At 65.5% G+C, this 115,343-nt stretch carries 99 protein-coding genes, 2 tRNA genes and 3 pseudogenes (1 of these 104 running past the window's edge); 60 read left to right on the forward strand and 44 right to left on the reverse strand.

What is annotated here, in order from left to right:
- From FOS14_RS10170 to FOS14_RS10190, 5 genes and pseudogenes are all read right to left on the reverse strand, one after another.
- Positions 1-245, reverse strand: a pseudogene (locus tag FOS14_RS10170) (IS3 family transposase); the annotation flags it as partial.
- On the reverse strand, positions 190-1,650 hold the full coding sequence (locus tag FOS14_RS10175) for a DUF222 domain-containing protein (RefSeq protein ID WP_143770197.1): 1,461 nt from the start codon (positions 1,648-1,650) through the stop codon (positions 190-192). The gene FOS14_RS10175 and the pseudogene FOS14_RS10170, both read right to left, overlap by 56 nt.
- 236 nt (positions 1,651-1,886) lie before the next feature.
- Positions 1,887-2,273, reverse strand: coding sequence for a nuclear transport factor 2 family protein (locus FOS14_RS10180; protein WP_143770198.1), 387 nt, complete (start codon positions 2,271-2,273; stop codon positions 1,887-1,889).
- 61 nt (positions 2,274-2,334) lie between these two features.
- A complete protein-coding gene (locus FOS14_RS10185; RefSeq protein ID WP_143770199.1) occupies positions 2,335-2,730 on the reverse strand; it encodes a nuclear transport factor 2 family protein in 396 nt (131 codons plus the stop codon).
- Between the two features lie 8 nt (positions 2,731-2,738).
- On the reverse strand, positions 2,739-3,515 hold the full coding sequence (locus FOS14_RS10190; RefSeq protein ID WP_255450222.1) for a transporter substrate-binding domain-containing protein: 777 nt from the start codon (positions 3,513-3,515) through the stop codon (positions 2,739-2,741).
- On the opposite strand from FOS14_RS10190, the gene FOS14_RS25195 reads away from it, so the two are divergent.
- From FOS14_RS25195 to FOS14_RS10215, 6 genes are read left to right on the forward strand one after another with little or no spacing between them, the layout of a single operon-like run.
- Positions 3,505-3,642, forward strand: a complete 138-nt coding sequence (locus tag FOS14_RS25195) for a hypothetical protein (protein ID WP_255450223.1) — start codon at positions 3,505-3,507, stop codon at positions 3,640-3,642. The two genes, FOS14_RS10190 and FOS14_RS25195, sit on opposite strands and share 11 nt — an antisense overlap.
- A 54-nt stretch (positions 3,643-3,696) precedes the next feature.
- Positions 3,697-5,952, forward strand: coding sequence for an ATP-dependent DNA ligase (locus FOS14_RS10195; protein WP_143770201.1), 2,256 nt, complete (start codon positions 3,697-3,699; stop codon positions 5,950-5,952).
- A gap of 21 nt (positions 5,953-5,973) precedes the next feature.
- The gene (locus tag FOS14_RS10200) at positions 5,974-7,332 is read left to right on the forward strand and encodes a glutamine synthetase family protein (RefSeq protein ID WP_255450224.1); all 1,359 of its coding nucleotides are present in this window, start codon (positions 5,974-5,976) and stop codon (positions 7,330-7,332) included.
- Positions 7,313-8,032 carry a gamma-glutamyl-gamma-aminobutyrate hydrolase family protein gene (locus FOS14_RS10205; RefSeq protein WP_143770202.1) on the forward strand — a complete coding sequence of 240 codons (720 nt, stop codon included), beginning with the start codon at positions 7,313-7,315 and terminating at the stop codon, positions 8,030-8,032. The genes FOS14_RS10200 and FOS14_RS10205 overlap by 20 nt, the downstream gene beginning before the upstream one ends.
- Positions 8,029-9,387 (forward strand): aldehyde dehydrogenase, encoded by a 1,359-nt coding sequence (locus FOS14_RS10210; RefSeq protein WP_143770203.1) that lies wholly within the window; start codon positions 8,029-8,031, stop codon positions 9,385-9,387. Before FOS14_RS10205 ends, FOS14_RS10210 begins: the two co-directional genes overlap by 4 nt.
- A 9-nt stretch (positions 9,388-9,396) precedes the next feature.
- Positions 9,397-10,161 (forward strand): 3-oxoacyl-ACP reductase, encoded by a 765-nt coding sequence (locus FOS14_RS10215; protein WP_143770204.1) that lies wholly within the window; start codon positions 9,397-9,399, stop codon positions 10,159-10,161.
- A gap of 3 nt (positions 10,162-10,164) precedes the next feature.
- Here the strand turns inward: FOS14_RS10215 and FOS14_RS10220 are convergent, their stop codons facing one another.
- Both FOS14_RS10220 and FOS14_RS10225 read right to left on the reverse strand, forming a co-directional pair.
- A complete protein-coding gene (locus FOS14_RS10220) occupies positions 10,165-10,896 on the reverse strand; it encodes an energy-coupling factor transporter transmembrane protein EcfT (protein WP_143770506.1) in 732 nt (243 codons plus the stop codon).
- Between the two features lie 2 nt (positions 10,897-10,898).
- Positions 10,899-12,902: an ABC transporter ATP-binding protein gene (locus FOS14_RS10225; protein ID WP_255450225.1), complete on the reverse strand. Its 2,004-nt coding sequence runs from the start codon at positions 12,900-12,902 to the stop codon at positions 10,899-10,901.
- Between the two features lie 44 nt (positions 12,903-12,946).
- Between FOS14_RS10225 and FOS14_RS10230 the strand changes: the two genes are divergently transcribed.
- The gene (locus FOS14_RS10230; RefSeq protein WP_143770510.1) at positions 12,947-13,882 is read left to right on the forward strand and encodes a cation diffusion facilitator family transporter; all 936 of its coding nucleotides are present in this window, start codon (positions 12,947-12,949) and stop codon (positions 13,880-13,882) included.
- Between the two features lie 182 nt (positions 13,883-14,064).
- Positions 14,065-14,976 (forward strand): type IV toxin-antitoxin system AbiEi family antitoxin domain-containing protein, encoded by a 912-nt coding sequence (locus FOS14_RS10235; protein ID WP_255450226.1) that lies wholly within the window; start codon positions 14,065-14,067, stop codon positions 14,974-14,976.
- Between the two features lie 92 nt (positions 14,977-15,068).
- On the opposite strand, the gene FOS14_RS10240 is transcribed toward FOS14_RS10235, so the two are convergent.
- Complete coding sequence (locus FOS14_RS10240; RefSeq protein WP_143770205.1) at positions 15,069-15,872, reverse strand: metallophosphoesterase; 804 nt, start codon at positions 15,870-15,872, stop codon at positions 15,069-15,071.
- Between the two features lie 186 nt (positions 15,873-16,058).
- On the opposite strand from FOS14_RS10240, the gene FOS14_RS10245 reads away from it, so the two are divergent.
- Positions 16,059-16,907 (forward strand): alpha/beta hydrolase, encoded by an 849-nt coding sequence (locus FOS14_RS10245; protein WP_185981710.1) that lies wholly within the window; start codon positions 16,059-16,061, stop codon positions 16,905-16,907.
- A gap of 6 nt (positions 16,908-16,913) precedes the next feature.
- On the opposite strand, the gene FOS14_RS10250 is transcribed toward FOS14_RS10245, so the two are convergent.
- Positions 16,914-18,158, reverse strand: coding sequence for a hypothetical protein (locus FOS14_RS10250; RefSeq protein WP_143770207.1), 1,245 nt, complete (start codon positions 18,156-18,158; stop codon positions 16,914-16,916).
- Between the two features lie 62 nt (positions 18,159-18,220).
- Between FOS14_RS10250 and FOS14_RS10255 the strand changes: the two are divergent.
- A pseudogene (locus tag FOS14_RS10255) lies at positions 18,221-18,658 on the forward strand (HugZ family protein); the annotation flags it as partial.
- A 20-nt stretch (positions 18,659-18,678) separates the two neighbouring features.
- Complete coding sequence (locus FOS14_RS10260) at positions 18,679-19,275, forward strand: DJ-1/PfpI family protein (protein WP_143770209.1); 597 nt, start codon at positions 18,679-18,681, stop codon at positions 19,273-19,275.
- Between the two features lie 11 nt (positions 19,276-19,286).
- On the opposite strand, the gene FOS14_RS10265 is transcribed toward FOS14_RS10260, so the two are convergent.
- Both FOS14_RS10265 and FOS14_RS10270 read right to left on the reverse strand, forming a co-directional pair.
- Positions 19,287-20,180, reverse strand: a complete 894-nt coding sequence (locus tag FOS14_RS10265) for an SAM-dependent methyltransferase (protein ID WP_143770210.1) — start codon at positions 20,178-20,180, stop codon at positions 19,287-19,289.
- A gap of 53 nt (positions 20,181-20,233) precedes the next feature.
- A tRNA-Arg gene (locus tag FOS14_RS10270) sits at positions 20,234-20,309 on the reverse strand.
- Between the two features lie 375 nt (positions 20,310-20,684).
- Here FOS14_RS10270 and FOS14_RS10275 point away from each other — a divergent pair.
- Genes FOS14_RS10275 through FOS14_RS10285 form a run of 3 tightly spaced genes read left to right on the forward strand, consistent with a single transcriptional unit; the run spans position 20,685 to position 23,985 of the window.
- Positions 20,685-21,926 (forward strand): lipase family protein, encoded by a 1,242-nt coding sequence (locus tag FOS14_RS10275; RefSeq protein WP_143770211.1) that lies wholly within the window; start codon positions 20,685-20,687, stop codon positions 21,924-21,926.
- A gap of 24 nt (positions 21,927-21,950) precedes the next feature.
- Positions 21,951-23,210 carry an acyl-CoA dehydrogenase family protein gene (locus FOS14_RS10280; protein ID WP_143770212.1) on the forward strand — a complete coding sequence of 420 codons (1,260 nt, stop codon included), beginning with the start codon at positions 21,951-21,953 and terminating at the stop codon, positions 23,208-23,210.
- Between the two features lie 16 nt (positions 23,211-23,226).
- Positions 23,227-23,985, forward strand: a complete 759-nt coding sequence (locus tag FOS14_RS10285; protein WP_143770213.1) for an SDR family oxidoreductase — start codon at positions 23,227-23,229, stop codon at positions 23,983-23,985.
- Positions 23,986-23,992: 7 nt separating this feature from the next.
- Here FOS14_RS10285 and FOS14_RS10290 read toward each other — a convergent pair whose 3' ends face one another.
- From FOS14_RS10290 to FOS14_RS10300, 3 genes are read right to left on the reverse strand one after another with little or no spacing between them, the layout of a single operon-like run.
- Positions 23,993-24,520: a PH domain-containing protein gene (locus tag FOS14_RS10290; protein WP_143770214.1), complete on the reverse strand. Its 528-nt coding sequence runs from the start codon at positions 24,518-24,520 to the stop codon at positions 23,993-23,995.
- On the reverse strand, positions 24,517-25,317 hold the full coding sequence (locus tag FOS14_RS10295; protein ID WP_143770215.1) for a family 1 encapsulin nanocompartment shell protein: 801 nt from the start codon (positions 25,315-25,317) through the stop codon (positions 24,517-24,519). The genes FOS14_RS10290 and FOS14_RS10295 overlap by 4 nt, the downstream gene beginning before the upstream one ends.
- Positions 25,314-26,330 (reverse strand): Dyp-type peroxidase, encoded by a 1,017-nt coding sequence (locus FOS14_RS10300; protein WP_143770216.1) that lies wholly within the window; start codon positions 26,328-26,330, stop codon positions 25,314-25,316. The genes FOS14_RS10295 and FOS14_RS10300 overlap by 4 nt, the downstream gene beginning before the upstream one ends.
- A gap of 110 nt (positions 26,331-26,440) precedes the next feature.
- Between FOS14_RS10300 and FOS14_RS10305 the strand changes: the two genes are divergently transcribed.
- Positions 26,441-27,481: an LLM class F420-dependent oxidoreductase gene (locus FOS14_RS10305; RefSeq protein WP_143770217.1), complete on the forward strand. Its 1,041-nt coding sequence runs from the start codon at positions 26,441-26,443 to the stop codon at positions 27,479-27,481.
- Positions 27,482-27,498: 17 nt separating this feature from the next.
- Here FOS14_RS10305 and FOS14_RS10310 read toward each other — a convergent pair whose 3' ends face one another.
- The 6 genes and pseudogenes from FOS14_RS10310 to FOS14_RS10335 form a co-directional block, all read right to left on the reverse strand.
- Positions 27,499-27,825 (reverse strand): cupin domain-containing protein, encoded by a 327-nt coding sequence (locus FOS14_RS10310; RefSeq protein WP_143770218.1) that lies wholly within the window; start codon positions 27,823-27,825, stop codon positions 27,499-27,501.
- Between the two features lie 71 nt (positions 27,826-27,896).
- A pseudogene (locus FOS14_RS10315) lies at positions 27,897-28,361 on the reverse strand (dihydrofolate reductase); the annotation flags it as partial.
- Positions 28,362-29,174 (reverse strand): thymidylate synthase, encoded by an 813-nt coding sequence (locus FOS14_RS10320; protein ID WP_255450227.1) that lies wholly within the window; start codon positions 29,172-29,174, stop codon positions 28,362-28,364.
- A gap of 10 nt (positions 29,175-29,184) precedes the next feature.
- Entirely contained in the window at positions 29,185-30,348 is a 1,164-nt protein-coding gene (locus FOS14_RS10325) for a CdaR family transcriptional regulator (RefSeq protein ID WP_143770220.1), read from the reverse strand.
- Positions 30,349-30,397: 49 nt separating this feature from the next.
- Positions 30,398-31,972, reverse strand: coding sequence for a GMC family oxidoreductase (locus tag FOS14_RS10330; RefSeq protein WP_143770222.1), 1,575 nt, complete (start codon positions 31,970-31,972; stop codon positions 30,398-30,400).
- A gap of 47 nt (positions 31,973-32,019) precedes the next feature.
- Positions 32,020-33,735 (reverse strand): aldehyde dehydrogenase family protein, encoded by a 1,716-nt coding sequence (locus FOS14_RS10335; RefSeq protein ID WP_143770223.1) that lies wholly within the window; start codon positions 33,733-33,735, stop codon positions 32,020-32,022.
- Between the two features lie 239 nt (positions 33,736-33,974).
- Here FOS14_RS10335 and FOS14_RS10340 point away from each other — a divergent pair, with 239 nt between their 5' ends.
- From FOS14_RS10340 to FOS14_RS10370, 7 genes are all read left to right on the forward strand, one after another.
- Entirely contained in the window at positions 33,975-35,186 is a 1,212-nt protein-coding gene (locus FOS14_RS10340; RefSeq protein WP_143770225.1) for a CdaR family transcriptional regulator, read from the forward strand.
- A gap of 208 nt (positions 35,187-35,394) precedes the next feature.
- On the forward strand, positions 35,395-37,080 hold the full coding sequence (locus FOS14_RS10345) for an alpha/beta hydrolase (RefSeq protein WP_143770226.1): 1,686 nt from the start codon (positions 35,395-35,397) through the stop codon (positions 37,078-37,080).
- A 12-nt stretch (positions 37,081-37,092) separates the two neighbouring features.
- Positions 37,093-37,545 carry a MaoC family dehydratase gene (locus FOS14_RS10350; protein WP_143770228.1) on the forward strand — a complete coding sequence of 151 codons (453 nt, stop codon included), beginning with the start codon at positions 37,093-37,095 and terminating at the stop codon, positions 37,543-37,545.
- On the forward strand, positions 37,542-38,348 hold the full coding sequence (phaZ, locus tag FOS14_RS10355; protein ID WP_255450228.1) for a poly(3-hydroxyalkanoate) depolymerase: 807 nt from the start codon (positions 37,542-37,544) through the stop codon (positions 38,346-38,348). Before FOS14_RS10350 ends, phaZ begins: the two co-directional genes overlap by 4 nt.
- Positions 38,345-39,526, forward strand: a complete 1,182-nt coding sequence (locus FOS14_RS10360) for an acyl-CoA dehydrogenase family protein (protein WP_143770232.1) — start codon at positions 38,345-38,347, stop codon at positions 39,524-39,526. Before phaZ ends, FOS14_RS10360 begins: the two co-directional genes overlap by 4 nt.
- Positions 39,527-39,545: 19 nt before the next feature.
- Positions 39,546-40,277: a precorrin-6A synthase (deacetylating) gene (gene cobF, locus FOS14_RS10365; protein ID WP_143770233.1), complete on the forward strand. Its 732-nt coding sequence runs from the start codon at positions 39,546-39,548 to the stop codon at positions 40,275-40,277.
- A gap of 15 nt (positions 40,278-40,292) precedes the next feature.
- The gene (locus tag FOS14_RS10370; RefSeq protein ID WP_143770235.1) at positions 40,293-41,159 is read left to right on the forward strand and encodes an Fpg/Nei family DNA glycosylase; all 867 of its coding nucleotides are present in this window, start codon (positions 40,293-40,295) and stop codon (positions 41,157-41,159) included.
- 84 nt (positions 41,160-41,243) lie between these two features.
- On the opposite strand, the gene FOS14_RS10375 is transcribed toward FOS14_RS10370, so the two are convergent.
- The 5 genes from FOS14_RS10375 to FOS14_RS10395 all read right to left on the reverse strand — a co-directional run bounded on the left by FOS14_RS10375 (position 41,244) and on the right by FOS14_RS10395 (position 47,435).
- Positions 41,244-42,722, reverse strand: a complete 1,479-nt coding sequence (locus tag FOS14_RS10375) for a carboxylesterase/lipase family protein (RefSeq protein ID WP_143770236.1) — start codon at positions 42,720-42,722, stop codon at positions 41,244-41,246.
- 94 nt (positions 42,723-42,816) lie between these two features.
- Entirely contained in the window at positions 42,817-44,355 is a 1,539-nt protein-coding gene (locus tag FOS14_RS10380; protein ID WP_143770238.1) for a carboxylesterase/lipase family protein, read from the reverse strand.
- Positions 44,352-45,809 carry an NAD(P)/FAD-dependent oxidoreductase gene (locus tag FOS14_RS10385; RefSeq protein ID WP_143770239.1) on the reverse strand — a complete coding sequence of 486 codons (1,458 nt, stop codon included), beginning with the start codon at positions 45,807-45,809 and terminating at the stop codon, positions 44,352-44,354. Before FOS14_RS10385 ends, FOS14_RS10380 begins: the two co-directional genes overlap by 4 nt.
- Before the next feature lie 17 nt (positions 45,810-45,826).
- On the reverse strand, positions 45,827-46,072 hold the full coding sequence (locus tag FOS14_RS10390) for a DUF2630 family protein (RefSeq protein ID WP_143770240.1): 246 nt from the start codon (positions 46,070-46,072) through the stop codon (positions 45,827-45,829).
- A gap of 10 nt (positions 46,073-46,082) precedes the next feature.
- Positions 46,083-47,435, reverse strand: a complete 1,353-nt coding sequence (locus tag FOS14_RS10395) for a PLP-dependent aminotransferase family protein (protein WP_143770515.1) — start codon at positions 47,433-47,435, stop codon at positions 46,083-46,085.
- Between the two features lie 101 nt (positions 47,436-47,536).
- Here FOS14_RS10395 and FOS14_RS10400 point away from each other — a divergent pair, with 101 nt between their 5' ends.
- On the forward strand, positions 47,537-48,226 hold the full coding sequence (locus tag FOS14_RS10400) for a pyridoxamine 5'-phosphate oxidase family protein (protein WP_143770242.1): 690 nt from the start codon (positions 47,537-47,539) through the stop codon (positions 48,224-48,226).
- On the opposite strand, the gene FOS14_RS10405 is transcribed toward FOS14_RS10400, so the two are convergent.
- The 4 genes from FOS14_RS10405 to FOS14_RS10420 form a co-directional block, all read right to left on the reverse strand.
- Positions 48,180-49,391 (reverse strand): hypothetical protein, encoded by a 1,212-nt coding sequence (locus FOS14_RS10405; protein ID WP_143770244.1) that lies wholly within the window; start codon positions 49,389-49,391, stop codon positions 48,180-48,182. The two genes, FOS14_RS10400 and FOS14_RS10405, sit on opposite strands and share 47 nt — an antisense overlap.
- Before the next feature lie 18 nt (positions 49,392-49,409).
- Positions 49,410-50,168: a crotonase/enoyl-CoA hydratase family protein gene (locus FOS14_RS10410; protein ID WP_143770245.1), complete on the reverse strand. Its 759-nt coding sequence runs from the start codon at positions 50,166-50,168 to the stop codon at positions 49,410-49,412.
- 63 nt (positions 50,169-50,231) lie between these two features.
- Positions 50,232-52,712 carry a LuxR family transcriptional regulator gene (locus FOS14_RS10415; RefSeq protein ID WP_185981711.1) on the reverse strand — a complete coding sequence of 827 codons (2,481 nt, stop codon included), beginning with the start codon at positions 52,710-52,712 and terminating at the stop codon, positions 50,232-50,234.
- Between the two features lie 162 nt (positions 52,713-52,874).
- Positions 52,875-55,073, reverse strand: coding sequence for a sensor histidine kinase (locus FOS14_RS10420; protein WP_185981712.1), 2,199 nt, complete (start codon positions 55,071-55,073; stop codon positions 52,875-52,877).
- 281 nt (positions 55,074-55,354) lie between these two features.
- On the opposite strand from FOS14_RS10420, the gene FOS14_RS10425 reads away from it, so the two are divergent.
- The 5 genes from FOS14_RS10425 to FOS14_RS10445 all read left to right on the forward strand — a co-directional run bounded on the left by FOS14_RS10425 (position 55,355) and on the right by FOS14_RS10445 (position 61,734).
- On the forward strand, positions 55,355-56,032 hold the full coding sequence (locus FOS14_RS10425; protein ID WP_185981713.1) for a response regulator transcription factor: 678 nt from the start codon (positions 55,355-55,357) through the stop codon (positions 56,030-56,032).
- A gap of 47 nt (positions 56,033-56,079) precedes the next feature.
- Positions 56,080-56,688, forward strand: coding sequence for a TetR/AcrR family transcriptional regulator (locus FOS14_RS10430; RefSeq protein ID WP_143770251.1), 609 nt, complete (start codon positions 56,080-56,082; stop codon positions 56,686-56,688).
- On the forward strand, positions 56,675-58,291 hold the full coding sequence (locus tag FOS14_RS10435; RefSeq protein ID WP_143770253.1) for an acyl-CoA dehydrogenase family protein: 1,617 nt from the start codon (positions 56,675-56,677) through the stop codon (positions 58,289-58,291). The genes FOS14_RS10430 and FOS14_RS10435 overlap by 14 nt, the downstream gene beginning before the upstream one ends.
- 62 nt (positions 58,292-58,353) lie before the next feature.
- Positions 58,354-59,319, forward strand: a complete 966-nt coding sequence (locus FOS14_RS10440; protein WP_143770517.1) for a formylglycine-generating enzyme family protein — start codon at positions 58,354-58,356, stop codon at positions 59,317-59,319.
- Positions 59,320-59,376: 57 nt separating this feature from the next.
- Positions 59,377-61,734 carry an arylsulfatase gene (locus FOS14_RS10445; RefSeq protein WP_143770255.1) on the forward strand — a complete coding sequence of 786 codons (2,358 nt, stop codon included), beginning with the start codon at positions 59,377-59,379 and terminating at the stop codon, positions 61,732-61,734.
- A 3-nt stretch (positions 61,735-61,737) separates the two neighbouring features.
- Here FOS14_RS10445 and FOS14_RS10450 read toward each other — a convergent pair whose 3' ends face one another.
- The 3 genes from FOS14_RS10450 to FOS14_RS10460 all read right to left on the reverse strand — a co-directional run bounded on the left by FOS14_RS10450 (position 61,738) and on the right by FOS14_RS10460 (position 64,171).
- A complete protein-coding gene (locus FOS14_RS10450) occupies positions 61,738-62,103 on the reverse strand; it encodes a YidH family protein (RefSeq protein WP_255450230.1) in 366 nt (121 codons plus the stop codon).
- 5 nt (positions 62,104-62,108) lie between these two features.
- On the reverse strand, positions 62,109-63,758 hold the full coding sequence (gene pgi / locus FOS14_RS10455; protein ID WP_143770257.1) for a glucose-6-phosphate isomerase: 1,650 nt from the start codon (positions 63,756-63,758) through the stop codon (positions 62,109-62,111).
- A gap of 80 nt (positions 63,759-63,838) precedes the next feature.
- Complete coding sequence (locus tag FOS14_RS10460; protein ID WP_255450231.1) at positions 63,839-64,171, reverse strand: chorismate mutase; 333 nt, start codon at positions 64,169-64,171, stop codon at positions 63,839-63,841.
- Between the two features lie 408 nt (positions 64,172-64,579).
- On the opposite strand from FOS14_RS10460, the gene pcrA reads away from it, so the two are divergent.
- Positions 64,580-66,931: a DNA helicase PcrA gene (gene pcrA / locus FOS14_RS10465; RefSeq protein ID WP_255450232.1), complete on the forward strand. Its 2,352-nt coding sequence runs from the start codon at positions 64,580-64,582 to the stop codon at positions 66,929-66,931.
- Positions 66,932-66,951: 20 nt separating this feature from the next.
- Here pcrA and FOS14_RS10470 read toward each other — a convergent pair whose 3' ends face one another.
- On the reverse strand, positions 66,952-67,893 hold the full coding sequence (locus FOS14_RS10470; protein ID WP_255450233.1) for a M23 family metallopeptidase: 942 nt from the start codon (positions 67,891-67,893) through the stop codon (positions 66,952-66,954).
- Positions 67,894-68,283: 390 nt separating this feature from the next.
- Here FOS14_RS10470 and FOS14_RS10475 point away from each other — a divergent pair, with 390 nt between their 5' ends.
- From FOS14_RS10475 to FOS14_RS10520, 10 genes are all read left to right on the forward strand, one after another.
- Positions 68,284-70,056 (forward strand): hypothetical protein, encoded by a 1,773-nt coding sequence (locus tag FOS14_RS10475; RefSeq protein WP_143770261.1) that lies wholly within the window; start codon positions 68,284-68,286, stop codon positions 70,054-70,056.
- Positions 70,057-70,156: 100 nt separating this feature from the next.
- Positions 70,157-71,320, forward strand: a complete 1,164-nt coding sequence (gene sucC, locus FOS14_RS10480; RefSeq protein WP_143770263.1) for an ADP-forming succinate--CoA ligase subunit beta — start codon at positions 70,157-70,159, stop codon at positions 71,318-71,320.
- A 12-nt stretch (positions 71,321-71,332) separates the two neighbouring features.
- Positions 71,333-72,232, forward strand: coding sequence for a succinate--CoA ligase subunit alpha (gene sucD, locus FOS14_RS10485; protein ID WP_143770265.1), 900 nt, complete (start codon positions 71,333-71,335; stop codon positions 72,230-72,232).
- A 195-nt stretch (positions 72,233-72,427) separates the two neighbouring features.
- Positions 72,428-73,540: a DUF5336 domain-containing protein gene (locus FOS14_RS10490; RefSeq protein ID WP_143770266.1), complete on the forward strand. Its 1,113-nt coding sequence runs from the start codon at positions 72,428-72,430 to the stop codon at positions 73,538-73,540.
- Positions 73,541-73,601: 61 nt separating this feature from the next.
- Positions 73,602-75,026, forward strand: a complete 1,425-nt coding sequence (locus FOS14_RS10495; protein WP_143770267.1) for a DUF6350 family protein — start codon at positions 73,602-73,604, stop codon at positions 75,024-75,026.
- A gap of 115 nt (positions 75,027-75,141) precedes the next feature.
- Positions 75,142-75,834, forward strand: a complete 693-nt coding sequence (gene purN / locus FOS14_RS10500; RefSeq protein WP_143770268.1) for a phosphoribosylglycinamide formyltransferase — start codon at positions 75,142-75,144, stop codon at positions 75,832-75,834.
- Entirely contained in the window at positions 75,827-77,386 is a 1,560-nt protein-coding gene (gene purH, locus FOS14_RS10505) for a bifunctional phosphoribosylaminoimidazolecarboxamide formyltransferase/IMP cyclohydrolase (RefSeq protein ID WP_370512203.1), read from the forward strand. Before purN ends, purH begins: the two co-directional genes overlap by 8 nt.
- 200 nt (positions 77,387-77,586) lie before the next feature.
- The gene (locus FOS14_RS10510; protein WP_143770270.1) at positions 77,587-78,978 is read left to right on the forward strand and encodes a sigma 54-interacting transcriptional regulator; all 1,392 of its coding nucleotides are present in this window, start codon (positions 77,587-77,589) and stop codon (positions 78,976-78,978) included.
- Positions 78,978-80,927 carry a VWA domain-containing protein gene (locus FOS14_RS10515; RefSeq protein WP_143770271.1) on the forward strand — a complete coding sequence of 650 codons (1,950 nt, stop codon included), beginning with the start codon at positions 78,978-78,980 and terminating at the stop codon, positions 80,925-80,927. The genes FOS14_RS10510 and FOS14_RS10515 overlap by 1 nt, the downstream gene beginning before the upstream one ends.
- A gap of 67 nt (positions 80,928-80,994) precedes the next feature.
- Entirely contained in the window at positions 80,995-81,918 is a 924-nt protein-coding gene (locus FOS14_RS10520; RefSeq protein ID WP_143770272.1) for an undecaprenyl-diphosphate phosphatase, read from the forward strand.
- Positions 81,919-82,088: 170 nt separating this feature from the next.
- Here FOS14_RS10520 and rpsR read toward each other — a convergent pair whose 3' ends face one another.
- Complete coding sequence (gene rpsR, locus FOS14_RS10525) at positions 82,089-82,343, reverse strand: 30S ribosomal protein S18 (protein ID WP_143770273.1); 255 nt, start codon at positions 82,341-82,343, stop codon at positions 82,089-82,091.
- A 113-nt stretch (positions 82,344-82,456) separates the two neighbouring features.
- Between rpsR and FOS14_RS10530 the strand changes: the two genes are divergently transcribed.
- The 6 genes from FOS14_RS10530 (at position 82,457) to FOS14_RS24700 (ending at position 88,433) form a co-directional block, all read left to right on the forward strand.
- A complete protein-coding gene (locus tag FOS14_RS10530; protein ID WP_143770274.1) occupies positions 82,457-83,899 on the forward strand; it encodes a DUF2079 domain-containing protein in 1,443 nt (480 codons plus the stop codon).
- Positions 83,900-84,104: 205 nt separating this feature from the next.
- A complete protein-coding gene (locus FOS14_RS10535) occupies positions 84,105-84,794 on the forward strand; it encodes a response regulator transcription factor (RefSeq protein ID WP_143770275.1) in 690 nt (229 codons plus the stop codon).
- Between the two features lie 95 nt (positions 84,795-84,889).
- Complete coding sequence (locus FOS14_RS10540; RefSeq protein ID WP_143770525.1) at positions 84,890-86,290, forward strand: HAMP domain-containing sensor histidine kinase; 1,401 nt, start codon at positions 84,890-84,892, stop codon at positions 86,288-86,290.
- Between the two features lie 114 nt (positions 86,291-86,404).
- Positions 86,405-87,697 (forward strand): S1C family serine protease, encoded by a 1,293-nt coding sequence (locus FOS14_RS10545; protein ID WP_143770276.1) that lies wholly within the window; start codon positions 86,405-86,407, stop codon positions 87,695-87,697.
- Between the two features lie 83 nt (positions 87,698-87,780).
- Positions 87,781-88,278, forward strand: coding sequence for a molybdenum cofactor biosynthesis protein B (locus tag FOS14_RS10550; RefSeq protein WP_185981728.1), 498 nt, complete (start codon positions 87,781-87,783; stop codon positions 88,276-88,278).
- Positions 88,278-88,433 carry a hypothetical protein gene (locus tag FOS14_RS24700; protein ID WP_185981715.1) on the forward strand — a complete coding sequence of 52 codons (156 nt, stop codon included), beginning with the start codon at positions 88,278-88,280 and terminating at the stop codon, positions 88,431-88,433. Before FOS14_RS10550 ends, FOS14_RS24700 begins: the two co-directional genes overlap by 1 nt.
- A gap of 80 nt (positions 88,434-88,513) precedes the next feature.
- Here FOS14_RS24700 and mscL read toward each other — a convergent pair whose 3' ends face one another.
- From mscL to FOS14_RS10570, 4 genes are all read right to left on the reverse strand, one after another.
- Positions 88,514-88,921 carry a large conductance mechanosensitive channel protein MscL gene (gene mscL, locus FOS14_RS10555; protein WP_143770278.1) on the reverse strand — a complete coding sequence of 136 codons (408 nt, stop codon included), beginning with the start codon at positions 88,919-88,921 and terminating at the stop codon, positions 88,514-88,516.
- Positions 88,922-89,014: 93 nt separating this feature from the next.
- Entirely contained in the window at positions 89,015-89,674 is a 660-nt protein-coding gene (locus FOS14_RS10560) for an SAF domain-containing protein (protein WP_143770279.1), read from the reverse strand.
- An 82-nt stretch (positions 89,675-89,756) separates the two neighbouring features.
- Entirely contained in the window at positions 89,757-90,065 is a 309-nt protein-coding gene (locus tag FOS14_RS10565) for an FmdB family zinc ribbon protein (protein WP_143770280.1), read from the reverse strand.
- A 97-nt stretch (positions 90,066-90,162) separates the two neighbouring features.
- Entirely contained in the window at positions 90,163-90,807 is a 645-nt protein-coding gene (locus tag FOS14_RS10570) for a 5-formyltetrahydrofolate cyclo-ligase (RefSeq protein ID WP_143770281.1), read from the reverse strand.
- A gap of 44 nt (positions 90,808-90,851) precedes the next feature.
- Here FOS14_RS10570 and FOS14_RS10575 point away from each other — a divergent pair, with 44 nt between their 5' ends.
- From FOS14_RS10575 to FOS14_RS10645, 14 genes are all read left to right on the forward strand, one after another.
- Entirely contained in the window at positions 90,852-91,793 is a 942-nt protein-coding gene (locus tag FOS14_RS10575; protein WP_143770282.1) for a UTP--glucose-1-phosphate uridylyltransferase, read from the forward strand.
- 32 nt (positions 91,794-91,825) lie between these two features.
- Positions 91,826-93,076, forward strand: coding sequence for a gephyrin-like molybdotransferase Glp (glp, locus tag FOS14_RS10580; RefSeq protein ID WP_143770283.1), 1,251 nt, complete (start codon positions 91,826-91,828; stop codon positions 93,074-93,076).
- A gap of 18 nt (positions 93,077-93,094) precedes the next feature.
- A complete protein-coding gene (locus FOS14_RS10585) occupies positions 93,095-93,751 on the forward strand; it encodes a GNAT family N-acetyltransferase (RefSeq protein ID WP_143770284.1) in 657 nt (218 codons plus the stop codon).
- 131 nt (positions 93,752-93,882) lie between these two features.
- The gene (glpR, locus tag FOS14_RS10590; RefSeq protein ID WP_143770285.1) at positions 93,883-94,776 is read left to right on the forward strand and encodes a gephyrin-like molybdotransferase receptor GlpR; all 894 of its coding nucleotides are present in this window, start codon (positions 93,883-93,885) and stop codon (positions 94,774-94,776) included.
- A gap of 76 nt (positions 94,777-94,852) precedes the next feature.
- Positions 94,853-94,928: transfer RNA gene (locus FOS14_RS10595), tRNA-Ala, on the forward strand.
- 527 nt (positions 94,929-95,455) lie between these two features.
- Positions 95,456-96,808, forward strand: a complete 1,353-nt coding sequence (locus FOS14_RS10600; protein WP_143770286.1) for a wax ester/triacylglycerol synthase family O-acyltransferase — start codon at positions 95,456-95,458, stop codon at positions 96,806-96,808.
- A 10-nt stretch (positions 96,809-96,818) separates the two neighbouring features.
- Positions 96,819-97,886, forward strand: a complete 1,068-nt coding sequence (locus FOS14_RS10605; protein WP_185981716.1) for an acyl-CoA dehydrogenase family protein — start codon at positions 96,819-96,821, stop codon at positions 97,884-97,886.
- Positions 97,883-99,241, forward strand: coding sequence for an acyl-CoA dehydrogenase family protein (locus FOS14_RS10610; RefSeq protein ID WP_143770288.1), 1,359 nt, complete (start codon positions 97,883-97,885; stop codon positions 99,239-99,241). The genes FOS14_RS10605 and FOS14_RS10610 overlap by 4 nt, the downstream gene beginning before the upstream one ends.
- Complete coding sequence (locus FOS14_RS10615; RefSeq protein WP_143770289.1) at positions 99,229-100,044, forward strand: acetoacetate decarboxylase family protein; 816 nt, start codon at positions 99,229-99,231, stop codon at positions 100,042-100,044. Before FOS14_RS10610 ends, FOS14_RS10615 begins: the two co-directional genes overlap by 13 nt.
- Before the next feature lie 34 nt (positions 100,045-100,078).
- Entirely contained in the window at positions 100,079-101,356 is a 1,278-nt protein-coding gene (locus tag FOS14_RS10620; RefSeq protein WP_143770290.1) for a CdaR family transcriptional regulator, read from the forward strand.
- Entirely contained in the window at positions 101,353-102,291 is a 939-nt protein-coding gene (locus FOS14_RS10625; protein WP_255450234.1) for a short-chain dehydrogenase/reductase, read from the forward strand. Before FOS14_RS10620 ends, FOS14_RS10625 begins: the two co-directional genes overlap by 4 nt.
- Before the next feature lie 43 nt (positions 102,292-102,334).
- A complete protein-coding gene (locus FOS14_RS25200) occupies positions 102,335-104,704 on the forward strand; it encodes a short-chain dehydrogenase/reductase (protein ID WP_255450235.1) in 2,370 nt (789 codons plus the stop codon).
- A 299-nt stretch (positions 104,705-105,003) separates the two neighbouring features.
- A complete protein-coding gene (locus FOS14_RS10640) occupies positions 105,004-106,383 on the forward strand; it encodes a cytochrome P450 (protein WP_255450236.1) in 1,380 nt (459 codons plus the stop codon).
- Between the two features lie 167 nt (positions 106,384-106,550).
- Positions 106,551-107,810 carry a CdaR family transcriptional regulator gene (locus FOS14_RS10645; RefSeq protein ID WP_143770293.1) on the forward strand — a complete coding sequence of 420 codons (1,260 nt, stop codon included), beginning with the start codon at positions 106,551-106,553 and terminating at the stop codon, positions 107,808-107,810.
- 128 nt (positions 107,811-107,938) lie between these two features.
- Here FOS14_RS10645 and FOS14_RS10650 read toward each other — a convergent pair whose 3' ends face one another.
- Positions 107,939-108,772: a methyltransferase gene (locus FOS14_RS10650; protein WP_370512208.1), complete on the reverse strand. Its 834-nt coding sequence runs from the start codon at positions 108,770-108,772 to the stop codon at positions 107,939-107,941.
- Between the two features lie 1,093 nt (positions 108,773-109,865).
- On the opposite strand from FOS14_RS10650, the gene FOS14_RS10655 reads away from it, so the two are divergent.
- Positions 109,866-110,123 carry a hypothetical protein gene (locus FOS14_RS10655; RefSeq protein WP_143770294.1) on the forward strand — a complete coding sequence of 86 codons (258 nt, stop codon included), beginning with the start codon at positions 109,866-109,868 and terminating at the stop codon, positions 110,121-110,123.
- A gap of 13 nt (positions 110,124-110,136) precedes the next feature.
- Here the strand turns inward: FOS14_RS10655 and FOS14_RS10660 are convergent, their stop codons facing one another.
- From FOS14_RS10660 to FOS14_RS10680, 5 genes are all read right to left on the reverse strand, one after another.
- Positions 110,137-111,015: an LLM class F420-dependent oxidoreductase gene (locus FOS14_RS10660; RefSeq protein ID WP_143770295.1), complete on the reverse strand. Its 879-nt coding sequence runs from the start codon at positions 111,013-111,015 to the stop codon at positions 110,137-110,139.
- Positions 111,016-111,100: 85 nt separating this feature from the next.
- Positions 111,101-112,714, reverse strand: a complete 1,614-nt coding sequence (atzF, locus tag FOS14_RS10665; RefSeq protein WP_143770296.1) for an allophanate hydrolase — start codon at positions 112,712-112,714, stop codon at positions 111,101-111,103.
- Positions 112,711-114,720 carry a 5-oxoprolinase/urea amidolyase family protein gene (locus FOS14_RS10670; RefSeq protein WP_143770297.1) on the reverse strand — a complete coding sequence of 670 codons (2,010 nt, stop codon included), beginning with the start codon at positions 114,718-114,720 and terminating at the stop codon, positions 112,711-112,713. Before FOS14_RS10670 ends, atzF begins: the two co-directional genes overlap by 4 nt.
- Positions 114,717-115,337: an urea amidolyase associated protein UAAP2 gene (locus FOS14_RS10675; protein ID WP_370512204.1), complete on the reverse strand. Its 621-nt coding sequence runs from the start codon at positions 115,335-115,337 to the stop codon at positions 114,717-114,719. Before FOS14_RS10675 ends, FOS14_RS10670 begins: the two co-directional genes overlap by 4 nt.
- Positions 115,334-115,343, reverse strand: the 3' portion of a protein-coding gene (locus FOS14_RS10680; RefSeq protein WP_143770301.1) for a DUF1989 domain-containing protein. Its footprint extends 737 nt past the window's final position; the window shows 10 of its 747 coding nt (coding positions 738-747); its start codon lies beyond the right edge, outside the window; its stop codon occupies positions 115,334-115,336. Before FOS14_RS10680 ends, FOS14_RS10675 begins: the two co-directional genes overlap by 4 nt.

Consider the following 115,343-nt stretch of genomic DNA (forward strand, 5'->3'; position numbering starts at 1 on the left):
TCGCGGAGTTTACGGACCTCCGCCTTCAACGCCTTGATCTCGGCCTGCGCGTCGGTGCTCACTCCGGGGCGGGATCCGGCGTTGACGTCGGCCTGGACCAGCCATCGCCGGATGGTTTCCTTGCCCAGGCCGAGCTTGTTGCCGATGGCTTGACACATAGCGGTGTCGTTCGGGTAGTCCTGACGATGATCAGCGATCAACCGCAAGGCGCGTTCCTTCACGGCGGGGTCGATTATTTTGCCCATAACTGCATCCTCCTGCACTCAAACAGGAGCGGCAGAAAACCCGTGACGGTTCAGTGATGTCGCCGCGGCCGTGGCAGCGCAGGTAGGCCTGGTCGATCGCGTACCCGATGCCGCTGCCGGGGCGGTCCTTGACCACGGGTTCGGTGTCGGGGTCGACGCCGGGTCGTGGTTGCCAGGGTTGCCGCCGCGGCGGTGACGGCGGCACGGTGCCGGGGCGGTAGGGGCGGGTGCAGGCGATCACCTCGCGGGTGCGCACGGTGGTTTCATCGGGCTGGTGTGGCGCGGCATCGATATCCGCGCTGCCCGCGTCGTCCTCGGCCGCGCCGTCCGCGGTGTGGGCTTCGAATCCGGTGACCGGGTCGTCGCAGGCGGCATCGGTTGCCGCATCGTCTTCGTCCGCAGCGTCCGTTGCGGCTTCTCTGGCAGCCTCGGTGTCGGTGTCACTGCCGGTGTCGGTGTCGGTGTCGGTGCGGGTGGCGTGGTTGCGGATGTCGGTGAGCAGGGCGCGCCAGGTGGCGTCGCTGGCCAGGGTGCGGGCGAGTTCGGGGTCTAGGGGGGTGCCGTCGGGCAGGGTGGCGGGGTTGTTGCTGAGTGCGAGCAGGGTGTCGATGTCGATGAGGATGTTGAGCAGGTGCGCGCGCCGCGGCGGGTTCTGTATCCGGGTTTTGGGGCATTGTTCGCGGCCGCAGTGGCACAGCAGGTGGGATTCGCCGTGGAGCAGGGCCATGAGCGCGTCCGCGCGTAGCTCTTTGACGGGGCGGGGGTCGGCGGCGCAGACGGTGGCGGCGAGTTCGCTGATCAGCTGGTCGGCTTCGGCGCCTTCCAGGTCGGTCAGGCAGGCGGTGAGCCAGGTCATGCCGTTGGTGCCGCGGCGGGTGTAGGCGGTGCGGTCGCTGCGGTGTTTGGCCGCGCGTACGGTGTGGGCTTCGTCGGGGTCGTGGCGCATCCAGATCCGCCAGATCGCCGAGCGGAGTGGTTGCGGGGACAGGTGCGCGGCGGCGGCGAGGACGTCGGCTTCGATCGCGGCGACGGTGGCGGCGCTCGCGTCGGCCAGGACGGTGGCGATGACGCGGACCGTCGCATAGTCGAGGTCGCCGGCGGCGAAGGCGTCGCGGGTCAACTCGAGGCGGGCCAGTTGCTGATCCACCGTCACCAGGGTGTCGGCGCTGGACTGGGCGATACCGAGGGCGACAGCGATCTCGGCGACCGCGGACTGGGCGGCGATCAGCCCGTCGGCGCCGGTGTCGGCGGCGATACCGAGGCGGTGTTCCCACACGCCGGTGGCCGCGCGCATCAGCCGGTAGGCGGCCCGGTTGGCCTCGACCCGGTGTTCTTCGAGGCAGGCCAGGGCGGCGTCGACGCGGTCGAACGCGTCGGGCGGCACCTCCAACAATTCCTCGAACATGTGTTCTATGCTACCCGAAATGTCCGACTTGTGCCAGAAAGATTTCGCGGACCTCTGACGCGAATTCTCGCGTCTGAAGGTCTTTCGTCGAGGGGTACCTCGTAAGGTCACGTCCGCGCTCGACGCTCGTTTAGCGGTAGACCCTTTGACCCGTCTGCTCGTGCAAAACCGGCCTATGCCTATCGTGCCTCTTCGGAAATCCGAGTGCACTGGAGCCTGGTCGCGGCGGCGATGGTTCAAGCGCTGGCAGCGGGCTGCTGTGTCTGCTGGTAGACGGCGAGTCGCCAGGTGCCGTCGCGTCGCACGTATGCGCTGCTCATCAGGCCGACGAATGCTGGGTCGCTGCCTTCCCGATACGCGCGGCCGACGTAGACGAGGGCCGCGCTGTCGGCGCCGAGGTCAATTAACCGGACATCGCTGATTTCGTAGGTGCGCCACGGTGGCGCTTGCTTGAGCGCTGCGACGACAGTGTCGCGGTCCATCAGTTCGCCGTTGGCCAGCACCATGACGGCGTCGTCGGTCATCACCTCGCCGTAGAAGCCATCTCCCGTGCCATTGCACAGCGAGCCCCATCCACGCCGCTCGACCGCAAGCAGTTCCGCTTCGACGTTCTGGTTCACCATCACGTGATCGTATTCCACGTGGTCGCGTTGGCCAGCCGAAACTAGCCAGTGCCAGAACCCCTTACCCCTCCCCGGCCATCTCCTTCATCACTGCTTCGAACTCCACCCGCATTCGCGCCTCGAACGCATGCACCGCCTTGAGCGGCCGCAGCATCACGGTGAAATCGTCGATCAAGCCCTCGGAATTGGTGTGCAGGAAGTCGCACCCCTCGATGGTCAACTCACCGACTCGGGCCCGAAACACCAGCGCGGCATCACCTTCCGCCTCCGACCCGATCTCGCGCTCGTACTCAAAGTCCTCGAAGATCTTCGACACGGCGCGCAGAATCCAGGTTAGTGTTTCGCGACCCTGATATGGCTTGTGCGCGATTGGGCTATGAAAGACAACGTCTTCGGCGAAGAGCTCGCCGATGTCCTCAAAGCCGCGAGTCTCAACTGCGGTACGGAACTTGTGCATTCGTCTCCTTAGTCTAAGACCCGCGCGCCTGCGGTGTCGGCCAGCCACTGGTGTGCGAGCAAGTCCAGCGTCCCGTCGGCATACAAGGAATCGATTGCGGCGCTGACACACTGGGTCATCGGTGAGTTCTTCTGCAGGACCAGGCCGAAGTGATCGGTGGCCTGGCTGGTCCGCGAAAACTGGCCGACAAGCACGCTGTTCGGCAACTGATCGGTGACAATCTGGAAGCCCGTCGGCAGATCGACGATGAGCGCATCGATTTGGCCTGCCGCCAATGCGTTCTTCGCTTCATCGTTGGTCGTGTACGTGCGCGGTGGAACTTTGGGGCGCAACGTTCCGACGATCGCCGCCATGCTGGTCGAATCTGCCAGGGCGCCAAGGCGTAACCCGCTCAGGCCGGCCAGCGCCTTCGCCTGCGCAGCCGGGTTGCCCTTCATCGCGACGACAGCCTGCGCGACCGTGTAGTAGGGCGAGGAGAAGTCGACGTTGGCTCGACGGGAATCGTCGATGGTGAATTCGTTGACGTCGAAGTCGAACTGTTTGTCGCCGGGTTGTAACGCCTGAGCAAACGGCACGGAGACATATCGCAGCTGGCCCTTGCCGTATCCCAGCAACTCAGCCACCCGTTGGGCAACCGCGCCCTCGAAGCCCTTGCCGTTGGACGGGTCATTTGCGAAGAACCAGGGGGAGTACGCGGGTTTGTCCGTCGCGATCGTGAGGACGCCCGGGGTGACGCCGACATTGCTCGTGGGCCCGCACTGCTTGGCGGCCGCGATGGGGGTCACTGGGGCTTCGGCACCCGAACTCGCGCTGTTCGACGGCACGACCGTATGCGACGGTGTTCCGCAGGCGCTGATCAGCACTATCGCGCTCGACGCGACCACCGCGGCGGCGCGGCGGGTACATCGATAACGGGGCACGCGGCCAATCTTGCCCGCCCGTAGTCGTGTGCGGCAAGGTTTGGGTATGGCAACCCGCACCTTCGGCGAGACCCGGGTTGAACTGAGCAACCTGGACAAAGTGCTCTATCCGGAGACGGGTACCACAAAGGGTGAGGTCATCGACTACTACATCGAGATCGCACCAGCAATCCTGCCGCACATCGTGGGTCGGCCCGTCACGCGAAAACGCTGGCCGAACGGGGTGGAGGAGCCGCCGTTCTTCGAAAAGAATCTCGCCGAGCACGCACCGGACTGGTTGCCGCGCAAAACCATTCGACACAAGAGCCGGGTGACCGTGTATCCGCTCATCGACTCGGTTGCCGGCATGGCGTGGCTCGGTCAACAGGCATCGCTGGAAATCCACGTGCCGCAGTGGCAGTTTCGCAATGACGAAATGGGGCCGGCGACTCGGCTCGTGTTCGACCTGGACCCCGGTCCCGGCGTCGGGCTCGTCGAGTGTGCCGAGGTTGCCCTGGCGGTTCGCGACATGGTGGCCCAAGTCGAGATGACCGCGTATCCGGTCACCAGTGGCAGTAAGGGGATCCACCTCTACGTTCCGTTGCATCGTCAACTCAGCCCGGGCGGCGCCTCGACCGTCGCCAAGCAGGTGGCGAAGAACCTCGAAAAGCTCTATCCGAACCTGGTTACCGCGACGATGGCCAAGTCGGTGCGGGCGGGCAAGATCTTTCTTGACTGGAGCCAGAACAACCCCGCTAAGACCACCATCGCGCCGTACTCCATGCGTGGCCGCAAGCGACCGATGGCTGCGGCGCCGCGTACGTGGGACGAGATAGAGAATGCTCAAACACTGGAGCAGCTGACGTTCACTGAGGTGCTCGAGCGTTATCGGACGCAGGGCGATCTGTTGCTGGACCTTGATCCACAGCCGGATTCGCTGGAGAAGTACCGCCGCATGCGTGATCCGGCCAAGACCCCGGAGCCAATGCCGGTGCGGGTCAACGCAAGTCATAACGGCAACGCCTTCGTCATCCAGGAACATCATGCCCGGCGACTGCACTGGGATGTCCGCCTCGAACGAGACGGCGTCCTGGTCTGCTGGGCCGTTCCACGGGGCGTCCCGACGTCGACCACAGAGAACCGGCTCGCAGTACACACCGAGGACCATCCCTTGGAGTACTTGACCTTTCACGGAACGATTCCGAAGGGCGAGTACGGCGGTGGCGAGATGACCATTTGGGACACCGGCACCTACGAAACCGAAAAGTGGCGCGACGACGAGGTGATAGTCGTGCTACACGGGGAACGCGTGCAGGGCCGGTTCGCGTTGATCCAGACCGAGGGCAAGAACTGGCTGATGCACCTGACGAAGGATCAGCCGCAATCCCACCCAGCGAACGACCTGCCGCGCGGGTTGTCGCCCATGCTCGCGACGGCCGGTTCGGTGCAGACACTCAAGGCGACAGAGTGGGCGTTCGAGGCCAAGTGGGACGGTTACCGGTTGATCATGGAAGTCGATCGCGGCGAGATGAAGCTGCGCAGTCGCGCCGGCAATGTGGTGACCGACCGCTACCCAGGACTGCAGCAGCTGGCGGACGAATTGGCCGAGCACCAGGTCGTTCTCGACGGTGAAGTGGTGGTCTTCGACGCCGACGGCGTCCCCAACTTCGGCTTGCTCCAACTGGGCGGCGAGGACGCCGAGTTCCTGGCATTCGATGTGTTGTATTTGGACGGCACCGCACTGCTCGGTAAGAAGTACACCGACCGCCGTCGGGTGCTCGAGGCGCTGGCCGCCAAGACCCCATCGATGGTGGTGCCGCCGCTGCTCGACGGCGACGGTAACCGAGCGCTCGCCGAGAGCAGATCCCACGGCTGGGAAGGGATCGTCGCAAAGCGGCGTGACTCGACGTACCTGCCGGGCAAGCGATCGCAGGCATGGATCAAGGAAAAGAATTGGCGCACCCAGGAAGTCGTGATTGGTGGTTGGCGCCGCGGCCAGGGCGCTCGCGGCGGCGGAATCGGCTCCCTGCTGGTCGGCATCCCCGAGGGCAACAAGCTGCGCTACGTCGGCCGGGTGGGTACGGGATTCACCGAACGCAATCTAGCCGACCTCGCCGCCACCCTGCGCAAGCTCGAGCGCAAGACCAGCCCATTCAACGAACAGTTGCCCGCAGCCGAGCGTAAGGACGCCACCTGGGTCACGCCGAAGATCGTCGGCGAGGTGCGCTACGGCGAGTGGACCGGCTCCGGACGGCTTCGGCATCCGGCCTGGCGCGGCCTCCGCCCTGACAAGTCGCCGCAGGATGTCGCACCGGAACCGTGACGGGACGGTTAGCATCGGCCAATGCGCCCGGGCATGCTGAGCTTGGCCGAACTGCACGCCGCCGTCCGTGACGGCTCGCTGGACACGGTCATTGTTGCGATGACCGACATGCAAGGACGCCTGCAAGGTAAGCGTTGCTCCGCCGAATTCTTTCTCGACAACGTCGTGCAGCACGCGGTCGAGGGCTGTAACTACCTCCTTGCCGTCGACGTGGAGATGACGCCGGTGAGCGGATTCGCGATGTCCTCATGGGACACCGGGTACGGCGACTTCGTGCTGCAACCGGACCTGTCGACGTTGCGTCGGGCGCCCTGGCATCCAGGCACCGCGCTCGTGGTGTGCGACCTGGAGCGGGTCGGCGGTGGGCCGGTGCCACCTTCGCCCCGCCAGGTGCTGCGCCGCCAGCTCGATAGGCTCGCCGAGCGCGGACTCGAAGCCTTCGTCGGCACCGAACTCGAGTTCATGATCTTCGACGAAAGTTATGAAACAGCCTGGCGCGCCGGGTATCACGGTATGACGCCCGCCAACCAGTACAACGTCGACTATTCGATCCTAGGTACGTCCAGAGTGGAGCCGCTGCTGCGGCGGATTCGCAACGACATGGCCGGCGCTGGACTCTACGTGGAGTCCGCCAAGGGCGAGTGCAACCCGGGCCAGCATGAGATCGCCTTTCGTTACGACAAGGCACTAGCTACCTGCGACAACCACAGCATTTACAAGACTGGCGCCAAAGAGATCGCGGCCCAAGAGGGCAAGAGCATCACCTTTATGGCTAAATACAATGAGCGCGAGGGAAACTCGTGCCACATCCACCTCAGCCTCCGATCCCTGACCGGTGCCGCCGTGCTCGCCGGTGACGGCCCACACGGGTATACCCCGCTCATGTCGCAAATTATCGCCGGCCAGCTGGCCTGCCTGCGAGAACTCACCTACTTCTTGGCTCCGAACATCAACTCCTACAAACGCTTTGCCGACGACAGTTTCGCGCCGACTGCGGTGGCGTGGGGGATAGATAACCGAACATGCGCCCTACGCGTGGTTGGACAGGGGGATTCGCTCCGCGTGGAGAATCGGGTGCCGGGTGGTGACGTCAATCCCTATCTCGCCGTAGCCGCGCTGATCGCCGCTGCGTTGCACGGCATTGACAATGCGCTGCCGCTCGAGGATCCGTTCGAGGGCAACGCGTACAAGTCCGACCGGGCGAGAGTCCCACGCACGCTCCGGGATGCCGCAGAACTATTGGCACAGAGCGAGGTGGCCCGCACCGCCTTCGGCAACGACGTGGTCGACCACTATCTGAACGCCGCGAGGGTGGAGCTCGCCGCGTTCGAAACCGCGGTCACCGACTGGGAGCGCAAGCGTGGCTTCGAGCGGCTCTGATCAGCGTCCGGTCATCGGCATCACGACCTATGTGGAGCGGGCCGCATACGGTGTGTGGGACAACGACTGCGCGCTGCTACCGCGGGAGTACATCGACGAAGTGGCCGCCGCCGACGCCGTGCCGGTCCTGATTGCACCTCTCGGCGGCGGGGCCGCCAGCATTGTGGAACGCATTGACGCGCTGGTGCTCTCCGGCGGCTCGGACGTGGACCCGGCGCGCTATGGACACGAGCGGCAACCGCAGACAGTCGGAATCCGGCCTGAACGAGACGAATTCGAACTCGAACTCTTCGCCGCCGCCCGCGTCCGGCGCATTCCGGTTCTCGGCATCTGCCGTGGACTGCAGTTGCTCAACGTCGCGCTAGGCGGCACGTTGCATCAGCATCTTCCCGATCTTGGTCGACATCGAAACCACCTACCGGATCCCGGCGTTTTCGGCACGCACACCGTCCGAACGGAACCTGGCAGCGCGGTCGAGTCGATTACTGGGCCGTCCGTCACCGTGCACTGCCACCATCACCAGGGCATAGCCGAACTGGGATCCGGACTGCGGGCGACGGCCTGGGCCGAAGACGGGACGATCGAAGCCGTCGAGGCGCAGTCGGTACTCGGCGTGCAATGGCATCCGGAGCAGACGTCGGGCGCGGTGGGATTGTTCGCAGCGTTGGCTCGGCACGCCACGAATGGGAGTGCGGGATGAGCGCACACGGTGTGGTGAATCCCGCCACTGAAGAGGTCATTGGAACCGTCGATCTTTGTGACGCGGCTTCAACCGATGCCGCAATCGAGCGCTCGCACAAAGCGTTTTCCGCCTGGCGAGCAGTGTCGCCCGGTGATCGAGCGCGATTGTTGCGCCGGTTCGCCGAGGGTGTGGATGCGAACCTCGAGGAGTTGGCGCAGCTCGAGGTGGCCAACTCTGGACACACCATCAGCAACGCGCGGTGGGAGGCCGGCAACGTCCGGGACGTGCTGAACTACTACGCCGCCGCACCGGAACGGCTTATCGGCCAGCAGATCCCGGTGCCTGGCGGTGTGGATGTCACCTTCCACGAACCGCTCGGCGTGGTGGGTGTGATCGTGCCATGGAACTTTCCGATGCCCATCGCGGGCTGGGGGTTCGCGCCGGCACTAGCGGCGGGCAACACGGTAGTGCTGAAGCCTGCCGAACTGACTCCGTTGACGGCCATTCGCATCGGCGAAATAGCCAGGGAAGCAGGCATTCCCGAGGACGTACTCCAGATCCTGCCCGGCCGCGGTGCCGTCGTCGGACAACGCTTCGTCGATCATCCGCTGGTGCGCAAGATCGTGTTCACCGGTTCCACGGCGGTGGGCAAGCAGGTGATGGCGGGATGCGCCGCCCACGTCAAAAGGGTGACCCTGGAACTCGGCGGCAAGAACGCCAATATCATCTTTGCCGACGCTGACCTCGAGCGCGCGGCCGCGACCGCGCCCTATGGCGTCTTCGACAACGCCGGCCAGGACTGCTGCGCACGCAGCCGAATCCTCGTGCAGCGCAGCGTTTTCGATCGGTTCCTGGAACTGTTCGAGCCTGCCGTGAACGGGGTCGTAGTGGGCGACCCGGCGGCGGAAGCGACGGAGATGGGTCCCTTGATCTCCGCCGAACACCGCAGCCGGGTGGCTGGGTACCTTAACGAAACCACCGTGGCTTTTCAGGGCGACTGTCCGGACGGGCCCGGGTTCTGGTTTCCGCCCACTGTGGTGCTGCCAGCATCCAACTCCGAGCGCGTGGTCACCGAGGAGGTGTTCGGTCCGATCGTCACAGTCACCGCGTTCGACGACGAATCCGACGCGATCGCACTGGCAAACGACACGGAATATGGCCTGTCCGGATCGATCTGGACCACCAACGTCGGCCGTGCCTTGCGCGTCGCCCGGGCCGTGGAGGCGGGGAATCTTTCGGTGAACTCGCACTCCTCGGTGCGGTACTGGACGCCGTTCGGCGGCGTCAAGCAATCGGGGCTCGGACGCGAACTGGGCCCCGACGCACTCCACGCGTTCACCGAAACGAAGAACGTCTTCATCGCGACCGACTAAGGAGATGCAGTGCAACGCTTAACGGGTCGGGTGGCGGTGGTCACCGGCGGTGGCAGCGGAATCGGCTTGGCATCGGTGCGCCGGCTCGCCTCCGAAGGAGCCGTCGTGGTGGTGGCGGACATCGATCCGGTGGCGGGTGAGGCCGCCGCGGCCGAGGTCGGCGGTGATTTCGTTGCCGTAGACGTCACCGATTCCGACGCCGTGGCCGACCTTTTCGCCGGAACGGCGGATCGGCACGGCAGCGTCGACATCGCGTTCAACAATGCGGGAATCTCGCCGCCGGATGATGATTCGATTCTCGAAACGGGAATCGACGCGTGGCGCAAGGTGCAAGAGGTCAATCTGACGTCGGTGTACCTGTGCTGCAAGCATGTTCTCCCGCACATGCAGCGCCAGGGCAAGGGATCGATCATCAACACTGCGTCGTTCGTGGCGGTGCTCGGCGCGGCCACGTCGCAAATTTCCTACACCGCGTCCAAGGGCGGCGTGCTGGCGATGAGCCGGGAACTCGGCGTTCAGTTCGCGCGCGAGGGCATCAGAGTCAACGCGTTGTGCCCGGGTCCGGTGAATACACCGCTGCTGCAGGAACTTTTCGCGAAAGATCCCGAGCGGGCCGCGCGACGGCTCGTGCACATCCCGATGGGTCGCTTCGCCAATCCGGAGGAGATCGCCGCGGCCGTCGCCTTTCTCGCCAGCGACGACTCGTCATTCATCACCGCGTCCCAATTCTTAGTCGACGGCGGGATCTCGGGGGCCTATGTGACGCCGCTCTAGCGGCTACACCAGAACCTGCAGCAACGACCCGGCCACACAGATCGCGGCCACAAGCACCGCCGCCGTAGCGTCGGGTCGTCCCGGCCGCGTCGGATGCGCCGTGAGTTGACCGGTCCCACCGCGGGCGGTGATCGCCTCGCCGAGCTCACTGGCCCGGCGCATCGACACCGACATCACGGCGGTGATCAGGTCGATGAGCGAGTTGTCACGCGGGCCGTGCGGATGCCCGCCTTTCGGTCGTAACCGACGCGCCGCCTTGAGGATTCGCATTTCCTCGATGAGCAGCGGCAGACTGCGCAGGCACAGGGCCACGGCCACCGCCCACTCGTCGATAGGCAGCCGGAGCCGCCGCAGCGGCGCGCCGAGCGTGGCCAGTGCCGGCGCCACCTCGTTGAGCGGCGTCGTCCAGGCAATGAGCATCGAGATGCCCAGCAACAAGAATCCCAGCAGCACAAGCTGGAGGTAGCTGACCACCGCACCCAGGCCCACCGGAACGACCAATCCGAATGCGATAGCGAGCAGTCCCCAGAACCACCAGGGAGGCCGCGGTATCGCGCTGAGCGGCACCCGGGCCAGTGCGGCGGTGCCGACCAGGAACGCCGTCACCAAACCGAGAACCGGCCAGGACGGTGCGTACATCAGCAATATGCTCAGCGCGAGGACGGAGACGATCTTGGTTCCCGCCCACAGCCGGTGCACCGACGTGTCAGCCGGGATGCGGCGAAGCAGGACCATTTTCACCGCGGACCACCTCCCACGAGGTCGGGCTGGGCTATCCGGCCGTCGGCGAGCCGGATGATCCGGTTGCACAACACGTCGGCGCCCTCGGTGTCATGGGAGATCACGACGATCGTGAAGCCGCGGCGCCGAAGCTGGGCAAGCAGTTCGATGATTTCGCGCCGTCCCCGCGGATCCAGTCCGGCCAGCGGTTCGTCGAGCACCATCAGTCGCGGCTTGCTGGCCAGAATCGCCGCGAGCAGCAACCGGCGCGCCTGTCCGCCACTGAGTTCGTCGATCGAACGTCCCGCCATCGCTCGGTCCAGCCCCACCGAATCCAATGCGCGCCCCACCCCGCCCGAACCGACGGATGGGCCTCCCCAGGACCGGATCTCGGCGCCCACGGTGGCCCGATGCAGTTGCAGCCGCGAATGCTGAAAAGCCAGACCAACCTGCCCGACCTGCGATGTCGTCGGTTTGCCGTCGAGTTCGCAGGTGCCCGAGGACGGTGCCATGAGCCCCGCCATCAGCCAAGCCAAGGTCGATTTACCCGATCCGTTGCCGCCGACTATCAGCACCGCGTCACCACGGTTGACGGTCAGATCGATGCCGTGCAGCGCTTCGGTCGCCCACGGCGTGCCTTCGAGGTAGGTGTGTCGTACCCCGGACAGTTGCAGCAGCGGCGGCCCCGGCGGATGGTCGGGTACTGGCGAGATGGCCGGTTGGACCCACTCCGGCACCTGCGGGACTATTCGTCCCGCTTGCAGGTGCACCACTCGATCGGCCTCGGCGGCCTCGGACTCCTGATGGGTTATCAGCACCACCGCCATCTGGTGCCGTTTCGGCAAATCGGCGAGCAGGGCCACCAGATCGTTGCGGCCGGCCGGGTCGACCATCGAGGTTGCCTCGTCGGCGATCAACAGTCGGGGCTCGCGGGCGAGCGCGGCCGCCACCGCCAGGCGTTGTTGCTGACCGCCCGACAGCGAATTTGTCTCGCGCGCTTCCAGCCCGGCCAGCCCAACCTCGGCGAGCTTGGCCGCCACGTCGACGTGCTGGCTCTTCGGCAAGCCCCACACCACATCGTCGGCGACAAGAACGCCCAAAATCTGGCTCTCGGGTCGCTGCAGGATCACCGCCGTACCGCCGCGCTGGCCTAGCCCGGCTGAACCGGGCCGATCGGCAGTTCCCGTGGTGGGTGGCCGACCGGCGAGTATGCGGGCCAGCGTCGACTTGCCGGAGCCGTTGTGCCCGACAACCGCGACGAACTCGCCGGGACAGATGGCCAGGTCAATATTTTGCAGCGCCTCCGCGCGGGCGCCCGGATAGCGGTAGCTGACGTCGGTCAACCGCACCGGCACGGGATCGACGGAGCGCGGATCCGGCGGTGCGTCGAGCCTGTCGGTCGCGGGCAGCCAGGCCAACCTGTCGAGTACGGCGCCGAGGATGAACCAGGAAAACACCGCACCCACAATCACGCTGATGCAGACGGAGACCCCCAGCCAAAACCACCAGTAGTGCAGGATCCCGGCGACCATGCCCTCGAACCAGTCAGCCGCCGGACGGAGGAACTGTGCCCGGCTGGCGAGCTTGCGCAGTCCGGCCGCGGTGTTACGGACCGTGGCGAAAAACAACTCGCGGGAGGAGGCCAGAATGAGCAAAAGAGCGATCGACGCTAGCGCGCTGGCGAGTCCGGCAGCTATCGAGTAGACCAAAACCGTTGGCAGGCCGCGTTTTCGACGTTTGACGTCGCCCACGATGCCGCCCAGTACGGCGCAGGAGATGACGCCCAGGCTGACGGTGAGGCCGCCGGCGATGAACGCGACCATGCTGGCCGATATGGTGGCCGCCAGCAGGGCCCGCGGACGGTGCCGCTGGACGATGACTGCCATCGGAATTGCCGCGAGCAGCTGCAGGCCGCCCGCGAACGGAATGATCGAGGCGAGCACCGACAAGGCGATGGTGACGCCGCCGAGCACGGCGCCGGTCGCCAGCTCAATCGGGCGCAGCGGTCCAGTGGTGCTCACGGGTCCAGTGTGCCAGCCGGGTTCGGCAGCTTGTATTCATGCGCATGTACGCATATGTTGTGTGCGTGGGACACGACCATTCGCACGCCGTTATGCCGTCCAGCGCATCTGGTCGGCACGTGAAGCGACTCGGGGCCGCGTTCGGCATCGGCATGGCCTTCATGGTGCTGGAATTCGTCATCGCGGCGCTGACGTCCTCGTTAGCGTTGCTCTCCGATGCTGGACACATGCTGACCGACGTCGTCGGACTGGCGATGGCGCTGAGCGCGATCATGCTGGCTAAGCGCAGTGGCCCCACCCATACCCGCACCTTCGGCTACTACCGCGCCGAGGTGCTGGCGGCACTGGCCAACGCGATCCTGCTCTTCGCGGTGGCGGCATACGTCCTGTATGAGGCGATCCGCCGGATAGCCGAGCCGCCCGAGGTGCCGGGCATCCCGGTGCTCATCGTCGGTGGCGCCGCGCTGGTTGCCAATATCGTGTGCTTCCTGCTGCTGCGCGCGGGCGCGCAGGAGAGTCTCAATGTGCGCGGGGCGTACCTGGAGGTCCTTGCCGACCTGGTGGGTTCTGTCGGTGTCTTGATATCCGCGCTGATCACGATCACCACCGGTTGGCGGTATGCCGACATGATCATCGGTGTCGCGATCGGGCTGTGGGTGCTGCCGCGGACGTACACGCTCGCGCGGCGCTCGTTGCGGATCCTGTTTCAGCACAGCCCGGAAGGTCTCGACGTTGAATCGGTCGCCCTGGCGTTGGGGGCGTTGCCGGGAGTGGCCGATGTGCACGATCTGCACGTCTGGACGCTGACGTCCGGGATGGAAGTCGCCTCCGCACATCTCACTATGCACATAGGCGCGCGGCAGGAAGACGTCTTGCGGGGGGCCCAGCAATTGCTCGCGGTGGACTACCACATCTCCCACGCCACCCTGCAGGTCGAGGGGGCAGAAGCGGCGCGGCGGTGCGGGGAGTTGTCGTGGTGAGCGCTGGGCCCGCCTACTCGGTGATCACGGAGCCCGCCTACTCGGTGATCACGATTGAATGGTCGAGTTTCGGGGCCTTACAGCGACCATTTGTTCGGGGTCGGCTATCCACAAGCGCGAGTTATCCACAGATTCCGATTTGACGGGTTTTCCTGGAACTGCGGGCGCACCAGTATTCGGCTGTGCCGAAAAATATCCCGCTGCCCCCGCAACTGTCGTTGTTGTTCGACGCGCACGGCGACGTGTTGACCACAGCGCAGCTCACCGCCGTCGTATCCCGTAGTGTGCTGCGGCGCCTGGTTCGGCAGGGGAAGTTGACGCCGCTGTGGCATGGGCTCTATTGCCGATGTGAACCGACCGTCGCGACCAAGCTGGCGGGACTGGATGTGCTCTACGGCGTACCTGTCGTCCCGGCTCTCGGTACAGCCGCCGGCATTCATGGATTCGATACGGAGCGGACGTCGGCGATCCACATTCTCGATCCGCGCAATCGCCACGTACACGGATACGGTGGACTGGTCGTTCACCAGCGACTCGGCGCTCCGCTGGTGAATGTAGAGGGTCGGCTGGTGACGGCACCGGCGTGGACAGCAGTCGAGGTCGCCCGCGAGCTGCCGCGCCCACGCTCGCTGGCGACACTCGACGCCGCCTTGCATGTGGGGGCATGCACTCTTGTCGACCTGCGCATCGCAGCGGACGAGCAATCCGGTCGGCGCGGCATTTGCCACGTTCGAGAACTCATCGAAGTTGCCGATGGCGGGGCCGACTCGCCGATGGAATCCGAGGCTCGCCTCGTCCTTCTTGACGCAGGATTGCCGCGGCCGACATTGCAGCTGCCCATTCTCGACCGCTCCGGGTATGCCCGCTACTTTCTCGACTTTGGTTGGGAAGAAGCGCTTCTCGGCGGTGAGTATGACAGTGACGAGTTCCATAGCGGGCCGTTGGCGCTGCGCCGTGATCGGGCGCGGATCGGATGGTTACAGGATCAAGGGTGGTTGATCGTGCCGATCACGGCTGACGACGTCCGTCGACGCCCAGATGAATTGGTCGCCCGGTTCCGGCGCCACCTGATCGCCCGGTTGCCGGCAGCCTGACCTTCCCCGGCGTGACACCGAACAGATGGTCGCATTTTGGCGCCGAAACGCGACCAGTCAATCGTGATCAGCGGGAAAGGGGGTGAGCGCTGTCAGTGCCGGTGCCGGGCGAGCGAGTAGCGGTTTACACCCTTCGCGACGGTCCGGAAGTGGGTGGTGAGGCGGTTGTCCTCATCGATCACATGGAACGCGACCGCCGGGAGTGGACCGTGATCGACGGTCGGGGTGCCGTTGGTGCCGCCGTCTGCGCCGCCCTCCCATTCCGGCCCGAGCACCGAGGCGACACTCGGTGCCACGATCACCAGCTTGCCCGCGAACGTGGTCACCGCGGAGGTGTGCGCGTGGCCGCACAATATTGCCCGCACCCGGTCGTCGGTGCCGACAAGCTCGGCGAATTCGTCGACCTCGGTGAGCCGGATCGGGTCGATGATCGGACTGAACAATCGAATCGGCGGATGATGCAATCCGATGAGAATGTTTGCGTCGCTGGGCGCCTCATCGAGAACGCCGCGCAGCCAGCTCAGGGTGTCTGGCGCGAGAACACCGTGCGACTCGCCGGGAATTGACGAATCGCACAGGACGATAATGCAATTCCCGACCACATGCGCAGAATTGATGGGCCCCACACCCTCCTCGTCGAAGAGGAATTTGCGGAAATTGCTGCGGTCGTCGTGGTTTCCTGGACACATGAACACCGGAATGTCGGACTGCAGGAGGTCTCGTGCCGCCCGGTATTCCAGTTCGGTGCCGTGGTCGGCAACGTCACCGGTTACGACGATTGCGTCGATGTGACCCGGCAACCGGTTGAGGTAGGTCATTACTCGCGCCAGCCGCTTTGTGCTGCGATTGTGCGCACCGTCGATGTGGGTGTCACTCAGATGGGCAATTATTGCCACCTGGATGCCTCCCGACTCGTTCGATTGCTGCGCCTTAGGTTAATCACTATCAGGGATTAGTCATGCGAAAGCCAGAAGCACGCGAAGTGCGGCGCAGATAACTCCACGACCGGACCGTTGCCCCTCGTCGGGATTGCCGCAAGTATGGTCACCAGTGCCGGCCACGGGCGGCGACATGGTGTTTGCGTGCGACTCCAGGAGGGGCAGATGGAAGGCAAGTTCACCGGGGCCGGCGGAAAGTCGATCTTCTGGCAGGCCTGGCTGCCCGACGATGAGCAGACGGTCCGGGGCGTCGTCGTCATCTCGCACGGCATGCACGAGCACGGCGGTCGCTACGAAGCGGTGGCTGAGACCTTGGTGGGCAAAGGCTTCGCAGTCTATGCCGTCGACCACGCAGGCCATGGCCGGTCGGACGGTGCCCGGGGCGACATGAACCATCTCGACGAGGTGGTGGCAGACCTCGACCAACTCATCATGCTTGCGCGGCAGCGTCATCCGAACATTCCCGTTTTTCTCCTCGGCCACAGTGCCGGTGGTTTGATCGCGCTGTCCTATGTGACGGCACGGCCGCGTGAGCTCGCCGGGTTGATCCTCTCGGCGCCGGCTGTGGACATCTCCGTTGTGTCGCCGGTGCAGAAGCGCATCGCCGGGGTCATCGCCAGTGTCGCGCCGAAGTTGCCGCTTGTGCCGCTTGATTCGTCGCTGGTGAGCCGCGATCCGGCGATCGTCGAATACCATCGCACTAATCCGCTCATGGTGCACAACAAGATGCGCGCGCGCTCCGTCTATGAGGGTGTCACCGCGGCCGAGAGCGTCCAGGCCAAGCTGTCGTCCCTGACACTGCCGCTTCTGGTGATGACCGGCACCGAGGACAAACTCGTTTCGCCCAACGGCGCTCGAATGGTGGTGGAGCGGGCGTCGTCGGCGGACAAGACCTACCACGAGTACGACGGTCTATACCACGAGATCTTCAATGAGCCCGAGCGGGAGACGGTGCTGGCCGATCTGGTCGATTGGCTCGATTCGCACGTCTGACAGCGCTCAACGGAAGCAGGCGGTGGCACCGCCCGAGGCGAAAGTGGCCTTGTCGCAATACGTTGCATGCGGATAGTAGGCGCCCATCGTTACGGCTGGATCGCTGCGCTGGGCCTGCGACGCCTGAATCGAGTTCGGGTAGAACTGTGAGCTCGGCAGCATATAGCGCAGGAACACGACCTTCTTTGCGACCGCCGTGCTGCCCCAAGGCAATACGGTGACGCCGGGCCCAATGGTGGCGGGCAGATCCTGCGGCGCGGCAACCACATAGGTGTAGTAACCGTCGCCATCGAGACGCGTCTGAAAGTCGGCCGCGCAACCCACGACCGGGTACGGCGAAACCTGGTCGTTCTGGCACATCGACCAGTAGCGAACCTGCGTCGGACTGGTCGGCGCCTGGCCGGCGCGCGTGTCCGGGTACGACGGCGCCTTCGCGCGGATCACGACGAGACGGCCGGGTTGATAGGTGAGCCCGGCACCGATGTATCTGTTGTCGCCGTTGGGAAATAGGCCCGATGTGCTTGCCGGGTTGACAAATGTCGCCTCGGGGACGTTGCCGGGGAATGCTCCAGCGGCGGCGTTGCCGATGACGCGATCGAATGCGTCGGCGCCGACGGCGGCAACGGGCCCAGAATACGATTGTGGATCGAACACCTGATTGCACGGCTGACTCTGCACCGTCGCGCCCGCCACATGCATTGTTGCCGTCGGTAATCCGACGCCGCCGTTCAGCGACCTCGGATCGGTGGGGACATAGACGCGGATGATCAGGAAGCCGACCGGCGTGTTCTGTTCAGCGGGCAGTGCCTGAATTTCGTTGCGGGTGCGATCGGCGTGACCGGTAACCAAAGTCGCATGCCAATGACGTTGTTGCAGAGACTCGTTAGTGGCAGAGCCAATAACAAAAGGGTTGACACTACCGGGATCCGCGACTATCTGGTTGTCACGCAAAGTGTCGACGGTGTCGAAATTAGTGCCATAGGTATTGAGCGAGAAGTACCGGGCCGCGGGGTAATCACCGGATAGCTCGATCCGGTCGCCTGAGCCGAGAGCGTAGGGGAGGACCCAGTAGGTCGCGTTCGAGTCGGGGAACGCAACATTGAGCACCTGATCGTTGGACATGAAGCGCCACGCGCACAGCGGGCTATCCGCGGGGGCGGCTTGGGCGCGCAGCGGTATGGCCACCAACCAGACTGTCGCGCAAAGAAGTACCAGTGCTCGGACGGCTATCGGCTGCAGCGGCACTCGCATGTGCACTCCCTCCCGCGCGTTCACAGTAACCGTCGGCTGGCGGTGTTAACTAGTCTTTTCCCATGACCGTGAACAATGCGGCCGCGGCGGCGCGAGCGGTGGTTGCGGGCACCAATGTCGCGACGCTCGCCAGCCTCACTGACAGTGGTGGTCCGTGGGCGTCGTTCATCGCGTACGGACAGGTAGGCGGCGCGCCGGTGCTGTGCGTGTCACAGCTCGCCGAACATGGCCGCAACCTTGCGCGCGACCCGCGCGCCAGCCTGTCGATCGTGTCCACCGAGTCGGTCGACGACCCCCTGGCAAGGTCGCGAGTGACGCTCGCCGGCGTGGTTCGCACTCCGCTCGACGTCGAAGTCGCGCGACAGTCCTATCTCGCCGCGGCGCCGTCGGCGGCGACTTTCATCGACTTTCCCGACTTCACGTTGTGGCAGTTGGAAATTCAGCGGGTGCGCTGGGTCGGCGGTTACGGGCGAATGGAATCGGTGCGCACCGATGCGTACCTCGATGGTTGGCTGGACGCATGAGTAACCCAAAGCACATCGGCATCCTGGTTTTCGATGACGCGGAGGAATTGGACGCGGTCGGTCCGTGGGAGGTGCTCGCGTATTGGACCCGAACGTACCCCGACGATGGCTACGCGGTGACCACGCTGTCGCCGAACGGTGGAGTTGTGCGGTGCGCAAAAGGCCTCGTGCTGCAGGCGGAATACGCGTCAGCGGACGCACCGGCACTCGACGTCCTGCTGCATCCGGGAGGGATCGGCACCCGCGCCCAGGTGCGCGACGACGACCATCTGGAGTGGGTGCGCCAGCAAAGCGCTCACGCTCAGCTCATGACGAGCGTGTGCACGGGCTCGCTGGTGTACGCGGCCGCCGGCCTGCTACGCAACCGGCCGGCCACCACCCATTGGGCGGCGCTCGACCTGCTGGCCAAACTCGATCCGACGATCGATGTCCAACCGGAGGCCCGGTTCGTCGATGATGGCGACGTCATCACCTCGGCGGGAGTGTCGGCCGGGATCGATATGGCGCTGCACCTGGTGTCGCGGCTGGCCGGAGTCGAGCGGGCGCGGGAGGTGCGGCGGGGCATTCAGTACGATCCGCTGCCGCCGGTGTGAGCGCGGCGTCCCTACGGGCGGCTGGCCCGCAGGATGCGGACCGGGCGCAGTGCCTGGGGCGGGTCACCGTCGAATTCCACCGATCCGTCGAGGTACCCGGCGATGAGTTCGGTGGCGGAGCGGTCGTCGATGTCAGCGAAGCCGAGCGCGCGCAACTTTGCGGCGATTTCGTCCGGTGTGAAGTAGCTGGACCAGGCCTCGCCGACGTGTGCCGCTCGGGTTGCGCGTGCCTGCAATTGCCCGCGTTCCTCGTCGGTGCCGGGCTTCTGCAGATAGTCGAAGATCACCTCAACCGGCTCGCACTGACCAGCGATGTATTGAAGCGTGGTGCGAGCGGCGTCCGGGGTCAGATAGAACACGACACCGAGCCACACGAATATGGCCGGTTCGGTCCTGCTGAACCCAGCGGATTCCAATCCTCGTGCCAGTCCTTCGGTTTCGAAGTCGACCGGCACGAAAGTCAGCTGCTCGGGCCGTTCGATGTCGGCTGCGTCAAGGCGTTGTTGTTTCCACGCTTGGGTAGCGGGATGGTCGACCTCGAATACGTGCAGGTCGGGACGCGGGTTTCGGTAGGCGAAGGTATCGAGTCCTGCGCCGAGCATCACGACCTGCCGAACTCCAGCGGCAACGGCGGCGGCCACGCGATCCTCGGCGAAGCGGGAACGAGCAGCAAAAAATAGGCGACGCGGTCGATCAACGGCGGCCAGCAAGTGGATGTCCGACCCGAAGTCGTGATCGGGACGCTCCACACCGGGCCGGCCCAGTGCGGTCAGCTCATCCACAGTGACACCCAGCAGACGTGCCGCCAGCGGATCGGTGAAAATTCGTGGCTGATCAGCAATTTGATGGTAGGCACGGGCGTAAGCAGTGGCGAACGCCGTTCGGCTGGGTCGTGCGTCATCCATGCTCACGAACCTACTAACGCACGTAAGCGCGTCAATTGGGGTTAACAGCGAGTTGGTGCCCCAGGCAGGATTCGAACCTGCGACCTACCGCTTAGGAGGCGGTTGCTCTATCCCCTGAGCTACTGGGGCCGACGGTGGCACAAGTGTAGCGGCGAGGGGTACGCCGCAAATCTGCCCGCGGATAGGCAAGGCGAGAGTTGGTCAGACACGCCCGCCCTGTCACTGTAACGAACACCACACCGACTCCAGAGCGCCCAACTGCCAGCGCAACCAATTCGTCACTGAGCAGGTCCTCGATCGTCACAGCCCGGTGTAGATCGAATAAACGACATGTACACATCCGGTGACTCTTCAATAAAGGTCTGTCCGGCAAATTCGCGAAACAAGTTGATCATCACTATCGTGGCCCTCGACCGGCGCTGCGTACGACGGCGACTCGCAGTAGGGCGTCGGGTGACCGCGCATCTCTCAGGCGAACGTCCGTAGAACTGGCAGGAGTTTTTCATGTCTCTCCCATCGCGTGTCGGCACCGCTCTCAGCGCGGTCCTCGCGTCGGTGGCGCTAGTTCTAGGGGCGAGCCTGCTTGCGCCAGTCGCATCGGCAGACCCGGCCGGGCCGATCTATCCGATTCCCGACCCGGACCCCTTCTACGCCCAGCCACCGGATCTGGACCACTTCAAACCGGGCGACGTTCTCGGGTTCCGGCCGATGCCACCGTTGCTCATCTTCCCGGGCACCGCTGTGTACGAGGTGAAGTTCCGGTCGACCAACTCCGAGAACCACCCGATCGCCGCGACATCGCTCGTGCTCATTCCGGCGAACCATGCGCCGAACGGCCCGCTGCTGTCGTATCAGCACATCATCAATGGCCTCAGCCCCAAGTGTGAGCCGTCGCGCGCGCTGTACTCCACCGATCCGACGATCATCATCCGCGAGGCACCTGCGCTCAACATCGCCTTGATGCGCGGTTGGGCCGTGGCGTTGCCGGACCATCTGGGCCCGACCGCCGCCTACGGCGCGGCCAAGTTGGGCGGCATGATCACCCTCGACGGGATCCGTGCGGTGCAGCGAGTTCCGCAGCTTGCCTCGCAGCAGAGCCCGGTGGCGATGGCTGGCTACTCCGGTGGCGGCATGGCCACCGCGTGGGCGGCGGCACTTGCCCCCTCGTACGCGCCGGAACTCAACATCGTCGGCGTCGCTGAGGGCGGCGTGCCGATGAACCTGACGAAGATGGCCAAGGCGCTGCTAGGCGGCCCGCACCCGGCGTTCGGACTCGGGATGGCGGCGGCCATCGGCTTGGAACGCGAGTATCCCGACCGGTTCCCGCTGAGTTCTCAGCTCAATGCCCGCGGAATTGCCGTGCGGGACGCGATGGCCAACGGCTGCACCAACGACGTGCTGGCCTTGGGTATCGGTCACAGTGTCACGGAACTGGCGAGTTCCATGAAACTCACGAGCGACCCGATGGTGTGGGAGGTAGGCGACGAGAACAGCCTCGAGCTGTATTCAGGCGTGCCGAAGGCGCCGATCTTCGAATGGCACTCACCCACGGATGTTTTGATCCCGGTCGACTCGATCGAGAACACGGTCCGGCGTTACTGCGCAGCCGGTGACAGGGTGCAACAGATGTTGTTCCCGACGCCGGACCACATGACGACCGCCGTCGTCGGTGTGCCGTTTGCGCTCAACTACATCCAAGATCGTTTCAACGGCGTGCCGGCGCCAAGCGATTGCGGGCACATCTAGCCAGCGGGTCTACGCTGGAGCCTCATGGACTTCGCGCCCTCGCCCCGCGCCGCGGAATTGCAGCAGCGGGTCGGCGACTTCATCGCCACCGAGATCGAGCCCATCGAGGCGCAGTATCACCGTGAGCTCCTCGCTGCGGACAATCCATGGCAGGTGTTGCCGGTCATCGACGAGTTGAAGGACAAGGCTCGCGACCAAGGGCTTTGGAACCTTTTTCTGCCCGGCACGCTGACCAACACCGAGTACGCGCCGCTGGCCGAGCTGATGGGCCGGTCGTTCATCGCGCCCGAGATCTTCAACTGCAACGCACCGGACACCGGTAACGCCGAGGTGCTGGTGCACTACGGCAGCGAAGAACAACAACAACGGTGGCTGAAACCGTTGTTGGACGGGCAGATTCGCTCGGCATTCGGAATGACGGAGCCGGGTGTCGCGTCGTCGGATGCGACCAATATGGAATCGACGGTGATCCCCGACGGCGAGGACGTCATCGTCAACGGCCGTAAGTGGTTTTCCACCGGTGTCGGGCACTCGAATTGCCGCTTCATCATTTTCATGGGCGTCACGGATGCAGAAGCGAATCGCCACCAACGGCATTCGATGGTGATTGTGCCGGTTGACACGCCCGGGGTGAAAGTCGAACGCATGCTGCCGGTATTCGGCTACCTCGACGCGCCCTACGGGTACGGCGAAGTCAGCTTCACCGATGTGCGGGTGCCGGCCAGCAACATCATTGCCGGACCCGGCCGCGGGTTCGAGATCGCGCAGGGCCGGTTGGGGCCCGGGCGAATTCATCACTGTATGCGGCTGATCGGTTTGGCGGAAAAGGCTTTGGAACTCGCATGTCGACGCGCGAGCGAGCGGGTGGCGTTCGGCAAGCCGCTGGTCAACCTCGGCGGCAACCGGGAACGGATTGCCAAGGCGCGCATAGCGATCGATCAGGCACGCCTGCTGGTGCTGTACACCGCTTGGCTTTTGGATACCCAGGGCATCGCGGGAGCGCTCTCACAGGTGTCCCAGATCAAGGCGGCTGTGCCGTCAATGGCGCTCGAGGTGATCGACATGGCCATCCAGTTGCACGGCGGCGCGGGCCTCACCGACGACTTCCCGCTTGCGGCTGCGTTCGCCGGTGCGCGCTCGCTACGCTTTGCCGACGGCCCGGACGAGGTGCATCTCGGGGTTGTCGCGCGTTTGGAACTCGCGAAGATGCGGGTGAGTGAGGATCGCAGCGAGGAACGAGCGAGGACCGGAGCGAATCCCAAATCGAGCAATCAAGCACAGTAAGTATAAGAGGTAATTCATGACTCAGAAGTTCCGGCGCAACATCCTCATCACCGGCGCTAGCTCGGGGCTCGGTGAGGGTATGGCCCGCCTGTTCGCGGCCAAGGGCCACAACCTGGTGCTCTGCGCTCGCCGGGTCGAGAACCTGGAGACCATTGCCAAGCAACTGCATGAGCGGCATCCCGACATCACGGTCCTGGTTCGCCAACTCGACGTCAACGATCATGACGCCGTATTCCGGGTTTTCGCTGAAACCAATTCGGAGCTCGGTGGATTGGACCGAATCATTGCCAATGCCGGGCTGGGTAAGGGGCAACCGATAGGCACCGGATACTTCGCCGCCAACAAGCAGACCGCGGAGACCAATTTCATCGGGTTGCTCGCCCAGTGTGAGGCGGCCATGCAGATCTTCCGGGAGCGCAACGACGGCCACCTGGTGGTGGTCGCCTCCGTCAGTGCGGTGCGAGGCGCCGGCGGCAACCTCACCACCTACGCCGCGTCCAAAGCCGCCGCCGCTCATCTGGCGGAAGGCATTCGGTTGTCGGTGCTCGGCACTCCCATCAAGGTGACCACCCTGCTGCCCGGCTACATCGAGTCCGAGATGACGGCCCGCGCCGGCAACACGCCGCTGCTGACGTCCGCCGAGAAGGGACACCGGGCAATGGTGGACGCGATCGAGAAGGAGCCAGCGAGCGCCTATGTGCCCAACCTGCCGTGGCTACCGCTGGCCCAAGTGCTCAAGGTGAGCCCGTTGCCGGTGTTGAAGCGCCTCCTCTGACGTCCGGTTACGTCTCGACCTTCCAGTGCTCGCGCAGCGCTAGCGCAATCTCGGGATGCACGTTCAGCCGGACGCGCCGCTCCGACAGGAGTCGCAACAGCTCTTTGAGCTGTTCGCGTTTGTCCATGTCGTAGGCCTTGGCCGGCGGCGAGTCAACCGGATCGATCTCCAGCAGTACCAGCGCACCGTCGGGATTGATCGAGGTGGGTACGCCGAGGGCGAGCAGCCATTTCTCACTGTCCCGGTCGATTACGCCCAATCGCGCCCCGCTGACCTGGTCCCATGCCACCCGGCGCTCGTGCAGCGGGGTCCGCACGACCACCGCATCGGGGCCCAGTTCGATGCGGTCACGCAAGAACAGGAACGCTGCGATCGCAGCTCCGATCGCGGCGCCCACGACGATCCCCGTGAACACTCGCCGCCAGCCGAAGATGCCGGTGATCGCGACGGCCAGCACGACGGCAACGAGCAGGGCGACAGCGGAATATGCCAGCGCACGTTGCCGCGGTACCCCGCCCGCGCGCGCAGTCGTCACGCTGAGCCGAGCGCCACCGCTGATTCGGCGGTGTACACCAGGAAGGTCAGCGACTCCTGGAAGTACAACTGAACGGTCTCGGCGTCGTGCGACAGGTAGCCGATCGACAGGTCCTGACCGATCTGCAGGTCGTAATCACCGCCGCGGGTGCTCAGCACGAATGCGCCGTCGATGGCGGGTGCCCAGATGATGTCGCCCTCGATCAGCCGCCTGATGTGCTCCCGGATCGGGTAACCGTGGTCGGATGTCTCGCTGACCTCGGTGTACAGGTCGGCGCTGAGCAGCACCGAGTACGGGCCGCCGACGCCAGCCAGTCGCAGTTCGCTCAGCGCCTGGCTGATGGCTTCCGGGACCAGGCGGATGTCGCTCGGCACCGCTACCGGCGCGTTCGAGGTAGCAGCGCGGATGCCTTCGATACCGGCCGCCGCGTAACCTTCGAAGATTGCACGGTCCTCCGCGAACGCGATCTTGCGCGCGGCGTCCTTGACCGGGTCCCAGTCGGGGTCCTGCGCGCCCCGGTCGACATCGTCGATTTCGGTGCGCGACAACGTGAACGGAACACGCAACTCGACCAGCGGCGCCACCTGGCGCTGACGCGCCTGCACACCGTCGCCGGGAGCCTCGATCTGCTTCGTGCGACCCAGGCCGACCCCCGAGAAGTCTGTGCCGTGCGGACCGGACACGTCGACCACCCGGCGGCCGGCGATGTGCCGCTTGAAGGTTCGCGTGGCTTCTTCTTCGATCGATTCCCACGCCGCGTCCGTGATCGGTGCGAGGTCCCGGTAGAGGTTGTTCATCGGTGGTTGCTCCTTCTGAGGCTGCCTATGTTCAACGATCCGTCGCTGGATGCGGTTGTGGGGGCGTCTGCAACCGCCGCGGTGCCTGGCGGTGGCGGCAGGTCATCGAGAAACTCGAGTGGCGGCGAGAAAAACAGCGAGCCGGTGATCGCGGTCGAGAAGTCCAAGATCCGGTCGTGGTGCGCCGGGCCCGCGCCGAGGAACATGCGCTGCAGCATCTTCTCGGTCACCGTCGGCGTTTTGGCGTAACCGATGAAGTACGTCCCGAACTCTTTTTCTTTCTGGCTGCCGAAGGGCATGTTGTGCCGGGTGATCTGGTGCTGCGTTCCGTCCGGATCCTCGATCGTGGTCATCGCGACATGTGAATCCGCCGGCTTGCGGTCATCGGGTATCTCGATGTCATCCAGCTTGCCCCGTCCGATAACCCGCTCCTGCTCCTCGACGGAGATCGAGTTCCAGTCGGTCAGGTCGTGGAGGTACTTCTGCACGATCACGTAACTGCCGCCGCTGAATTCGGGATCCTCATCGCCAACCAGAGTTTGGTCCGCCGCCGCCCAGCCCGTGGGATTTTCGGTGCCATCAACGAACCCGAGTAGGTCGCGTTGTTCGAAATACCTAAATCCTTGAGTCTCATCGACAATCGTGGCGGCCCCGTCGAGGCGTTCCGCAATCTTGCTGGCCAGCTCGAAACACAGATCCGGCGTATTGGCGCGAATGTGGAACAACAAGTCGCCAGGAGTTGACGGCGCCGAATGGCGATTGCCCGAAAGTGCTTCGAACTCATGCAATTCCGCAGGACGCGGCCCGGAGAAAAGTCGATCCCAGGCCGCTGACCCGATGCTCGTCACGCAAGCAAGATGGCCGTCCGGAGACCGAAACCCCACGGCGCGTTGCAGTCCCGCGACATCTTCGAGAAGTGCCCGGGTGGTGTCCTCGCCGCCGTCATCGATGGTGAAGACCAGGAAGATTGCGGCAGGGGTGAGCGGATTGAGGATCGGCTGCGGTTCGCCCATGGTCTTCACACTAGAGCACTAGCCAATCTTGATCGATCCTAGTCAGTGGTGGTGGTCACAAATCACGATCACATCTAGGACGTCCTATAAAACCGGTCTACCGTGAGGTGATGCAGATCGGGCTGGGCATCAACTACGCGGGTGGCTTCAAAGAGGTGGCGGCCGAGGTCGCCGACCTGGAACGGGCGGGCGCCGACATCGTTTTCGTCCCCGAGGCGTACTCCTTCGATGCGGTCAGTGCGCTCGGTTACCTTGCCGCTAAGACCAACACGATCAAGTTGGCGTCGGGAATCATGCAACTCTACACCCGCACCCCAACGTTGACGGCGATGTCTGCGGCCGGGATTGATTACGTCTCCGACGGTCGGTTCATCCTCGGGCTCGGCGCGTCCGGCCCACAGGTCATCGAGGGATTTCACGGCGTTGCCTACGACGCCCCGATCGGCCGTACCCGCGAGGTGGTCGAAATCTGTCGCATGGTGTGGCGGCGCGAGCCCGTGATCTACGACGGCCGCTATTACCAGTTGCCGTTGCCTGCAGACCGCGGCACTGGGCTGGGCAAGCCACTGAAACTCATCAATCACCCGGTGCGCGAGCGCATTCCGGTGCTGCTGGCGGCGCTCGGGCCAAAGAATGTGGCACTGGCCGCCGAGATCGCCGAAGGGTGGCAGCCGATCTTCTACTACCCGGAGAAGGCCAAGGAGGTCTGGGGGGAATCGCTCGATGCGGGCCGCGCCAAGCGTGATCCCGCGCTCGGGCCGCTCGAGGTCTACGCGGGCCCGTCGCTGGCCATCGGCGACGACGTCGAACCGCTGCTCGAGTGGGTCAAGCCGCATCTCGCGCTCTACATCGGCGGCATGGGCGCGCGCAGCAAGAACTTCTATTTCCAGCTTGCCTGCCGGTACGGGTTCGAGGAGGCCGCGCACCGGATTCAGGACCTCTACCTCGATGGCAAGAAAGAGGAAGCGGCCCAAGCCGTGCCCGATGAACTGGTGCGATCGGTGTCGTTGATCGGACCGGCGAGCTACGTGCGCGAGCGCGTAGCGGCGTTCGCGGAGTCGGGCGCGACGACGCTCAACGTGGTGCCGCTGGCGGCGGACGCTGCGGGCCGGGTGCGGCTCATCGAGCAGCTGCGCGAGTTGGTCGACTAATTACTTCTTATTACTTCTTATTTCGCGACCGTCAACAGGAACGCCACGTCCTCCAGCGCCTCGACACTGTGCCGCGCGTTGGGCACCACCAGCAGATCGCCGGTCGAGCCCTTCCAGGTGTTCGACCCGCTGACCAACTGCAACTTTCCGCTCAGCACCAGCAGCGTCGCCTCGCCCTGATTGTCGTGCTCGGCTAGGCTCTTGCCCGCGCTCAATCCGACCACCGTCTGCCGCAGGCTGCGGGAATGGCCGCCGTAGATCGTTTGTGAGCTGCGTCCGCTCGATGCCGAGCCGGCGAGCTTGAGTTGTTGACGAGCGACTGCGGTCAGCGATTTCTTGTCCATGAAGCCTCTCCTTGGGCTGGGGGAAAGGTCTTGCCCTTGGAGTATGACCGACCATCGCCGTCAATTTGCCGGTAGGTGCTAAATCGGTATCGCAACCCGTCGGCAGCCACCTGCCAGGGTCCGTGCGAGGCGATCCACGCAGGCCCGATCGTGGGTGCGAAGGCGTCACCGGCGAGATCGGCGTCGATCTCGGTGACCACCAGTATCTGGGCAAACGGCATTGCGGCTCGATAGATTTCGGCCCCACCGATGACCCAAGCGTCGGTGCCGGCAAGTTCGATCGCGTTCTCGAGCGTGCCCACCCGCTCGGCGCCCGCGCCGTGCCACCCGGTTTGGCGGGTGACGACGATGTTGCGGCGCCCGGGCAGCGGCCGAAACCGCGGCGGCAGCGAATCCCAGGTCTTGCGGCCCATGATCACCGGGCCGCCCACAGTGGTCGCCTTAAAGTGCGCCAGGTCCTCGGGCAGCGACCACGGGATGGCACCCGCGTTGCCGATCACACCGGCGCTGGTCTGGGCCCAGATCAGCCCGACCACTCAGACCGCCACCGGCGCCTTGATGGCCGGATGATGTTGGTAGTCAAGGATTTCGACGTCATCGAAGGTGTAATCGAACAGCGTTTTGGCCTTGCGTAGCTTCAGCGTGGGAAAGCGGTACGGCTCGCGCGAGAGCTGCTCGGTCACCTGTGCGACGTGATTGTCGTATATGTGGCAATCGCCGCCGGTCCAAATGAAGTCGCCGACCTCGAGCTCCGCCTGCTGGGCCATCATGTGCGTGAGCAGCGCATAGCTGGCGATGTTGAACGGCACCCCGAGGAACAGGTCGGCGCTGCGCTGATAGAGCTGGCAGGAAAGCCTGCCGTCGGCGACGTAGAACTGGAAGAACGCGTGGCACGGTGCCAGCGCCATCTTGTCGAGTTCGGCGACATTCCAGGCCGAGACGATGATGCGCCGCGAATCCGGGTCGAAACGCAACCGCTCGAGCGCCTGACTGATCTGATCGATGTGCTCGCCGCTCGGCGTGGGCCAGCTGCGCCACTGCACGCCGTAGACCGGTCCGAGCTCGCCCTGCTCGTCGGCCCACTCGTCCCAGATGGTCACGCCGTTTTCCTGCAGCCACGCCACGTTCGAGTCGCCGCGCAGGAACCACAGCAGCTCGTAGACGATCGACTTCAGATGCACCCGCTTGGTGGTGATCAGCGGAAAGCCGTCGGCGAGCCGGTAGCGCAGCTGATGCCCGAACACCGCGCGGGTGCCGGTGCCGGTGCGGTCCGCCTTGGTCGCGCCGGTTTCCATGACCAGCCGCAGCAGGTCCTCGTACTGGGTGTCCGCCTCGGTGTGTGCCGCCACGGGCGCCAGTTTATGGCAGCCGGCGGTCAATCTCGAAGGCCAGGCAGAGCTCGGCGACGTCCTTCGGCCGCGACAGCGACCGGCCGGTGTGCTCCTCGATGCGATGCAAGCGGTGTCGCACGGTGTTCGGGTGAACGTAGATCCGAGCAGCCGTCTCGTTCGCCGATCCGCCCGCGTCGAGCCACGCCCGAAACGTCTCCACCAGAATCGCGCGCTCCTCGTCCGGCAATGCGTTCAACCCGCCCAGCACGGACCGGCCGATCCGTTCCATCACCTCAGGTGAACTGACCGCGGCGTAGGCGAGGGGAGAGTCCTCGAAGACGCTGACGAGCGAGTGATCCGACGACTTGGCGGCCAGGGCCAGTCGGGCCAGGCGCAGCGCATCGCCCGTATCGCCGAGATTGTCGAAGTCCGGGCTGATGCCCACCCGTGCGGTCGCGGCACTGCGCAGCACCCGGATGAGCGTCGTTCGTGACTCGGTCCGCGGCAGGTAGACGATGCCGACTTGCAGATCCGGCAACAGTCGCCAGGCCGACCGGATGTCGTGTGCGTCAAGCTTGGCGGCGATCTCCGGCAACCCGAGCTTGCCGATCGCCGGAACCTGCGCGGCGACCACGACGAACGGCCCGGCGACTGGCAAGCGCAACAAATCTGCCGCATCCCAGAGGTTCTGGGTATCGGTGATCCGGCGGAACAACAGCGCCTCGACCAGCGCCGAGCGCTCCTCCTCGCGTTGCAGCATTTGCACGGTCAGCTGATCCCGATACGCGCCCGCCATTGCCTGTGTGAAGGTTTCGTGCGCCTGCAGGATCTGTGCGGTCGTGTCGAGGATGGCTTCTGCGCGCATCCCCGACTGGCGTGCCGCAGTCACGGTTTCTTCCCACATCACCCGGAACCCGACCCGGTACGCCGACATCACGGCGGTCAACGGGACACCGGCGACCGCCCGTGCGGCGCCCGTCTCTTCGGCGGGCGCCACGTCGAGATCGGTATCGCCAGCTAAGGAACGAATGACGAAAGTGGTGTTAGCCAAACAGCTCTCGCGCAGATCATCGAGAGTCACGACGCCGCTGGAACCGTAGAAATCGACCTCGCGGGCGATGGCGTCGGTCACCGCGTCGCCGAGTTCGCCGATACGAGCCAGCATCAGCCGGCTCAACTCCACTGCGCTCATGGTCAAACACTAGAGCCGGCCGGCTGCTGCGCACCCCCGACTGCCGATCTCAGCTGCTCCCGGCGATCATGGCGGCCGCTTTCTCCCCGACCATGACGGTTGGGGCGTGGGTATTGCCGTGCGGGATGGTCGGAAACACCGACGCGTCGGCCACCCGCAGTCCGCGGACGCCGTGCACGCGCAACTCCGGGTCCACCACTCCGTCGCTGTCCGTGCCGATACGCGCGGTGCAACTGGGGTGGTAGGTGTGTTCGACGTTGCGGCGCACTTCCTCTTCGATGCCTGCCCGGATGCTCACCTTTGGTCCCGGATGGATCTCGTCGCCGAGGAACTCCGCGAGTGGACCCGCCGCAGCGACCTCGCGGGCGCGCTCGATGCCCGTCACCATCGCCTCCATGTCATCGGATTCGGCAAAGTAGTTGAAGGTGACCGCGGCCTTGTCCTTCGGGTCGGCACTGCGCAACCGGACCTGCCCGGTGCTTTGCGCGCCCACCATCGAGCAGCCGATCGCGAATGCCGGTTTCGCGTGCTTGCCAAATCCGTGCTCCCAGAAATAGCCCGGTGCGGCGATGAACTGCATATACGGCGCGTCATCGCCGGCGCGGGTATGGAAGAAGGCGCCGGCCTCACCGATATTGGAGGTGAGCAGACCCCGCCGGCGCAACACATAGTTGAGCAATTGCACCGGGTTTTCGGCACCGGCCAGGGTGCCCTTGGCGGTCGTTTCGTAGTTGACCAGGTACATCGGGTGGTCCATGAGGTGGCTACCGACGTTGGGATTGTCCACGACCACCGCAATGTTGTGCTCGCGAAGGTGATCGGCGGGTCCGATCCCGGACAGCATCAACAGCTGCGGCGTGTTGAGTGCTCCGGCGGCGAGGATCACCTCTCGGTCGGCGCGCACCACCTCCCGCTTGCCGTCGCGTTCGACTTCCACGCCGGTGACGCGGTCTCCGTCCAATTGCAGCCGACGCACGAACGTGTCCGTCCACACCGTGAAGTTGTCCCGCTTGCGGGCGGGTTTCACGTATCCGTCGGCGGTGGTCCAGCGTTGCCCGCGGTGCTGGGTGAGCTGGTAGAGGCCGGCGCCGAGTTGGTCGGAGCCGTTGAAATCGTCGTTGCGGGGCAGACCGGTCGCGGCCATCGCCTCCACCAGTCGCTGACTGAGTTCGTTCGGCGACCTCGGATCTTCGATGTACAGGGGACCGGTGGATCCGTGAAAGTCGTTGGCGCCCCGGGAGTTATGTTCGGACCGTTTGAACAAGGGCAGCACCTCGTCGTAGGACCAACCGACCGCGCCCGCCTTCGCCCATCCGTCATAGTCGGCGCGGTTACCGCGGATGTAGATCATCGCGTTCATCCCGCTGCAGCCGCCGAGATACTTGCCGCGGGGTTGATAAATCTTGCGGCCGTTCAGATGCGGCTCGGGTTCGGTGTAGAACTCCCAGTCGTGCTTCGTCTTGAACTGCTTCGAGAACGCCGCTGGGATTTGGATATTGAGGTGTCGACCGGAGCCGCCGGCCTCGATGAGCAGGACTCGTGCGGACGAATTCTCGGAGAGCCGGCCCGCGACGACTGCGCCGCCCGATCCCGCCCCGACGACGATGTAGTCAAAAGTAGTCATAGTTGTTCCTGAGTGGTCGAAGTGAATCAGCAGATATTGCAATCGGTTCAGCCACGCAGGGCCGACGCGAAGATCTTGGGTAGCCGGGTCCATTTCGGGTCCGCGGCGAATGCCGTGAGCAGCTTGCCGGTTTTGGCGGCCGTCTTGTTATCGACGAACCACGGCGGCTTCGGTGAGAGCGCGAACTCACCGTGTAGCAGCGAGCGCGGCGCCGGTCGGAACGGGCCGCGCACGACAGTGCGTTCCACGCGGTCGATCAACCACGCGTTGTGCACCACGCCGATTCCGCTTTGCACGTCGGCGATGGTGTGGCCCGGGAACGCGCCCCACGATGCTGTCGGCGTCAGGTAACCCACGCCGGTCCAGGCGTTGATGGCGATTGTGCCGTAGCGCAAATCCTCGACCAGCTGATCAAACGCGGCGCCGAGTTCGGAGATGGTGGCCGGTTTGGCGATGACGTTTACGCCGAGGGTTCCGGTGAACGTCTCGTTGGCGGTGCGGGCTGCTGCCGCGGCGAACTCGGCCCCGTCGCCGGAGATCTCGACCACGCCCAGGACTGGAGCGAAGTACTCGCCGGACAGAATCGGCTCGTCCGCGCGCGGTTCGACGCCGGTGACCAGGAGTCGCTCGCCCGCCGGTCCGAGGCGCTCGGCGTGTGGATAGGCGGTGCTGGCCTGCGCGACGCGGTCGTCGCTGCCCGGGTAGTACGCGCGTCGGCCCGGCGCATTGGCCATGGCCGAGCGCAGGGCTGTCAGGAATTGATCCTTCTGAGGCCAGTCCGAGGAGACGATCAAGGCCTGTGCGGCCACGCAGTTGTAGCCGCCGTTGTGCAGCCGCTGAGTGGCAACATGCTCGGCCTGAAACGCGATGTCCGCCGCGCTCCACTGCCCGGGCAGCACGATTGTCGGCGATACTCCGCCGAGCTCGCTGGTTACCGGCTTGCTCAGCTTCGGCGCTCCGTTCTGTTTGCGCTCTTCGGCTTCTGCGCCGGTCCCCCATACGATCGCGTCGTGTGTCCTGGCGCTGCCCGTCATGTGCACATGCGCGACGAGATCATGGTTGACCAGATAGCCACCGACCTCGGCGTCGCCGGTGAGCAGCCGGACCGCGCCCAGCTCGATCAGCGGGGCCAGGATCTTGCTGAAAACCGGCAGTAGCGGGTCGGTGATGGGGTTGAGCTTGAGCGCGACCACCCGGTTGTGCGCAATCAACTCGTAGAGAGTGTCCAGCGGGGCGATCGAGGTGATGTTGCCGGCGCCCAGGACCGCGCCGATGCCGTTGGTGCGGGCCGGATTGAGTTGAGCGAGGCCGGCACTTGCTTTTGCGGCGGCGCTGTCGACGCCACGTTGCAGCCACACCTTGGCGCTGAATCCATTGAGCAGCAGGGCATCGAACGGCCCGGTCGGCAGCACGTCGATGGTGACCCGGTCGCTGGCAGTGCCGAAGGAGGCGTTGTCCAACGGGCTCCGCCCACGGTCGATGGCCTCGAGGGTTTCGGAGAGGGCGGCCAGACTGGCGGCCATCACATATGGTCCCGAGATCCATTCCTCACCGGCGAGTTGCGACGAGCCTTGCAGACCCTTGATTCCGACGGCGGCGTCCACCCACTCCTGCGCATGCTCTCGGGTGAGTTCGCGCACCCGATCCAGCAGCTCGCGCCGCTCCGGCAGCCCGAGCGCGGCCCACCGCTGCTCTCCTTCGGCGAGGTCGGACAGTGCGGCATCCACCGCAGCATGCGCTGCCGGCGCCTTTTTGGTAACCACTTGCGATCCTCCGGATTCTCGACGATCCGCCGCGGACGGGAGTCCGCAAACGCTGCTGATATGAGTGTGCGCGTGCCAGCGCTGCGCGAACCATGTGCCGCGGTAGCGGATCTACCGGCTTGCAATTGTGCTGAAGCACTAGTGGATACGGGGCGGGCCTGAGATGGATCCGTCATCGCATTGTGCGCACGCACAAACTTATAGTGGCGTGGGTCACATCCGGTCGATAGGCTGGGCAAGTGACCGCCGCATCGTCCTTAGCTGGTGCCCGCTACCCGCTGGCCGCAAACCTGCTCGACAGTGTCGAGGCGCTGACCGACGAGCTGATCATCCGGATCACTGATGCCGACAGCTCCTATGCCGATCCCGGGCTGTTGACTGTCGAGGAGCTCCGCGAAGCGTGTCTGCACAACCTCACCGAGATAATCCGAGCGCTCACCGGTGCCCAACCGCCACTGCTGCGACCGGCGCGGGCTGTCGGACGACTCAAGGCCGAGCGCGGAATTCCAATCGCCGCCCTGCTGCACGCCTACCGCGTCGGCGGCAGGTTGATTTGGGAATGGCTCACCGAAAGATCCTCCGGGCCGGGCGACCCGCAACTGCACGAACTTGCGACGACGCTGTGGGAACTCATCGACACCTTCTCCGATGCCGCCGTGGAGGCATATCGCGACACCGAGATCCTGCTCGTGCATGCAGACGCACAATCGCAAAACCGATTGATTCGTTCGCTTTTCGATGACAACTCGAGCAATCCGGTCAGGGTGCTTACCGCGCTGCGCACTCTGGGCCTGCCCGAGAAGGGCCCGTTCGCGGTCGTGGTCATCGAGCCGGCCGATCCCGGTGCTGCGCTGCCGGGCAATTTGGTGCACGCATTGAAAGACATTGGGGTGCATTCGGTGTGGGATGCGCAGATCGACGCGCACGCCGGATTGTTGGCGTTCTCAGCGCAGTCAGCGCTCGAGCGCGCCACCGCGAGGCTGCCGGAGCTCGTTGCCGGCCGAATCGGTCTCAGTGCGAGCTTCGTCAGCTACACGGCGATACCGGCCGCCGTCGTCGAAGCCCGCATTGCGGCGCAGAGCGTCCGCCAAGGTTCGCGGACGGCACTGCGTTTCGGGGCGGACCCGGTCGCTCATTTGCTGGTCGCGTTGCCTGACGCCGGCCGCCGCGCTGCCACCCAAATCCTGGGGCCGGTGCTACGACTGCCAGATGTCGAGCGCGTCGAGCTGCTTGCCGTTCTGGAGGCGTGGTACCGCTGTGGCGGATCAGCCGCGGCGGTGGCTGACCTGCTGCATTGCCATCGAAATACGGTGCGCTACCGCCTCCGCAAAATTCGCGATCTGACCGGCCGCGACACCGCCGACCCCGCGCAATCGGCGGACCTACACCTGGCGTTGCAGGCCGTTGCGCTGCTCGGCGCTGCGCCAACCGGAACAGGGGAATCCGCATAGCGTCGGAGATCACAGTTCCGACCCCGTTGTGTCGGCTCACACCGAGAACTAGCCGCCGTTGTTCTCGGTGCTATCGCCAACCGCCGCGACCGGCACCACCATGGAAGGTAGCCAAGCAAGCGCAACGTCGGAGGTCGTCGCGACGAGTGACGACATCCGTCCGGAGCCGCGAAATCGACACACCCACAACAGAAAGCACGAGGTAGTCATGGCTGTCGCACAACCGGACGAATTGGCCGCTCCACTGGATTTGCTGCTCACGAGTGCTTCTCGGCCGTTTCTCGGTCGGATGATGCCGAACGACACGTGGACCCGCTTCGCAGCGAATTTGGCCAAGCACCCCGGAAAACTGGCCAACCGGGGTGGCGATCTGGCAAAGGAGTTGGGCAGCATAGCGATCGGGAAATCCGATCGGGCTCCGGCGCGCGCCGACAAGCGTTTCACCGATCCAGCTTGGGAACAGAACCCGGTTCTGCATCGGACGATGCAGGCCTATCTGGCCGCGTCGGACACCGTGGAACAGCTTCTTGCCGACGCGCGGCTCGACTGGCGCGACAGCGAAAAGATGCGCTTCGTCATCGACAACGTGCTCGAGGGACTTTCGCCGTCGAACAATCCGTTCCTTAGCCCGCTGGGGTGGAAGGCGTTGATCGACACCGGCGGACTGTCGGCGGTTCGCGGAGCGCGCGCGTTCGCCCGCGACATGCTCTCCCAGCCACGGGTGCCGGCGATGGTGGATCCGGACGCCTTCGCGGTCGGGGAGTCATTGGCAACCACCAAGGGCGCCGTCGTGCTGCAGACTCGCGTGTTCGAGCTCATCCACTACGCGCCGCAAACCGACAAGGTGCACGAGGTGCCGTTGTTGATGGTGCCGCCGGTGATCAACAAGTTCTACATCATGGACTTGGCACCCGGACGCAGCATGATCGAGTACTTCCTGCAGCAGGGCCAGCAGGTGTACGCCATCTCCTGGCGCAATCCGCAAGCGCGGCATCGGGAGTGGGGGTTCGACACCTACGGCGCGGCAATCGTCGAGGCCCTCGACGCAGTCTGCAAGATCGCCGGAACCGACCGGGCGCACATCATGGCGAGCTGCTCGGGCGGAATCCTGGCGGCCATGGTGGCCGCGCATCTGACGGAGATCGGCCAAGGTGATCGCATCGCTGGATTGACCTTGGCGGTGACGGTGCTGGATCAGAACCGCGCCGGATTCGCCTCCGCCGCGATGAGCGAGCGGGCGGCGCAGGCGGCGATCCGGGCGTCGGCGAAGAAAGGCTACCTGGACGGACGCGCGATGGCCGAGGTGTTCGCGTGGCTGCGCCCGACCGACCTGGTCTGGCGCTACTGGGTGAACAACTATGTGCAGGGCCGGCCGCCCGCAGCATTCGACGTGTTGTTCTGGAACGCCGACACCACCCGGATGGCGGCCGCGCTGCATCGGGACATGGTGATGATGGGCGTGCATAATTCGCTGACCACGCCGGGTGCGGTGAGCATGCTCGGAACGCCGGTGGATCTGTCGAAGGTCGCGTGCGACGCGTACGTTATCGGCGGCATCGCAGACCATATTTCGCCGTGGCAGGCCACCTATCGCAGCGCGCGGCTGCTGGGCAGCAAGGACAACACCTACGTCCTGTCGACGAGCGGGCACATCGCCGCGCTGGTCAACCCGCCCGGCAATCCCAAGGCCTCGTTCCGCACCGGACCAGTTGGGCCGGAGCGTGCCGAAGACTGGATGGCCTCGGCGGAGAAGGTGTCGGGTACCTGGTGGCCGCACTACGCCGCGTGGCTGGCCGAACGCAGCGGTGATGACGTCGACGCGCCGCAGAATCTCGGCGCCGAGAGCTTTCCACCGCTCGGACCGGCGCCGGGCACCTACGTCCTGCAGAAATAGAGAGGCTTCGTCATGGCTACCCGCGTCACGCAACCCACCGATCTACTGGACCTGGCCGGCAAGACCGTCGGCACCACCGACTGGTACGAGATCACCCAGGATCAGGTCAACCGCTTCGCGGATGCGACCGGTGATCACCAATGGATTCACACCGACCCAGAGCGGGCCGCAAAGGGCCCGTTCGGCGGCACCATCGCCCACGGATACCTCACGCTGTCACTGGCGCCGCAGATCCTCGCCGATGTCCTCACGGTCGACAACCTCACTGCCGCACTCAATTACGGGCTCAACAAGGTGCGGTTCCCGGCGCCGGTTCCGGTCGGATCGAAGCTGCGCGCGAGTGTCTCGGTGAAAGAGGCGCAGCAGAAACCAGCGGGAATCGAGGTGGTGTTCGGGCTGGTCTACGAGGTTGAGGGCAGTGAACGGCCGGCTTGCATCGCCGACGCGGTGGTGTTGTACCGGTGACCGAAACCTATGTTGCCGCAGGCGGTCAGCGGATCCGGGTGCGGGTAAAGCAGGGGACCGGAGTCCCGTTGGTGCTCTGCAACGGCATCGGCGCGAGCCTCGAGGTGCTCGATCCACTTGTCGACGCGCTCGATGCGGACCGGACGGTGATCCAGTTCGACGTGCCCGGAACGGGCGGCTCACCGGCTTCAGTTGCGCCGTACGGGTTTCCGTATTTGGCCTGGGTGCTCGGCCGGGTGCTGACCAAACTCGGATACGACGTGGTCGACGTTCTCGGACTGTCCTGGGGTGGCGCCTTGGCTCAGCAGTTCGCGTTTCAGAACCCCCGCCGGTGCCGCAGACTGGTACTGGTGGCCACCGGTACCGGGGTGCTCATGGTGCCCGGTAATCCTCGGGTCCTGTCGAAAATGCTTACTCCGCGTCGGTTCTCGGACCCCAAGTATGCGTCAACGATCGCGCGGGAACTCTATGGCGGGGCGGTACGCCACCATGAGGGCGACATCGAGAAACTGTTCAAGGGACAGTTGCACGCCGGCTCGAGAGTCGGGTACCTGCATCAGTTGCTGGCCGGATCCGTGTGGACCAGCCTGTTTGCGTTGCCGGCTATCCGCCAGGAAACTCTGATCATCGCCGGCGAGGATGATCCGATCATCCCGCTTGCCAACGCGCGCATAATGAATCGCCTCCTGCCGCACTCGCGGGTACACCTGCACGATGGCGGCCACGTCGACCTGGTGCTCAACGCGTCCGAACTCGCACCTGTCATTACCAGCTTCCTGAACGACCCCGGGGAAAGACCGTGAGCGCACTCGACATCGATACGTCCGACTTCTATTCGTACGAACTGTTGCTGTCCGATGAGGAGCGCGCCCTGCTGCATTCGGTGCGCCGGTTCATGACCGACGAAGTGGGACCGCTGGTCCTGGAGCACTGGTCCAAGGCGACCTTCCCGTTCGAGGTCGTGCCCGGCATGCGCAAGCTCGGTATCGCGGGCGTGCCCTATCAGGGCTACGGCTGTCTCGGCGGGCGGTTTTTGCTCGAGGGCATGATCGCCATGGAACTCGCGCGGACCGACTGCTCGATTGCCACCTTCAACGGCGTGCATGGCGGGTTGGCCATGGGGTCGATCTATTTGTGCGGTTCGGACGAGCAGCGCGAACGGTTCCTGCCGGCGATGGCGCGCTACGAAACGATCGGATCGTTCGGGCTGACCGAACCGGAGGTCGGATCGGGCGCGTCCGGCGGGCTGCAGACGACGGCGCGCCGCGACGGTGACACCTGGATCCTCAACGGCCAGAAGAAGTGGATCGGTAACGCCACCTTCGGCGACCTCACGGTGATCTGGGCACGCGACGAGGATGACGGTCGGGTAAAGGGATTCGTCGTGCGCAACGACAGCCCCGGCTTCACCGCCGAGAAGCAGGAGCACAAGATCGCGCTGCGCATGGTGCAGAACGGCTTGATCACACTGGACAATGTGCGCGTGCCGGAATCGGATCGTCTGCAAAACGCCAATTCGTTCAAAGACACCGCCGAGGTGCTGCGCATGACCCGCGCCGGGGTGGCCTGGATGGCGGTCGGCTGCGGAATGGGTGCCTACGAAAATGCATTGGCCTACGCCAAGACTCGTGAACAGTTCGGCCGGCCAATCGGTGGCTTCCAGCTTGTCCAAGACCTCCTCGTGCGGATGCTCGGCAACGTCACATCGTCGTTCGGACTGTGTGTGCGGCTGTCCCAGTTGCAAGATTCCGGACACGCCGAAGACCGGCACTCCTCGCTGGCGAAGGCGTTCTGCACGGTCCGCATGCGCGAAACCGTCGGCTGGGCACGCGAATTGATGGGCGGAAACGGAATCCTGCTGGAACACAACGTCGGCCGGTTTGTTGCCGACGCCGAGGCGATCTACTCCTATGAGGGCACCAGGGAGATGAACACACTGATCGTGGGCCGGTCGCTGACAGGGCTGAGCGCGTTCGTGTGAACCGGCTAGTTTGACTGGTATGCGCAAGCTCTTCGTCATCGGGATCGGCGCGGGCGATCCGGATCAGCTGACCCTGCAGGCGATCAAGGCGATGAACCAGGTGGACGTCTTCTTTGTCATCGGCAAGGGCGCCGAGAAGCAGGAGTTGGTGGACCTGCGCGGGCAGATGCTCGCCGAGCACGTGACGGGCGACTACCGGGTGGTCGAAGTGCCGGACCCGCCGCGCGACCGAACCCCCGACGACTATCGCGCGGTCGTCGATGATTGGCACGATCGACGCGCCGCCGCGCTGGCGGACCAATTTGCCGCCGTCGACGGCGTCGGGGGAATCCTCGTGTGGGGCGACCCGGCACTGTACGACAGCACCCTGCGGATCGTCGAACGAGTGCTGGCGGGGGGCGGTATAGCGTTCGACTACGAGGTGATCCCCGGCATCACCAGCGTGCAGGCACTGGCCGCGCGGCACCGGATCGTGCTCAACAAAGTCGGTGAGCCGGTACAGATTACGACGGGTCGGAGACTGCGGGAAAGCCCAATGGGCGATGCGGTGGTGATGCTGGATGCAGAATGCAGTTTCACCGCGGTCGCAGACGATGACGCCCAGATCTACTGGGGCGCCTATCTCGGCATGCCCGACGAGGTGCTGATCAGCGGCCGGTTGCGCGACGTGGCGGACGAGATTGCGCGGGTGCGCGCCGAACTTCGGGAGCGTAAGGGCTGGATTATGGACACCTACCTGCTGCGCCACTGAATTACCCTGGACTGCATGCCCGAACTACCCGAGGTCGAGGCCCTTGCCCAGTTCCTGCGGCAACATGCCGTGGGGGCGGTCGTCGGGCGAATCGACGTGGCGGCGTTGAGCGTGCTGAAGACGTTCGAGCCGCCCATCACCGACCTGCAGGGCCGCAACGTCACCGACGCCGGGCGGTGGGGGAAACACCTGGGGTTGAACTGTGACGGCTACTGGCTGATCACGCATCTGTCCCGTGGGGGATGGCTGCGCTGGATAGACAACCCCAGCGCGGCGCCGCCCAAGCCGGGCAAGGGTCCGCTCGCGTTGCGGGTGCACCTGTTCACTCCCGAGGCTGAAACGCCGGCGTTCGACCTGACCGAGGCGGGCACCAAAAAGCGCCTGGCGGTGTGGGTGGTGCAAGATCCCACGGAGGTGCCCGGGATTGCGCGACTGGGCCCGGACGCGCTCGCCGTCGACGAGTCCGAATTTGCGCAGATACTCGGGTCGAGTTCGCAGCGCATCAAGAACGCGCTCACCGACCAGGTGTTGCTGGCCGGTATCGGTAACGCTTACAGCGACGAAATACTCCACACCGCGAAACTGTCGCCGTATGCCACCGCGAACAAGCTCACACCGCAGCAAATTTCGTCGCTATACGCCACCATGCGGGATGTACTTGCCGACGCGGTGCAGCGCTCGCTCGGGCAAGACGCGGCGCGCCTCAAGGGGGAGAAGCGATCTGGAATGCGCGTCCACGCGCGGACCGGCCTGCCGTGCCCGGTGTGCGGCGACACCGTTCGCGAGGTGTCGTTCGCCGACAAGTCCTTCCAGTACTGCCCGACCTGTCAGACCGGTGGGAAGGTGCTCGCCGATCGGCGGATGTCGAGGTTGCTCAAGTAGGTTGCGGTAACCCAACCCCTGTGCGTGTTTTTTCACCGCCCGCGGTGAAAAAACACGCACAGGGGGATAGCCCGGGTGCCGTGTTTAACGGCGGTGCCGGTACCCGATCCACGCCTCGCGTTTCTGCCGCCGCGGGTCCGCGATCACCCTCGGCTGTTCGTCGATGATCAGTGTTTCGCGCTTCTCGGCGTCGTACCGCGGCCACTCCGGACCGGGTACGCCGTTGCGGGCGAAGCTGATCCAGTGCGACTGCATTAGTTCGGTGACCTTACGCATCCCGGAGTGCCCACCGAGCAACGTCAACGCGCGACCCAGGCCGTCGGTACCGAAACCGAAGACCGCCAACAACTCCGTGCCGTGCGTGGCACCGATGCGCGTCAGGTCCAGCAGTCGCGGCGAGAAGTCATACCGGTAGCAGTAGGTCGGGGCAAACTGAGAATGGCCCTGCGCGCACAAGATCGACGGTTCCCAGAAGACAACGTCTCCGCCGAGATCTGCCGCGGCCAGTCGACCCGGGTAGCCCGGGTACACGTTCAGCACGCGCGCCTTCACCGCCGGATCGGTCTCGGCGAACATCTCCTCGATGCGGCTCTTGTTGGTGGGGATGATGTCCATGAATAGCGGAAAGAACCTGCCCTCATGGGAATTAGTGCCGATGATCAGCGGCACCGAATGCGCGGTTCCGGCCGCGAACGCGTCGAGCGGGTGCTGGGGAAGGACGTCTCCGTCGACCACGGGCGCGGTGGCGCGGGTGCCGGGTTGATCATCGGCGCACCAGCGGGTGAGCTGATCGGTGGCCCTGACCAACTGCTCGGGCGTCGCCGACAGCAGAGCCTCCTGCGGCGACCCAGCTTCGGAGGCAAGGAGTTCCAGGAACCGCTGGGCCCACGTCTTGGCGCGCTCCGGGCTGTATACCGATGCGGCCGGCGGGCTCTGCGCGATCCCGCGGGCGAACAATCCCCGGGTCGCGGGGGTGCACATGAGCGTCGTGACGGCATTGCCACCGGAGCTTTCCCCGAAGATCGTGACGTTGTCGGGGTCACCGCCGAATGCGGCGATGTTGCGTTGCACCCACTGCAGTGCCGCGATCTGGTCCCGCAGGCCGACGTTCGTCTCGAAGACCGTGTCGGGTGTCGAGTACTGGCTGAAGTCGAGATAGCCCAGCGCACCCAGGCGGTAGTTGATGGAGACAAAGACGATGTCCCCGGTGCGGGCCAAATGGTCACCGCGGTAGAGCGGCCGCGCCGATGAGCCGCTCACATAGGCGCCGCCGTGGATGAACACCATCACCGGGCGCGGGTGCTCACTGGGTGCGGCCGGTCGGCAGACGTTGAGGGTCAAACAGTCTTCACTGCTGCGGTTTTCGCCGCGTTGCGGTGCCGGGGCGCCGAATCGGCGAGCATCACGCACACCATCCCAGGGCGCTACCGGGTGTGGGGCACGGAACCGCAGTTCGCCGACCGGTGGTGCGGCGTAAGGAATTCCGCGCCAACTCAGAATATTGGCGTCGCGGCGGCCACGGACGACGCCGGTGTCGGTAGTGACCTCGAGGGCGTCGCTCATCCCAGCGATTCCTTGGACTGTGCTCCGGTTGCTGGGTCGGCTCCGGCTGATGGGTCGGCTCCGGCTCGCTCCGCTCCTCGCTGCGCTGCGGTGCTCACTCGCCTCCGCCTCCCGGCCGCGACCACAGATCGGCGTAATTGCCCTTGTAGGACTGCCACGCCTCGCGGCGATCGCGCTCCAGGTCCGACACCACCCGCGTTGGGTTGTCGAAGATGAAGGTCTTCCGTTGCGGAAGCTCGTATTTCGGCCATGACGGCAACGGTCGGCCGTAGCGGGCGAAATTTAGCCAATGCGACTGCATCGCGTTGCTCACCTGGCGGAAGCCGCGGCGACCACCGGCGGCCGTGATGCCGAACTCCATCGGCTCGTTCTTGATGCCGAACACCGGCAGCATCTCCGCGGCGTGCGTGGCGCCAAGCCGCATGCGGCGCAGCACCGTGGTGGTGAAGTCGAAGCGGTAGTTGTAGGTCGGTGCATGCTGCGAATGCGATTCGCACACCGCGATCGTCGGACGCCAGAACATCAGGTCACCACCGAGCCGGACCGATGCCCGCGGTTCGGCATGCCGTTCATAGGTAGCTGCAATGCGTTGGTGCGCTTCGGGATCGGTGACAGCGAACACCCGGCGCAGCCGTTCGACCGTGGTGGGCATGACATCGAGGTAGCGGGCGAACAACGCGCCTTCATCGCGGTTGGTGCCGATGATCAGCGGTACCCGACTTGCCGTGCCATCGGCGATCGCATCCAACGGTGACTTCGGCAGCAGCTCACCGTCGATGACTGGAACCATCGGGAAGAAGCCAGGGCTACTGAGGACGCAGTCACGAAACGCGCGGAAGGCTGCGCGGCGCAACTCGTGCGGGTCCGCCTCGGTGAGCGCGCTGACCGCGTCGGCTGGCGTGGCGCCAAGCGCGTCAATGCATTCCCGCGCCCAGTGCGCGGCATCCTCACGGTTCATTTCCCAGTCGCCCGGCGCACTTTCGGCGATCGCGCGATGGAAGAGCCCGTGTGCGGCGGGCGTCGCCAGCAGCGCGGTCACCGCATGCGCACCGGCGGATTCGCCGAAGATGGTCACGTTGTTCGGATCACCGCCGAACGCGGCGATGTTGCGCTGCACCCATTCGAGCGCGGCGATCTGATCGCGCAGTCCCAAGTTGGATTCGAACGGACGGTCCGTGGTGCCAAAGGAACTGAAGTCGACATAGCCGAGCACGCCGAGCCGGTAGTTCATCGACACCAGCACGACGTCACCGCGCGGCACCAGGTGCTTGCCCGAGTAGAGGCCCATCGCCGATGTGCCCATCAAATAGCCGCCGCCGTGGATGAACACCAGCACCGGTCGCGGCGAGCTCGCCGGGCGGGCCGGCGCGGTGACGTTGAGAGTGAGGCAGTCCTCGCTCGTCGGCTGATACTTGCGGTACCCCAGTACGGCTCCACTGCGGTTCTGGATCGACGCGTACCCGAAGGTGGTGGCGTCGCGTACACCGGTCCATGGCGTGACCGGCCGCGGCGCGCGAAACCGCAAATCACCGACCGGCGGGGCCGCATACGGAATCGAACGCCAGTACACGACGGGACCGGAGCGCACGCCGCGAATGTCGCCGTCGGCGGTGCTAACTGTCGTCACACTCACCTTCGCGATGATAACGGCGCGCGACGGTACTGCTCGAGCAGGCGCAACCACACTTCGCTCACCGTCGGATACGCGGGTACCGCATGCCACAGCGCGTCCAGCGGCACCTTGCCGACCACCGCAATGGTCGCGGCGTGCACGAGTTCCCCGACGTCGGGCCCGACGAAGGTTGCGCCGAGGAGCGTGTCGGACGCGGTGTCGACCACGAGTTTGGCTCTGCCGCTGTAGTCGTCGCGGTCAAGGCTCGAGCCTGCCACCGCAATGTCCAACTCGACGGTGGCCACCGTGAATCCGTCACTGCGAGCGGCCTTCTCGGTGCGGCCCACCCAGGCCACCTCGGGATCGGTGAAGACCACCTGGGGCACTTCGCCGTGGTCGGCGCGAGCCGTGCAGCGCGGGTGGTCGAGGGGGAGACCCTGTGCCCGGGCGGCGATCACGTCGCCACACACTCGGGCTTGGTATTTGCCCATGTGGGTCAAGGGAGAGCGACCGTTGATGTCGCCGACCGCGTAAAGCCAGTCGCCGTCGACGCCGCGCACGGTCAACTGGTCGTCAACGTCGAGATAGCGGCCCGGTTCGAGCCCAACGGCGTCGAGTCCGAGAGCGTGGCTGCGGGGTTTGCGGCCGGTGGCAACGATGATTTCGTCGACGGTAAGGCGCTCGTCGGCTACCTCCACGCTGACCTCGCCCCCGTGGAGGCAGCCTTCACCGCGCGCCTCAGGGTCCGCTCGCCGCACCTGGGTAACGTTGGCGCCAAAGAGAATTCGCGCGCCATGCGCGCGCAATGCGTCGGCCACGCGGTCTCCGGCGAATGGCTCGGCACTGGCCAGTAGCCGGTCACCGCGAACCACCATGGTGAGTTCGGAAACCCCTAACGACAACAGCCACGTCGCGGCCTCGCAGGCCACGACTCCGCCGCCGATGACAAGCACCCGCTGCGGAATTTCATGCATGTTGGTGACGTCGCGTGAGGTCCAGGGCAGCGCGTCGGCCAGTCCGGGTGTGTTGGGAATCGCGGCGCTGGTTCCGGTGGCGATGACAACGGCATCACGCGCGGTGAGGGTGCGACCATCGACCTCGACGGTGCGCACCCCGGTGAGGCGTGCACTGCCCCGGAGCACGTCGATGCCAGTGTTTTCGGCCCAGTGCACCTGCGATTCGTCGTTGTGGTTGTGCGTGAAGGAGTCCCGACGCTCGAGCACCGCTTTCGCGTCGAGGTTGGCTGAACCGAGTGCCTCCCGGACTCCGGGCATCGCCTGCGCCGCCGCAAGGACGTGGCCGGGTTTGAGCAATGCCTTGCTGGGCATGCACGCCCAATAGGAACATTCACCGCCGACCAGTTCGCTCTCGATGAGCACCGCCGTGCGGTCGCTGTCGGCGATTGCGTACTGGGCCGCATTCTCGCCGGCGGGTCCGGCGCCGATGACGATGACGTCGTAGGTGGAGGTGGTCATTGCTCGGCTCCCGCGCGTTACTGCAGGTAGCCTTCGACCTGGTCGGCCGACTGCACGTGCGCATCGGCGGCGGGTTGGCCACTGTCGATCTGTGCTCGTCGCCGCCGCAGCAGATCCCAGCACTGATCCAGCGTGGTCTCGAGTTCGGCGAGCCGACGCTGCTCGACCTCGGGAGCTATCTCGCCCGCCGCCGTTTTGGCGCGCAGTTTGTGCTCGTCGTCGACCAGTTGATTGATGGTAGCGAGAAGGTCGGATTCGCTCATGTTCCCCACCTTACGGAGTGCGGCAGGGCACCGACAGGTTTGGGAAAGCATCCGCCAGGTTCGCGACAGCCTCCGCCAAGTCCGGTTTGCTGCAGGCGGTGTACCCGAGAACGATCCCGTGGCGGCGCGGCTCGCCGAAGTGGTGACGCGCCAGCCCATCGAGCAGGATCCCCGCATTGCCCGCGCGCCGGATCAGGCGTTCCTCGACCACAAGCGACGGCAGCTCGATGACCACGTGTGACCCGGCAGCATCACCGCGCACGTCGATGTGCTGCGCACGCAACGAGTCCACGACTATGGATCGGCGTGTGGCGAGTTCGCGGCGTAAGCGCCGCAGGTGCCGGGCCAGGTCGCCCGACCGGGCGAGTTCGACAAATACGCGCTGACCCGCGGGACTGGGGCCCATGCCCGCTGCCTCCCGCCGCTCGGCAACCGCGGCGGCCACGGCCGGGGGCGCCACCATCCATCCGGCGCCGAGCGTGGGCGTGAGTATCTTGCTGGTCGTGCCAAGGTGCACCACTACGTCCGGGCCGATGCTAGCGAGCAAAGGCAATGGCGCTGTGTCGTAGCGTAATTCACCGTCGTAGTCGTCTTCGAGCAGGAGCCAGCTATGCTTGCGTGCACAGCGGACCAACTCGACCCGACGTTCGGCTGGCAGTCGCGCGCCGAGCGGATACTGGTGTGCCGGTGTGCAATACACGGCCGAGACATCAGCGGGGATGGCGTCGACGCAGATGCCGTGTTCGTCGGTGCGGATCGGCGCCAACCGCATGCCCGCCGCCTGGAGCGCGGCGGCGGCGCGCCCGTAACCCGGTTCTTCGATGGCCACCCGGCTTCCCGCCGCAAGACTCACTGAAGCGACTTCGAAAGTGGCTGAGCTGGTTCCGGCAGTGGCGAGTACCGCTGCGTCGGTGGCCGCCAGGCCGCGGTGCCGCAGGAGATGCTCCACCACCGCATCGTGAAACTCCGGTAAGCCGGTGCGTATCGGGCGGAGCAGGGCAGGGCGGTCCGCGGCCGCGCGCCAAGCCCGACGCCAGGCGGCGGAATCAATCGCCTCGAGGCAGGGCGCCCCCGGGATGAGCGAAATCCGGTCGCCCGACTCGGTGGCCTTTCCGGGGGCAGGACGCCGCGATTGCGCCGGTTCGGGCACGGCGGCCACGTAGGTTCCGGATCCATGCCGTCCCCGGATCCAGCCCTCGGCATGCAGTTGTTCGTACGCCGCCGCTGTGACGGTACGGCTCACGTCCAGGCGCTGGGCCAGGCCGCGTGAGGACGGAAGCCGGTCGCCGACGCGCAGGTGGCCGTCCGATGCCGCGGCGCGAAGCGCATCGGCGAGCTGCACCGACAGCGGGGTCCCCGCCATCCGATCCAGAATGATCGGCAGCTCGTCGGACACAAGTGGCCTTTCAAACTAGCGCGGAAATGGCTCTTTCAGAATGCCACTTTCCCGATGAAGGTGAAAGCATGAGTACAAGACCGTCGCTTTCGCCGACTTCCCGAAGCACCGTGCGCCGACTGCGCGAACGCGCCCAACTCGATCGCGCGGCGCTCGACGCCGTGCTGGACGAGGGCATCATCTGCCACCTGGGGATTGTGCTGGATGACGCTCCGGTGGTGTTGCCGACGGGATACGGCCGAGACGGAAACACGCTGTACTTCCACGGCTCGACGGGCGCGCGGAGTCTGTGTGCCGCCGACGGCACCGAGGTGTGCGTGACGGTCACGCTGCTGGACGGACTGGTGTATGCCCGTGCGGTGATGCACTTTTCGGCCAACTACCGCTCCGCGGTCATCCACGGCAGGGCGCGGCTGGTCACCGATCCGGAGGAACGGTTGCACGGCCTGCGGGTGCTCGTCGAGCACATGGCGCCCGGATCGTGGGACCGGGCACGCAAGCCCAACGTTAAAGAGTTGGCTGCAACGCAGGTGCTGGCGCTGGATCTGACGGAGGCGGCCGTGAAGATGCGCAGCGGCGGGCCCAACGACGATGCTGATGACGTGCAGCGCGGTGGCGTGTGGGCTGGTGTGCTGCCAGCGCGAATCGTTTGGGATGCACCGCAGCCCGCGGCGGATCTGGAGGACGACGTCGAGGTGCCGGAGCTCGTCGCTACCAGGTCTCGGCCCGCAGTCCCCACTTTCGCAGCTCCGCGGTAGCCAGATCGCGCAGCTGCGCGTTGCTGGTGATGCGCGCAGCGGTCGCCACGAGCGCTAGCGTGTAGCCGTCACCGAACCGGCACAGGTAGGCAGACAGCGCATTTCGGGTATGTCGTAGGTGTCGTCGGGTAAGCCCGGGATGTATCGCCCGCGCGGCGAATCCGCTCGCCGGGTGTGGGCCGAAGTGTTCGAGCGCGCTGGGAACCTGGCCGATGTTGGAGCACATCACATCTCGATCGCCGACGTCGCGGGTTGCGGCGTAAGCGAGGCGCGCGGGGAACAGCTGCAACCACTGCTCGGGTAGGCCGGGCGCCGCGCCGTCCGGATGCGAATAGCCCTGCGTGATACGTGCTTTCAGATCGGCGAGATTCTCTCCCGCGCGCACGGTGGTGCCGGTCATCGTGATCGAGTTGGTGGGTTCGTCGCCACGTCGGGCGTCGACGGGCAGGCTGACTGTCACCGGCCTCGCCGCCTGCAGCAGGTTGACACTGAGCGCGACGAAAAGACTGTTCGCGGAAGCATCTTGGGATTTCGCGACGTCATCCCATTGGTTGGCGTCGACAGCCAGAATTGCGCTGCGTGCGGGCGCAATCGTAGGGACCTTGCCTTCGCGCGCAGCCGCTTTGGGCCGTCGGGCGGAGAACCGTGTTTCGCGTGCGATGGTGGCCATGGTGGTCCGAGCGTCCGTCCAGTCGGTCACATGCTCGGTCCGGATGGGGCTCGTGTCGCCGGCGAGTGCCTTCTCGACCGCGCGCAAAAGTCCGCGGGCGTCGGTCAGCACGTGTGAGCAGGTCAGCGAAACGACGGTGCCGCCGCCCTGGATGCGGGTGGCGGACAGTCGCCAGCCGGGCCCCCGCAGCGGATTGAGGTTGGCCCCTTGGGAATCGGCCCACGCCAGCACGCGCTCGGGCGGAATTTCACGCTGCGAGTAGGTCATGGGATACGCGGCGTCGTTGAGCTGCCAGTACGGCCTCGCGCCCGGTACCGGCGACCGCACCACCCGCCGTCCGAGCCACCCGGACCGCAGCGCGTCGTGGAGGTGCATGAGCAGTACCTGCTCGACGGCTTCCTCGGTGCGCCACAGGCCCTGCATGACGATCGGCGTGCCGAGGCCCTGGTGGGTGCGCAGGAAGATTTGATCGATAGTGCTGAGCCGGTCGTCCACTCGGGCGAGCGTAGTTCGTTACGCGGGCTGGCCGTGCCGGCCGGCCCCGGCCGCGAACCGCTGCGCGCCCTGCAGCGCGCCTTCGAGGACGGTGACGCCGTGTTTCAGCTCGGCGGCGATCGCGGTGGACTCGTCGAGGCCCTCCTGCTCGAGCATCGACATCCGATCGCTACGCAGGCACTGTTGCGGCAGCGCGGCAAGCTCGGCCGCGAGTTCCTCGGCCGCGTGCCGCGCCGTGCCGGTGCGCACCACCCTGTTGACCAGTCCGATCTCGAGCGCCTCCTCGGCTGGCACGGCCCGACCGGTGAGAATCAGGTCCATCGCACGGCTGGCTCCGATCAGTCTGGGTAACCGCACGGTTCCGCCGTCGATGAGCGGCACGCCCCAGCGGCGGCAGAAGACGCCGAAGGTGGCGTCCTGCTCGGCAATCCGAAGATCGCACCACAGCGCCAGCTCCAGACCACCGGCGACGGCGTATCCCGCAACAGCGGCGATCACCGGCTTGGACAGCCGCATGCGAGTGGGGCCCATCGGACCGTCCCCGGTTTCCGACACGACATTGGAATTCTCCGTGCCGAGCGCCTTGAGGTCCGCGCCCGCGCAGAAGGTGCCGCCCTCGCCCCACAACACAGCCACCGCGGCGTCAGGGTCGGAATCGAACTCGCGGAAGGCGTCCGCCAACTGCCCGGCGGTGGGGCCGTCGACTGCGTTGCGCGCGTGCGGGCGAGACAGGATCACCGTGAACACGGGACCCCTGCGTTCGATACGTACGGTCATGGGCACAACGTACGGGATTCTGCCCCGCGTGGGCGTGTGCCAATCTGATCCAGGTACCGGAGGTCAGACGGCGGAGGCTTGTGCCGACTCGGCGCTTGGTTCGTTGAGCAATCGGAGGTGTCCTGCGCGCGTCAGGGCCTGTTCTCTGGTGCTCGCATCGAGTTTGCGGTAGAGCGCGCGCTTTTGCGTTTTGACGGTGTTGGTCGAGACGAAGAGCTTTTTGGCCATCTGGTGGACGGTCAGCTTTTGTGAGATGAGCTGGAGCAGCTCCGTTTCCCGTCGAGTGAGGCGTACGACGGGAAGTTCGGTATCCGGAAATACCGCGATATCGGCGGGTACGGCCGCGGGTGTCGACGCCGATAGCTCGGCAAGGCTGCGTCTTTGCGCCGCGCTCAGGAACGCGAATGGGACGTAGCAGGCGGATTGGCCGGCCAGTGCGGTCGCTGTGCGCCAACACTCGGCGGCTGCGCGCTCGTGACTGAGCTGCAGCTGGGCGGCGGACTCTGTCAGCAGGGCGTCTATGCGCATGCGGGGTGGGACGTTGTTGCCGCGCGCGACCTGCGCGACGGCGGCTAACGCGGCCTCCGGTGCGCCCGTGAGCAGTTCGGCTCGCCCGCGGGCGAGGAGAAGCGCTGGGCTGGTTGAGGGGCCGGTGTCGGCGAGAACGGCTGCGGCCGCGTTGGCATGTCCCGCAGCGAGATTGAGGTCGATGCGCATGGCTGTGAGTAGTCGGTGACACGCGGATTCGGTGAAGTAGTAGTGCGAGTGCTGCTGGAGTGTCCGGTCCAGCCAGTCCAGGCCTTCGTTCGCGCGTCCGCTCAGTAGGGCGGCGAGGCTGCGAACGTAGGCGTGCACTGCCCAGCGCTCTTCGCGGAACTCGGGTTCGCCGGCCTGCGCCAGCACAGCTTCGGCCGCATCGAAATCGAAATTCTCGAGATGGCACAGGGCTGTCGCGCAAAGCCCAGGCAGCCGAACCGTTCGACCTCGTCGTCCCGGTGGGTACGGCTGCTCGGACTCCTTGTGCAACCAGTCCCGGGCCCGGCCGAGGTCGCCCTGCAGCGCCCAGTTCCACGCAAGCTGACCCGCGGCGCTGCGACGCACCACCTGGCTGCCCGCCCGAAATGCGAATTGCAGTTGCGTGGCCGCGTCTTGCAGTTGACCGGCCAAGCCGAACGCGGTGGCCAGTTGCATCCGCAACATCGACCGTTGGGCGTCCAAGTGCGGGGTGTTCGCCTCGAACATGGCGTCGAGGATGGTGTGGGCCTGCGCGGCAGTCTCGGCGGCCTCCCGGCAGTACCCGAGCCGGCGCAAACCGATCACTCGCACGGTGGCGAGGATGGCGATCCGCATGGCGTCGGGCCCCTTGCCGATTTCCACCAACTCCGGGTCGGAGGTGGGCAGGTCGACGTCGATCAGCGGCATCTCGGACAGTCCGGTGAGCAGCACCCGTGCGGCCTGTACCAGCGGGAACTCGCCGGCCCGGCCAGCGGGAAAGGTGCCGAGTACCCGAACTGTGCCGTCGAAGTCCTCATCGATCACCTGCGCAAAATGCTGGCCGAAGATCTTTGCGACCAGCGGCCAATTGGCGGCGTCGGCCGCGTATTGCATGGCCTCGGCCGGGCGACGCTCGGAAACGCATTTCCAGGCAAGGTCGGTGAGGGCCTCGCCGACGTATCCCGGCATTTCGCGGTGGGCGATCCGCAACAAGCTCGCGCGCAGCCCCGCCGGGTACTCGAGTTTGTTGTCGCGGAAGCGGCGCTGTAGCAACCCGAGTCGCTCAACCGCTGGCGCGGAAACGTGAACGGCCAGCGCAGAGTCGTGCTCGATCGTGCGCATCGGCGCCAGCCGCAGCACCACCCGCCGCCAGGGCGCCACGGCGTCGTCGGACAGGATTTCCTCGGCCATGGCCGTCAACCGCGCGCGATACTCCGGGGCCAATCCACCGCGTGGGTCGACGGCGGGATACCCCAACCGTTTTGCCACTCCGATGGCCAACAGTGTCGGGGCTATCTCGCCGCGTACGGTGCGGTGCAGCCGTTCACACGCGTCCACAGTGGCAACCACGCCCGCCGACCGGTGCAGCGCCTCGATCTCCTCGACGGTGAAGCACAGCTGTTCGGGACCTATCTCCACATACGAGTCGGTGGCTAGCAGTTGGGCGGTTGTAAAGACGGCGGTGCGGGTTTCCACGATGGCGCAGACTCGGGGGCAGTGGCGCAGGATGTCGATCAACTGGTCGCTCGCCGCCGCATCGTCGCAGTCGCTGAACTGTTCCAGCACCAGGACGACATCGCGATCCAGCGCACCCAGCGCGGCGGTCAACGCAGAAGAGGCTGACGCGTCTGCCACGGCTCCGGTCAAGCCCAGCTGGCAAGCCGCTCTTGCCCAGTACTCGGTGGCGCCTGCCGGACCGCCCGGTATCCGCACCACCGCCCGGTGGGTGCCGAACCGCGCCAGCCATGCGTCGATCAACGTCGACTTGCCTGCCATGCGCGGACCGCGCACAATCATGAGCCGGACGCGTTCGCCGAGTTGGTCAGTCAACCGGACTCGCCACAGATCTTCAGGTAATACACTGCCGGACACAACGATTCCCCCGTCGTAGCTTGCTCGTGCGAGAATCACCCCGCAACTCATCCCAGCACGGCCGAATCGGTTCGCGCATCCGGAGATTGGCATTTGACCCCTAAATGAGGTCACAGGTGCTTACGATGCTGCGACCGTCACGCGCTCGCGTAGATCTACGGGTCGCGGTGCCCGCCAAGTGATTTCGATGATGAATTGCTCTCCGTAGTCCTGCCTGGTTTCGACGAGGTTCTCGGGGGGCTCGAACGTCGTGGAATCGTGGTCGAGGGCCGCAGCCCCACCAACCATGAGCAGAGATCCGCCGGCGGGGTGGGGGAACACGCTGACTGTCAGGCCGGTCCCTTCCGGCGCGGAATTGATTGCGGCCAAGATTCGTTGGCCGACATAGCGCGCGGTCTCGTCGTCGGGGGCGTCGATGTCGCCTGTGCGCAAGGCTAATTCGACCCCACGGCGACGGGCGCGCGCACTGGCTTGACTCAGCCAATAACCCATGTGCAGTAGTTCGGGACTGAGCATCAACAGCTGTCGCAGGTATCGTTCTTCGCGTGCACAGGCCGCTTGCACCGCCGGATCGACCGGGTCGGCCTCGTTCCGGCCGATCCGTTGCAGGAGTGTGACGGCAGACTGGAGCCCGGCGACGCGCCAACGGGACCGTGCCCGGTCGGACGCTCGGCGCGTTTCAAGACGAAGCCGATCTTGTGCTGCCGCTCGCGTGTTTGCGATGGTGCGGGCGCCGATACGTTCGATCGCGGAGTGGAAGTGCCAGAACCCCGCGAGCACCGGAACGGTACACAGGCCGCCGACGATCGCAATCGATGTGTACGGGGAGTCCGCCGCCCACATCCCAGCGGCGAGTACGGCGGTGACGACTATAAAGGTAGCGGTCGCGTACAGGAAGGTCGATGCGGTGGCCGAAAAGTAAAGCAGAATCACCGCCGGAACCGTGGTGCCGAGTATTTGCCATAGTGTGACGTCCGTGTGTCCGAAGCCCACACCCGCGAAGGACAGGACGAATGCGGCTGGCGTGCTGAGGATGAGGACACCTTGCAACCACCATGGGAGCAGTCGGTCGTCTCGGACCGTCAGCCAGGCGAGTAGGCCGGTCAGTGCCACCAATCCGAGCATGGCCCAGGTGGCACTGAATGTCCCGAACCGGTTGGTGAACTCGATCCAGACCCCTACGGCGACGACGCTCGCGGACCACATCCAACAAGCGCGCGCCTGCGTTGCCGCGATCTGTGTGGGCGAGACGGCGTCAGTGCCAGTCGCGTCGCCATCGGATCTCTCGAGGGAGTAGCCCAGTGCGACCTTCGTGCCGCGCATCGGCGCGGAGGTGAGCGTGACTTCGATGCCGTGTTCGCGGCAGCGCGCCAGGATGGAATTGTTTATTCCGTAACCGGCGTCGGCGGTTGCGTCGTACCCGACACCGTCATCGGTCACGGTGATCGAGAGATCGTGCTCTGTCGCATCGATGCCGACCGTCGCGTATGACGAGCCGGAATGTTTGGCGACGTTCAGCAGCGCCTCGTGCACCGCGCCGCGAAGCGCATGCAAAACCTCCGGCGGGACCGACTGCTCCCAACCTTCGGCCAACGCGGTTTCCTCGCTGCGGCGCACGTCTATCCCGGCAGCGCGGCCGAGCGAGACAACGTCGGCGAAGAAGTCCGGCGCTGGCTGATCCGCGGCGGATTCAGCCAGCAAGGACTCGGCGATCGCGACATCGTGCGCACAGCGGTCGCGCACGATGTCGCGTTGTTCGAGGATCCGACCTCCGCCGGCGATGGCCGCCAGGGTATTGACAACAGTGTCGTGCAGGGTCCGCGAGGACTCGGCTGCGGCGCGACTGGCGGATTCCGCAACGGCGACATCTCGGCGGTTACGTTCGGCCAGCAGTTCTTCGCGATCGGCCGCCGCCGCGAAGCGGCGCAGGTATCGCATGGCGAGCCAGCCGAAAATCCCGATGGCCGTCTGCGTGACGAACGCGGACCGCACCAGGACCGGGTCCCAATCCGGGTGCCCAAGCGCGAGCGAGGTGCCAGCGACGATGCCCACGAAAATGGGAACCAGCACCGCGGCCCGGCCGCGCAACAGCATTACCGCGCTGATCGACGTCAGGTTGGTTATCCAGCAGTTGGCAAAGGTGATCACATTGTTCAGCGCCGGTGCGACGACATAAGCAAGGGCGACCGCGCACGAATTCGCGGCGAACATCCAGCCCAGAGGTACTCGCGACGTGTACAGCGCGGCCGCAGCGATCGAGGCGACGGCGAGGAATGTGAGCGCGACGAGCGGGAACCAATTCCGTGCGACGCCTGACATCCACAACAGAACGCACATCATCAGCGGGCCAAGGATATTCGGAGTCGAAATTGCTCGTCGCAACGATTGTTCGAGGCTTGCCGTCGCCCAGCCCGATTCGCCGTGTGAGGTCTGCGCTCGTTGGTTGCGCCGCGACACGAACCTGGATGTGATCACCTATGCCGCGCCTTTCATTCGGATCGAGCAGCAACGAAGGTAAGGAAAGCGCAAAATAGCAATTTACAAGGCATCATTTCACGCAGCCGTGACTGCACGGGGGGAAGCAGAATGAGAGTTCGGTCGTGAAGCGCACGGTTTCGGTGTGCCGGGTCGCGATTGTCGAAGACCATTCGCTGCAGCGGGAGCGGACGGTGGAGGTGCTGCGCGAGCGCGCCGGAATGCAGGTTGTTCGCGTCAGCGAAGACCTTCCGCAGTTCGTCGACTGGCTGCGCCGAAGTCCACCAGCGTTACGCCCGCACCTGTTGGTCCTCGATCTGAGCGTGGATCGCGGGCCTTCCGCCGACCCGCGCATGGTGGCCGAACTTGTTCGCTCCGGGATGGGCGTGCTGGTCTTCTCTGCGATGGCTTCCCCGGCGCTGGTCCGGCAGGTCATCCAGGCGGGGGCGGGCGGCGTTGTCGGCAAGCGCGACTCGGTCGATGACCTGGTCGAAGCGGCCCGAACCGTCGCGTCCGGAGGCGAATGGATGACGCCGGACCTGGCCAGTGTGATCGTGAACGATCCGGCCCGTCCGCCGTTGAGCGATCAGGAGGAGCGTGCGCTAGTCCTGTACGCCTCGGGCTTGACCCTCGACTCGGTCGCGATGCGGATCGGGGTGAAGCGGGACACGGCAAAGAAGTACATCGATCGCGTGAAGGCCAAGTACCGCTCCGTCGGTCGGGAGCCGTCTTCGCGCACCGATCTCTATCGGTTCGCGGTCGCCGACGGGTACCTCGACGAGGCGCTGTCCGGGGATTCCTGAGCGCTTCGCCCTTGCGTGAAGGTGTGAATCAGTGGTTCACTTCTTTCATGCCATACCGGCGGACGTCGGCCGTCCAAGCCCGCCTCGATGCCCAGCGCGAGGCCATCATCTCCGCTGCCATCGCGCTGCTGTCCGAGCGCGGATACCAGGGGCTGTCCATCGCAGCGGTCGCCGCGGAAGCCGGCGTGGCCGCCGGGTCCGTGTACCGGCATTTCAGCGGCAAGACCGAACTCGTCACCGAAATCTTCCGCGACGTCGTCGGCCGCGAGGTCGCCGCGGTGGCATCCGCCGCCGATACCGGCGGATCGGCTGTCGACCGGGTGACTGCAGCCGTCGAAACCTTCGCCGGCCGCGCCATGAAGAACCCGAAGCTTGCCTACGCCCTGCTGGCGGAACCGGTGGACGCGGCCGTCGACACCGAGCGGATGATTTTCCGGAAGGCCTTCGCGCACAATTTCGCTCGGGCGATCGGTGACGGTGTCGCCGCTGCAACCCTGCCACCGCAAGACCCCGACCTCACCGCCGCGGCCCTGGTGGGTGCGGTGGCGGAAACGCTCGTCGGTCCGCTCGCCAGCGACCCGCATCCCGAAATCGTCATTCCGGAACTCGTCGCCTTTTCCCTTCGCGCCCTAGGAGTTTGCAATGCGCACCCATGAGGTGTTCAACCAGGTACCGGAGATCGTGCCGTTCGATACGTCCGAAGATCCCGCCCTGCTCGAGGGACTGCGTCGCGAGGGCGCGGCATGGGCGGAAGGGGAGCTCCGCGAGCTTGGCCGGCTGGCCGGCAGCGAAGAAGTACAGGACTGGGGGCGGCTGGTCAACGAATATCCGCCGGTGCTCAGAACCCACGACAAGTTCGGGCACCGCATCGATGAGGTCGAGTTTCATCCCCACTGGCACAACCTCATGCGGGTGGCCGTCGAGCATGGTCTGCACGGGACGCCGTGGCGGCAGGATCGCCCCGGCGCGCACGTCGCCCGGGCCGCAAAGCTCTATGCGTGGGGTCCCGCCGACGCGGGGCACATGTGTCCGATCTCCATGACGTACGCGATAGTGCCTGCGCTGCGCCATAATCCGGAGCTGTCGGCGAAGTTCGAACCGCTACTGGCGTCGACCACCTACGACTATGGCCTGCGTGAACCGACGTCGAAGGCCGGCCTGATCGCGGGCATGTCGATGACCGAAAAGCAAGGCGGCTCGGACGTTCGCGCGAACACCACCACCGCGACGCGGCAACCGGATGGCAGCTACCGCATCGTGGGGCACAAGTGGTTCACGTCGGCGCCGATGTCGGACATGTTCCTGACGCTCGCACAGACCGAGAGCGGGCTGTCGTGCTTCCTGCTTCCGCGTGTGCTTCCCGACGGAACGCGCAATCCCATTCGGCTGCAACGACTCAAGGACAAGTTGGGCAACAAGTCGAACGCGTCGGCGGAGATCGAGTACGAGAACGCGACCGGCTGGCTCGTCGGCGCCGAGGGGGCGGGCGTCAAGACGATCATCGAGATGGTCAACATGACCCGGCTGGACTGTGTGATCGGGTCGAGCACGGGCATGCGCGTCGGAGTCGTGCGCGCCACCCATCACGCCCGGCATCGAAAAGCGTTCGGCGAGTTCCTGATCGACCAGCCCGCGATGCGCAACGTGCTCGCCGACCTGATCGTCGAATCCGATGCCGCCACCACCGTGATGCTGCGGCTCGCAGGTGCCACCGATCGCAGCGCGACTGACGAGCACGAAGCGGCGCTACGCCGAATCGGGCTGGCGGTCACCAAGTATTGGGTGTGCAAGCGCGCACCGGCCCACGCAGCCGAGGCGCTGGAGTGCCTGGGCGGCAACGGATACGTAGAAGAGTCGGGCATGCCGCGGCTGTTCCGGGAATCGCCGCTCATGTCGATCTGGGAGGGTTCCGGCAACGTCGCGGCACTCGATGCCTTGCGTGCGATGGCCCGCCAACCCGACACGGTGGAAGCGTTTTTCACTGAACTCGCCACCGCACACGGCGCAGATTCGCGACTCGACGATGCCGTGGCACGTCTCGGCAAGGAGCTGTCCGACCTCGACGACATCCAGTACCGGGCGCGGCGGGTGGTCGAGCTCATGGCGCTGGTGCTGCAGGGCACGCAACTCGTTCGTCACGGTGACCCCGCGGTCGCGGACGCATTCTGCGCCAGTCGGCTCGGCGGCGACTGGGGCGTCGCGTTCGGAACGCTGCCCACCGGAGTGGACACGGAGGCCATTCTGCGCCGGGTGTGCTGACCCCTTTACCGCGGCGCTCGGCGGTGCAATGCTAGGTGGCCATGGGGGTGCCACCGAAGGGCATGGCATGGGTCCCGGGCGGCACGTTCTGGATGGGTTCGGAAGACTTCTATCCAGAAGAACGCCCCGTCCATCAGGTGACGGTCGACGGCTTCTGGATCGATACCCATCCGGTGACGGTGTCGCAGTTTCGCCGTTTCGTCCGGGAGACCGGCCACGTCACCACGGCCGAGTCCGCACCCGATGCCACGGAGTATCCCGGCGCCGATCCCGAGTTGCTCGTGCCTGGATCGCTGGTGTTCACCCCGCCCGATCATCCCGTACCGCTCGATGATTATCGGCGGTGGTGGTCCTATGTCCCGCAAGCTGATTGGCGACACCCGGAGGGATCAGGCAGCAACCTCGGCGGCCGTGATCGCCACCCGGTAACGCACGTTTCCTACTTCGATGCCCGCGCGTATGCGCAGTGGGCCGGCAAGGAATTGCCGAGTGAGGCCGAGTGGGAGTTTGCCGCGCGCGGTGGCCTGGACCGCAAGCCATTCGTATGGGGTGACGAACACTCACCGCGCGGGCGCCCCGGCGGGAATGTCTGGCAGGGCCGATTCCCGTGGGAGAACCTGCTCGAGGACGGCTTTGCCGGGACCTCGCCGGTCGGCAAATTCCGGCCCAACGGTTACGGCCTTTTCGACATGGCCGGCAACGTCTGGGAATGGACCAGCGACCGCTATACCGCGGACCACGCGGCCAGCGGAAAGAATGTCAAGGCCGCGAAATCCTGCTGTATACCGCGCAATCCGCGGATCGAGCATGCGCTGACCGACGGCGGGGAAGGCCATTCCCGCCGAGTGATTAAGGGCGGCTCGCATCTGTGCGCGCCCAACTACTGCTTGCGTTACCGTCCCGCCGCGCGCCAGGGCGAAACCGAGGAAACCTCCACCTGTCACCTCGGTTTCCGGTGCATTGTGCGTATCGCCGAGGATTCATCCCGTTCGGGTGATGTGTTAGGCGGTGCGGCGGGCCAAGGCTAGGTACTTTCCTCCGGCCTTCGCCCGGAAACTCATTATTGCGATCGGAGATGACGCGCCATGGCACAACCGTTCCGGGGCCGGATCGACCTCGATGTCCGCAATTCGGTCCCGGACTGGGGACCATATGAACAACCAAAAGCCCAAGCCGGCGCACCGAACGTCGTGTGGATCGTCCTCGATGACGTTGGGTTCGGCACATTCGGTTGCTATGGAGGCCCGGTCGAGACGCCGAACATCGACCGGATCGCCGAACGCGGCCTGCGCTACAGCCAATGGCACACGACCGCGCTCTGCTCGCCCACCCGCGCCGCCTTGCTGACCGGCCGCAATCACACGACGTGCGGCATGGCGTGCATCGCCGAAGGTTCGACCGGATTCCCGGGATCCAACGGGCACATACCGCCCGAGTGCGCGACCCTCGCCGAAGTGCTGGTGGACCAGGGCTACAGCACGGCGGCCGTCGGGAAGTGGCACCTGTCGCCCATCGACGAAACCAATCTGGCCGCCACTCGGCGGAACTGGCCACTCGGCCGCGGATTCGAACGGTTCTACGGCTTCTTGGGCGGTGAAACCAGTCAGTGGTACCCAGATCTGGTTCACGACAACCATTCGGTCGCGCAACCGGCGACCCCCGAGCAGGGCTACCACTTCGGCGTCGACATCACCGACAAGGCGATCGAGTACATCGACGACGTGAAGGCCATCGCGCCCGACCGCCCGGTGTTCCTCTACTACGCCCCCGGTTGTGCGCATGCGCCGCACCAGGTTCCGGAGGAATGGGCGCAGCGTTACCGCGGCAAGTTCGACATGGGTTACGAGGCGCTTCGGGAGCAGATTCTGGCCCGGCAAAAGGAACTCGGCCTCGTTCCGGAGAACACCGAGCTACCCCCGCTCAATCCGATTGGCAGCGTGCAGGATCGCCAGGGTCCCAACGGAATGCCTTTCCCGCCGCTGGAATACACCCCATCCTGGGATTCGCTGTCCGACGATGCCAAGCGGCTGTTTGGGCGGATGGCTGAGGTTTTCGCGGGGTTCGTCTCCCACTGCGACGCCCAGATCGGCCGCCTGCTCGACTATCTGACCGACATCGGACAGCTGGACAACACCATCATCGTGCTCGTGTCCGACAACGGCGCGAGCGCCGAGGGCGGTCCGAATGGGTCGGTCAACGAAAACAAATTCTTCAACGGCGTTTTCGACAGCCTCGAAGAGAACTTCGCCCAGATCGAGGAGCTGGGCAGCACCAAGACCTACAACCATTACCCCAACGGTTGGGCCATGGCGTTCTGCACGCCGTTCAAGATGTGGAAGCGCTATTCGTTCAATGGCGGCACCTGCGATCCGTGCATCATCTCCTGGCCGGCCGGAATCGAGGCGCACGGCGAGGTCCGTGACCAGTACCACCACGCGGTAGACGTCATGCCCACCGTGCTGGACTGCCTCGGCCTGGACTTGCCGGAGACCGTGCGTGGCGTCGTGCAGCGGCCGCTGCAGGGCTCGAGCATGCGTTACAGCTTCGACAACGACGGGATCCCGACGGCCAAGCACACGCAGTTCTACTCGATGCTGGGCACCCGCGGCATCTGGCACGACGGGTGGAAGGCGGTCACCACACATCCGGCGCTGAGTGGCTGGAGCAACTTCGACGCCGATGTCTGGGAGCTCTACCACACCGATGTCGACCGTGCCGAACTGCACGATCTCGCGGAACAGGAGCCGACGCGGCTGGCCCAGCTGATCGGGCTGTGGTTCCACGAAGCGGGCGTCAACCAGGCACTGCCGATCGACGACCGGTCCCCGATCGAGATCATGTTCTCGCCGCGACCGTTCATGGTGGAGCCGCGTAACCGCTACATCTATCGGCCGGGTGGAGCGTCGGTGCCCGAGACGATGTCGGTGAGCGTGCGAAATCGCTCTTACTCGATCGCGGCGGTCATCGAGGACGCCGGGCCGGATCAGAACGGAGTGCTCTTCGCACAAGGCAGCCGGTTCGGCGGCCACGCACTGTATGTGGCGAATCATCGACTGCACTACGTCTACAACTTCCTCGGCAGCGTGCAACAACTCGTGAGCGCAGACGAGGACGTGCCGGTGGGTGACGAGATCGTGTTGGCCGCTGCATTCGTCAAGGACGGTGAGAATCCGCCCGGCACCGCGAGCGGCGTTTTGAGCCTGTACTACGGCGACCACAAGGTCGGCGAGGGCAGGATCAAGACACAACCAGGGGCCTACGGACTAGGTGCGGTCGGCCTGACCGCCGGACGTGGCGGACCCGACGCGGTCGGCGACGGATTTGTCGGCGAGGCGCCCTGGCATTACACCGGTGGCACGCTGAACCGGCTGGTCGTCGACGTCAGCGGCCAGCCGTATGTGGACCTCGAACGGGAGGCGGCCGCAATGCTGGCCCGGGAGTAAGCACTAGATCAGCACAAGAACTGCGACCAGTCCGAGCATCAAGGCCACGGTCGCGATGACGATGGCGCCGAACGAGGCGGGGATGAAAACCCCCTCGTTCAGGTGCCGCTCGACCGTTCGATAGTGCACGGCGCCGTACGCCGCGACCAGAATGCCGGCGATGACCAGGATCAGTCCCGCGACAAGCGCATTCGCGCCGCGATTCGGGGCGAATTTGGCGACGGCGACCCCCACGGCGGCGACGCTGATCCCGGTGCGCAGCCACGCCAAATACGTCCGCTCGTTGGCGAGATGATCGCGCGCGACACTGCCGGTGTTCGGCGTGGGCGTGCCATGCATGCTCAGCCGAACGAGCGGCCGCCATGCCACGACAGTCAGGCCTGTCTGCCGCGGGCCCGCCGGTACCAGCGCACGAGCGTGTCGGTCGACGAATCCGATTGCTCGGGCGGGGCCTGGGCGTCGCTGATCACCGGGCCGAGCGCGAGCGCCTGTTGCTTGCCGAGTTCCACACCCCACTGGTCGTAGGAGTCGATGCCCCAGACGGCGCCCTCGACGAACACCTGATGTTCGTACAGCGCGATGAGCTGACCGATGACGGACGGCGTGAGCTTCGGCGCGAGGATAGTGGTGGTGGGCCGGTTACCGGGCATCACCTTGTGCGGCACCACGTTTTCCGGTGTGTCCTCGGCGCGGATCTCGTCGGCGGTCTTGCCGAACGCGAGCACCTTGGTCTGCGCGAACAGGTTCGCCATGAGCAGGTCGTGCATGCTGCCGGTGCCATCCATGGTCGGCAGGTCATCGGTGGGCTCGGCGAAGCCGATGAAGTCCGCCGGAATGAGGCGGGTGCCCTGGTGGAGTAGCTGGTAGAACGCGTGTTGGCCGTTGGTGCCGGGCTCGCCCCAGAACACTTCGCCGGTCGGCGTGGTCACCGGCGTGCCGTCCGCCTTGACCGACTTGCCGTTGGACTCCATGGTGAGCTGCTGCAAGTAAGCCGCGAAGCGGGCCAGGTCGTTCGAGTAGGGCAGCACGGCACGGGAGTCGGATCCGAAGAAGCTGGAGTACCACAGGCCGATCATGCCCAGGAGCACCGGCGCGTTGGTTTCCAGCGGTTCGTTGCGGAAGTGTTCATCTATCGCGTGCATGCCGGCCAGGAATTCGGCGAAGCGTTCGCGGCCGATGGTCACCATGACCGACAGGCCGATCGCCGAGTCCACCGAGTAGCGGCCGCCGACCCAGTCCCAGAACCCGAACATGTTCGCCGTGTCGATGCCGAACTTGGCTACTCGCTCGGCGTTGGTGGATACCGCGACGAAGTGTTTGGCCACCGCGTCGTCGCCCAGTGCCGCCGTGAGCCAGCGCCGGGCCGCCGTGGCGTTGGTGAGCGTTTCCAACGTGGAAAACGTCTTGGAAGCGACGATGAACAGCGTGGTGGCCGGGTCCAGCCCATCGAGCTTGGCCACCAGGTCCGCCGGGTCGACGTTGGAAACGAAGCGTGCGTCGATGCCGGCGTCGCAGTAGTGGCGCAACGCCTGGTGAACCATTACGGGGCCGAGATCGGAACCGCCGATGCCGATGTTGACCACGGTCTTGATGCGTTCGCCGGTGGCACCACGCCATTCACCCGAGCGGACTGCGTCGCTGAAATCGCCCATCCGGTCGAGCACCTCGTGCACGTCGGTGACGACGTCCTGCCCGTCGACCGTGAGCTGCGCGTCTTTGGGCAACCGCAACGCCGTGTGCAGGACGGCGCGATCCTCCGAGGTGTTGATGTGCTCCCCGGCGAACATCGCGTCACGACGCTCGGCGACACCCGCTGCGCGCGCCAACTCGACCAGCAAGCCCAGGGTTTCCCTGGTGACACGGTGCTTGCTGTAATCGATGTAGAGGTCGCCAGCGTTGACTGTCAGTTCGCTGCCGCGCTTGGGGTCGGCGTCGAACAGTTCACGCAGGGTGGTGGCCGAAATGTCGTCGTGATTACGGGCAACCGCCTGCCAGGCGGTGGTTTGAGTGATGTCGGCGCTCATGATCACCGAGCCTACGGCGACCTAGCGGCGCGCGGATGGCATAACGCGGGAGATTTAGCGCGGCATTCGCAATGGCCCGATCAGTGCCCGAGTCGGCCCCTGCCGAGTCGCAGCAACAGCATCGCCAGCGTGTGACCTTCTTGGCCGAGTTCGCTGAAGCGTTCGAGGACCTTCATCTCGCGGCTGTGTACCAGCCGGGTGCCGCCCGAGGCCAATCGGGTACGGCCGATGATGCGGGAGATTTCGGTGCGGCGCTTGATGGCGGCCAGAATTTCGGCGTCGAGCCGGTCGATTTCCTTACGCAGCTTCTCGATCTCAGCCTCAGAATTGGGCAAGGCTGCGTCCTCCGTCGCCTGGGCTGGTGCCTGCGCCGATTCGCTCGCTGACCCGTTTTTGGTGATAGGGCTGCTCATATCATCTCCTCGTGTCAGAACGTGGATCGTTGAACGATCGCATCTCGTTACCGACTTCATGCCAACTCGCTGTTTCCCCCGGAGATTCGCCCCTACTTTGACCCGGAATCGGCTGGTAACCGCTGGGCGAATCGACCTCGACCGGTCATCCGCGCCGGTCTGGTACTTCCCTTTCTAGGCGAGGCTAATCTCGGCGAGTTCTTACGATGATCATTCCTTCAGTTTGCCACGGCCCTGCAGGACATCGAAAGAAAATGGGACGAATACGAAAGCCGCTCGACGCGGCCGCTCGACCAACCTGTCAGGGTGCGCCGGTAGCGTTGGAGGCAAACCGGATTGCAGTATGAAATTCGCATAGATTTAGCGCTGAACGGCAGGTAATACGTGGGTGGGGACCAGGACGAATCGGTGGATCGGCTGCTTGGTGGGCTGAACCCGCAACAGCGTGCTGCGGTCATGCATTCGGGGTCGCCGCTGCTGATCGTCGCCGGTGCCGGTTCCGGCAAGACGGCCGTGCTGACCCGGCGGATCGCCTATTTGCTGGCGGCCCGCGGCGTCGGGTCCGGCCAAATCTTGGCTATCACCTTCACCAACAAGGCGGCCGCCGAGATGCGCGAACGGGTCATTGGGCTGGTAGGCCCCCGCGCGCGCAGCATGTGGGTGGCTACCTTCCACTCGAGCTGCGTGCGGATCCTGCGCGCCCAGGCCGGCTTGCTACCGGGCCTGAACTCGAACTTCTCCATCTACGACGCCGATGATTCGCGCCGCCTGCTCGCCATGATCGGGCGCGACCTGGATATCGACGCCAAGAAGTTCTCTGCCCGGCTCCTCGCTACGAGCATCTCGAACCTCAAGAACGAACTGATCGACCCGGAACGCGCGGTCGCCGAGGCCGAGCGCGACGGCAACGAGTTGTCGCGGCTGGTGGCGCAGGTCTACAGCGAATATCAGCGGCGGTTACGCGCGGCCAATGCGCTGGATTTCGACGATTTGATCGGTGAAACGGTCAGCCTGCTGCAGAACTTCCCGCAGGTTGCGGAGTACTACCGCCGCCGCTTCCGGCATGTGCTCGTCGACGAGTATCAGGACACCAACCACGCGCAGTACGTCCTCATCCGCGAGCTGTCCAGCGGAAGCGAGGACGTTGCTCCCGCCGAGCTGTGTGTGGTCGGTGATGCCGACCAGTCGATCTACGCCTTCCGCGGCGCCACGATCCGCAACATCGAAGAATTCGAACGCGACTACCCCGACGCCACGACCATCCTGCTCGAACAGAACTACCGCTCGACCCAGCACATCCTGTCCGCGGCGAACGCGCTGATCTCGCGCAATGCCGGCCGCCGCGACAAGCGGCTGTGGACCGACGCCGGCGACGGTGAACTGATCACCGGTTATGTCGCCGACAACGAGCACGACGAGGCGTCGTTCGTCGCGGCCGAGATCGACCGGCTTGTCGACGCGGGCGAGGGGAAGTTCAGCGATATCGCGGTGTTCTACCGGACCAACAATTCCTCTCGAGCCCTCGAAGAGATCTTCATTCGCCTCGGCGTCCCGTACAAGGTGGTCGGGGGAGTGCGGTTCTACGAGCGCAAGGAAGTCCGCGACGCGGTCGCGTATCTGCGGGTGCTCGACAATCCCGATGACACGGTGAGTCTGCGCCGCATTCTCAATACGCCGCGCCGGGGAATCGGCGACCGGGCGGAGGCCTGTGTTGCGGTCCATGCCGAGCAACGCGGAATCAGTTTTGCCGCCGCGCTGCAGGATGCCGCGGCGGGCAAGGTGGCGCTACTCAACACGCGGTCACAACGGGCCATCGCGGCGTTCCTCGACCTGCTCGACGAGATCCGCGCGGCGGGCGCTGCCGCTGATGCCGACAATTTCGACATCGGCGAGATGGTCGAGGCCGTGCTCGACCGCACGGGATATCGCAGTGAGCTCGCCGCCAGCAACGATCCCCAGGACGGCGCCCGACTCGACAACCTCAATGAGTTGGTCAGCGTGGCACGTGAATTCAGCTCCGAGGCGCACAACGCCGCGGCGCTGGCACAGGCCGAGGGAATCGTGCCGGAAACCGCCGAGGGTGAGCCAGAGCCGGGTTCGCTCGCGGCCTTCCTGGAACGAGTCTCGCTCGTCGCGGACACCGATCAGATTCCGGACTCCGGCGACGGCGTAGTCACGTTGATGACGCTGCACACGGCGAAGGGCCTGGAGTTTCCGGTGGTCTTCGTGACCGGCTGGGAGGACGGTCAGTTCCCGCACATGCGGGCGCTGGGTGACCCCGCTGAGCTGTCCGAGGAGCGCCGGCTCGCTTACGTCGGCCTCACCCGGGCCAGGCGCCGGCTTTACCTCAGCCGGGCCGTTGTGCGCTCGGCGTGGGGCCAACCGATCAGCAACCCGGAGTCGAGGTTCTTGCAGGAGATCCCCGACGCCCTGATCGACTGGCGCCGACTGGATCCGTCGAAGAGTGTCGGCGCCGGCAACGGAAGGGACTGGCCGCGCACACAGCGGCCTGGATGGCGCGAAGGATTCGGCTCTGGCGGTGGTTTCGGGTCCGCGCGGCCGAAGCCTGCAACACGCTCCCGCAACAACACCGACTTGGTGCTCGACGTCGGGGATCGGGTAAGCCACGACAAGTACGGGCTGGGCGTCGTCATCGCCGCCGATGGGATCGGGCAGCGCGCGACTGTCACCATCGACTTCGGGACGGCCGGAAAGGTTCGCCTCATGCTGATCGGCGGCGTGCCGATGGTGAAGCTCTGAGGGTTGAAGCGGCCCGCGCGCTAGTCGCGCTCAGGGCCCAGGCTGATGCCTCGGGAGGCCAGCCACGGCAACGGGTCGATCCGGTCTTTGCCGTTCAGCCAGACCTCGAAGTGGCAGTGCGGACCGGTGGAGAACCCGCGATTGCCCATGAGCGCGATCTCGTCGCCCGCCATGACGTGCTGGCCGACGTGGACCAGCGCCTGCTCGATGTGGCCGTAGACGGTGACGGTGCCGTCCGCATGCTTGAGTCGCACCCACATACCGAAACCGGACGCCGGCCCGGCGGAAATAACCTCGCCATCGGCGACGGCGAGAATAGGAGTGCCGATCGGACCTGCGACGTCGACGCCGCCGTGCAAGGCGCCCCAGCGGGTGCCGAAGCCCGACGTGAATGTGCCTTGAGTGAACTTCACGAACAGCGGTCGCAGCTTGGCGGCCTCGGCGGCGGCCCGCTCCTGGACGTACTTCTGGCCCTTGGACAGCAGGTTGGAGAACTCGCCGAGGGTGACCGGCTGGGCCACGTTGAGGACCTGCGGCGCGGTCGAGGCATCGGTACTTGTCTGGTCGACGAAGCCGGCCGGGGTGCCGAGGAACTGCGCGGCCTGCGGTTCTGCCGTGGTCGCGGGGCCGACCGCGGGAACTTGCGCGCCGGCCAGCGTGATCGCCGTAGCCTCGTCGCTGTGGTTGGAATTGGTGTCGAGCGCCGCTTGACCGGCGGCCACCACTGCGCCCGCGGCAACGGCGACCACGGCAGCGCGGCCCTTCACGGCATTGGGTGGAACCGGCAAACGATGAGCACCGCCGCGCCTGCGAACGGCAGCCTGATTGACGGAGTCCGCGGGCGGGTAAGAGTAAGCGAGCGGATCGAGTCGGTACTCGGCTGAAAGATCGAAGACGTCGTCGTGTCGGGGGCGCCGGCTTACTTCGGGGTGCCCGCTGAAGGAAGCACGGTTCTCTGCCAAACCTGCTGCCCTCCTGAAGTTTGTGACCTCGGTGGAACCGATCAATCCGGGCCAACCTGCCCGCGCACTCGTGCCCCTGCCTTGCGCCTGGCTCGTGACCCAGCTGTGACTTTGACCCCGCAGACGGTAACGAAACGATTGCAGTGAGCGCAAGCTTCAACGGTCCAGAATCCAAATATGTGAGACGCCTCACACGCTGACCTGGGAGTATGCATCCCCTGCCGGACCGAGTACACCGCGTGTCCGAGTGGGGCCGCGGCGGTTGGAGGTTGCCGAAGTCTGCGCTCGATCCGTGACCTGTGCGTGAAATTTCACCGCCGGCGGTGAAATTTCACGCACAGTTGGGGCGCGCATGCCAGCAGGTCGGGTAGCACGCTACCGTCGAGACCCGTGTCAACTCGCACCGACCCCACCAGCCGTTTGGGTCTCGGTCAGCCAGGACTGGCGGCGCTGGGCGCTGGGCTGGTCGGCGTCGTCCTCGTCGTTGTCGCTCCGTTCGCGCAACCGGCGATCCCGTCTGCCGGTGCGGGCGCCGTTGGTTTGGCGGCAACCGTCGGTTCACTCGTAGTTGGCTGCTGGTGGCTCACGGTCGCCGTGGCACTTGTCACATCGCGAAAAGAGTTCGCTGGCGGTTTGCTGTCTGGCGCAAGCCCGGTGTGGTTCGGCCTTGCCGTGCTCGATATCGCTTTCTTGTCCAACCCGATCGATGCCAATCGCTTCGAACTCGTGCGGCCGCTGACAGCTGCGCCGTTGCACCCGGGCGCGGGTGCATTTCTGGTGCTCGCCGGACATGTTTTGCTCGGCTGCAGCGGGCTGCTGGGGTCGTTGATGTTGCGATCCAGCGATGACGGTGCGGCCGACGTCGGATCGGGGCTTGTGGCTGCGCAGCAAGCGGGGCCGGTGTGGTGGTCAAGTGCCGTTGTGGTCGCGGCAGTCGCGGTCGGAGCGTTGTTCTTTGCGCCGTGGACCAGCGGCGATCCGGTGATCGTCGTGAAGCCGATATTCGCGGCGGCAATTCTTGCGGTGTCCGGGACTGTCGTTGTCGCGCTGGCATTGGTCGTCGTGACGGCCATCGCGTTCGCGTCCGGGTCGGTGCCCGCGGCCGCTGGGGCCATCGTGGGATCGGCGGTCGCGTTGCTCAGCCTCGTCGCACCGCGATTAGCGGCCGCGTCCGACACTGCGCTGCAGCCGACCACCGCGCTGTGGGTGTCGGTGCTGGCAGGGGCCGGGTTGGCGGGATTGGGAACCGTGTTGCCGATCATGGCCCGCCGATCTCGCGAGGACCGGCGGCAGGTCCCCGGGTGGCGGGTCGAGCAGTGGTCCGTCCAGCGCTGGCATGCCATCGCCGGAGCTGCGGCGGTGACGGCCGCGGTCCTCATTGCGCTGGGTTCGCTGTTGCCGGTCGTCCACGTTGCGAATGCGGCGGCCCAACCGTTCATCCCGGCTTGCCGTCTCACGCTCGTGGCGGCCGTCGTCCTCGCGATTGCCGCGGTCTGGCTGCTGTTGTCGGAATTCGCGCTAGCCGTACGCCCGGCGGCGGGGGTGCTCACGATGGCGGCGGTGCTCAGTTGCGGCGGCCCGTTGCAGGCGGGGGTGGTCGCGGGTCAGGTCGCAGGTGTCGGATTCGGCGTTGGATTCGTCCTGATCAGCGTGGGCGCGGTGGTGGCCGCGGTCGCCGGTGCGCTTGTGTGCTTCGCGGGAGCGGCGGAGCGCGACGACGTGGACCGCAGCGTCGATGTGGTTTCCGATCGGAACGTGATGATGGCCGGCGCGGCCGGGGCCGTGTTGTCGGTGCTGGCGCTTGCCTTTCCGCTGTTCGGTAGCGACTCCGGTGGCGACGCGGCCGCGTTCACCGTGCTGCCGTGGGGTTGGGACACCTGGCTGCAGGCCGGCTTCGCCGTGGTCGTCGTCGCGTGCGCCGTCGTGGCAGCGGCGGCGCGACCCGCCCGCGGAACCGCGCTGTTGGCCGGTTGCGCGATCGGAATGGGGGTCTACCTCATCGGCTGGCCGCTCACCAGTTCTCGCATGCCCGAGCCTTCGGTCGGGCTCGGCGCAATTTTCGCGATCGCCGCAGTCGTCGCTTTTGTGATCGCCGCCGTGTTCAGCGAGCGGCGCAGCGCGGGATCCGTCACAACCCAAGCCCGTGTGAGACGCAGCACATAGCATGTATGCGGTCGATGGTGGTTTCGCGCAGGTGGCTAAAGTCCGAAACTGACCCGTTCCCACCTGCGAACGGGTGTCAACGCTGACGAACGGTGAGTAGATGGATCTCTTCGAATACCAGGCGAAGGAGCTCTTCGTTAAGCACGGAGTGCCCTCGTCGGAAGGCCGGGTTACCGACTCGGCTGAGGAAGCACGCAAGATCGCCGAGGAAATCGGCAAGCCGGTGATGATCAAGGCGCAGGTCAAAACCGGTGGACGCGGTAAAGCGGGCGGCGTGAAGTATGCCGCGACTCCAGATGACGCCTATACGCACGCGCAGAACATTCTCGGGCTCGACATCAAGGGCCACATCGTCAAGCGACTGCTGGTGGCCGAGGCGAAGGACATCGCCGAGGAGTACTACATTTCGTTCCTGCTCGACCGGGCTAACCGCACCTACCTGGCGATGTGTTCGGTCGAGGGCGGCATGGAGATCGAAGAGGTCGCCGCCACCAAGCCGGACCGGTTGGCCAAGGTGCCCGTGGACGCGGTCAAGGGTGTCGACGAGGCTTTCGCGCGCAGCATTGCCGAGCAGGGTCACTTGCCCGCCGAGGTGCTCGACGCGGCCGCGGTGACCATCGCGAAGCTGTGGGACGTGTTCGTCGGTGAGGACGCCACGCTGGTCGAGGTCAACCCGTTGGTTCGCACGCCCGATGACGAGATCCTCGCGCTCGACGGCAAGGTCACCCTCGACGGCAACGCTGACTTCCGTCATCCAGACCACGCCGAGTTCGCGGACCGGGACGCCACCGACCCGCTCGAGCTCAAGGCGAAGGAAAACGACCTGAACTACGTCAAGCTCGACGGCGAGGTGGGCATCATCGGCAATGGCGCGGGCCTGGTCATGTCGACCCTCGACGTGGTCGCCTACGCCGGCGAGAACCACAACGGTGTCAAGCCCGCGAACTTCCTGGATATCGGCGGCGGCGCCTCGGCGGAGGTGATGGCCAACGGCCTGGACGTGATTCTGGGCGACAGCCAGGTCAAGAGCGTGTTCGTCAATGTCTTCGGTGGGATCACCGCGTGTGACGCGGTCGCCAACGGCATCGTGAAGGCCCTAGAAATCCTCGGTGATGATGCCAATAAGCCACTCGTCGTGCGCCTGGACGGCAACCGTGTCGAGGAAGGGCGCAAGATCCTGGCGGATGCCAACCACCCGTTGGTGACGCTTGCACAGACCATGGACGAAGGCGCCGATAAGGCCGCTGAGTTGGCTTCGAAGTAAGGGACGATCCAAATGTCTATTTTCCTCAACAAGGACTCCAAGGTCATCGTCCAGGGCATCACCGGCGGCGAGGGCACCAAGCACACTGCGCTGATGCTCAAGGCCGGAACGCAGATCGTCGGCGGTGTGAACGCTCGCAAGGCCGGGACCACTGTTTCGCACGAGGGCGGCGTGGAGCTGCCCGTCTTCGGCACGGTCAAGGAGGCGATGGAGAAGACCGGCGCCGACGTGTCGATCGCGTTCGTGCCGCCGAAGTTCGCCAAGGACGCCATCATCGAGGCCATCGACGCGGAGATCCCGCTGCTCGTGGTCATCACCGAGGGCATCCCGGTTCAGGACACCGCCTACGCGTGGGCCTACAACGTCGAGAAGGGCAACAAGACCCGCATCATCGGCCCGAACTGTCCCGGCATCATCACTCCGGGCGAGTCGCTTGTCGGCATCACACCTGCCAACATCACCGGCAAGGGCCCGATCGGTCTTGTTTCCAAGTCCGGCACGCTGACCTACCAGATGATGTTCGAGCTGAACGACTTCGGATTCTCGACCTCCATCGGCATCGGTGGCGACCCAGTCATCGGCACCACCCACATCGATGCCATCGAGGCGTTCGAGCAGGACCCGGACACCGAGTTGATAGTGATGATCGGCGAGATCGGCGGCGACGCCGAGGAGCGGGCCGCCGAGTACATCAAGGCCAACGTGACCAAGCCGGTGGTCGGCTACGTGGCTGGTTTCACCGCGCCGGAGGGCAAGACGATGGGCCACGCCGGCGCCATCGTGTCCGGCTCGTCCGGCACCGCGCAAGCCAAGAAGGACGCCCTCGAGGCCGCAGGTGTCAAGGTGGGCAAGACCCCGTCGGAGACCGCGGCGCTGGCCCGAGAGATCCTGCAAGCCAAAGTATCTGCCTAAGTAGTCCACGACAGCAGGCCGCCGACCCCGTATTCCGGGCCGGCGGCCTGCTGTGTTTGTGTGGGCATCGATTCGGTCAACTCCAGGGCCCATCTTGTCGTCGGGTTGCAGTAGCGTCTTGCATACCGGGTGTGAATACGCCGAGCGACGCTTTTATGCAGAGCCCGGCGCCCACAATGAACAGGGAGTAGGCAGATGTCTTTTCCGAATGGGGGTTCCGGTTTTTCCGGGCCGCAGCAGCACAATCCGCAACAGTCGCAATCGCATGAGCCGCAACACCTACAGCATTCGGCTCAGGAGCAGTCGTTTTCGGCCGGCAGCGGTGGTCCGGCGATCGGTGTCATCCTGGCGGGTGCCATCGCTGCGCTTGGCGTGATCAACTTTCTCCTCGGTTTCACCCCGTACGTGAAGAACGAAGGCGTCGAGGGCCTGGTGGCCGATCAGTCGTCGAGCTACTTCAGCACCGGAATACCGGTGGTGGCGTTGTCGCTGCTGTTGCTCGGTGGCATTCTCGCGGGCCTCGGACTGCTCCCCGAACAGCGGTTACTGGGTGTGGCCACCGCTAGTACGGTCACCGGTTTCCTCACATTGGTGTTCATCTCGTTCAACCTGCCATCGGGGCCAAAGCTGGCGTGGGGAGCCTGGCTGGTCCTGGTGCTCTCGCTCATCCAGTCGATCGTTGCGATCGGCGCCCTGCTCATCAGTGCGGGGCTCGTGAAGGAACCCACGCCCCGGCCTCGTCAGACCGCCTTCGGCGGTGGCTCTCCGGGGTACGCACCGCAGGGCGGTCAGCAGCAGGGCCCATCCGGCCAGTCGGGCCAGGCGTCCTACTCGCCCTCGACGAGCGGGCCCAGCGGTCAGCAACAGGGGTATGGCCAGCAACAGGGCTACGGCCAGCAGCAGGGTTATGGCCAACAGGGCTACGGCCAGCAGCAGGGTTACGGCGGTCAGCAACAGGGCTACGGCCAGCAGCAGGGGTACGCACCGCCGCCCGGTTACGGCCAGCAAGCCTACGGTCAGCGCTACGGCCAGTCCGGCCCGCCCAGCGGCGGTTATCCCGCCGCGCCGAGTTACGGCCCAGGCGGCCAGCAGTCGACGTACCAGCCGCCAAATGCCCCCGGTAGTTCCGCGCCGACTCAGCAGTACCAGGCCCCGATGCAGCAGTATCAGTCGCCGGCCCAGGGTCAGCAGGACGCGCCGACCCAGCAGTACCAGGCACCCAAGCCGCCTGCGGCAGAGGGCGGTCCCACTGAGGATCCAGGCGACAAAACGCAAGCATTCCGACCGCCAACCAAGGAATCGGAGTAGTTTCACCGGCCCACGGCGCGCCTGATTCAACGGCGCGCCGTTTGGTGACACGCTCGGTCGAATGAGTGCGCTGCTGACCGGCGAATCGCGTCGCAAGACTGAATCGCAACGAGACACAGCAGGCGTGGGCCCCGCGACCGGCGTGCAGCCAGCGGCTTCTCGGCCGCAGCTCACGGCCGAGAAGGCTCGGCAGCTAGTGGTTGTCGCGCTGTTGCCATCAGCGGTGAGCCTCACTGTCGTCGCCGCGGCGGTGCTGGGGTCGTTGGCGGCCGCGCAGAGTGGCTACACGGGTGCAGCCGGAGCGGTAGCGGCTGGCTGGCTCGGGTTACAGCAGGTCCCGCTCATGGTCTCTGGAACGCAGCTCGGCCTCCTGCCGCTCGCGCCGACTATCTGGCTGGCCTGGCTGGTGTTTCGCCGCAGCGCGCGGGTGAGCCCGCGGTTGAGTTGCACGGCGGAGCGGCGCTGGCTGGTGGGGGCCGCGGTCGCCGGGCCGCTGGTGGTGGCGCTGGTCTGCCTGGCCGTCATCAAGGATGCTTCGGGTGTCGTCGCGCTGTCGCCGCCGAACACGCTGGCCGTGCTGGGGTGGGTGATCGGCATTCATGGTGTCGCCTCGGCGGCCGGTGCCTTCGGTGGTCAGTGGCGCGAGGTGATCAAGGGGCAAGGGCTTCCCGACTGGACGCCAGCCGCGGTGCTCGCCGGACTCCGGGCGGTCGGGTGGCTGCTGATCGCGGCAACGGTTCTGGTCGTGGTTCTCATCGGCGCGCACTGGTCCACGGCAACAAACATGTCCACCACCGCCGATGGCGCTGTCGGCACTCTTTCGCTGCTCGTCCTCTCGATGTTGTATCTGCCCAATGTCGTGGTCGGCGCCGCCTCGGTGCTGGTGGGAAGTTCGGTACACGTCGGTCCGGCGTCGCTGGCCCTCTTCGCGGTCGTCGGCGGTCCCGTACCCGCGGTTCCGGTAATGGCCGCCGTACCCACGGGGCCGCCGGCGTACTGGTGGCTGGCGCTGCTGCTGGTTCCGGTCGCGATCGGCATCTCGGTGGGCCGCGAATGCGCGGACCTGAATCTCGACCGGTGGACCGCGGCGAAGGCCGCGGCGGTTTCGGCGACGGTCGCCTCGGCTGTCGGGCTTGCGCTGGCCATGCTGGCGGGCGGTGACCTTGGGGCGTTCGGCCACATCGGCGCCGAGATACCGAACGTCGGGGTGATGATCTTCGGCTGGATCGTGCTCTTCGGTGCCGCGACGGCCGCGGTGAGCGGAAGGCGTCGAGTCGAACCGGCCGAACCGGCCGAGTCGGAACCAGCTGGGCCCGTCCCGACCTCGCCGCCGCTGTCGCTACCGAGCGGGCGGGCCGGCGGAGTGACGGTGGAGGCCGAGATCCTGGGCGATGCCCCCGCGACTGTGGTGGCCTCCGACGCTGCGGACATCATCGACGCCGAGGTCGTCTCGAACGACGCCGATGACCCGAAGGGTGCTGACTAGCAGCCCGGCACCGGCGATCAAACTTCCGACCTGCTCCGAGCGCTGGAAACCGCGATGACTACGCTTTAGCCGTCGACATCGACAGCCTCGTTTCCACCTCGCCAGGAGTACTGCGCTGACTGCCCCGCGTGAGCCGTTCGATGGCGCCGGTTCACGGCGCGAATCCGGCCGTGATGCCACGCACTGGACGCCCAGCGCAGCGCCTGCCCGAATTGTCGTTCTCGCGTCGGGGACGGGGAGCTTGTTGCAGGCGCTGCTCGAGCGCGCCGAGGCTGCCGATTACCCGGCGGAAATCGTCGCGGTGGGCGCTGATCGGGATTGCAAGGCCCTCGACCATGCTGCCGCGCGCGGTGTCGCGACGTTTCGGGTGTCGGTGCGCGACTTCGCTGACCGGGCCACCTGGGACGATGCGCTGACCGAGCGGGTGACCGCCCACGATCCTGATCTGGTGGTCACCGCGGGGTTCATGAAGCTGCTCGGCCCGCGGTTTCTGGAGCGGTTCGCGGGTCGGGTGATCAATACCCATCCCGCCCTGCTGCCGGCTTTTCCAGGCGCCCACGCCGTGCCCGACGCATTGGCCTACGGGGTGCGGTTGACGGGATGCACGGTCCATCTGGTCGATGCCGGGATCGACACCGGACCCGTCTTGGCGCAGGAAGCGGTCACCGTGCTGCCTGATGACGATGAATCGAGCCTGCATGAGCGCATCAAGGTGGTAGAACGCCGCTTGTTGGCCGATGTCGTGGCCGATGTTGCTCGCAATGGTGTTGTCTCCGATGGACGAAAGGCCCGGATTCCCAGTGACTGATGAACGCAAGGTGGTGCGGCGGGCGCTGGTCAGCGTCTACGACAAGACCGGGCTGATCGAACTCGCCAACGGACTGCACGAAGCGGGCGTGGAGATCGTCTCGACCGGTTCGACCGCCGCGCGGATCGCTGAGGCGGGTCTTCCGGTGACTCCCGTGGAGGACCTGACCGGATTCCCGGAGACGCTCGACGGCCGGGTCAAGACCCTGCACCCGCACGTGCACGCGGGAATCCTTGCCGACACTCGCAAGCCGGAACACCTCGAACAGCTTTCCGAGTTGCAGGTCGAGGCCTTCCAACTGGTGGTGGTGAACCTCTATCCGTTCACCCAGACCGTCGCCAGCGGCGCCAGCCCGGACGACTGTGTGGAGCAGATCGATATCGGCGGACCGTCGATGGTGCGCGCGGCGGCCAAGAACCACCCGTCGGTCGCGGTCGTCGTCGATCCGGCCCGCTACCCAGAAGTGCTGGCCGCGGTCAAGGCCGGTGGTTTCACGCTCGCCCAGCGAATTGGCTTGGCGGCACAGGCGTTTCAGCACACCGCCGCCTACGACGTCGCTGTTGCGAGCTGGATGACGAGTGTGCTGGCGCCGAGCGAGGAAAAGTTTCCGAGCTGGATCGGCGGAACCTGGCAGCGCGCGGAGGTGCTGCGCTACGGCGAGAACCCGCACCAGGCGGCGGCGTTGTACATCTCCGACGGGCCGACCCGGGGTCTGGCGCAGGCCACGCAGCTGCACGGCAAGGAAATGTCGTTCAACAACTACACCGACGCGGACGCCGCGTGGCGGGCGGCGTATGACCACCGCGAGCCTACGGTAGCGATCATCAAGCACGCCAACCCGTGCGGCATCGCCATCGGCGCCGACATCGCCGAAGCGCACCGCAAGGCGCACGCGTGCGACCCGGTGAGCGCGTTCGGTGGGGTGATCGCCGCCAACCGCGAGGTGACGATGGAGATGGCCGAGCAAGTCGCCGAGATTTTCACCGAGGTGATCATCGCGCCCGGGTACGGCGACGGCGCGCTGGAAGTGTTGCAACGCAAGAAGAACGTGCGCATCCTTCAGGCCGACCCCCCGCAGCTGGCGGGCGTCGAACTGCGCCCGATCTCGGGGGGCGGCGCGCTGCTGCAGCAGCGTGACGTGCTAGACGCCGACGGTGACGATCCGGCCGACTGGACGCTGGTGGCGGGCGAACCCGCCGATGCCGCGACCCTGGCCGATCTCGAGTTCGCCTGGCGCGCCTGCCGGGCGGTGAAGTCGAACGCGATCCTGCTGGCCGACGACAAGGCGTCGGTCGGAGTGGGGATGGGGCAGGTCAACCGCGTGGACGCGGCTCAGCTCGCGGTGCAGCGCGCGGGCGACCGTGCCAAGGGTGCCGTCGCCGCGTCGGACGCGTACTTCCCGTTCCCCGACGGCCCGGAAATCCTGATCAAGGCCGGCGTGCGGGCAATCGTGCAGCCCGGCGGTTCGGTGCGCGATCAGCTCACCATCGACGCGGCCAAGGAAGCGGGCGTGACGCTGTATCACACGGGTGCGCGTCACTTCGCGCACTAAGCTCAACCAAACGGCCACCCTTGCCGCCCGTTCGCCCAGAGCGTAGACCGGTGATATGCCTAATACCCCGCAGCAGTTCCTCGGCAATCTGGTGTGGTACCTGGGCGTTTTGGTGCAGCTGACACCCCAACTGCTCGGCACCCTGATCAACATGCTCTGAAGTTCGCCTAGCCGGGACGCCGGAACGCTCGTAGCGTGAAATGGTGACTCGACCGCAGACCACACGTCCCTGCACGCTCGGCGAGCTTCGCGCGTCCGGGCACCGCCAGCTCACCGTCAAACAAGAGATCCGCGCCAACCTGCTGACCGCGCTACGCGAGGGACGCGACCCCTGGCCGGGCATCGTGGGCTTCGAAGACACCGTGTTGCCACAACTCGAGCGCGCGTTGATTGCCGGTCACGACGTGGTGTTGCTCGGTGAGCGCGGGCAGGGCAAGACCCGGCTGCTGCGGACGCTGTATTTACTGCTGGACGAGTGGACTCCCGTCATCGCGGGATCCGAGCTCGGGGAACATCCCTACGAGCCCATCACGCCCGCCTCACTTCGACGCGCTGAGGAACTCGGCGACGCGCTGCCCGTGGCGTGGCGCCACCGCAGCGAGCGGTATGCGGAAAAGCTGGCCACCCCGGATACCAGCGTCGCGGACCTGGTTGGCGACGTGGACCCGGTGAAAGTGGCGGAGGGCCGCAGCCTGGGCGACCCGGAAACGATCCACTTCGGCCTGGTACCGCGCTCGCATCGCGGCATCGTGGCCATCAACGAACTGCCCGATTTGGCCGAACGCATCCAGGTGTCGCTGCTGAACGTGATGGAGGAGCGCGACATTCAGGTCCGCGGCTACACGCTGCGCCTGCCGCTGGACGTGTTGCTGGTGGCCAGCGCGAACCCGGAGGACTACACCAACCGCGGCCGCATTATCACCCCGCTCAAGGACCGTTTCGGCGCGGAGATTCGCACCCACTATCCGCTCGCGCTCGGCGACGAGATCGCGGTGATCCACCAGGAGGCGCACCTCGAGGCCAAGGTTCCCGAATACCTGCTCGAGGTGCTCGCGCGGTTCACCAGGCTGCTGCGCGAATCGACCGCGATCGACCAGCGCTCGGGCGTGTCGGCGCGATTCGCGGTGGCCGGCGCGGAAACGGTGGCGGCCTCGGCATTGCGTCGTGGCGCGATTCTCACCGAGGCCGAGCCGGTAGCGCGGCCGGTCGACCTCGGCACCGTGGTCGACGTGCTACGCGGCAAGCTCGAATTCGAGAGCGGCGAAGAGGGCCGGGAGGCGGAGGTCCTCGAACACCTGCTTCGGCGGGCGACCGCGGACACCGCACGCTCCGCGCTCGGCGGGCTCGATCTGGGTCCGCTGGTGGCCGCGGTGGAGTCGGGCGATCCGGTGATCACCGGCGAACGCATCAGCGCCAAAGCCCTGCTCGACGAGCTGCCGAAGTTGAAGGTACTTGATCAGGTGGCCAAGCGATTACACGCGGAAAGCGACGGTGATCGCGCCGCCGCGGCCGAATTCGCCTTGGAAGGACTCTATTTGGCGCGCCGACTGTCGAAGATCTCCGGCGACAACGGGGAGCTGGTGTACGGCTGATGGCTCGCGACGCGCGCTACGGCCGTTACCAGGGCGGCGACCCGCTCGCGCCGCCGGTAGATCTGCGCGAGGCGCTGGAAACCATCGGCTCCGATGTCATGGCGGGCAGCTCCCCGCGTCACGCGTTGCAGGAGCTACTGCGTCGCGGCACTCAAAACACTACGGGGCTTGATGAATTGGCCCGGCGGGTGCACCAGCGGCGGCGGGAAATGTTGCAGCGCAGCAACCTTGGTGGAACTCTCGAAGAGGTTCGCAAGCTATTGGACCGGGCGGTGCTCGAGGAACGCAAGGAACTCGCCCGCGCGCTCGATGATGATGCTCGCTTCGCCGAAATGCAGCTTGCCGAGCTGCCGCCCTCGACCGCCCAAGCGGTGCAAGAACTTTCCGACTACAACTGGCGCAGCCAGCAGGCCCGCGAGGACTACGAGAAGATCCGCGACCTGCTCGGCCGGGAGTTGCTCGACCAGCGTTTCGCCGGCATGAAGCAGGCGCTGGAGAACGCGACCGAAGAAGATCGCCAGCGCATCAACGACATGCTCGAGGACTTGAACGACCTCCTCGATGCGCACTCCCGCGGGGAAGACACCGATGAGCAGTTCCGCGAGTTCATGGATAAGCACGGCGACTTCTTTCCGGAGAATCCTCGTAACGTCGAGGAGCTCCTGGATTCGCTGGCCCAACGTGCGGCCGCCGCGCAGCGGTTGCGCAACAGCCTCACTCCCGAGCAACGCGCCGAACTCGACGCCCTGGCCACCCAGGCGTTCGGCAGCCCCAGCCTGATCAACCAACTCGACCGCCTCGACGCCCACCTGCGGGCCGCGCGACCGGGCGAGGACTGGGAAGGGTCGCAACGGTTCCGGGGCGACGATCCGCTCGGACTGGGTGAGGGGACCTCGGCGCTGCAGGAAATCGCCGAACTCGAGCAACTCGGCGAGCAGTTGGCGCAGCAGCATGCCGGTGCGCAACTCGACGACATCGACCTCGAGGCCCTGGCCCGCCACCTCGGCGACGAGGCGACAGCGGATGTCCGGACCCTGGCGGAACTGGAGAAGGCGCTGCAACGGCAGGGCTTCCTCGACCGGGGCGCGGACGGGCAATGGCGGCTGTCACCCAAGGCGATGCGTCGGCTCGGCGAGGCGGCGCTGCGCGATGTCGCGGACCGCATCGCCGGGCGTGGCGGCCAGCGCGACACCCGGCGGGCGGGCGCCATGGGAGAGCCGACCGGCGCGAGTCGGCCGTGGGAATTCGGTGACACCGAGCCGTGGGACGTGACTCGCACGCTCACCAACGCGGTGTTGCGCGACCCGGGGCGGGTGCCGGTGCGGCTGCAGGTCGTGGATGTAGAGGTCAGCGAAACCGAACAGCGCACCCAGGCCGCGGTGGCGTTGCTGGTCGACACCTCGTTCTCGATGATCATCGAGGGGCGCTGGGTGCCGATGAAACGCACGGCGCTCGCGCTCAACCATCTGGTCACCACGCGGTTCCGCGGCGATCACCTCCAACTGATCGGTTTCGGCCGACACGCCCAAACGCTGACCCCGGCCGAACTCGCCGGCCTCGACGGCGCGTACGAGCAGGGCACCAACCTGCATCACGCGCTGCTGCTGGCCGCGCGGCATTTCCGTAAACATCCGAACGCCCAGCCGGTGGCGCTCATCGTCACCGACGGCGAGCCCACGGCGCATCTCGAGCCGGACGGTTTCGCGGTGTTCGACTACCCCCCGAGCATGCGCACGCTCGGCTTGACAGTGCATGAGCTGGATCAGCTCGCGCGGCTCGGCGCGCAGGTGACGATCTTCCGCTTGGGTGACGATCCCGGTCTTGCGCGGTTTGTGGACCGGATGGCCCGTCGGGTTGCAGGGCGGGTGGTGGCCCCTGATCTGGACGGTCTCGGCGCCGCGGTGGTGAGCGACTACATGCGCATGCGACGGGGCTCGAATACGCGCTGATACCGGATTACGCGCCCACTTCCGGTACCTTGTCCGCGACGGTGTTTGCGTCGTGGAGGGAAACAGCTTGTCCGACTTGTCTTATCTGCAGTCCATAGTGATCGGCGCGCTGCAAGGAGTCACAGAGCTCTTTCCAATCTCGAGTCTCGGGCATTCGGTGCTGATACCGGCCTGGATCGGCGGTTCCTGGAGCGACCTGGTCACCCAGGGCGACTCCGACACCGCGACGCCGTATCTCGCCTTCGTGGTGGCCCTGCATGTCGCGACAGCCCTGGCGCTGCTGGTGTTCTATTGGCGCGACTGGGTGGAGATCATCAAAGGATTCTTCGAGACGCTGCGCACCCGACGGGTGGAGACCTCGACGCAGCGGCTCGCGTGGCTGATCATCGTCGCCACGGTGCCGGTGGGGTTGCTCGGACTACTGCTGGAGCATCCGTTGCGCACCTTGTTCGCCACTCCGCTGATCGCCGCGATCTTCCTGGCGATCAACGGTGGGGTCCTCACCGCCGGTGAGGTATTGCGTCGCAAGCAGGCAATGTCGCTCGCCGAATACGGCCGCCGCTTCGCGTACACCGAGCAGTACGGCGAGGAACCGCCGAGCGACGACCGCCGAATCGAGCACCTCGATTACAAGGAAGGGTTCGGCATCGGCTTGGTGCAGAGCCTCGCGCTCCTGGCTGGAATCAGCCGCTCGGGCGTCACGATGGTCGGTGGGCTGGTTCGCGGGCTCGACCACGAGGATGCGGCCAAGTTCGCCTTCCTGCTGGCGACGCCGGTCATCCTGGCGGCAGGTGTGCTCAAGCTACCCACGCTGTTCGGCCCACAGGGCCACGGCATCGGGGGACAGGTGCTCGCCGGTGCGCTCGTGGCGGCGGCGGCCTCATACCTGTCGGTGCGGTTCCTGACCAAGTACTTCCACACCCGAACGCTGATTCCGTTCGCGGTCTATTGCGTGGTTTTCGGCCTGATTTCGGTGGTGCGGTTTCTTTAACCCGGTCAGGATGCGAGTGAGCATCGCAGCGACGCAGTCGCGAGGAGCGGAGCGAGTGGAGCTGACCGGCAATAGGCGCCGGTCAGGACGGGAGTGAGCATCGCAGCGACGCAGTCGCGAGGAGCGGAGCGAGTGGAGCTGACCGGCAATAGGCACCGGCCAGGACGGGATTACCTGCTCGTGAACGGCAGCAACGCCATCTCGCGCGCGTTCTTCACCGCAGTGGCCACCTGCCGCTGCTGCTGCGGGGTGAGCCCGGTGACGCGGCGGCTGCGGATCTTGCCGCGGTCGGAGATGAACGTGCGCAGCAGGTTGATGTCCTTGTAGTCGACGGTTTCGATGCCCGCCGCGATCAGCGGATTCTTCTTGCCACGCTTGGCGGGCTCATTGCGTGCGCTCTTGGACGGTATCCGTTTGGCCGCCATGCTCACCATCTCCCTCTGGTTGGCGCCTGAAGCCATCGTATCGAAGAGCCGGGCGTGCGACGGAGATCACATTTCAGGTTGGTCTCAGCTGGTTTGGGTACAAAACATCGACTGTGAGCACCCTTTCGATGCGGGCACCCGAGATCGTCGTCGAGCCGACCGCCGGCAGGCGCGATTCGCCACCCGCTCGACGAATGGTGTGGCTACCTGCCGCCGCGTTCGTTGTTCTTGCCGCGGTGTATTCCTTGCTGGGTTTGCGCAATCAGGCACACCTGGCCACCTCGGGATACGACCTGGGAATTTTCGTGCAAGAGGTCGCCGCCTACGCGCACGGCCACGCGCCTTGGGTGCCGCTGCTGGGCAGCAACGCGCTCGGCGACCACTTTTCGCCGCTGATGGCCGTCCTGGCACCGGTGTACCGGGTATTCCCGAGCCCGGACACTTTGATGGTCGCCCAGGCGGTGCTCTTCGCCGTGGGCGTCATCCCGCTGAGCCGCTGGGCGCTGCGCAGGCTGGGTAGCGTCGCCGCCGTCGTAGTGTCGCTTGGTTACGGCTTGTCGTGGGGGCTGCAGTCGGCGGCGAACTTCGACTTCCATGAGATCGCTCTAGCGGTCCCGCTGCTGGCGTTCTCGGTGACGGCGCTGGGCAACCGGCATTGGCGCGCCGGCCTGCTGTGGGCGCTGCCGTTGGTGTTCGTCAAAGAAGACCTGGGGCTGACCGTCTTCGCCATCGGCGCCTTCGTTGCCTGGTTCACCACCGGCCGCACCAGATGGTGGGGTGTCGTCGCCGCGTGCTGGGGTGTCGCCTGGACCGCCTTGGCGGTCACGGTCATCATTCCGGCGCTAAGTCCGAACGGCACCTACGGGCAGGCCAGCAAACTCGGCTCGGGCGGCGTGGGCAGCGCGCTCGACAGTGCATGGCACGGTCTGCTTTCGGGCGACGACCGCGGCTCGACTGTCTTTCTGCTGCTGTTGATCACGGGTTTTGTGGCGCTGCGGTCGCCTCTGATCGTGCTGGCGCTGCCGACCTTGGGGTGGCGTTTCATCAGCAACAACAGCAATTTCTGGGGGCCCGACTACCACTACAGCGCGGTGCTGATGCCGATCATGTTCGCCGCGTTGATCGATGCGCTGGTGCGTGGTCGGGACAGCGGCAGGATCGGTGCCGGTGCCAGGAAGGCCGTGCTCGCCGTGGTTTTCGTGGTCGCCGTGGCCGGGCTGCCGGTGTTGCCGCTGTCGCGCCTCATGTACGCCCAAACGTGGCGAGCTGATCCCCAGCGCAGCGCGATCACCCAACTTACCCAGCAGATTCCGCCCGGTTCGACCATTGCGGCATCCAATAACATTGCGCCCCAACTGGTGTCCAACTACAGCGTCACCATTTTCCCGCAGTTGCCGCAGGATCACGTCACCCCGGACTGGATCATGGTCAACCTGTCGAATCCGTCGCGGTGGCCGAAGGATCCGGCTGGTGACAAGCAGGCCATCGCCGACGCCGAGACTGCGGGCTACACCGTGCGCGGCCAAGAAGCCGGGATCGTGCTGCTGCAGCGGTAGGGATCCGACGGTTTTGCCGGCCAGCTCCACTCGCTTCGCTCCTCGCGACTGCGTCGCTGCGATGCTCACTCGCGGCCTGACGGGTGCCTTTGCCGGCCAGCTCCACTCGCTCCGCTCCTCGCGACTGCGTCGCTGCGATGCTCACTCGCGGCCTGACCGGGAGTGTTCTCAGACAGATCTCAGTCGATGAGGCCACACTGTTGACATGCGGATATTGGTGGTCGACGACGACCGGGCGGTTCGAGAATCGTTGCGCCGCTCGCTGACGTTCAATGGCTACACCGTCGATCTCGCCGTCGACGGAATGGACGCCCTGGAGAAAACCGTCGCCTCCCGACCCGACGCTCTCGTGCTGGACGTCATGATGCCGCGCGTCGACGGTCTCGAAGTCTGCCGACGTCTGCGCAGCACCGGAGATGACCTGCCCATCCTGGTGCTGACCGCGCGGGACTCGGTGTCGGAGCGGGTTGCCGGTCTCGACGCGGGCGCCGATGACTACCTGCCCAAGCCGTTCGCGCTCGAGGAGTTGCTCGCCCGCCTGCGCGCGCTGCTGCGCCGGGCCGGGTCCGACGCGGAACCGGCAGGCTCGGAGACGCTGAGCTTTGCCGACCTCACCCTCGATCCGAATACCCGCGAGGTATCGCGCGGCGAGCGGCAGATCAGCCTCACCCGCACGGAGTTCGCGCTGCTCGAGATGCTCATGGCCAACCCGCGCCGGGTGCTCACCCGCAGCCGGATCCTCGAAGAGGTGTGGGGTTACGATTTTCCGACCTCCGGCAACGCCCTTGAGGTCTACGTGGGATACCTGCGCCGGAAGACCGAAGCCGAAGGCGAATCGCGGCTGATTCATACCGTGCGCGGTGTCGGTTACGTGCTGCGGGAGACGCCTCCGTGAAATTCGGCTCTCGGGCCGGCCGGCGTCGCTTCCCGCAAGGTGACGCAACCCGGTCGGCGTTGCCGCTGATCAACCCGGGGCACGAACCGCCGAGCATGCGCCCGCCCATGCCACTAACCCGTTCGGTGTCGCTGCGGTGGCGGGTGACCCTACTCGCCGCGTCGGTGGTCGCCATCGCGGTGGCCGTAATGGCGATCGCGGCCTATGCGGTCGTTGCCCGCGCGCTCTACGCCGACGTCGACAATCAGTTGAAGACCCGTGCCTCGACGTTGATCGACAACAACTTCGATTCGTTCGACTTCCGGTCGATCTCGCTGGCCACGTTCTATTCCAAGGACATCAGCGTCGCGCTGATCTTCCCCGACTTGAAGGTCTACATGCCGCCCGGCTCGGACACGCCGATCGGCACGGACGAACTCGAGGTCGCCAAGGGCGAACGGGCATCGTCGCTGCGCACTGTCGACAACCAGCGGGTGCTGACCGAACGCACCAACACCGGCTCGACCCTGGTCATCGCGCAGCGCCTGGCGCCCACCGGCGCGGTGCTCGACCGGCTCGCGTGGGTGTTGTTCATCGTCGGCGGTGGTGGTGTTCTGCTCGCGGCGGTAGCCGGTATGGCCGTCGGCCGCACCGGATTACGGCCCGTCGCTCGGCTCACGGCGGCTACCGAGCGGGTGGCGCGCACCGACGACCTGACCCCCATTCCGGTGACCGGAAACGATGAATTGGCCCGGCTCACCGAAAGTTTCAACACGATGCTCCGCGCGCTCGCCGAATCCCGGGACAGGCAAAGCCGATTGGTCGCCGACGCCGGTCACGAGCTGCGCACTCCGCTGACCTCGTTGCGTACCAATACGGAATTGCTGATCGCGGCGAGCCGTCCTGGGGCTCCACGTATTCCGGACAACGATATGGCGGAGTTGCGCGCCGACGTGATGGCGCAGATCGAGGAGTTGTCCACGCTGGTCGGCGATTTGGTGGACCTGGCCCGCGAGGATGCCCCGGAGACGGTGTACGAACGGGTCGACCTCGGCGACGTCGTGGAACGGGCGCTCGAGCGTGCGCGGCGGCGCCGCAACGAGATTCGGTTCGAGGCTCAGCTGCAACCATGGTTCGTCTACGGCCACGAGGCCGGACTCGAGCGGGCCGTGCTGAACGTGCTGGACAATGCCGCCAAATGGAGCCCGCCCGGCGCGGAGGTCGTCGTGCTGATGCGCCAGGTCGGCAACGGGTTGCTGGAACTAACCGTCGACGACGCCGGTCCGGGAATTCCGGTCGCCGAACGTGAACTGGTATTCGAACGCTTCTATCGGACAACCTCATCACGGTCGATGCCCGGCTCCGGCCTCGGTCTGGCAATTGTTCGGCAAGTGGTCACCAAACACGGCGGCACGATCGCGGTTGATACCTCAACGCGCGGCGGTGCGCTGATCAGGATCGATCTTCCGGGTGAGGCCGGGGCTGCTGTGGCGGCCGAGGCGGATGTGGGAATCTGAACGGAGTTTCGACAACTCCAAAGCGCCGTCTCAGTCACTTCTCAGCACTGTCGGTCATCGTGAGTAAGTGGGTATAGAGAAGGTGACGAATCGCGTCGGATGATAGGTGAGTAGATGACAGACGAAAACAATCCGGCAAACGGCCCGCAGCAGCCGCAACAGCAGCCTCCGGACTATCAGACTCGGCCGTATCCGCCGCAGTACAACCAGCCGTACCAGCAGCCCTACCACCCGGGATTTACCGGGCCGGAGCAAGTGCACGGCCCCAATACGTCAGCCCCGCGCAGCATTCGCGGCAAGCTGGTCGCGGGCGCGGTCGCGCTGGCCCTGGTAAGCGGCGGCGTTGGCGGCGCGGTGGGTGCTGCCGTCGTCTCCACCCAGGACTCGACGACCACTTCGTCGAGTGGTGCGGTGACCAACGCCCTCAACGCGCCGCAACCATCGACGAGTCCGGTGATCAACGCACCGGCCGGTTCGGTGCAAGCGGTCGCCGCGAAGGTCCTGCCCAGCGTGGTGATGATCAAGGTCGCCGGAGCGCGGGCCGAGGGCGAAGGATCTGGGGTGATCTTGTCCTCCGACGGATTGATACTCACCAACAACCATGTGGCCACCGGCGCCGGTCCCAACAGCAATCTGACGGTCGCCTTCGCCGACGGGTCGACCGCTCCCGCGCAACTGGTGGGCGCGGACCCGGTTTCGGATCTGGCCGTCATCAAGGTGGCCGGCAAGAGCGGCCTGACGCCGATCGAGCTGGGTTCCTCGGCCAACCTGCAGGTCGGTCAGCAGGTCGTCGCGATCGGATCGCCCCTGGGTCTGGCCGGAACCGTCACGTCGGGCATCATCTCGTCCCTGAACCGGCCGGTGTCGACCAGTGGCGAGTCCGGTAATCAGGACACGGTGATCGACGCGATCCAGACCGACGCAGCGATCAACCCGGGCAACTCCGGTGGTGCGCTGGTCGATATGAACGGCAAGCTCATTGGGATCAACTCGGCCATCGCCACCCTGGGCGGCGGCGAAATGACCGGCCAGCAGAGCGGGTCGATCGGCCTGGGCTTCGCGATCCCGGTGGACCAGGCCCGGCGCATTGCCGAGGAGTTGATCAAGACCGGTCACGCCACGCACGCCATGATCGGCGTCAGCGTGCCCTCGCAGGACACCTCGAACGGTGCTCGGGTGATCGACGTTCAGCCCGGTAGCCCGGCAGCGTCCGCAGGCATTCCCAAGGGCGCGGTGATCACCAAGGTCGACGACCGGGTGATCGACTCGGGCGACGCCCTGATCGCGGCGATTCGCTCGCACGCTCCCGGCGACAAGGTGAAGGTCACCTACACCGACCCGTCCGGCGCGAATCCGAAGACCGTTGACGTGACCCTCGCGGTCGCACCGACGCCGGGAGGTCGCTGATGCACACGGCAGCAGATGCGCGCAGGTGGGCGATTCTCGGGCAGTTGCAACCGGATTCGGACGGTGCCATTACGGTAGACACCATGCATATCGATGCCCCGGTGGCAGGTCGCGCGCTCGTCGTGGTCGTTGACGACCGCACGGCCCACGGCGACAACGCAGATTCCGCTGGACCGTTGGTGACCGAGTTGCTGAGCGAGGCGGGCTTTCTCGTCGATGCAACCGTGATCGTGTCCAATGACGAGGTCGAGATTCGCAACGCGCTCAACACCGCCGTGATCGGCGGGGTGGATCTGGTGATTTCCGTCGGCGGCACCGGGGTTGCCCCGCGCGATGTCACCCCTGACGCGACGGCCGACGTGCTCGACCGCGAGTTGCCGGGCATTAGCGAAGCGCTGCGGGCGTCGGGCTTGGCGGCCGGCGCGCTCGACGCGGGATTGTCGCGCGGCTTGGTCGGCCTTTCGGGCAGCACGTTGGTGGTCAATCTGGCCGGCTCACGCGCCGCGATCCGCGATGGCATGGCCACGCTGACGCCGCTGGCCAGTCATGTGATCGACGAGTTGTCCGGTCTCGGGGAGTAATGGCAGGTTCGGCGGCGGACAAGGCGCGCCTCGCGGAAATTTTCGGCGAGGCGCTGCCGGAGATCACCAGCGACGAGCGCGAGCCTCGGCCGTCCGCTGAGGAGCGGTCTGTCGACGAGCGACTTCTGCGGGAAAAGCCGCCGCACCATATCTAGTCGCCCCCGCGCGCGGGTTTGCGCTGCAGCACAAGATCATTGGCTCGCCCTACCGCAAATCCGCGCGCGGGGACGGCGGTTCAGTGGCCGGGAACGTTGTCCGGCGACTTCGGTCCGTTGGCCAGCAGGTCACGGATCTGGATCAGGACGTCGGTGTCGCTGAGCTCCTCTTCACCCTCGGCGACGAAGCGCTTCTTCACAGTGGTCATCGGCAGCACGACAACGAAATAAAGCACCGCCGCGATGATGATGAAGTTGATCGCGGCCGTGATGACCGCGCCGATGTTGACGAAGGTGTTCGGGTTGTCGCTCAGAAGCCTGAAGCCCCAGCCGACGTTGTTGGTGCCACCCAGTGCGGCGATCAACGGGTTGATGATGTTGTTGCTGAACGCGGTGACGATTGCCACGAATGCGGTACCCATGACGACCGCGATCGCCAGATCGACCACGTTTCCGCGCATGATGAAGTCTTTGAAGCCCTTGAGCACTGTCTTCTCCGATCAGACGAGCCTTGTGCGTACGAGCAAGGAATGGTAGCGGTTTCCGGTTAATCCGGCGGTGACGGAAAGGTCAGCGTTACCTCAATGGAAGGTAACCGTTAGCGCATCCGTCAGCGACGCGGCGGCTACCTTTTCGGCAGCGGCGGTCGGCATCGCGAGCAGCACGACCTTCTCCTTGGACCGCGCAGAATCGGGCGCGGAGACGAGAACCACGACAGCGTCGGCAGCGATGACTCGCGCCTGGCCGGCGGCATCGGCGCTGTGTGGCGCGCTGAGCACATCCACCCGGTCGCCGGACCTCAGCAATTCCGTGACGGCCGCCTCGGCGAGTTGTACGGGAACCAAGCGTCCGTCGTCGCGCCCCGTTGCCGCTACGGCTAATCGTGGCCCAAGGATTCGGACATCGGTGAGCGTTTCACCGGCCCGAGCCGGGCCTGCGACAGTGTGGCCGACAACGTCGGCGGTACTGGTCAATGCGCCGTCCGGCAGCGCGTTGCGGGCGTGTTCAGCGAGAGTGAGATCGTCGGCGGTGAGGACACGCCCCGGCTGCAGATCGCGCGCGGCCACCACCACTCGCGCAATTGCCCGGTCGGGGTCGTCGCGCAGCATCAGGACGACACCGAGTGCGGCAAGCGCGCCAGCCGCAATTTTGCGTGCCAACGGCGTTCGGAGCCAGACGATGTAGCGGAGTTCGGCGAGCCGCTGCAGCGGCGTCGGGGAGAGGTCAGCGGGACGGGCCATGCCCGCAGGCTATGGCTACTTCAGGAGGCTTCAGCGCCACAATGGGCTGGCTGTGGATAAACCACCGTTGGGGATAACGCCGTTAGCTTGCGACCGCCTGCTTTGTCGAGGTCGAGGAATCGCTCTTGGCGCCGTTGGATGTGCCCGAATCCGACTTGGTGGAATCCGACTTGCTCGACTCGGACCGCGCCGGCTCGGAGGCGGTCGATCCGCCGCCGCGGCTATCTGTGCGGTAGAACCCGCTGCCTTTGAAGACGATCCCTACGGAGTTGAACAGCTTGCGCAACTTGCCCTGGCACTTGTCGCACACGGTGAGTGCGTCATCGGTGAACGACTGCACGATGTCGAACCGGTTGTCGCACTCGGTGCAAGCGTAGGAATAGGTGGGCACGTCAACCTCCGTGGGATACCATCCGCTGTTCTGGCACTCTACCGCCGACAGTGCCAACAACGCCATTCCAGCGGAAATTCCCCAGCGTGTGGATGGCTTACTCGGTCCGCAATTGGGTGAGACCGCCGTTCGGGCTCAGCGCCCACCCGACCGGGCGATCGTGTGCCTGCGCTGGGAGCAGCGGCACGATTTCGCAGTCGCGGACCACGGCGATCAGGCGGCCGCGCGCGAGTTCCAGTGAGCGGTCGTAATAGCCGGCGCCGCGGCCCAGCCGTACCCCGCGCCTGTCGACAGCCAGAGCAGGCAGGAGGACGAGCGAAGCTGTCGCGATGGCGTCGGGCGGGAGCAGATCGCCGGTTGGCTCCCGTAGTCCGCGCGGTGCGTCGGTGAGGCTGTCCAGTCCGGTGAACCGTCCCCAGTACAGCGGCCCCAGATCACGCACCACTGGCAGCAACACCGTTGCGCCCGCGTGTGCGAGCGCAGTCAACAGCGACGGCGAACCCGGCTCGGTGCCGACCGGGACGTAGGCGCAGACCGTTTTCCCGGCGGCGACGATGCCGGCCGCCGCAACCGCGAGCGCGTCGGCTTCGGCCGCGTGCACAGCCGGCGACACGGCGCGCCGGGCGCGCAGAATTGCTGAGCGCCATTGCGCTTTGGTTTCATGAGGTCCGGAGGGGTATTCGCCAGATCGTCCGTCGGGTGACGGCGAGCCGTCATGGCCTCGATCAGGGGACGCGGTCACAACTTGACCTTAGGCTCAGCAGCGCGAATAGATAGGGTGTGCTCATGACAGAAGTCGGCGTCGGTAAACCAACGTGCTTCCGCACGGCTGTGGTTCCTGCGGCGGGTTTGGGGACCCGATTTCTTCCCGCGACCAAGACGGTTCCCAAGGAACTGCTGCCGGTAGTAGACACGCCGGGCATTGAATTGGTGGCTGGCGAGGCAGCGGATTCCGGTGCCACCCGGTTGGTCATCGTCACCTCGCCGGGCAAGGACGGCGTCGTCGCGCACTTCGTCGAAGACCTGGTTCTGGAAAGCAAGCTCGAGGAGCGCGGCAAGTACAAGCTGCTGGAGAAGGTTCGCAAGGCGCCCGGGCTGCTCGAGGTCGAATCGGTGGTCCAGGACGAGCCGCTGGGTCTGGGGCACGCGGTGCTGCAGGTCGAGCAGGTTCTCGACGACGACGAGACTGCGCTGGCCGTGCTGCTTCCCGACGACCTCGTGTTGCCGCGTGGCGTGCTCGACGTGATGGCGCGGGTGCGCCACAAGCGCGGCGGCAGCGTGCTGTGCGCCATCGATGTGCCGAAGGACCAGGTCAGCGCGTACGGCGTGTTCGATGTGGAACCGGTGCCGGACGCCGCGAACCCGGATGTGCTCAAGGTGAAGGCCATGGTGGAGAAGCCGTCGATCGCGGATGCGCCGTCCACCTTCGCCGCGGCCGGACGCTACCTGCTCGACCGGGCGATTTTCGATGCGCTGCGCCGGATCACGCCGGGCGCGGGCGGTGAACTGCAACTGACCGACGCGATTGCGTTGCTGATTTCCGAGGGCCATCCGGTGCACGTGGTGGTGCACCGCGGATCGAGACACGACCTCGGAAATCCCGGGGGCTACCTGCGTGCTGCTGTTGACTTTGCATTGGATAGCGAGGAGTACGGCCCTTCGCTGCGCGAATGGCTTACCCGTCGGCTGAGTTCGGATTGGGCACCGGGGCTCACGCGTGACGAGTAGACCGGTAGCGGTCTCGACGCAGGAAGGCGGATATGCGCTCGGTTGAGGACCAGCTCGCCAAGGTTACGGCGGCGGCGGTGGCGCCGCGGCCGGTGCGAGTTGCGATCTCGGAAGCGCAGGGGCTGTTGTGTGCCGAGGACGTCGTCACCGAGCGCCCGCTTCCGGGCTTCGATCAGGCGGCGATCGACGGTTATGCCGTCCGGAGTGTCGATGTCGCCTCCGCCGGGTCCGCGCACGAAGGCGAACCAGCGGAGCTGATGCTGCCGGTGGTTGGCGAAGTAAGCGCCGGTTCGCGGCAGCCGACGCGCCTGCAGCCGCGCCAGAGCGTTCGCGTGGACACCGGTGCGCCCATGCCGACCTTGGCCGACGCCGTCCTCCCGCTCGACCACACCGACCGCGGGCGCGCCCGCATCAAGGTCTACAAGCCGGTCCGCTCCGGTGACTACGTTCGCCGCGTCGGCGATGACGTGCAGCCCGGCGACGTGGCCGTGCGCTCGGGCACCATCATCGGATCCGCGCAAGTGGGTCTTCTGGCCGCGGTCGGTAGGTCGAAGGTGCTCGTGCATCCGCGACCGCGGTTGTCCGTCATTTCGGTGGGCGCGGAGCTTGTGGATGTGGACCGCACTCCCGGCCCCGGACAGGTCTACGACGTCAATTCGTATGCGCTCGCCGCCGCGGCGCGTGATGCCGGCGCCGACGTGAACCGAGTCGGCATCGTCACCTCGGACATCGCACGGCTGCGCGAGGTGGTCGAGGGCCAACTGATCCGGTCGGAGATTGTGGTGATCGCGGGCGCGGTCGGCGGGGGCGTGTCCGAACAGGTGCGGGAGGCATTGACGGAACTCGGCGACCTTGCGGTCGATCGGGTTGCCATGCATCCCGGATCGGTTCAGGGTTTCGGTCGCCTCGGCCGCGATGAGGTGCCGACGTTCTTGTTGCCGTCCAACCCGGTGAGCGCGTTGGTGGTCTTCGAAGTGATGGTCCGGCCACTGATTCGGATCACGCTGGGCAGGCGGCAGCCGATGCGTCGAATTGTCAAGGCCCGCACCGTTTCTCCGATAACCTCCATAAAGCACCGCAAGGGCTACCTACGTGCGCAGCTGATGCGCGACGAAAACACCGATGAATATCTGGTTCAGGTGCTCGGCGGTCCGGCCGGGGCGTCGTCGCATCTGCTGGCCACCCTCGCCGAGGCGAACTGTCTGGTCGTCGTCGACCCGGACGTCACCGACGTGCGAACCGGGGACGAAGTCGACGTCGCCTTTCTCGCGCAGCGCAACTGAGGGCGATAGGGCGCTGGCGTGGGCACAAACGCACTCACCTGGTCGAGCCATCCCGGCTGGCCTGCGCAGCTGGGGCCGCTGCGCGTCGCGGCCGGAACGGTGACGCTTCGACCGATCCGACTGCGAGATGCCCGGGCGTGGAGTCAGATTCGCATTCGCGACCGCGATCATCTGCGACCGTGGGAACCGACCGGCACCGGGTTGTGGGAAGCGCGCCATCACGTCTCGAATTGGCCGGGTCTGTGGTCCAGCCTGAAATCCGAGGCGCGCAAGGGCCACATGATCCCGCTGGTCATCGAGTTGGACGGCGACTTCTGCGGCCAGCTCACCGTCGGCAACATCGTCCGGGGTGCGCTGCGGTCGGCTTGGATCGGGTACTGGGTGGCCAAGGACGTAGCCAACCAGGGCGTCGCAACGGCCGCGCTCGCGCTCGGCCTCGATCACTGCTTCGGACCGGTCGGGTTGCACCGCGTGGAGGCGACCGTGAGGCCGGAAAACCTTGCCAGCCAAGCGGTTTTGCGCAACGTGGGCTTCCGTGAAGAGGGTGTGCTGCGGCGCTATCTCGACGTGGACGGCGCTTGGCGGGATCACCTGTTGGTGGCGATGACGGTGGAGGATGTGGCCGGCACGGTCGCGGAGCGATTGATACGCAGCGGAAAGGCGGCGTGGGCGTAAGCGTCACGTGTGACTGCTGTGACTGATGTGTCTTTCGCTACGGCGCGTCTAACCGGTTCGGAGTTGTCTGCGGATTAGCCTTTTCTTCGTCAGAACTTTTCGGTCGGGGATGGACGGAGGTGCGCGCCGCGATGCCGAATTCGCTCTTGTGGATCGGTCTGGTGGTGCTGTGGATCTTCGTGCTGTTCCCCATGTTTGCCGACCGCCATCCGCGCATTCGTCGTACCACCGACGCCGCGCTGGCTACGCGCGTACTCCATCGTGGCGGGTCCAAACGTAAGGCGGCGCGCGGCCCCGCGGCGGGTCATGACAGCGATCCCAACTGGCGCCCACGGTCGAAGCCGGAGCGTCCTCGATGGCTGCTCAAGCGGGCAGCCCAACAAGAAGATGCGGGCAATCTGGTCGGTGGGGAGGACCCAGTGGATACCGAGACCGACAGCGTCGAAACAACGGTAGCGAGCGAAGATTCAGCTACCGACGGGCGCGCGGACGCTCGACCCGAAGAATCCGGCCCGCCGGCAACTCCGCAAGCTGCGCCGGACGACGACCGCGACGAGTTGCCCGCCGACTTCGCGCCGGTCCGACGCGGGCGTGGCGGATTCGACCCGCAGGCCGACGCGATCGCCCGCGCGGCGCGCTATTCCTTCCGGCAACGCGCCGTTCTCGGACTGCTGCTCGGCGTGATTCTGTCCGGCGCGCTGGGCATGGTGATCAACTCGAAGTTCTGGTGGGTGTGCGCCGGGATCGGGTTCGTGTTGGTGACCTACCTCTGCTATCTGCGCCGGCAGGTGCGGATGGAGGAGGAGATCCGTCGGCGCCGCATGGCGCGTCTGGCCCGCTCACGGCGGGCGGCAGCGCAGGAGTACGACCAGTTCGAGGAAGAGTCGGCGCCGCGTCGCTCCCGTGGCGTTGTCGCGCTCGACATCGACGACGAAGACCCGGCGTTCGATCACCTCGACTACTACGGCGGAATGCATGCCAGGCGGGTTTCCCCGCAGGCCATGCGGCGCGCCGCGGGGGAGTAATCGCCTCCGGCACCCTCAATTCGGAACGATCCGGGGTTGCCTGTTAGAGTTGCGCAGCACGGTCGCAAGGCCGTGAGGGGCTGTAGCGCAGTTGGTAGCGCGCTTCGTTCGCATCGAAGAGGTCAGGGGTTCGATTCCCCTCAGCTCCACCAAGAAATAGCAGGTCAAAGGGGCATTTCCGGGTTACCGGAGATGCCCCTTTTTTAGGTCGTGGTCCGCAGTAGATCCACGTGAGGCCATCGCGGCGGTGTGGAGTGCGTCGGCGTCGTCGTCCAGATCCTCGGGGAATAGGTCGGCGTAGGTGTTCCCCCAGTGTGTCCTCGCAATCCTTTCGTATGGAGCGCACGACGACGACGGCAAATTTCATATCGAGTGAACATTGATGTTGTGGGGGTGTCGAGCGGCTCCTAGTGTTTATCTCGCACGCCGAGTGGCGTCGCCCGCAAGTCCTGAGACCTATTGCTATGCAATGGTTTTGACGGTCGGGTTCTTTCGTGGCTCTCGTCGGGAGAAGGGCGGAGATCGGAAGTGTCGAATACAGCCGCACTTCACTCCGCCTGCCGGTGTCCCGTATCCACTGTGGGCGCGCACCGCGACGGGTGCGCTGCGCACGATGAAAAGAGTCGGTCTGAAATAACCTGCGGCACTGACGTGGCGATGCGAATGGATGTGATTACCGGTGCCGGATAAGAAGATGATGCCGATCGAGGACGCGTTCTGGACGTGGGTGGATTCGCCGGACACGCCGATGCAGGTGGGTTCGTTGATGATTTTCCGGCCGCAGGAACCGGGTGTCGAGTTCGCGCGCCGGCTGGTCGAGGCGTGGCGCGGGTATCCGGCGACCAGTCGGCCGTTCAACTTCTTGATTCACATGCGTCCACTGCCGATTCCGGGCACGCGGGAGGTGATCAGCGACGTCGATATCGACTACCACTTGCGTCATTCGGCCCTGCACAGTCCCGGCGGGCAGCGTGAACTGGGTGTTCTGATCTCCCGCTTGCATTCCGCGCCCCTGGATCATCGTCGCCCGTTGTGGGAGATGCATGTGATCGAAGGCTTGGAAGACAATCGTGTCGCGGTGTATCTGAAGGCCCATCACGCGTTGTTCGACGGGGTGGCGGGGATCCGGTTGCTCGGTGAGACGTTCACGGCGACGCCGACCGACCGGCTGCCGCCGCCGCCGTGGGCGCGAACGATTCCCACTCGACCCTCACAACAGTCCTCCGGCGCCGGCATCGTGCAGAAGGTGATCCGGGCTGCGCAGCTGCCGAGAGCGCTGGGCGAATTCGCTGTCGGCGCCGTCCGTCACGGTGATGCGATGGTCGGCCCGTTCCAGGCGCCGCAGTCGGCCTTGAACGTGCCGATCGGGCCGCAGCGGCGTGTGTCGACGGCCGTGGTCGACCTCGAGCGGGTGCGCGCGCTCGCCGCCCGCACTGCGACCACCGTGAATGACATCGTCCTGGCGATGTGCGCGGGCGCGTTACGCCGGTATCTGAGCGAGTTGGGGCAGTTGCCGACCGCCTCGTTGACAGCGATGTGCCCGGTGTCGGTGCGCACGACCAAGGGCGGTGAGGACGGCAATGCGGTCAGCATGATCCTGGCCGACTTGGCCACCAACGTGGCTGGGCCGATGGAACGGTTGCGGGCGATCAGCGCGTCCACGACAGCGGGCAAGAATCATTTGAAAACTCTGGATGCGAGCGTGCTCGGCGACTACGGAATGCTCGCCGGCACGCCGTGGCTGGCCAAACAGGTCATTCCCGGGGCGGGCGCGATCCGTCCGATGTTCAATTTAGTCATCTCGAACGTTCCCGGTCCGCGGACACCACTGTTCGCGGGGGACGCCCGGATGGAGGAGTTCTATCCGATGTCGCTGTTGTCGAAGAACGAGGCCCTCAACATCACGATTCTGTCCCACGACGGCAAGCTCAATTTCGGGATCACCGCCTGTCGGGAGGCACTGCCGCATGTGCAGGACGTCGCGGTCTATTGCGGTGGGGCCCTCGACGAACTCGAAGCCGCGGTCACCTAGGAGTACGAGGATGAGCGAGCATGAAACAATCGTCGACAGCGCGACGCGACGAGCGGCCGTCGACAGTTTCGGTGCCGAGGTGGTGTCGCCGCTGGTGGAGCGCCATGAACACGTCATGAGTCCCGATGTGCTGTGCGACGTCATCGAGCAGGCTCATGCCGCGGGCCTACTCGGTGCGCAAAGTCTGTGGGAATCAACGGACTTCGGGGTGAGCGCGCTGCGAGCGCTGGCCGCGGTCAACGGTGGTGTCGCGTTCGCGTTGCACCGGTTGGCGCTGGCGCAGTGGCTGGTGGCGCGCCTCGGGCTCGACCACACTGGTGCGCCGCCGGCACTGTCGTTGCAGGGCCACTACGGTTTCGGTCGGCAGGCGTTGGCGAAACTGCTCGCCGGGCGGGGTCTGGCCGAGGCAGACACCGCGCTGCTGCGCGACTACTTCGATCCCGCGCGTGATCGCGTCGTCGTCGGCGCGCCGTGGGCGTCGGTGCTGGTGGCCGTCTTCGACGGGCGCGAGGTCGGCTGGCTGCTGGCCGATCGCGCCGACTGTGCCGTCGAGCCACGGCCACACAGCCACGGTTTCGACGAATTGCTGACCGCGACCGTGCGCACCACCGCAGCCACGACGGTGACGGACACAGCCGCACTCGCCGAGGCGCTCTACCTCGACCACCTCGGTATGACAGCCATCGCTGCCGGACTCGTCGACCACAGTCTCGTGCTGGCCCGAGCCTATGCCGGTGGCAGACGCCAGGGCGGCGGGGTGATCGACCAGTACCCGGCGGTGGCGCAGATGCTCGGCACCATCTCTGCGACCGCCCGATCGGCCAACCACTATCTGGCATCGTTTGCGGCGAAAACACCGGGCGGCGAAGCTCTTGCGGAACTCGCCGGGGTGCGCGCCCTGTTCCACCCGGCGGTGTGTGTGGCGACGAACAACGGCATGCAGGTCCTCGGTGGCCGCGGGTATATGCAGGACTTCGGATTGGAGAAGCTGGTGCGTGACGCCAATACGCTACGGGTACTCGGAGGCACCCCGGTAGAGCTGAACTTGTTCGTCGCCGAATGGGAGCGCGGACAATGAGGCAGGAGGCACTCGACGGGTTCGTCGCGGTAACCGATCCGTTGTCCACCCGCACGGCCTTCCCCCGGTTGAATCCGCTGTCCCGCCGAATCGTCGGCTACACACCGAAGCAGCTGTGGGAGCGCGATACCGACCGGCTGCCGCGGCCGCTCGCCGCGTTGCGCCGTCGCGCACGCGAGTTCGCTGATCGGGTCATTGCCCCGGTCGCGCTGGAATTGGATCTCGCGCCGCAACCACCGCTGACCGAAGTGCATCCGTTGATGCGGGAAGTGCTTTCGCGGGCCGGGCGTGAGGGCTTCATGTCCGACATGGTGCTGCCGCCTCCGTTCGGTACCGCCATTGTGATGACCGAGCATCACCCGGTGTGGGCGCTGGCGGTCAAGGTCGAGGAGTTCGCCCGTGCGTGCGGTGGACTCATGCTCAATCTGATGGTGCCCGCGCTCGGGCAGTGCCCGATCCTGTTTTCCGGTGACCCAAATGCGATTCGCCGGTTCTTGATCCCGGCGTTCAAGGAGGTCAAAGCCGGTGAACTGCATCCGTTTTCGTTCGCTATCACCGAGCCGACCGCTGGCTCGGACGTGGAAGAGGGGCACGGCGCCGAGCGGTACTCGCCGGGGACGGTCGCCCGACGGGTGCCCGGTGGTTGGCGGTTGACCGGTCGCAAACGCTTCATCGGCGCGGCCGATCTATCCAAAACCATCTGCGTGTTCGCCGCTCTCGAGGGAGAGGGTATGCAGTCGTGGACCGTGTTCGTCGTGCAACCGCCGACTCCCGGATTCGTGCCGCTGCGCAAGGAACACAAGATGGGCATGCGTGCCTCGGGCACAGCGGAGTTCGAACTCCGCGATGTGTTCGTCCCGGAGTCCCATGTCGTGGGCGGGTTGCGCAACGGCTGGGCACTCAACCGCGCCACACTCAACGTGTCCCGCATCCCGGTGGCCGCCATGGGGGTGGGTTTCGCGCGCGCGGCACTCGAGGCGGCGCTCGATTTCGCCTGCACGACAACACTTGCGGGTAAACCGCTGGTCGACTATCAGGAGATCCAGCTGATGTTGGCGGACATGATCGCCGAGACCGCGGCGATCCGGGGCATGGTGTGGGACCAGGCACGTACGTTCATCCCGACCCAGGCCGCGGCGTCGATGACCAAGCTCTACTGCACCGATCACGCGCTCAACGTTTGCAACACCGCTATGGACCTGATCGGCAATCACAGTGTGTTGCATGCCAATCGGGTCGAGAAGGCGTTCCGGGACGCGCGGCTGCCGATCATTTTCGAAGGAACCAACCAGATCAACCGGCTCGCGGTGATCGAGGATATTCAGGAAGAGGTACTGGCCAAATGTCGACCGTGATCCCGACCCATTACGCGCAGGAGCCGTTTTTCGCGGTACCGACCACGACCGTGTCGACCTCCACCGGTGCTGTCGACCTGCCGATCCTGTACTACGACAACTCCAACGTTTTTGCGCTATTCAGCGCCGACCCCGACGCCGTCGCCGACAAGCTCGCCGGCACCGGGCTCGTGCCCGCGATCCACTTCGGCCACCGCCCGGTGGTCGCGGTCGCGCTCTACGAGTACCGGCAAACGTCGATCGGCCCCTACAACGAGGTCGGGGTCGGGATCCTGGTCAATCCCGAGGGGAGCAAGCGGCATCGGCCGTTGACCGGGTGGACCCAGCTGCTGCGCAGCCCGGACCGGCGCGAGCAGGGCGCCTACATTCTCGATCTGCCGGTGACGACGCGGGAAGCCTGTGCCGCAGGCTCGGAGATCTGGGGTTATCCGAAGTTCGTCGCCCCGATCAGCTTCGAACTCGGTGGCGGCCGCTTCTCGAGCGTGACCGAAGACCCCGACGATGGATCCACGATCATGGAGCTGTCCGGCCGCGCGGTGCCGGTACTGCCGACCCCGCCGATGCCCTTGGTGCTGTATTCGTTCAACCACGGCGCGATGGTGCGCACCAATGTCGACCTGCGCAACGGCATGCAGGCACACCTGCCCGGTGGGCTCAAGCTGCGGGTCGGGACATCGCGACACCGCATGGCGAACAACCTGCGCGATCTGGGATTGGACGGCGCGCGTCCGTTCGCGGTGGCCTCGACGGACCGGTTCCAGTCGCGGCTGAATGCGGGCGTGGCCTACGCCGCAGGCCGCTGACTGCAGGTAGAGACGACGGACCGAGGACCTTGGAATGACTGCACAGGACTCGGTCGCCTACGTTGCGCGGGAAATGGCCGGGCGTCGTGACGCGTTGATCGGCGAACTTGTCGAGATGACCCGTACCCGCATCGATCGGCTCGGCTTCGACTGGCAGCTGGTGAAACTGCTCGAAGCGAGCATCGCCGAAAACATCGTCAGCGGGCTGCACTACCTTGCCAACGACACGCCGCTGGAGTCGGTCTCGGCGCCGACCTCTGCCATGAGCTTCGCGCGGGCACTGGCACAGCGCGACGTGCCACTGTCGGCGCTGTCACGGTCCTACCGGATTGGTCACGCCAGTTTTCTCGACGTCGCTCTACGCCGCATCGCAGAACTGCCCGAGCCCGACCGCGCACCGGCCACCGCCGCGATCATCGCGCGCTCGATGCGTTTCGTCGACAAGGTGGTGATGCACGTCGAGGTCGCCTATGAGCAGGAGCGCGACCGTTTGATGAGCAGTCGCGGCGGGCTCAAGCAGACCTGGATCGCGCAGATCCTCGATGGATCCAACGACGACCTCGACGCCGCCGAGCAGGCGCTCGGGTACCGGTTCGCCGGGATCCACGTTGCCGCCGAGATCTGGCTCGACCAAACTGTGCCGACCCGCAACGCTCCGGCTGTGTTCGACGAGGTCGCGCGGTTGCTCGCGCCGCGCCTGGGTGCGGTGGCCGTCCCGTTGATCGTGCCGACCGGCGAACGGCAGGCCAGAATGTGGTTTTCGGTGCGGGACAGTCGAACAATCGACGGCGCCGCGCTGTCGGCAGCGCTGGAGAAGCGCACCAAACGGGCGCGGTTGGCGATCGGGCTGCCCGAACGCGGAATCGACGGGTTCAAGCGGACCATCACCCAGGCGGATCGAGTCCACCTGATCGCCACCGAAGGCGGCCCTTCGCTGCCGCGGGTGCTCACCTACCAACGATTCGCTCCGCTGGCGATGCTCGCCAACGACCTCGACGCCGTGCGTAGCTTCGTCACCGCCACGCTGGGTGCGCTCGCCGCAGACGATCCCCGCAACGAGTGGCTGCGGGAAACATTGCGGATCTTCCTGCGCCGTGAACGCAGCTACTCGGCGACCGCCGAGGAAATGGGCCGCCACCGCAACACCATTCAATACCGGGTCCAGCAGGCCATCGAACTGTGCGCCGGTGACCTCGACGATCCCGACCACGCCTTCGACGTCCAGATAGCGCTGTACGCGACGCGCTGGCTCGGCGCCGCAGCCCTCGGCCACACCACCGGAACACCCGAAACAGGAAGGGCGAGCACGTGAACATCGGACAAGCATTGAAGGAGGCCGGGCGCGTAGCGACCGGGATGGCACGGCAAGTCCCCGTCGTCGGGGCCGTCTTCGACCGCAACGACCGGATCGATCTGAACGGCAAGGTCGTCTTCGTCACCGGCGCGGCGCGCGGCATCGGCGCGGAGATCGCCCGGCAGGCTATCGCGAAAGGTGCCTGCGTGGCACTGGTCGGGCGGACGCTGGGGCCACTCGAGAAACTCGCCGCTGAACTCGGCGACAATGCGGCCGCGTTCAAAGCCGACGTCGCCGACTATGACGCCCTGGCTGAGGCGGCGGAGGCCACGATCGAGCGCTTCGGCGGCATCGACGTCGTTGTCGCCAACGCCGGAATTGCACCACCACCCGACACGCTGCTCACGATCGACCCCAAGGAATTCGAACGCGGCATCGACATCGATCTGATGGGTCAGTGGCGCACGATCCGGGCGACACTGCCGTCGATCGTGAAACGCCAAGGCCACGTCGTCGTCGTGTCGTCGATCTACGCCTTCTTCAACGGTGCGCTGAATTCGCCGTACGCGGCGAGCAAGGCCGCGATCGAACAGTTGACGCGCGCGCTACGCGTCGAATTGGCACACTACGGCGCGACCGCCGGAGTGGTGTATCCAGGGTTCATCCAAACCGACATGGCCGAACAAACTTTCGCGATCGACCACATCGACGAGGCACGAAAAGCGCTGCCCGCCATGTTCACCGATCCCATTCCGGTCGAGGACATCGTCCGCGCGATCATCACCGGCATCGAACGCCGCTCCCCGCGCGTGGCAGCGCCGTGGTGGGTACTGCCGATGCTGCAGCTGCGCGGTGTCGTCACCAACCTGATGGACGAGTCGATGGTCCACAACGCGGCACTGTCGAAGGCGATCGAACGCGCCGAAAGCAAAAAACAGCATGACCGAGGGTGAGCCGACACACGGCCCCAAGCACCACCCGGAAAGGAAACAACGCATGGCACACTCGCCGTCGATCGCGATCATCGGAACCGGCTTCGGGGGACTGGGCATGGCGATCCAACTGAGGCGCAACGGTTTCGACGACATCACGATCTTCGAGAAGGCCGGCGAGGTCGGCGGCTGCTGGCGCGACAACACCTACCCCGGTGCCGCCTGCGACGTTCCATCACACCTGTACTCGTTCTCCTTCGAGCCCAAGGCCGACTGGTCGCGCCGATTCGCGCCGCAACCGGAGATCCGCCAGTACCTCAACGACACTGCCGAAAAGTACGGCATCGTTCGCCACGTTCGGTTCAACACCGAGGTGCTCGGCGCGTCGTTCGACGACAGCACCGGAACCTGGAGCCTCGAGCTCTCCGACGGGACCACTCATCGCGCCGACGTTCTGGTCGCCGCGACCGGTCAACTGAATCGCCCCGTCTACCCGCGGATCCGGGGCATCGACACGTTCGAGGGCGAGATGTTCCACTCGGCGCGGTGGAACCACGATTACGACCTTGCCGGCAAGAACGTCGCCGTCATCGGCACCGGCGCGTCGGCGATCCAGTTCGTCCCACAGATCGCGCCGAAAGTCGCGCGACTGGAACTGTTTCAACGCAGTGCGACCTACATCATCCCCAAGCCGGACTACGCCTATCCACGCCTGGCCCGTACCGGGTTCGCAAAAGTACCCGGGCTGCTGCGGTTTTCCCGGTGGGCCACTTACTGGGAGCTGGAGCCGCGAGCGTTGGCGTTCACCCGTGTCCCGCGGCTGATGGCGCCGTTCAAAGCGCGTTTCCGCCGCTACCTCGGCAGGAAAGTCGCCGACCCGCAGCTGCGCGCCAAGTTGACCCCCACAGATCCCATGGGCTGCAAGCGCATTCTCATCTCCAACGACTACTTCGATGCGGTCGTCCGCCCCAACGTCGACGTGGTGACAACCGAAATCACCGAGATCCGGCCGAACGGGATCGTCACCGCCGACGGCGAACTGCACGAGGTCGACGCGATCATCCTCGGCACCGGATTCCAGGCGACCGATCTGCTGGCCCCCATGCATATCACGGGCCGCGACGGCGCCGTGCTGCACGAGGAATGGCGTGACGGCGCACGCGCCTACCTGGGCGTGAGCGTGAGCAAGTTCCCGAACCTGTTCGTCCTGTACGGTCCCAACACCAACCTCGGGCACAGCTCGATCATCTTCATGCTCGAGGCGCAAATCGGCTACGTCCTCCAGGCCGTGCGGCGCCTCGCCCGGGGGCGACGTGGCCTGGCTGGACGTCCGCGCGGAGGTTCAGGATTCGTTCAACGACAAGCTGCACAAGCGCATTCGCGACACGGTGTGGAGCCAGGGCTGCACCAGCTGGTACAAGACTGCGAACGGCACCAACCCGATCAGCTGGCCCGGTTTCACCTTCGAATACCGCAACCTAACCCGCACACTCGACGAAGCCGACTACGAACTTGCCCACAGCCGGCGGTAATCAGTAAGCGAATCGGCAGCCGCTCGCATTCCCGTAACCGAAACGAAGGTGTCGCATTGGCTTCGAAACTGTCCATTCCGAACAAGACCGTCCTGATCACCGGCGCCGCGCGCGGCATCGGCGCCGAAACAGCCCGCCAACTCCATGCCAAGGGCGCCAACGTCACCCTGGTCGGGCTCGAACCGGACCACCTCAAGGCTCTCGCGACCGAACTGGGCTCACGCGTCATATTTTTCGAGGCCGACGTCACCGACCTCCACGCGCTCGACGAGGCCGCCACGAACACCGCGTCGCGGTTCGGGGGAATCGACGTGGTGATCGCCAACGCCGGCATCGCGCCGCCGACGACAACGGTAGCCGACATCACGGTCGCCGATTTCGAGCGAACCCTCGACGTCAACATCAACGGCGTGTTCAGGACCGTGAAGTCGACGCTGCCCCATATCCTCGCCGCCCGCGGACACATCGTGCTGATCTCATCGATCTACGCGTTCCTCAACGGTGGACTCAACGCGTCCTATGCGATGAGCAAGGCCGCTGTCGAACAGCTCGGACGAGCGCTACGCGTCGAACTCGCCGCCACCGGCGCCACCGCAGGCGTCGCCTACTTCGGCTTCATCGACACCGACATGGTCAGTTCCGCATTCACCCAACCCAGCGCCGCCACCATGCGAAAAGCGTTCCCCGCCTTCCTCACCGAACCGATCACGCTCGACGCGGCCGTGTCGAGACTCGTGCGCGGCATCGAGCACCGATCCGGGCGAATCGTTGCACCACGCTGGGTCGCGTCGGCACTGCTCGCACGCGGGCCGCTCGGGCTGCTCGATCCACAACTAGCCCGAAACAAGCGGGTCCACGAAGCCATCGAGATTGCGACCGAACGCAACCGACCGTGTCGGTAACCCTGCCAGCTGCCAGAGCAACCGATACTCCTGCAGTGGCGACCACAACGAACGGTGTAGTAAACCGCCTAACCTCCCCGATTACCCGAGTGCCGGAGAAAGCCCGGAGCACGGGTAGCTCGTCGCACCAATCAATGGGCCCCCGGACCGGTCCGACACGCCATTGTGAGCCTGTTTCCCCGCTCATAGCCTCGTTTTAGAGCTCGATGGACTCCGCATCAGCTTGCCCACCCAAAGATGGCATGACGGTCCGGCTCCGGCGAATTCCAGATGCGAGAAGGGAGACAACACTTATGAAGATGCTCGATAAAGCAGTCACCAAGGCCCAGGCGACAATTCCGCTCGACGTGCAGATTCAGGGCATGCATTACTACCAAAAGGCGAAGAAGAAAGTGGTTGGCGACAATCAACCGCGCTTCGTCGAGCGACCGATTCCTGACGTTTCGACGGTGCCGCTGGAAGAGATCGACGTCAGCAACCCTTTCATGTTCCGGCAGGGCCAATGGATTCCGTACTTCAAACGCCTGCGTGACGAAGCGCCCGTCCACTACCAGGCGGACAGTCCGTTCGGCGGCTTCTGGTCGGTCACCCGATTCGACGACATCGTCGCCGTCGACAAGGATTACGAGACGTTCTCGGCCGAGCCGTTCATCGTGATCGGGGAACTGCCGGACGGCCTCGACGTGGAAATGTTCATCGCGATGGACCCGCCCCGTCACGACCAGCAGCGCGCCGCGGTGCAGGGCGTGGTCGCCCCCAAGAACCTCCAGGAAATGGAAGGACTCATCCGCTCGCGGATACAGGAGGTCCTCGACAACCTGCCGGTCGGAAAGCCTTTCGACTGGGTCGACAAGGTCTCGATCGAACTGACCTCACGTATGCTCGCGACCTTGCTCGACTACCCCTATGAGCAGCGCCGCAAGCTGGTGTACTGGTCGGACCTGGCGGCCGGTAGCGCGGAGGCAAACGGCGGCGAGAACGACATGGATGAGACGTTCGACGGTCTCGCCGACATGGCGCGCGGCTTGAGCGCCCTCTGGCATGACAAGGCCGCGCGCCTGGCGGCGGGGCAGGAGCCCGGTTTCGACCTGATCACCCTGCTCCAGTCGTCCGAGGACACCAAAGACCTGATCAAGCGTCCGATGGAATTCCTCGGCAACCTCATGCTGCTCATCGTGGGCGGCAACGACACCACCCGCAATTCGATGACCGCCGGCGTGCTCGCACTCAACCAGTTCCCCGACGAATTCGCGAAACTCAAAGCGGATCACAAGCTCATTCCGAAGATGGTGAACGAAATCATCCGGTGGCAGACTCCACTGGCTTATATGCGCCGCATTGCCACGAAAAACACCATTCTCAACGGGCAGTTCATCCGGAAGGGCGACAAGGTCGTCATGTGGTATTGCTCGGGCAACCGGGACGAGCGCAAGTTCGAGAATCCGGACGATTTCATCATCGGTCGCTCCAACGCACGCCACCATCTTTCGTTCGGTTTCGGAGTGCACCGATGCATGGGCAGTCGGCTCGCCGAACTGCAGCTGAAAATCCTCTGGGAGGAGTTGCTTGCCCGGTTCGACGACATCAAGGTGGTTTCGGAGCCGGAATACCCGCAGTCCAACTTCGTGAAGGGCTACTCGAAGTTGATGGTCGAGGTTACCCGGAAGCAGCCGGCCTGACTTGGGCTGCTTACTGTCGCCATCCTGGTAAAGGGCATGATGGCTCTGGGTGCAGTGGCTGATGCCTCGGCAAGGCCTGCAAGATCGCACAGATCGCCGCGGTCACTGCGTCCGTCCATGGACGGGGCGAGTCGGCGGTCTACCACGCGATCACAGATTGGTGCAGCATGTCGGCGGTTGACTCGCGAGCGTCGGGTGGCGATCGTGAGCGGGCGATCGCCGTTTTCCTCAATCGGATCGCTGACGCGATCGATCCGGATCTCCTCGGAGCGCAGATCGGGGACGCGATCTTCGATCGTGTCGGCGAGTTCGGACAACGCGATGACGACCTACGCAGCCTTACCGAAACCGTCGCGATCCGGACGGTGCACGATGTGTGGCACGGTGTACGGCTCAGCGCTGAGCGGGTAGACCTCGACCCACCGCCTGCTGCGGTCGGCTGGCCGGCCGAATTGGTGCGTCGCGGAGTCGAGTTGCACGCAATGCTCCGCGCCTACCGCGTCGGCCATGATCTCGTCGAAAGGGCTTGGGAGACTGCGGCTGCCCAGATCGAGGCCGACGGAGATGTCCGAGCCGATGCACTCAAACATGCGTCCCGGTTCTTCTTCTCCTACGTCGACGCTGTGTCGGTACAACTCACTCAGATCTACTTGGAGGAAAGCGCGCGTCATGCTCGTGGTGCCGCGGCCGTGCGTGAGGAGATGCTGAAAGCCTTACTGAGCGGCAAGAAGGTACCGCCGGCGCGGGCAACCGCGGGCTTGCGTTACGAGGTGTCCGGGACGCATGTCGGGTTCATCGTCTGGATGGAGCCGGCGGAGCCCGACGACCGGCATGCGGCAGCGTTGGAGACCGTGGCCGCGCGGATCGGCGTCGCGATCGGAGATGGCGAGTACATGCTCGTCCCGGTGGGCAACTGGGTCGTCTGGGGGTGGGCGCGGCTCTTTGCACCTCGATCTACGCGGCGCCGACCCGCGTTGTCTGTACCTGACGTCGTAAGGGTGGCGGTCGGCGGCGCCGCTGCGGGGATGGAGGGCCTGGTCCAAACTCATCAGGAAGCGGCCGCGGCGCGCAGGGTGGCCCGACTGCCGGGTCAAGGCACGCATCGGGTCGTGTTTCACCGCGACGTCGCCCTGCTCGACCTGCTCACCATGAACCCTTTGGCCGCTGAGCGTTTCGTCCGCACAGAGCTCGGTCAACTCGCGACCGAGGACGAGCAGATGGCGCGGCTGCGGATGACGCTGCAGGTCTACTTCGAGGAGAACCTCAGCCCGATACGGACCGCGCGGCGTCTCGGAGTGAACAAGAACACCGTTGTGTATCGGATGGAGAGGGTCGAGGAGATCCTTGGTCACGTCGTGCTCGAGCGTCGGCGGGAGCTGGAGGCAGCGTTGCAACTCGCCCACGTCTACCTCGATTCGGGCGCGTAGAAGGAAGAGTGCGGAGCGGCAGGTCCGTCGTGCGTTGCGCCGGAGACTAGGCCGTGCGCAGGCACCGGCCGGGAACCGATGACGGCTATGCTGCGCTGGCGAAATTGACCGGAATCAACCGGCGAGTACTACCGTGGTTTTGCTTCCACGATGCTTATGGGCGACGCGGTCGACGCGATCCGAACGAGGTCGAAACCGCCCCGGCGCAATAATTGACGGAACTCGGCGGCGGTGCGTTCACGCCCGCCGATACAGGTGAGCATCTCGATGTCGATCAACTTTCCCACATGCGGCGAATTGTCTTCAGGTATAACAGCCTCGATCAACAACAGCCGGCTTTCTCTCGGCGCTGCCAGTGCTATGTTGCGCAGAATCTCGACGGCTTTATCGTCTGCCCAGTCGTGCAGGATTAACTTCATCACGTAGGCGTCTCCGCCCGTGGGGACGGTGTCGAAGAACGACCCCTCTATGACGGTGCATCGATCGGCAACGCCCGCCTTCGCCAACTCTGTCGATGCGCCCGCCACCACCGCGGGCAGATCGAACAAGATCCCGCGTGCACCTGGCGAATGCCCGAGGATTCCGCTGAGGAATCGGCCATGCCCACCGCCGACATCAACAATGGTGTCGAAGTTGCTGAAGTCGTAGGCCGCGAGCACCGGATCGATCGACATCTCACTCAGGCTCGTCATCGCAGCATCGAACACCGCACCGAATACGGGATTTTGTTCGGTATAGCCGAAGAACGACGTTCCTCGAACCGCTGGCAGCACGTCCCGACCGGTCCGGACCGCCGACGTGACGTGGGACCAGTGCTCGCGGTGTTCGGGCGAGCCGATAAACCGGGCCAGTGCTCGCAATGAGACTGCGGCGTCGGACCGCAGCGGATCGGCCATGGCATTGAGTGCAAAGCGTCCATCGGACCGAACGCAGAACACGCCGCGACTGGTCAGGCACCGCATCAACCGTGCAACCCCGTCTGCGTCAGCGTCGATCCGCACGGCGAGTTCGTCGCCAGTCAGCGGACCGCCGGCGAGGCGTCCGCGATGCCGAGATCGGCGGCCGCATAAATCGCCTGCGAAAACCACTGTGCCGAAATCATTTCCAACAAAGCGATTGGCGCGGGCGCCATTTTCGCGTGGGCTGTCGCAACTGCATTGCGAACTGTTTCGACCGCTCGCACGAGCCGAGCAGGAGGCACTCTCGCCATACCGGGAAGGCCTAACCGCTGAATCGTCATCACAGACCTCTCCGCTGGGTGGGAATGCAGTTGGCAGGCGCGGCGAGTGCGGCGTCGCAGAATGCCGTGATCACCCGCCGGTCTTCGAGCGGTACGTGATGGCACCATGGTCTCGCTGACGCCGGCCACCAATCCGCTGGCTGCACAATTAGGTTGAGCATTCCACGCCCCTTCTCGTCGGACGATCGATGAAGACGTTGCCGCGTTGCGTCGGATGGTGAGCGCCGTCTAATCGGGCGGAGATTCGCCGCGCCCGCATCGGAGTCAGCGGTCTCGGGCTTCCGAACACGCAGGCCGCGAATTGCATTTGGTTTGATCTCGGTCCGGCTCGAATTTTAGTGCTTGTCGCCGAGTAAATAAACACTTTCGTCCTTATCTACTTAAGGTAATGACATATGTCCGCGCCGGTAGGCTTAGACCGACAAAGAAAACCGAAATTCTTACTTTCGGTATCGAACATCAAATCAGGCGCCTTGCTAATTACCTAAACTATTTGCCGATTGACACGATGTCCTGACCACCGAACTACAGACCCTGGTGCAATTCGTCCGACTCGTCCATCCCGAGCTCACCGTCGCAGTGCGGCGAGTCTGCACTATCGCGTTCGTCGGCCGTCACCGCCGCCGAACTGCGCGCGCGCCTACAAGTGGTACTCGGCGGCACACTGGTCTTGCTGACTCCCGCCACCGCTCCCACGGGTCGGTTGAATATTGGTGCCGCAGTTCGCGGAACATGACGGGGCGCTGGCTCGTCACTGCCTACCGATTACGGGCAGGGCCGAATAGCATTCGGTGTGAAAAGAAAGGGGCAAACCGATGCCCAGTTTCTACATCGACAAATTCGGCACCGAACACCAACTGACTGATTGCCACGGGGACCTTATTTTCGACGTCGACGAACGCGGCCATCTCGCGATCATCGGCAGTGAAGACGAAGGCGAGGAATGCGTGGTGAAGGCGCTGCACGCAGGCGAATGGAAAGTCGCGTACACGGTGGTGGAGGGTCAAACGACCGAGAAAGTCTTTCCGCCACACGGCGTTTTCTTCGTCGAGCTAGACATGGAGGAGGAGTAGAGTCGGCGATTTCTCAGCCCGCTGGTTGCAGCGTGGCCGCTACCGGCACGATCCGTTCCCCGATAATTTCCAGCGGGGTGATTCGCTCGACGTGCGGAACTCTGCCGTGCGCGTGCGCGATACCGAGCGCCGCCAGTTGGTGCAATTGGTCGAGCAAAGCGTCTGCCCGCTCGCCGTTTTCGCCGATGTCGAATGGCATCAGCACGGTCTTTTCGATCTCGTTGTAGTCGCGGCCCTCGTCGGTGCAGTGCGCGCGCAGCACGTTTAGTTTTTGCTCGAGGTTCGGGCTGTAAAAAAGGTTGCACGCGTCGGCGTAGCGCGCGACGAGACGCAGCGTTTTGCGCTCGCCCTCCCCGCCGACGAGGATCGGCGGCCGCCGCAGCGGCTGCGGCCGGTTCAGTGTCCGTTCCAGCGTGTAGTGGTTGCCGCGGTACGGGGCGTCACTTTCGTCCCACATCTGCCGGCAGATTTGCAACGCTTCCTCGAGGCGTTCGAAGCGTTCGGCTGTCGGCGGAAACGGCAGGCCCAGCCCGCGTGCCTCTGCCTCGTTCCACGCCGCCCCGATGCCGAGCCACGCGCGCCCCTCGGACAGCACGTCCAGCGTGCTGACCATCTTGGCGAGCAGTCCCGGCTCACGGTAGACCACGGCGGTCACCCATGCCACTAACTGGACGCGCGAGGTGCAGGCTGCGAGATAGCCCAAGGTCGTGTAGGCCTCGAGCATGTCGGCTTCGGGCGGGCCGTTGAAGCTGATCTGCCAGAGATGGTCCATGACGCTGATCCGGTCGAAGCCAGCGTCTTCGGCGGTGACCGCGATCCGGCGCAGATCTCGGGCAAGGGTCGGCGGTCCGCCCGGCCAGGTGAAGTTGCCGATATGCAATCCGATATGCATTGCTCGACGCTACTGCGTTGCGCCTGGATCTGCAGCCGCGAGCGAAGCGCGCCCTGGTTCTTTCTCAGCGGTAGCGTGGCTCGACTCAGACTGCTCCAGCCGCCAATGCTGCACGCCAGCCGCAGTATTCGCTGATGTCCTTGGCTCGTGCCGCGGCTGCGGCGTCACATCCGAAAGCGGTGACCCAGTTCCCATCATGCAACTCGACCGCGCCGAGTTGCATGGGCGCCGGCAGCGCAGCGAGGAAGTGGCCCAACGCCGCCGGGGAAAGCAGCCAGCGCTCGCCGAGCACGCTGACGCCGTTCTCGCCGTCGGGGCAGCGGGTGACTGCCGGTTTGGGCGGGTCGGTGTCCAACGCGCCCAGTCGATAGCGCGGCGCGGTGGAGACCTCCCCGGCCCAGCGCGCGCCGAGACCGGTGAGCTGATGCGCGAGCGGCTGCCCGAGCAGGTGGGCGCCGAACACCACGAGCTCGGAGGTCGGCGCGACGGCGGTCGGCCACGCCGGTTCGGGCGCGGTGTCACCGGTCAGCATCGCGGCGATGTCCAGGGCCACCGCGTCCTCGAACGCCCGGGCCAGCACGGTGACGCCGAATTGCGCAGAGCCCGCGGTCCCGGCGGGCACCGCAACGCCACACATGTCGAACAAATTGCAGAAGTTGGTGTAGGTGCCCAGTCGCGAATTGACCGCAACCGGATTTGCATCGACTTCCGCGATCGTGGGATGGCATGGCACGGTAGGAACCAGTAGGGCGTCCGCCCCCGCGAGGCTGGCCATGGCGACGGCGTGCAGCCGCTCGAGTTCGGCCAGATCGGAAACCAATCGATGAGCGGGAATGTCCTTGGCTCGTCGAATGATTGCACCCACGATCGGATCGATCGAGGGCGACGCGCGGTCGATGAATTCCCCTACCGCGGCATAGCGCTCGGCAACAAGCGCGCCGTCGTAGAGCAATCGTGCGGCTGCCAAAAAGGGCTGCTCATCAACGCGAACAATGCGGGCCCCAGCGAGCTCGAGGGCACTCACGGCACCGTCGAACGCCGCGCGCCAGTCGTCGTCGAGGTCGGGCATGTTTGCGAAAACGGCGACCACCGGACGCGGTGGCGCAGCGAGCCGGACATCGCTGGGCAAGTGTCGTTGTGGTGCACCCGCGGCTAACACGGCCATCGCGCGATTCGCGAGGGTCAAGTCCGCGGCGAAGATGCTCACACAATCGTAGGACCGGCACGCTGGGACGACGCCGTCGGAAGACACCACCCCGACGGTCGGTTTGATTCCTACGATGCCTTGCAGTGCAGCGGGTACCCGGCCCGACCCGGCTGTGTCGGAACCGATCGCGATGTCCGCGCTGCCCTCGGCGACCGCGACAGCCGAACCGGAACTCGAACCGCCCGAGATGAATTCGGATCTGCGACTGTCCGTCACGACGCCATAGGGTGAACGGGTTCCGACGAGCCCGGTGGCGAACTGGTCGAGGTTGGTCTTGCCGACCACCACCGCTCCAGCCGCGGTCAACGCCGCGACCGCCGGGGCATCACGATCTGGAAGGTAGGCGTAGTCGGGACATCCGGCGGTCGTCGGCAGCCCCGCGACGTCGACGTTGTCCTTGACCGCCAGCCGTAGCCCGGCCAGCGGGCCAGTCGCAGTCGCGGCGTCGGCGCAGACATCCAATTCTGGTCGGCGGTGTATCCAGACGGTCATGCGCTCACCTCGACCAGATCCCCGGCTGCGCTGTCGAGTTCGCCCGCGTCGCGCCACGCCTGCCGTTCGGCGTCGAAGGCGCGCCGCTGACGGGTACGGAACTCGGTGATGGATGTTTCATTGTCACCAAGGAATTTCCGATATCCGGCTAACGAGAATTCGCCGTCCAGAATCTTGACTTCACCCGTGCCGCGCGCCATGTCCGCCCGCAGATCGAGCAGCTCCTCCGCGCTTACGGGATACCAAGAGATTCTGTCGAAATAGCGTAGCAGCCACGGCGTTCCAACCTCGAAGGGATCAGATGACCTGGGGTGCAGATGATTCCACACCTGAGTGGTCCGCCCGACGAACTGGTAACCACCCGGTCCCTCCATGCCGTAGATGCACAGATAGGCGCCGCCGATGCCGACCGCATTCTCCGGCGTCCAGGTGCGCGCAGGGTTGTACTTAGTGGTGACGAGTCGGTGGCGGGGATCGGTCGGGGTGGCCACCGGTGCGCCGAGGTAAACATCGCCCAGTCCCAGCACCAGGTACTCGGCTTCGAAGACTGTGTCGAAAACATCAGCGGTGCTGTCTAAACCATTGATGCGTCGGATGAACTCGATGTTCCACGGACACCACGGGGCGTCCGCGCGGACGCCGTGCATGTATCGCGTGATCGCCTCGCGCGTCGCCGGGTCGTCCCAGGACAGTGGCAGGTGTACGGTGCGGCTCGGCACCACCAGGTCATCGATGGCCGGCAGTTCGGTTTCTATCTCGGTCAAAGCAGCCAGCAGGCGCCGGATCGGAAGGAGCTGCGGGTCTACGCGGATCTGCAACGAACGGATCCCTGGATTGAGCTCGACGATGCCGTTGAGCGGCTGTGCCAGCAGGTGCTGGTGCAAGGCGTTGACCCGCGCACGAAGCCTGAGATCCAGTGTCATTTCCCCGAATTCGATGAGTACCCCGTCGTCGCCCGCACGACGATAGGTCAGTGCGGTGGCGTCGTCGAGTTCGCTGCGGCGCAAGATTCCGTCGTCGTTGTCGCCGCCCGCCGACAGGACGATCGGTAGGCTCGCGCGCCGGTCGGTGCCGAGGCTACGCAACGGCGCGGCATGATCGGCCCGGACCGGAACAAATCGCACCCGGTCGCCGGGCGCCATCTGAGCGAGCTTCCATTTATCCGCTGCGACAACGGTTACCGGGCAGACGAAACCGCCCAAACTAGGCCCATCCGGACCGAGCAGGATCGGGGTGTCACCGGTGAAGTCGAGCGCTCCGATGCTGTAAGCGGTGTCGTGGATGTTCGACGGATGCAGTCCCGCCTCACCACCGTCGCGCCGCGCCCAGTCGGGCTTCGGCCCGAGCAGGCGCACGCCGGTGCGGTCGGAATTGAAATGCACCTCGTAGTCGGTGCCGGTTATGGTCGTCATGTCGGCGCGGGTGAAGAACTCCGGCGCGCCGTGCGGACCTTCGGTCACGGCCACCTCCCAGCGCCGCGCGATCACCGGTTGGCTATCTAGCGGCACACCGCCGGCACCCGCGGCGGCGCCAGTGCCGATTACCAGCGAATCGTCGGTCTGCAGCGTTCGTCCGGCATGGCCACCGAACCGTCCTAGTGTGAAGGTGGCTGCGCTGCCGAGGTATTCATCGACCTCGATGCCGCCCGCGATAAGAATGTAGCTGCGCAGGCCGGGCCCCACCGCTGGCCCGACCGCGAGCGTTCCGCCAGCGGGCACCAGCAGGTTGCGCCACTGCGGCGCTCGGTGCCCGTTCACTGTGACAGGGGCCGGAGCCCCGGTGACGCACACCCAGGTCGCCTGCTCGAAGCGCAGCGTCGGTCCGGTCAGCGTGCATTCGAGTCCCGCCGCACCTTCGGGATTGCCGAGCGCGGTGTTGCCGAGCCGAAAGGACAAGTCGTCCATCGGACCTGAGGGCGGCACCCCTACATGCCAATAGCCGATGCGCCCCGGCCAATCCTGCACGGTGGTAAGCATTCCCGGCTGAACAACTGTGACAGTACTCATCGCGAAATCACCATCCGAACCGGCGTCGGGTCGAAGCCGTTGCAGGGGTTGTTGATTTGCGGGCAATTGGACACCAGAACCAGGGTGTCGATCTCGGCGCGCAGCGCCACCCGCTTGCCCGGAGCCGATCTGCCGTCGACGATGCCGAGAGTGCCGTCAGGTTCGACCGGGACGTTCATGAACCAGTTGATGTTGGACACCAGATCGCGTTTGCCGAGCCCCCACCGGGCGGCCGCGACCAAGAAGTTCTCCACGCACGCATGCTGATGCGCGGTGTGGTGGCCGTAGCGCAGTGTGTTGGATTCTAGCGAGCAGGCGCCGGCGATCGTGTCGTGATTTCCGACGTCGTCGGCGACGACTGTCATCAACGGTGTGCCGGCGTCCGTTCGCAAGACAGTGCCGGTCGTCAGAAAGATGTTGCGCTGCGCGGTGATTGTGGCCTGGGCACTGTACCGGTCGGCGTGATCGGCCGCCGAATACAGCAGGCAGTCCACCGCCTGGTTGCCGTAAAGGTCGATGATGTCGAGTTGCTCGCCGGCATGCACGACGGCCGACCACGGCGCGCAGGCCCCAACGACTTCGTCGAGCACGATCTGCGTGGGGATTGTCGCGGTCACGCCATG

Source organism: Skermania sp. ID1734 (assembly GCF_007489285.1).
GTDB lineage: Bacteria > Actinomycetota > Actinomycetes > Mycobacteriales > Mycobacteriaceae > ID1734.

What these genes read in the sequence shown, in the direction of transcription:
- FOS14_RS10610 (WP_143770288.1), top strand. Translation starts at nt 97,883, where the DNA reads ATGAGGCAGGAGGCACTCGACGGGTTCGTCGCGGTAACCGATCCGTTG.
- FOS14_RS10445 (WP_143770255.1), top strand. Translation starts at nt 59,377, where the DNA reads ATGGCACAACCGTTCCGGGGCCGGATCGACCTCGATGTCCGCAATTCG.
- FOS14_RS10305 (WP_143770217.1), top strand. Translation starts at nt 26,441, where the DNA reads ATGCAGATCGGGCTGGGCATCAACTACGCGGGTGGCTTCAAAGAGGTG.
- FOS14_RS10185 (WP_143770199.1), bottom strand. Translation starts at nt 2,730, where the DNA reads ATGCACAAGTTCCGTACCGCAGTTGAGACTCGCGGCTTTGAGGACATC.
- FOS14_RS10655 (WP_143770294.1), top strand. Translation starts at nt 109,866, where the DNA reads ATGCCCAGTTTCTACATCGACAAATTCGGCACCGAACACCAACTGACT.
- FOS14_RS24700 (WP_185981715.1), top strand. Translation starts at nt 88,278, where the DNA reads ATGGCAGGTTCGGCGGCGGACAAGGCGCGCCTCGCGGAAATTTTCGGC.
- FOS14_RS10385 (WP_143770239.1), bottom strand. Translation starts at nt 45,809, where the DNA reads ATGACCACCTCCACCTACGACGTCATCGTCATCGGCGCCGGACCCGCC.
- FOS14_RS10200 (WP_255450224.1), top strand. Translation starts at nt 5,974, where the DNA reads ATGCGCCCGGGCATGCTGAGCTTGGCCGAACTGCACGCCGCCGTCCGT.
- FOS14_RS10490 (WP_143770266.1), top strand. Translation starts at nt 72,428, where the DNA reads ATGTCTTTTCCGAATGGGGGTTCCGGTTTTTCCGGGCCGCAGCAGCAC.
- FOS14_RS10550 (WP_185981728.1), top strand. Translation starts at nt 87,781, where the DNA reads ATGCATATCGATGCCCCGGTGGCAGGTCGCGCGCTCGTCGTGGTCGTT.
- FOS14_RS10195 (WP_143770201.1), top strand. Translation starts at nt 3,697, where the DNA reads ATGGCAACCCGCACCTTCGGCGAGACCCGGGTTGAACTGAGCAACCTG.
- FOS14_RS10540 (WP_143770525.1), top strand. Translation starts at nt 84,890, where the DNA reads ATGCGCCCGCCCATGCCACTAACCCGTTCGGTGTCGCTGCGGTGGCGG.
- FOS14_RS10640 (WP_255450236.1), top strand. Translation starts at nt 105,004, where the DNA reads ATGCTCGATAAAGCAGTCACCAAGGCCCAGGCGACAATTCCGCTCGAC.
- FOS14_RS10615 (WP_143770289.1), top strand. Translation starts at nt 99,229, where the DNA reads ATGTCGACCGTGATCCCGACCCATTACGCGCAGGAGCCGTTTTTCGCG.
- FOS14_RS10410 (WP_143770245.1), bottom strand. Translation starts at nt 50,168, where the DNA reads ATGACCGTACGTATCGAACGCAGGGGTCCCGTGTTCACGGTGATCCTG.
- FOS14_RS10440 (WP_143770517.1), top strand. Translation starts at nt 58,354, where the DNA reads ATGGCATGGGTCCCGGGCGGCACGTTCTGGATGGGTTCGGAAGACTTC.
- cobF (WP_143770233.1), top strand. Translation starts at nt 39,546, where the DNA reads ATGCGCAAGCTCTTCGTCATCGGGATCGGCGCGGGCGATCCGGATCAG.
- FOS14_RS10285 (WP_143770213.1), top strand. Translation starts at nt 23,227, where the DNA reads ATGACTCAGAAGTTCCGGCGCAACATCCTCATCACCGGCGCTAGCTCG.
- FOS14_RS10350 (WP_143770228.1), top strand. Translation starts at nt 37,093, where the DNA reads ATGGCTACCCGCGTCACGCAACCCACCGATCTACTGGACCTGGCCGGC.
- FOS14_RS10560 (WP_143770279.1), bottom strand. Translation starts at nt 89,674, where the DNA reads ATGGCCCGTCCCGCTGACCTCTCCCCGACGCCGCTGCAGCGGCTCGCC.
- FOS14_RS10545 (WP_143770276.1), top strand. Translation starts at nt 86,405, where the DNA reads ATGACAGACGAAAACAATCCGGCAAACGGCCCGCAGCAGCCGCAACAG.
- FOS14_RS10330 (WP_143770222.1), bottom strand. Translation starts at nt 31,972, where the DNA reads ATGACTACTTTTGACTACATCGTCGTCGGGGCGGGATCGGGCGGCGCA.
- glpR (WP_143770285.1), top strand. Translation starts at nt 93,883, where the DNA reads ATGCCGAATTCGCTCTTGTGGATCGGTCTGGTGGTGCTGTGGATCTTC.
- FOS14_RS10260 (WP_143770209.1), top strand. Translation starts at nt 18,679, where the DNA reads ATGAGTAACCCAAAGCACATCGGCATCCTGGTTTTCGATGACGCGGAG.
- FOS14_RS10645 (WP_143770293.1), top strand. Translation starts at nt 106,551, where the DNA reads ATGTCGGCGGTTGACTCGCGAGCGTCGGGTGGCGATCGTGAGCGGGCG.
- FOS14_RS10230 (WP_143770510.1), top strand. Translation starts at nt 12,947, where the DNA reads ATGTACGCATATGTTGTGTGCGTGGGACACGACCATTCGCACGCCGTT.
- sucC (WP_143770263.1), top strand. Translation starts at nt 70,157, where the DNA reads ATGGATCTCTTCGAATACCAGGCGAAGGAGCTCTTCGTTAAGCACGGA.
- FOS14_RS10460 (WP_255450231.1), bottom strand. Translation starts at nt 64,171, where the DNA reads ATGAGCAGCCCTATCACCAAAAACGGGTCAGCGAGCGAATCGGCGCAG.
- FOS14_RS10250 (WP_143770207.1), bottom strand. Translation starts at nt 18,158, where the DNA reads ATGCGAGTGCCGCTGCAGCCGATAGCCGTCCGAGCACTGGTACTTCTT.
- FOS14_RS10275 (WP_143770211.1), top strand. Translation starts at nt 20,685, where the DNA reads ATGTCTCTCCCATCGCGTGTCGGCACCGCTCTCAGCGCGGTCCTCGCG.
- FOS14_RS10605 (WP_185981716.1), top strand. Translation starts at nt 96,819, where the DNA reads ATGAGCGAGCATGAAACAATCGTCGACAGCGCGACGCGACGAGCGGCC.
- FOS14_RS10265 (WP_143770210.1), bottom strand. Translation starts at nt 20,180, where the DNA reads ATGGATGACGCACGACCCAGCCGAACGGCGTTCGCCACTGCTTACGCC.
- FOS14_RS25200 (WP_255450235.1), top strand. Translation starts at nt 102,335, where the DNA reads ATGGCACACTCGCCGTCGATCGCGATCATCGGAACCGGCTTCGGGGGA.
- FOS14_RS10515 (WP_143770271.1), top strand. Translation starts at nt 78,978, where the DNA reads ATGGCTCGCGACGCGCGCTACGGCCGTTACCAGGGCGGCGACCCGCTC.
- FOS14_RS10295 (WP_143770215.1), bottom strand. Translation starts at nt 25,317, where the DNA reads ATGAACAACCTCTACCGGGACCTCGCACCGATCACGGACGCGGCGTGG.
- FOS14_RS10220 (WP_143770506.1), bottom strand. Translation starts at nt 10,896, where the DNA reads ATGGTCCTGCTTCGCCGCATCCCGGCTGACACGTCGGTGCACCGGCTG.
- FOS14_RS10310 (WP_143770218.1), bottom strand. Translation starts at nt 27,825, where the DNA reads ATGGACAAGAAATCGCTGACCGCAGTCGCTCGTCAACAACTCAAGCTC.
- FOS14_RS10535 (WP_143770275.1), top strand. Translation starts at nt 84,105, where the DNA reads ATGCGGATATTGGTGGTCGACGACGACCGGGCGGTTCGAGAATCGTTG.
- FOS14_RS10390 (WP_143770240.1), bottom strand. Translation starts at nt 46,072, where the DNA reads ATGAGCGAATCCGACCTTCTCGCTACCATCAATCAACTGGTCGACGAC.
- FOS14_RS10575 (WP_143770282.1), top strand. Translation starts at nt 90,852, where the DNA reads ATGACAGAAGTCGGCGTCGGTAAACCAACGTGCTTCCGCACGGCTGTG.
- FOS14_RS10660 (WP_143770295.1), bottom strand. Translation starts at nt 111,015, where the DNA reads ATGCATATCGGATTGCATATCGGCAACTTCACCTGGCCGGGCGGACCG.
- FOS14_RS10175 (WP_143770197.1), bottom strand. Translation starts at nt 1,650, where the DNA reads ATGTTCGAGGAATTGTTGGAGGTGCCGCCCGACGCGTTCGACCGCGTC.
- FOS14_RS10325 (WP_143770220.1), bottom strand. Translation starts at nt 30,348, where the DNA reads ATGAGCGCAGTGGAGTTGAGCCGGCTGATGCTGGCTCGTATCGGCGAA.
- pgi (WP_143770257.1), bottom strand. Translation starts at nt 63,758, where the DNA reads ATGAGCGCCGACATCACTCAAACCACCGCCTGGCAGGCGGTTGCCCGT.
- FOS14_RS10400 (WP_143770242.1), top strand. Translation starts at nt 47,537, where the DNA reads ATGAGTACAAGACCGTCGCTTTCGCCGACTTCCCGAAGCACCGTGCGC.
- FOS14_RS10375 (WP_143770236.1), bottom strand. Translation starts at nt 42,722, where the DNA reads ATGAGCGACGCCCTCGAGGTCACTACCGACACCGGCGTCGTCCGTGGC.
- FOS14_RS10180 (WP_143770198.1), bottom strand. Translation starts at nt 2,273, where the DNA reads ATGGTGAACCAGAACGTCGAAGCGGAACTGCTTGCGGTCGAGCGGCGT.
- FOS14_RS10370 (WP_143770235.1), top strand. Translation starts at nt 40,293, where the DNA reads ATGCCCGAACTACCCGAGGTCGAGGCCCTTGCCCAGTTCCTGCGGCAA.
- FOS14_RS10345 (WP_143770226.1), top strand. Translation starts at nt 35,395, where the DNA reads ATGGCTGTCGCACAACCGGACGAATTGGCCGCTCCACTGGATTTGCTG.
- FOS14_RS10210 (WP_143770203.1), top strand. Translation starts at nt 8,029, where the DNA reads ATGAGCGCACACGGTGTGGTGAATCCCGCCACTGAAGAGGTCATTGGA.
- FOS14_RS10435 (WP_143770253.1), top strand. Translation starts at nt 56,675, where the DNA reads ATGCGCACCCATGAGGTGTTCAACCAGGTACCGGAGATCGTGCCGTTC.
- FOS14_RS10670 (WP_143770297.1), bottom strand. Translation starts at nt 114,720, where the DNA reads ATGAGTACTGTCACAGTTGTTCAGCCGGGAATGCTTACCACCGTGCAG.
- FOS14_RS10420 (WP_185981712.1), bottom strand. Translation starts at nt 55,073, where the DNA reads ATGTCAGGCGTCGCACGGAATTGGTTCCCGCTCGTCGCGCTCACATTC.
- FOS14_RS10395 (WP_143770515.1), bottom strand. Translation starts at nt 47,435, where the DNA reads ATGGCGGGGACCCCGCTGTCGGTGCAGCTCGCCGATGCGCTTCGCGCC.
- FOS14_RS10430 (WP_143770251.1), top strand. Translation starts at nt 56,080, where the DNA reads ATGCCATACCGGCGGACGTCGGCCGTCCAAGCCCGCCTCGATGCCCAG.
- FOS14_RS10510 (WP_143770270.1), top strand. Translation starts at nt 77,587, where the DNA reads ATGGTGACTCGACCGCAGACCACACGTCCCTGCACGCTCGGCGAGCTT.
- rpsR (WP_143770273.1), bottom strand. Translation starts at nt 82,343, where the DNA reads ATGGCGGCCAAACGGATACCGTCCAAGAGCGCACGCAATGAGCCCGCC.
- FOS14_RS25195 (WP_255450223.1), top strand. Translation starts at nt 3,505, where the DNA reads ATGGGGGTCACTGGGGCTTCGGCACCCGAACTCGCGCTGTTCGACGGC.
- FOS14_RS10620 (WP_143770290.1), top strand. Translation starts at nt 100,079, where the DNA reads ATGACTGCACAGGACTCGGTCGCCTACGTTGCGCGGGAAATGGCCGGG.
- FOS14_RS10280 (WP_143770212.1), top strand. Translation starts at nt 21,951, where the DNA reads ATGGACTTCGCGCCCTCGCCCCGCGCCGCGGAATTGCAGCAGCGGGTC.
- FOS14_RS10650 (WP_370512208.1), bottom strand. Translation starts at nt 108,772, where the DNA reads ATGCGGTGCCTGACCAGTCGCGGCGTGTTCTGCGTTCGGTCCGATGGA.
- sucD (WP_143770265.1), top strand. Translation starts at nt 71,333, where the DNA reads ATGTCTATTTTCCTCAACAAGGACTCCAAGGTCATCGTCCAGGGCATC.
- atzF (WP_143770296.1), bottom strand. Translation starts at nt 112,714, where the DNA reads ATGACCGTCTGGATACACCGCCGACCAGAATTGGATGTCTGCGCCGAC.
- FOS14_RS10495 (WP_143770267.1), top strand. Translation starts at nt 73,602, where the DNA reads ATGAGTGCGCTGCTGACCGGCGAATCGCGTCGCAAGACTGAATCGCAA.
- FOS14_RS10300 (WP_143770216.1), bottom strand. Translation starts at nt 26,330, where the DNA reads ATGGGCGAACCGCAGCCGATCCTCAATCCGCTCACCCCTGCCGCAATC.
- glp (WP_143770283.1), top strand. Translation starts at nt 91,826, where the DNA reads ATGCGCTCGGTTGAGGACCAGCTCGCCAAGGTTACGGCGGCGGCGGTG.